104 protein-coding genes, 1 tRNA gene and 5 pseudogenes (1 of these 110 cut by a window edge) are annotated in these 113,285 nt (G+C 70.2%); 73 read left to right on the forward strand and 37 right to left on the reverse strand.

The window, feature by feature from the left end:
- The 4 genes and pseudogenes from BFN33_RS37105 to BFN33_RS50515 all read left to right on the forward strand — a co-directional run.
- Nucleotides 1–239: pseudogene (locus BFN33_RS37105) on the forward strand (hypothetical protein); the annotation flags it as partial.
- A gap of 75 nt (nucleotides 240–314) precedes the next feature.
- Nucleotides 315–536, forward strand: coding sequence for a DUF4244 domain-containing protein (locus BFN33_RS37110; protein WP_069764578.1), 222 nt, complete (start codon nucleotides 315–317; stop codon nucleotides 534–536).
- On the forward strand, nucleotides 523–888 hold the full coding sequence (locus tag BFN33_RS37115; RefSeq protein WP_079141196.1) for a TadE family type IV pilus minor pilin: 366 nt from the start codon (nucleotides 523–525) through the stop codon (nucleotides 886–888). Before BFN33_RS37110 ends, BFN33_RS37115 begins: the two co-directional genes overlap by 14 nt.
- Nucleotides 855–1,502, forward strand: coding sequence for an Rv3654c family TadE-like protein (locus BFN33_RS50515; RefSeq protein WP_370743346.1), 648 nt, complete (start codon nucleotides 855–857; stop codon nucleotides 1,500–1,502). Before BFN33_RS37115 ends, BFN33_RS50515 begins: the two co-directional genes overlap by 34 nt.
- A 115-nt stretch (nucleotides 1,503–1,617) precedes the next feature.
- Here BFN33_RS50515 and BFN33_RS37125 read toward each other — a convergent pair whose 3' ends face one another.
- On the reverse strand, nucleotides 1,618–4,221 hold the full coding sequence (locus BFN33_RS37125) for a DEAD/DEAH box helicase (RefSeq protein ID WP_256122960.1): 2,604 nt from the start codon (nucleotides 4,219–4,221) through the stop codon (nucleotides 1,618–1,620).
- Nucleotides 4,222–4,302: 81 nt separating this feature from the next.
- On the opposite strand from BFN33_RS37125, the gene bldG reads away from it, so the two are divergent.
- From bldG to BFN33_RS37190, 13 genes and pseudogenes are all read left to right on the forward strand, one after another.
- Nucleotides 4,303–4,644, forward strand: a complete 342-nt coding sequence (bldG, locus tag BFN33_RS37130) for an anti-sigma factor antagonist BldG (protein ID WP_024885807.1) — start codon at nucleotides 4,303–4,305, stop codon at nucleotides 4,642–4,644.
- Nucleotides 4,645–4,763: 119 nt separating this feature from the next.
- Nucleotides 4,764–5,201, forward strand: a complete 438-nt coding sequence (locus BFN33_RS37135) for an ATP-binding protein (protein ID WP_069764581.1) — start codon at nucleotides 4,764–4,766, stop codon at nucleotides 5,199–5,201.
- A 287-nt stretch (nucleotides 5,202–5,488) separates the two neighbouring features.
- Nucleotides 5,489–7,897: a sodium-translocating pyrophosphatase gene (locus BFN33_RS37140; protein ID WP_069764582.1), complete on the forward strand. Its 2,409-nt coding sequence runs from the start codon at nucleotides 5,489–5,491 to the stop codon at nucleotides 7,895–7,897.
- Nucleotides 7,898–8,112: 215 nt separating this feature from the next.
- Nucleotides 8,113–8,712, forward strand: a complete 600-nt coding sequence (locus BFN33_RS37145) for a small secreted protein (protein WP_069764583.1) — start codon at nucleotides 8,113–8,115, stop codon at nucleotides 8,710–8,712.
- Between the two features lie 150 nt (nucleotides 8,713–8,862).
- Nucleotides 8,863–10,389: a methyltransferase gene (locus BFN33_RS37150; protein WP_069764723.1), complete on the forward strand. Its 1,527-nt coding sequence runs from the start codon at nucleotides 8,863–8,865 to the stop codon at nucleotides 10,387–10,389.
- Nucleotides 10,390–10,581: 192 nt separating this feature from the next.
- Nucleotides 10,582–13,038, forward strand: coding sequence for a serine/threonine-protein kinase (locus BFN33_RS37155; protein ID WP_069764584.1), 2,457 nt, complete (start codon nucleotides 10,582–10,584; stop codon nucleotides 13,036–13,038).
- A gap of 245 nt (nucleotides 13,039–13,283) precedes the next feature.
- Entirely contained in the window at nucleotides 13,284–13,481 is a 198-nt protein-coding gene (locus BFN33_RS37160; protein WP_057612278.1) for a hypothetical protein, read from the forward strand.
- Between the two features lie 258 nt (nucleotides 13,482–13,739).
- The gene (gene topA, locus BFN33_RS37165) at nucleotides 13,740–16,559 is read left to right on the forward strand and encodes a type I DNA topoisomerase (RefSeq protein ID WP_069764585.1); all 2,820 of its coding nucleotides are present in this window, start codon (nucleotides 13,740–13,742) and stop codon (nucleotides 16,557–16,559) included.
- A 146-nt stretch (nucleotides 16,560–16,705) separates the two neighbouring features.
- On the forward strand, nucleotides 16,706–19,852 hold the full coding sequence (gene tmk, locus BFN33_RS37170) for a dTMP kinase (protein ID WP_069764586.1): 3,147 nt from the start codon (nucleotides 16,706–16,708) through the stop codon (nucleotides 19,850–19,852).
- Between the two features lie 158 nt (nucleotides 19,853–20,010).
- On the forward strand, nucleotides 20,011–21,216 hold the full coding sequence (locus BFN33_RS37175; RefSeq protein WP_069764587.1) for a DNA polymerase III subunit delta': 1,206 nt from the start codon (nucleotides 20,011–20,013) through the stop codon (nucleotides 21,214–21,216).
- Nucleotides 21,217–21,287: 71 nt separating this feature from the next.
- On the forward strand, nucleotides 21,288–22,862 hold the full coding sequence (locus BFN33_RS37180) for an alpha/beta hydrolase (RefSeq protein WP_069764588.1): 1,575 nt from the start codon (nucleotides 21,288–21,290) through the stop codon (nucleotides 22,860–22,862).
- A 107-nt stretch (nucleotides 22,863–22,969) separates the two neighbouring features.
- A tRNA-Thr gene (locus BFN33_RS37185) sits at nucleotides 22,970–23,043 on the forward strand.
- A 635-nt stretch (nucleotides 23,044–23,678) separates the two neighbouring features.
- Nucleotides 23,679–24,470: pseudogene (locus BFN33_RS37190) on the forward strand (IS5 family transposase).
- Nucleotides 24,471–24,604: 134 nt separating this feature from the next.
- On the opposite strand, the gene BFN33_RS37195 reads toward BFN33_RS37190, so the two are convergent.
- A complete protein-coding gene (locus tag BFN33_RS37195) occupies nucleotides 24,605–24,940 on the reverse strand; it encodes a helix-turn-helix domain-containing protein (protein WP_069764589.1) in 336 nt (111 codons plus the stop codon).
- Between the two features lie 102 nt (nucleotides 24,941–25,042).
- On the opposite strand from BFN33_RS37195, the gene BFN33_RS37200 reads away from it, so the two are divergent.
- The 6 genes and pseudogenes from BFN33_RS37200 to BFN33_RS37225 form a co-directional block, all read left to right on the forward strand.
- Nucleotides 25,043–25,513 carry an ester cyclase gene (locus BFN33_RS37200; protein WP_069764590.1) on the forward strand — a complete coding sequence of 157 codons (471 nt, stop codon included), beginning with the start codon at nucleotides 25,043–25,045 and terminating at the stop codon, nucleotides 25,511–25,513.
- 809 nt (nucleotides 25,514–26,322) lie between these two features.
- Nucleotides 26,323–26,979, forward strand: coding sequence for a transposase (locus tag BFN33_RS37205; RefSeq protein ID WP_256122961.1), 657 nt, complete (start codon nucleotides 26,323–26,325; stop codon nucleotides 26,977–26,979).
- Between the two features lie 222 nt (nucleotides 26,980–27,201).
- The gene (locus BFN33_RS37210) at nucleotides 27,202–27,717 is read left to right on the forward strand and encodes a hypothetical protein (protein WP_069764591.1); all 516 of its coding nucleotides are present in this window, start codon (nucleotides 27,202–27,204) and stop codon (nucleotides 27,715–27,717) included.
- 214 nt (nucleotides 27,718–27,931) lie between these two features.
- The gene (locus tag BFN33_RS37215; RefSeq protein WP_256122962.1) at nucleotides 27,932–29,059 is read left to right on the forward strand and encodes a sensor histidine kinase; all 1,128 of its coding nucleotides are present in this window, start codon (nucleotides 27,932–27,934) and stop codon (nucleotides 29,057–29,059) included.
- Nucleotides 29,056–29,778 (forward strand): response regulator transcription factor, encoded by a 723-nt coding sequence (locus BFN33_RS37220; protein WP_176742547.1) that lies wholly within the window; start codon nucleotides 29,056–29,058, stop codon nucleotides 29,776–29,778. The genes BFN33_RS37215 and BFN33_RS37220 overlap by 4 nt, the downstream gene beginning before the upstream one ends.
- A gap of 57 nt (nucleotides 29,779–29,835) precedes the next feature.
- A pseudogene (locus BFN33_RS37225) lies at nucleotides 29,836–31,030 on the forward strand (IS4 family transposase); the annotation flags it as partial.
- A gap of 439 nt (nucleotides 31,031–31,469) precedes the next feature.
- Here the strand turns inward: BFN33_RS37225 and BFN33_RS37230 are convergent.
- Both BFN33_RS37230 and BFN33_RS37235 read right to left on the reverse strand, forming a co-directional pair.
- Entirely contained in the window at nucleotides 31,470–32,477 is a 1,008-nt protein-coding gene (locus BFN33_RS37230) for an SDR family NAD(P)-dependent oxidoreductase (RefSeq protein WP_069764594.1), read from the reverse strand.
- Nucleotides 32,478–32,528: 51 nt separating this feature from the next.
- The gene (locus BFN33_RS37235; RefSeq protein ID WP_069764595.1) at nucleotides 32,529–33,449 is read right to left on the reverse strand and encodes an alpha/beta fold hydrolase; all 921 of its coding nucleotides are present in this window, start codon (nucleotides 33,447–33,449) and stop codon (nucleotides 32,529–32,531) included.
- Between the two features lie 12 nt (nucleotides 33,450–33,461).
- Here BFN33_RS37235 and BFN33_RS37240 point away from each other — a divergent pair, with 12 nt between their 5' ends.
- Entirely contained in the window at nucleotides 33,462–34,262 is an 801-nt protein-coding gene (locus tag BFN33_RS37240) for a TetR/AcrR family transcriptional regulator (protein WP_079141201.1), read from the forward strand.
- A 241-nt stretch (nucleotides 34,263–34,503) separates the two neighbouring features.
- Here the strand turns inward: BFN33_RS37240 and BFN33_RS37245 are convergent, their stop codons facing one another.
- A complete protein-coding gene (locus tag BFN33_RS37245) occupies nucleotides 34,504–35,388 on the reverse strand; it encodes a LysR substrate-binding domain-containing protein (protein ID WP_069764597.1) in 885 nt (294 codons plus the stop codon).
- 70 nt (nucleotides 35,389–35,458) lie between these two features.
- On the opposite strand from BFN33_RS37245, the gene BFN33_RS37250 reads away from it, so the two are divergent.
- Together BFN33_RS37250 and BFN33_RS37255 are read left to right on the forward strand one after the other, a co-directional pair.
- Nucleotides 35,459–35,989, forward strand: coding sequence for a GNAT family N-acetyltransferase (locus BFN33_RS37250; protein WP_069764598.1), 531 nt, complete (start codon nucleotides 35,459–35,461; stop codon nucleotides 35,987–35,989).
- A gap of 77 nt (nucleotides 35,990–36,066) precedes the next feature.
- Nucleotides 36,067–36,432, forward strand: a complete 366-nt coding sequence (locus tag BFN33_RS37255) for a PQQ-dependent sugar dehydrogenase (protein ID WP_256122970.1) — start codon at nucleotides 36,067–36,069, stop codon at nucleotides 36,430–36,432.
- A gap of 77 nt (nucleotides 36,433–36,509) precedes the next feature.
- Here the strand turns inward: BFN33_RS37255 and BFN33_RS37260 are convergent, their stop codons facing one another.
- Nucleotides 36,510–37,079 (reverse strand): TetR/AcrR family transcriptional regulator, encoded by a 570-nt coding sequence (locus BFN33_RS37260; RefSeq protein ID WP_069764600.1) that lies wholly within the window; start codon nucleotides 37,077–37,079, stop codon nucleotides 36,510–36,512.
- Nucleotides 37,080–37,174: 95 nt separating this feature from the next.
- Between BFN33_RS37260 and BFN33_RS37265 the strand changes: the two genes are divergently transcribed.
- The 3 genes and pseudogenes from BFN33_RS37265 to BFN33_RS37275 all read left to right on the forward strand — a co-directional run.
- The gene (locus tag BFN33_RS37265; RefSeq protein ID WP_069764601.1) at nucleotides 37,175–38,134 is read left to right on the forward strand and encodes an NADP-dependent oxidoreductase; all 960 of its coding nucleotides are present in this window, start codon (nucleotides 37,175–37,177) and stop codon (nucleotides 38,132–38,134) included.
- Between the two features lie 33 nt (nucleotides 38,135–38,167).
- Nucleotides 38,168–38,503: an SDR family NAD(P)-dependent oxidoreductase gene (locus tag BFN33_RS37270; protein WP_256122971.1), complete on the forward strand. Its 336-nt coding sequence runs from the start codon at nucleotides 38,168–38,170 to the stop codon at nucleotides 38,501–38,503.
- 69 nt (nucleotides 38,504–38,572) lie between these two features.
- Nucleotides 38,573–39,163 (forward strand): annotated as a pseudogene (locus BFN33_RS37275) (SDR family oxidoreductase); the annotation flags it as partial.
- Nucleotides 39,164–39,627: 464 nt separating this feature from the next.
- Here the strand turns inward: BFN33_RS37275 and BFN33_RS37280 are convergent.
- The 7 genes from BFN33_RS37280 to BFN33_RS37310 form a co-directional block, all read right to left on the reverse strand.
- On the reverse strand, nucleotides 39,628–40,242 hold the full coding sequence (locus BFN33_RS37280) for a nucleoside deaminase (protein WP_069764603.1): 615 nt from the start codon (nucleotides 40,240–40,242) through the stop codon (nucleotides 39,628–39,630).
- A 35-nt stretch (nucleotides 40,243–40,277) separates the two neighbouring features.
- Nucleotides 40,278–41,117, reverse strand: coding sequence for an ABC transporter permease (locus tag BFN33_RS37285; protein ID WP_069764604.1), 840 nt, complete (start codon nucleotides 41,115–41,117; stop codon nucleotides 40,278–40,280).
- Nucleotides 41,114–41,893: an ABC transporter permease gene (locus tag BFN33_RS37290; protein ID WP_069764605.1), complete on the reverse strand. Its 780-nt coding sequence runs from the start codon at nucleotides 41,891–41,893 to the stop codon at nucleotides 41,114–41,116. Before BFN33_RS37290 ends, BFN33_RS37285 begins: the two co-directional genes overlap by 4 nt.
- Nucleotides 41,890–42,738, reverse strand: coding sequence for an ABC transporter ATP-binding protein (locus tag BFN33_RS37295; protein WP_069764606.1), 849 nt, complete (start codon nucleotides 42,736–42,738; stop codon nucleotides 41,890–41,892). The genes BFN33_RS37290 and BFN33_RS37295 overlap by 4 nt, the downstream gene beginning before the upstream one ends.
- 111 nt (nucleotides 42,739–42,849) lie before the next feature.
- Nucleotides 42,850–43,953, reverse strand: coding sequence for an ABC transporter substrate-binding protein (locus tag BFN33_RS37300; RefSeq protein ID WP_069764607.1), 1,104 nt, complete (start codon nucleotides 43,951–43,953; stop codon nucleotides 42,850–42,852).
- A gap of 131 nt (nucleotides 43,954–44,084) precedes the next feature.
- Nucleotides 44,085–45,050 (reverse strand): PDR/VanB family oxidoreductase, encoded by a 966-nt coding sequence (locus tag BFN33_RS37305; RefSeq protein WP_069764608.1) that lies wholly within the window; start codon nucleotides 45,048–45,050, stop codon nucleotides 44,085–44,087.
- A gap of 9 nt (nucleotides 45,051–45,059) precedes the next feature.
- Nucleotides 45,060–46,103: an aromatic ring-hydroxylating dioxygenase subunit alpha gene (locus BFN33_RS37310; protein WP_069764609.1), complete on the reverse strand. Its 1,044-nt coding sequence runs from the start codon at nucleotides 46,101–46,103 to the stop codon at nucleotides 45,060–45,062.
- A gap of 462 nt (nucleotides 46,104–46,565) precedes the next feature.
- Here BFN33_RS37310 and BFN33_RS37315 point away from each other — a divergent pair, with 462 nt between their 5' ends.
- Entirely contained in the window at nucleotides 46,566–46,958 is a 393-nt protein-coding gene (locus tag BFN33_RS37315; protein ID WP_069764610.1) for a hypothetical protein, read from the forward strand.
- Between the two features lie 522 nt (nucleotides 46,959–47,480).
- Nucleotides 47,481–47,675 carry a hypothetical protein gene (locus BFN33_RS52775; protein ID WP_141758026.1) on the forward strand — a complete coding sequence of 65 codons (195 nt, stop codon included), beginning with the start codon at nucleotides 47,481–47,483 and terminating at the stop codon, nucleotides 47,673–47,675.
- A 20-nt stretch (nucleotides 47,676–47,695) separates the two neighbouring features.
- Here the strand turns inward: BFN33_RS52775 and BFN33_RS55635 are convergent.
- A pseudogene (locus tag BFN33_RS55635) lies at nucleotides 47,696–47,834 on the reverse strand (hypothetical protein); the annotation flags it as partial.
- A 79-nt stretch (nucleotides 47,835–47,913) separates the two neighbouring features.
- Here BFN33_RS55635 and BFN33_RS37325 point away from each other — a divergent pair.
- The 3 genes from BFN33_RS37325 to BFN33_RS37335 all read left to right on the forward strand — a co-directional run bounded on the left by BFN33_RS37325 (nucleotide 47,914) and on the right by BFN33_RS37335 (nucleotide 52,909).
- Nucleotides 47,914–48,336: a DUF3052 domain-containing protein gene (locus BFN33_RS37325; RefSeq protein WP_069764612.1), complete on the forward strand. Its 423-nt coding sequence runs from the start codon at nucleotides 47,914–47,916 to the stop codon at nucleotides 48,334–48,336.
- 91 nt (nucleotides 48,337–48,427) lie between these two features.
- Entirely contained in the window at nucleotides 48,428–49,321 is an 894-nt protein-coding gene (locus BFN33_RS37330; protein WP_069764613.1) for a glycosyltransferase family 2 protein, read from the forward strand.
- Between the two features lie 363 nt (nucleotides 49,322–49,684).
- Nucleotides 49,685–52,909, forward strand: a complete 3,225-nt coding sequence (locus BFN33_RS37335; protein ID WP_069764614.1) for a BTAD domain-containing putative transcriptional regulator — start codon at nucleotides 49,685–49,687, stop codon at nucleotides 52,907–52,909.
- Here BFN33_RS37335 and BFN33_RS37340 read toward each other — a convergent pair whose 3' ends face one another.
- The 3 genes from BFN33_RS37340 to BFN33_RS37350 all read right to left on the reverse strand — a co-directional run bounded on the left by BFN33_RS37340 (nucleotide 52,910) and on the right by BFN33_RS37350 (nucleotide 56,108).
- Nucleotides 52,910–54,595 (reverse strand): bifunctional 3'-5' exonuclease/DNA polymerase, encoded by a 1,686-nt coding sequence (locus BFN33_RS37340; RefSeq protein WP_069764615.1) that lies wholly within the window; start codon nucleotides 54,593–54,595, stop codon nucleotides 52,910–52,912. It abuts the gene before it with no gap.
- A 55-nt stretch (nucleotides 54,596–54,650) separates the two neighbouring features.
- Nucleotides 54,651–55,388: a Clp protease N-terminal domain-containing protein gene (locus BFN33_RS37345; protein ID WP_069764616.1), complete on the reverse strand. Its 738-nt coding sequence runs from the start codon at nucleotides 55,386–55,388 to the stop codon at nucleotides 54,651–54,653.
- A gap of 90 nt (nucleotides 55,389–55,478) precedes the next feature.
- Nucleotides 55,479–56,108: a LysE family translocator gene (locus BFN33_RS37350; protein WP_059209145.1), complete on the reverse strand. Its 630-nt coding sequence runs from the start codon at nucleotides 56,106–56,108 to the stop codon at nucleotides 55,479–55,481.
- A 67-nt stretch (nucleotides 56,109–56,175) separates the two neighbouring features.
- Between BFN33_RS37350 and BFN33_RS37355 the strand changes: the two genes are divergently transcribed.
- Nucleotides 56,176–57,333, forward strand: a complete 1,158-nt coding sequence (locus tag BFN33_RS37355; protein ID WP_069764617.1) for a DUF2786 domain-containing protein — start codon at nucleotides 56,176–56,178, stop codon at nucleotides 57,331–57,333.
- Here the strand turns inward: BFN33_RS37355 and BFN33_RS37360 are convergent.
- Both BFN33_RS37360 and BFN33_RS37365 read right to left on the reverse strand, forming a co-directional pair.
- Nucleotides 57,305–57,847, reverse strand: coding sequence for a DUF4232 domain-containing protein (locus BFN33_RS37360; RefSeq protein WP_069764618.1), 543 nt, complete (start codon nucleotides 57,845–57,847; stop codon nucleotides 57,305–57,307). The genes BFN33_RS37355 and BFN33_RS37360 overlap by 29 nt on opposite strands.
- 88 nt (nucleotides 57,848–57,935) lie before the next feature.
- Nucleotides 57,936–58,439 carry a hypothetical protein gene (locus BFN33_RS37365; protein WP_069764619.1) on the reverse strand — a complete coding sequence of 168 codons (504 nt, stop codon included), beginning with the start codon at nucleotides 58,437–58,439 and terminating at the stop codon, nucleotides 57,936–57,938.
- 272 nt (nucleotides 58,440–58,711) lie between these two features.
- Here BFN33_RS37365 and BFN33_RS37370 point away from each other — a divergent pair, with 272 nt between their 5' ends.
- The 4 genes from BFN33_RS37370 (at nucleotide 58,712) to BFN33_RS37385 (ending at nucleotide 60,309) form a co-directional block, all read left to right on the forward strand.
- On the forward strand, nucleotides 58,712–59,095 hold the full coding sequence (locus BFN33_RS37370) for a VOC family protein (RefSeq protein ID WP_069764620.1): 384 nt from the start codon (nucleotides 58,712–58,714) through the stop codon (nucleotides 59,093–59,095).
- Complete coding sequence (locus BFN33_RS37375; RefSeq protein WP_057612402.1) at nucleotides 59,092–59,460, forward strand: helix-turn-helix transcriptional regulator; 369 nt, start codon at nucleotides 59,092–59,094, stop codon at nucleotides 59,458–59,460. The genes BFN33_RS37370 and BFN33_RS37375 overlap by 4 nt, the downstream gene beginning before the upstream one ends.
- Nucleotides 59,457–59,918 (forward strand): SRPBCC domain-containing protein, encoded by a 462-nt coding sequence (locus BFN33_RS37380; protein ID WP_069764621.1) that lies wholly within the window; start codon nucleotides 59,457–59,459, stop codon nucleotides 59,916–59,918. The genes BFN33_RS37375 and BFN33_RS37380 overlap by 4 nt, the downstream gene beginning before the upstream one ends.
- Before the next feature lie 148 nt (nucleotides 59,919–60,066).
- Nucleotides 60,067–60,309: a DUF397 domain-containing protein gene (locus BFN33_RS37385; RefSeq protein WP_176742548.1), complete on the forward strand. Its 243-nt coding sequence runs from the start codon at nucleotides 60,067–60,069 to the stop codon at nucleotides 60,307–60,309.
- A gap of 91 nt (nucleotides 60,310–60,400) precedes the next feature.
- Here the strand turns inward: BFN33_RS37385 and BFN33_RS37390 are convergent, their stop codons facing one another.
- On the reverse strand, nucleotides 60,401–60,901 hold the full coding sequence (locus tag BFN33_RS37390; protein ID WP_069764622.1) for an ATP-binding protein: 501 nt from the start codon (nucleotides 60,899–60,901) through the stop codon (nucleotides 60,401–60,403).
- A gap of 365 nt (nucleotides 60,902–61,266) precedes the next feature.
- On the opposite strand from BFN33_RS37390, the gene BFN33_RS37395 reads away from it, so the two are divergent.
- From BFN33_RS37395 to BFN33_RS37420, 6 genes are all read left to right on the forward strand, one after another.
- The gene (locus BFN33_RS37395; protein WP_069764623.1) at nucleotides 61,267–62,091 is read left to right on the forward strand and encodes a helix-turn-helix transcriptional regulator; all 825 of its coding nucleotides are present in this window, start codon (nucleotides 61,267–61,269) and stop codon (nucleotides 62,089–62,091) included.
- 141 nt (nucleotides 62,092–62,232) lie between these two features.
- A complete protein-coding gene (locus tag BFN33_RS37400) occupies nucleotides 62,233–63,693 on the forward strand; it encodes an aldehyde dehydrogenase family protein (RefSeq protein WP_069764624.1) in 1,461 nt (486 codons plus the stop codon).
- Nucleotides 63,694–63,808: 115 nt separating this feature from the next.
- Entirely contained in the window at nucleotides 63,809–64,345 is a 537-nt protein-coding gene (locus BFN33_RS37405; RefSeq protein ID WP_069764625.1) for a DinB family protein, read from the forward strand.
- Nucleotides 64,346–64,363: 18 nt separating this feature from the next.
- Nucleotides 64,364–65,005, forward strand: coding sequence for a PadR family transcriptional regulator (locus tag BFN33_RS37410; RefSeq protein WP_069764626.1), 642 nt, complete (start codon nucleotides 64,364–64,366; stop codon nucleotides 65,003–65,005).
- Nucleotides 65,006–65,089: 84 nt separating this feature from the next.
- Nucleotides 65,090–66,043, forward strand: coding sequence for an ATP-binding cassette domain-containing protein (locus tag BFN33_RS37415; protein ID WP_069764627.1), 954 nt, complete (start codon nucleotides 65,090–65,092; stop codon nucleotides 66,041–66,043).
- Entirely contained in the window at nucleotides 66,040–66,801 is a 762-nt protein-coding gene (locus tag BFN33_RS37420; protein ID WP_069764628.1) for an ABC transporter permease, read from the forward strand. The genes BFN33_RS37415 and BFN33_RS37420 overlap by 4 nt, the downstream gene beginning before the upstream one ends.
- 180 nt (nucleotides 66,802–66,981) lie before the next feature.
- On the opposite strand, the gene BFN33_RS37425 is transcribed toward BFN33_RS37420, so the two are convergent.
- Nucleotides 66,982–68,265, reverse strand: a complete 1,284-nt coding sequence (locus BFN33_RS37425; protein ID WP_069764629.1) for an ion channel protein — start codon at nucleotides 68,263–68,265, stop codon at nucleotides 66,982–66,984.
- 117 nt (nucleotides 68,266–68,382) lie between these two features.
- Here BFN33_RS37425 and BFN33_RS37430 point away from each other — a divergent pair, with 117 nt between their 5' ends.
- On the forward strand, nucleotides 68,383–69,144 hold the full coding sequence (locus BFN33_RS37430) for a MerR family transcriptional regulator (protein ID WP_069764630.1): 762 nt from the start codon (nucleotides 68,383–68,385) through the stop codon (nucleotides 69,142–69,144).
- A 26-nt stretch (nucleotides 69,145–69,170) separates the two neighbouring features.
- Here the strand turns inward: BFN33_RS37430 and BFN33_RS37435 are convergent, their stop codons facing one another.
- A complete protein-coding gene (locus tag BFN33_RS37435; RefSeq protein WP_069764631.1) occupies nucleotides 69,171–69,536 on the reverse strand; it encodes a YbjQ family protein in 366 nt (121 codons plus the stop codon).
- A 132-nt stretch (nucleotides 69,537–69,668) separates the two neighbouring features.
- On the opposite strand from BFN33_RS37435, the gene BFN33_RS37440 reads away from it, so the two are divergent.
- Nucleotides 69,669–70,538: a DedA family protein gene (locus BFN33_RS37440; protein ID WP_069764632.1), complete on the forward strand. Its 870-nt coding sequence runs from the start codon at nucleotides 69,669–69,671 to the stop codon at nucleotides 70,536–70,538.
- Between the two features lie 19 nt (nucleotides 70,539–70,557).
- Here BFN33_RS37440 and BFN33_RS37445 read toward each other — a convergent pair whose 3' ends face one another.
- Nucleotides 70,558–72,222: a threonine/serine exporter ThrE family protein gene (locus tag BFN33_RS37445; protein ID WP_069764633.1), complete on the reverse strand. Its 1,665-nt coding sequence runs from the start codon at nucleotides 72,220–72,222 to the stop codon at nucleotides 70,558–70,560.
- A 101-nt stretch (nucleotides 72,223–72,323) separates the two neighbouring features.
- The gene (locus BFN33_RS37450) at nucleotides 72,324–72,815 is read right to left on the reverse strand and encodes an inorganic diphosphatase (protein WP_059209164.1); all 492 of its coding nucleotides are present in this window, start codon (nucleotides 72,813–72,815) and stop codon (nucleotides 72,324–72,326) included.
- 124 nt (nucleotides 72,816–72,939) lie between these two features.
- Here BFN33_RS37450 and dacB point away from each other — a divergent pair, with 124 nt between their 5' ends.
- The 6 genes from dacB (at nucleotide 72,940) to folE (ending at nucleotide 80,604) form a co-directional block, all read left to right on the forward strand.
- Entirely contained in the window at nucleotides 72,940–74,535 is a 1,596-nt protein-coding gene (dacB, locus tag BFN33_RS37455) for a D-alanyl-D-alanine carboxypeptidase/D-alanyl-D-alanine-endopeptidase (RefSeq protein WP_069764634.1), read from the forward strand.
- Nucleotides 74,536–74,601: 66 nt separating this feature from the next.
- Nucleotides 74,602–75,729, forward strand: coding sequence for a zinc-dependent metalloprotease (locus BFN33_RS37460; protein ID WP_057612416.1), 1,128 nt, complete (start codon nucleotides 74,602–74,604; stop codon nucleotides 75,727–75,729).
- A 193-nt stretch (nucleotides 75,730–75,922) separates the two neighbouring features.
- On the forward strand, nucleotides 75,923–77,047 hold the full coding sequence (tilS, locus tag BFN33_RS37465; RefSeq protein WP_069764635.1) for a tRNA lysidine(34) synthetase TilS: 1,125 nt from the start codon (nucleotides 75,923–75,925) through the stop codon (nucleotides 77,045–77,047).
- Between the two features lie 73 nt (nucleotides 77,048–77,120).
- Entirely contained in the window at nucleotides 77,121–77,660 is a 540-nt protein-coding gene (gene hpt, locus BFN33_RS37470; protein ID WP_069764636.1) for a hypoxanthine phosphoribosyltransferase, read from the forward strand.
- 184 nt (nucleotides 77,661–77,844) lie between these two features.
- Complete coding sequence (gene ftsH / locus BFN33_RS37475) at nucleotides 77,845–79,878, forward strand: ATP-dependent zinc metalloprotease FtsH (RefSeq protein WP_069764637.1); 2,034 nt, start codon at nucleotides 77,845–77,847, stop codon at nucleotides 79,876–79,878.
- A 120-nt stretch (nucleotides 79,879–79,998) separates the two neighbouring features.
- Nucleotides 79,999–80,604: a GTP cyclohydrolase I FolE gene (folE, locus tag BFN33_RS37480; protein ID WP_069764638.1), complete on the forward strand. Its 606-nt coding sequence runs from the start codon at nucleotides 79,999–80,001 to the stop codon at nucleotides 80,602–80,604.
- A gap of 40 nt (nucleotides 80,605–80,644) precedes the next feature.
- Here folE and BFN33_RS37485 read toward each other — a convergent pair whose 3' ends face one another.
- The 6 genes from BFN33_RS37485 to BFN33_RS37510 all read right to left on the reverse strand — a co-directional run bounded on the left by BFN33_RS37485 (nucleotide 80,645) and on the right by BFN33_RS37510 (nucleotide 85,626).
- The gene (locus BFN33_RS37485) at nucleotides 80,645–81,130 is read right to left on the reverse strand and encodes a DUF3180 domain-containing protein (protein ID WP_069764639.1); all 486 of its coding nucleotides are present in this window, start codon (nucleotides 81,128–81,130) and stop codon (nucleotides 80,645–80,647) included.
- Nucleotides 81,131–81,198: 68 nt separating this feature from the next.
- The gene (folK, locus tag BFN33_RS37490; protein ID WP_069764640.1) at nucleotides 81,199–81,810 is read right to left on the reverse strand and encodes a 2-amino-4-hydroxy-6-hydroxymethyldihydropteridine diphosphokinase; all 612 of its coding nucleotides are present in this window, start codon (nucleotides 81,808–81,810) and stop codon (nucleotides 81,199–81,201) included.
- Complete coding sequence (folB, locus tag BFN33_RS37495; protein WP_069764641.1) at nucleotides 81,807–82,166, reverse strand: dihydroneopterin aldolase; 360 nt, start codon at nucleotides 82,164–82,166, stop codon at nucleotides 81,807–81,809. Before folB ends, folK begins: the two co-directional genes overlap by 4 nt.
- Before the next feature lie 237 nt (nucleotides 82,167–82,403).
- Entirely contained in the window at nucleotides 82,404–82,907 is a 504-nt protein-coding gene (locus BFN33_RS37500) for a nuclear transport factor 2 family protein (protein ID WP_069764642.1), read from the reverse strand.
- Nucleotides 82,904–83,764 (reverse strand): dihydropteroate synthase, encoded by an 861-nt coding sequence (gene folP / locus BFN33_RS37505; protein WP_069764643.1) that lies wholly within the window; start codon nucleotides 83,762–83,764, stop codon nucleotides 82,904–82,906. The genes BFN33_RS37500 and folP overlap by 4 nt, the downstream gene beginning before the upstream one ends.
- 50 nt (nucleotides 83,765–83,814) lie before the next feature.
- A complete protein-coding gene (locus BFN33_RS37510) occupies nucleotides 83,815–85,626 on the reverse strand; it encodes a phosphatidylglycerol lysyltransferase domain-containing protein (protein ID WP_069764644.1) in 1,812 nt (603 codons plus the stop codon).
- 174 nt (nucleotides 85,627–85,800) lie between these two features.
- On the opposite strand from BFN33_RS37510, the gene BFN33_RS37515 reads away from it, so the two are divergent.
- The gene (locus BFN33_RS37515) at nucleotides 85,801–86,928 is read left to right on the forward strand and encodes an esterase family protein (RefSeq protein ID WP_069764645.1); all 1,128 of its coding nucleotides are present in this window, start codon (nucleotides 85,801–85,803) and stop codon (nucleotides 86,926–86,928) included.
- 133 nt (nucleotides 86,929–87,061) lie between these two features.
- Entirely contained in the window at nucleotides 87,062–88,342 is a 1,281-nt protein-coding gene (locus BFN33_RS37520; RefSeq protein WP_176742550.1) for a hypothetical protein, read from the forward strand.
- A gap of 30 nt (nucleotides 88,343–88,372) precedes the next feature.
- On the opposite strand, the gene BFN33_RS37525 is transcribed toward BFN33_RS37520, so the two are convergent.
- A complete protein-coding gene (locus BFN33_RS37525) occupies nucleotides 88,373–89,716 on the reverse strand; it encodes a PH domain-containing protein (RefSeq protein ID WP_069764647.1) in 1,344 nt (447 codons plus the stop codon).
- Nucleotides 89,713–90,216: a PH domain-containing protein gene (locus tag BFN33_RS37530; RefSeq protein ID WP_069764648.1), complete on the reverse strand. Its 504-nt coding sequence runs from the start codon at nucleotides 90,214–90,216 to the stop codon at nucleotides 89,713–89,715. The genes BFN33_RS37525 and BFN33_RS37530 overlap by 4 nt, the downstream gene beginning before the upstream one ends.
- 31 nt (nucleotides 90,217–90,247) lie before the next feature.
- On the opposite strand from BFN33_RS37530, the gene BFN33_RS37535 reads away from it, so the two are divergent.
- Nucleotides 90,248–91,399, forward strand: a complete 1,152-nt coding sequence (locus BFN33_RS37535; protein WP_057612431.1) for an NADH-quinone oxidoreductase subunit D — start codon at nucleotides 90,248–90,250, stop codon at nucleotides 91,397–91,399.
- Here BFN33_RS37535 and BFN33_RS37540 read toward each other — a convergent pair.
- Nucleotides 91,364–92,428: an SAM-dependent methyltransferase gene (locus tag BFN33_RS37540; protein ID WP_069764649.1), complete on the reverse strand. Its 1,065-nt coding sequence runs from the start codon at nucleotides 92,426–92,428 to the stop codon at nucleotides 91,364–91,366. The genes BFN33_RS37535 and BFN33_RS37540 overlap by 36 nt on opposite strands.
- Nucleotides 92,429–92,546: 118 nt before the next feature.
- Here BFN33_RS37540 and BFN33_RS37545 point away from each other — a divergent pair, with 118 nt between their 5' ends.
- Nucleotides 92,547–93,749, forward strand: a complete 1,203-nt coding sequence (locus BFN33_RS37545) for a sensor histidine kinase (RefSeq protein WP_069764650.1) — start codon at nucleotides 92,547–92,549, stop codon at nucleotides 93,747–93,749.
- 81 nt (nucleotides 93,750–93,830) lie between these two features.
- Complete coding sequence (locus tag BFN33_RS37550; RefSeq protein ID WP_069764651.1) at nucleotides 93,831–94,502, forward strand: response regulator transcription factor; 672 nt, start codon at nucleotides 93,831–93,833, stop codon at nucleotides 94,500–94,502.
- A gap of 204 nt (nucleotides 94,503–94,706) precedes the next feature.
- Here BFN33_RS37550 and BFN33_RS37555 read toward each other — a convergent pair whose 3' ends face one another.
- Nucleotides 94,707–95,918 carry a low specificity L-threonine aldolase gene (locus BFN33_RS37555; protein WP_069764652.1) on the reverse strand — a complete coding sequence of 404 codons (1,212 nt, stop codon included), beginning with the start codon at nucleotides 95,916–95,918 and terminating at the stop codon, nucleotides 94,707–94,709.
- Nucleotides 95,919–96,092: 174 nt separating this feature from the next.
- Here BFN33_RS37555 and BFN33_RS37560 point away from each other — a divergent pair, with 174 nt between their 5' ends.
- From BFN33_RS37560 to BFN33_RS37605, 10 genes are all read left to right on the forward strand, one after another.
- Nucleotides 96,093–97,022 carry a Rossmann-like and DUF2520 domain-containing protein gene (locus tag BFN33_RS37560; RefSeq protein ID WP_069764653.1) on the forward strand — a complete coding sequence of 310 codons (930 nt, stop codon included), beginning with the start codon at nucleotides 96,093–96,095 and terminating at the stop codon, nucleotides 97,020–97,022.
- Nucleotides 97,019–98,011: a pantoate--beta-alanine ligase gene (gene panC, locus BFN33_RS37565; protein ID WP_069764654.1), complete on the forward strand. Its 993-nt coding sequence runs from the start codon at nucleotides 97,019–97,021 to the stop codon at nucleotides 98,009–98,011. Before BFN33_RS37560 ends, panC begins: the two co-directional genes overlap by 4 nt.
- Nucleotides 98,008–99,717, forward strand: coding sequence for an L-aspartate oxidase (locus BFN33_RS37570; protein WP_069764655.1), 1,710 nt, complete (start codon nucleotides 98,008–98,010; stop codon nucleotides 99,715–99,717). Before panC ends, BFN33_RS37570 begins: the two co-directional genes overlap by 4 nt.
- 5 nt (nucleotides 99,718–99,722) lie before the next feature.
- Nucleotides 99,723–100,709 (forward strand): carboxylating nicotinate-nucleotide diphosphorylase, encoded by a 987-nt coding sequence (gene nadC / locus BFN33_RS37575; RefSeq protein ID WP_069764656.1) that lies wholly within the window; start codon nucleotides 99,723–99,725, stop codon nucleotides 100,707–100,709.
- 5 nt (nucleotides 100,710–100,714) lie between these two features.
- A complete protein-coding gene (locus BFN33_RS37580) occupies nucleotides 100,715–101,512 on the forward strand; it encodes a type III pantothenate kinase (RefSeq protein WP_069764657.1) in 798 nt (265 codons plus the stop codon).
- A gap of 175 nt (nucleotides 101,513–101,687) precedes the next feature.
- Nucleotides 101,688–102,371, forward strand: coding sequence for a hypothetical protein (locus BFN33_RS37585; protein WP_069764658.1), 684 nt, complete (start codon nucleotides 101,688–101,690; stop codon nucleotides 102,369–102,371).
- 55 nt (nucleotides 102,372–102,426) lie between these two features.
- Nucleotides 102,427–102,609 carry a hypothetical protein gene (locus BFN33_RS37590; RefSeq protein WP_069764659.1) on the forward strand — a complete coding sequence of 61 codons (183 nt, stop codon included), beginning with the start codon at nucleotides 102,427–102,429 and terminating at the stop codon, nucleotides 102,607–102,609.
- 152 nt (nucleotides 102,610–102,761) lie between these two features.
- Nucleotides 102,762–103,154 carry a BlaI/MecI/CopY family transcriptional regulator gene (locus BFN33_RS37595; RefSeq protein WP_069764660.1) on the forward strand — a complete coding sequence of 131 codons (393 nt, stop codon included), beginning with the start codon at nucleotides 102,762–102,764 and terminating at the stop codon, nucleotides 103,152–103,154.
- Between the two features lie 9 nt (nucleotides 103,155–103,163).
- A complete protein-coding gene (locus BFN33_RS37600) occupies nucleotides 103,164–103,712 on the forward strand; it encodes an amino-acid N-acetyltransferase (protein WP_069764661.1) in 549 nt (182 codons plus the stop codon).
- A gap of 221 nt (nucleotides 103,713–103,933) precedes the next feature.
- Nucleotides 103,934–104,269 (forward strand): Lsr2 family protein, encoded by a 336-nt coding sequence (locus tag BFN33_RS37605; protein WP_057612447.1) that lies wholly within the window; start codon nucleotides 103,934–103,936, stop codon nucleotides 104,267–104,269.
- A 35-nt stretch (nucleotides 104,270–104,304) separates the two neighbouring features.
- Here BFN33_RS37605 and BFN33_RS37610 read toward each other — a convergent pair whose 3' ends face one another.
- Nucleotides 104,305–105,066: an SCO3374 family protein gene (locus BFN33_RS37610; protein WP_069764662.1), complete on the reverse strand. Its 762-nt coding sequence runs from the start codon at nucleotides 105,064–105,066 to the stop codon at nucleotides 104,305–104,307.
- Between the two features lie 430 nt (nucleotides 105,067–105,496).
- Here BFN33_RS37610 and BFN33_RS37615 point away from each other — a divergent pair, with 430 nt between their 5' ends.
- Nucleotides 105,497–108,025: an ATP-dependent Clp protease ATP-binding subunit gene (locus tag BFN33_RS37615; protein ID WP_069764663.1), complete on the forward strand. Its 2,529-nt coding sequence runs from the start codon at nucleotides 105,497–105,499 to the stop codon at nucleotides 108,023–108,025.
- A 532-nt stretch (nucleotides 108,026–108,557) separates the two neighbouring features.
- Here BFN33_RS37615 and BFN33_RS37620 read toward each other — a convergent pair.
- Entirely contained in the window at nucleotides 108,558–109,190 is a 633-nt protein-coding gene (locus BFN33_RS37620; protein ID WP_069764664.1) for an HAD family acid phosphatase, read from the reverse strand.
- A 373-nt stretch (nucleotides 109,191–109,563) separates the two neighbouring features.
- Between BFN33_RS37620 and BFN33_RS37625 the strand changes: the two genes are divergently transcribed.
- Nucleotides 109,564–110,112 carry a M23 family metallopeptidase gene (locus BFN33_RS37625; protein ID WP_069764665.1) on the forward strand — a complete coding sequence of 183 codons (549 nt, stop codon included), beginning with the start codon at nucleotides 109,564–109,566 and terminating at the stop codon, nucleotides 110,110–110,112.
- Nucleotides 110,113–110,124: 12 nt separating this feature from the next.
- Here the strand turns inward: BFN33_RS37625 and BFN33_RS37630 are convergent, their stop codons facing one another.
- Nucleotides 110,125–110,721: a TetR/AcrR family transcriptional regulator gene (locus tag BFN33_RS37630; protein WP_069764666.1), complete on the reverse strand. Its 597-nt coding sequence runs from the start codon at nucleotides 110,719–110,721 to the stop codon at nucleotides 110,125–110,127.
- Between the two features lie 143 nt (nucleotides 110,722–110,864).
- Between BFN33_RS37630 and BFN33_RS37635 the strand changes: the two genes are divergently transcribed.
- The 3 genes from BFN33_RS37635 to BFN33_RS37645 form a co-directional block, all read left to right on the forward strand.
- Complete coding sequence (locus tag BFN33_RS37635) at nucleotides 110,865–112,430, forward strand: MDR family MFS transporter (RefSeq protein WP_069764667.1); 1,566 nt, start codon at nucleotides 110,865–110,867, stop codon at nucleotides 112,428–112,430.
- A gap of 106 nt (nucleotides 112,431–112,536) precedes the next feature.
- Nucleotides 112,537–113,031 (forward strand): helix-turn-helix transcriptional regulator, encoded by a 495-nt coding sequence (locus BFN33_RS37640; RefSeq protein ID WP_069764725.1) that lies wholly within the window; start codon nucleotides 112,537–112,539, stop codon nucleotides 113,029–113,031.
- Nucleotides 113,028–113,285, forward strand: partial view of a VOC family protein gene (locus tag BFN33_RS37645; RefSeq protein ID WP_057612454.1) — the 5' portion only. It continues 177 nt past the right edge of the window; only the first 258 of its 435 coding nucleotides appear in the window; the start codon lies at nucleotides 113,028–113,030; its stop codon lies beyond the right edge, outside the window. Before BFN33_RS37640 ends, BFN33_RS37645 begins: the two co-directional genes overlap by 4 nt.

Genomic DNA, 113,285 nt, shown 5'->3' on the forward strand with positions numbered 1-113,285 from the left:
TGGCGCGGCTGCTGGAGCGCGCCGATGTGACCGGGCTGCCCGCGGCCGTACCGGTTGCCGCGCTCGCGGCGGACGCCCGCGCCGACTGGGGGCGCACCGCGACGGCACGGGCCCGGCGGGCGGCCGTACTGGTCACCGCCCCGGTGGGGCTGTGTTTCCTGCCCGCGTTCATCGCCGTCGGCGTGCTGCCGATCGTGATCGGGCTCGCGGGCGGAGTGCTGGGAGGGGGTGGGCGATGACGGTCGACGGCCGGTGATCCGGCGGACGAGCACGTCAGGCGGTTGTCAACAGGACTGATCCTTACGGGGGTTGAGATGTACAAGGCGGTATGGGCGCGCATGTGTGCCCTGGTGTGCAGGACCATGACCGGGGCGCGGGCGACGCGCGACGACAGGGGGATGGTGACGTCCGAGTACGCGATGGGGATCGTCGCGGCGGTGGCGTTCGCGGTGGTGCTCTACAAGGTGGTGACCAGCGGGGCCGTCAGCGCGGAACTCCAGGCCATCGTGAAGCGGGCGCTCGATGCGAAGGCGTGAACGGGCGGGAGATCAGGGGTTCGTGACGGCGGAGTCGGCCATGGTGCTGCCCGTGCTGGTGATGTTCGCGATGGCGCTCGTGTGGGGGCTGCTGGTGGTGGCCGCGCAGATCCAATGTGTGGATGCCGCCAGGACAGGCGCACGCGCGGCGGCCCGCCAGGACCCCGCCGAGGCGGTCGTCCGGGTGGCCCGGGACACGGCGCCACGCGACGCGCATGTGACGGTCGCCCGGGAGGGTGACCGGGTCCGCGTGGTGGTCGTGGCCAAGCCGCCCGCGTTGCACGGCCTGCCCTTCGAGGTGCGGGAGGAGGCCGTGGCATGGGCGGAGGAGACGGTGGGGGAAGGAGGGTGAGCGGCGGTTCGACGAGGAGGGGATCCTCGGAGCGCGGGGTTGCGGTCGCGCGGCCCCCCGCCGCGCGGTCGGCGAAAGCCCGGTTCGCGGAAGCCGGCCTCACCGGCGCGCGCCGCGCTGTTGCCCGGTTCGCCGGCGTCCACCTCGGCGCCGCCCGTTCGGACCGTGGTTCCGCCACCGTCTGGAGTGTCGGTGCCATCGCGGTGCTGTGCGTGGTGTTCGGGGCCGTGCTGGCCCTCGGGCAGGCCGTCGTCGTACGGCACCGGGCGGCCGGGGGCGCGGATCTCGCGGCGCTCGCGGCGGCGGACCACTGGGCCGACGGGCCCGAGGTGGCCTGCGCCCGGGCCGAGGGGGTGGCGCGAGACCAGGGCACGCGGCTCGGGCGGTGCGCGATGGTCGGCGAGATCTCGGACGTGACGGCGGCCTCGGGGCGGGGGCCTTTCACAGCGGAGGTCAGGGCACGGGCGGGGCCTGCGGGGCCTGTTACGTCACAGGCTCCGCTTCCGCCAGGATCCCAGGGGACACCGCGTCCTGTCGGTTCGGCGCCTCCTGGAGCCCCGGCACCGGGGTCCCTGGGGGGTCAGACGCCGTTGGCTCGGTCGGCGCCACGGTGAGGCTTGGGGCTGGGATCTCCGCCGGTGTCAGGGTGCGGCTCGGATCCGGGTCCTCCGCCACATCCCAAGGCCTCCCCGTCACTGTCAGCTCCATCGGCACCCCGGTGAGGCCAGGCTAGGGCCCCTCCTTCGGCAGCCTGGGAAGCTCCGCGTCGGCCTCCTCCTTGGGCAGCCTGGGGAGCCCCGCGTCCGCCCCCGCCTTCGGCGCCCCGGGAAGGGCCCCCTCCGCCCCCTCCGCCGGCACCCCGGGAAGGTCCCCCTCCGCCCCTTCCTCCGGCGCCCCCCGCAACAGCACCGTGAGCAGCCGTACCGCCCCCCTCTTGTGCAGCGGGTCGTTGCCGTTGCCGCACTTGGGGGACTGGATGCAGGACGGACAGCCGGCGTCGCACTCGCAGGAGGCGATGGCCTGGCGGGTGGCGGTGAGCCAGGCGCGGGCGGTGTGGAAGGCGCGCTCCGCGAAGCCCGCGCCGCCCGGGTGACCGTCGTAGACGAAGACCGTGGGGAGCAGCGTGTCGGGGTGGAGGGGGATCGACACGCCGCCGATGTCCCAGCGGTCGCAGGTCGCGAAGAGGGGCAGCAGACCGATCGAGGCGTGCTCGGCGGCGTGCAGCGCGCCGCCGAGGATCTCCGGGTTGATCCGGGCCTCGTCGAGCTGGTCCTCGGTGACCGTCCACCACACCGCGCGCGTGCGGAGCGTACGAGGAGGGAGGTCGAGTTTCGTCTCGCCGAGCACTTCACCTGTGATCAGACGTCTGCGGAGGAAGGAGACCACCTGGTTGGTGACCTCGACGGAGCCGTAGCACAACCTGCCCTCGCCCCAGGGGACTTCGACATCCGTCTCCAGGACGGCGATGGACGTCGTGTCGCGGGCGACCGTCGAATACGACGGGCTCGCCTCCTCGACCAGTGCCACCGAGTCCTCCAGGTCCAGCGACCGGACCAGATACGTACGGCCCTGATGGAGGTGGACCGCGCCCTCGTGGACGGCGGTGTGGGCGGAGCCCGCGTCGACCGTGCCGAGGAGGCGGCCCGTGCCCGACTCGACGATCTGGATGGGACGCCCACCCTCCCCTCGGATGTCGGTGAGGTCGGCGGCCCGCTCCCGGCGGGTCCAGTGCCAGGCCTTGGTGCGGCGGCGCAGAAGCTTCGCGGACTCCAGCTGCCCCAGCAAGCTCTCGGTCTCCGGCCCGAACAACTCAAAGTCCTCGTCCGTCAACGGCAGTTCCGCCGCCGCCGCGCACAGGTGGGGGGCGAGGACGTACGGGTTGTCGGGGTCGAGGACCGTGGACTCCACCGGCTGGTCGAAGAGGGCCTCGGGATGGTGGACGAGGAAGGTGTCCAGGGGGTCGTCGCGGGCCACCAGGATCGCCAGCGCCCCCTGGCCGGCCCGTCCCGCCCGGCCTGCCTGCTGCCACAGGGACGCGCGTGTGCCGGGGTAACCGGAGATCAGCACGGCGTCCAGTCCCGAGACGTCGATGCCGAGTTCCAGTGCGGTCGTGGCGGCCAGGCCCAGCAGCTCTCCCGAATGCAGGGCCTGTTCCAGGGCGCGGCGCTCCTCCGGGAGATAGCCGCCGCGGTACGCCGCCACCCGGCGGGCCAGGGAGCGGTCGACCTCCGCCAGCCGCTCCTGGGCGATCACGGAGATCAGCTCGGCGCCGCGCCGGGAGCGGACGAAGGCGACCGAGCGCACTCCCTGTACGGCGAGATCGGTGAGGAGATCCGCCGTCTCGGCGGTGGCCGTACGGCGGACCGGGGCGCCCTTCTCGCCCTGCATCTCGGTGAGCGGGGGCTCCCAGAGGGCAAACACCAGTTCGCCGCGCGGTGAGGCGTCGTCGGCGACCTCGACCACGGGGAGGCCGGTGAGGCGGCGGGCGGCCACCGACGGCTCGGCGGCGGTCGCGGAGGCCAGCAGGAAGACGGGGGAGGCGCCGTAGCGGGCGCAGAGGCGGCGCAGCCGGCGCAGCACCTGGGCGACGTGGGAGCCGAACACGCCCCGGTAGGTGTGGCACTCGTCGATGACGACGTACTTGAGCGCCTTCAGGAAGGAGGACCAGCGGGAGTGGGACGGGAGTATCCCGCGGTGCAGCATGTCCGGGTTGGTCAGCACGTAGTTGGCGTACTGGCGGATCCATTCACGTTCCTCGAACGGCGTGTCGCCGTCGTAGACCGCAGGGCGTACGGAATTGGCCAGCGGTTGTGAAAGTTCCTTCACAGAGCGGCACTGGTCGGCCGCCAGGGCCTTCGTCGGGGAGAGGTAGAGCGTGGTGGCGCCCCGGCCGTTCGGGGCCTCTGAGCCGTCCAGAAGTGTGGAGAGGACCGGCACGAGGTACGCCAGGGACTTGCCGGAGGCGGTGCCGGTGGCGACGACGACCGACTCGCCGTCCAGCGCGTGTTCGGCCGCGCGTGCCTGGTGGGCCCAGGGATGATCGATACCGCAGGCCTGGACGGCTGCGATGACCTCCGAGCGGATCCGGTCGGGCCAGACGGCATGGCGACCCGCACGTGGGGGCAAGTGCTCCGTATGAGTGATGCGCGCAGCCCGGCTCGGCCCGGCGGCGAGCCGGTCCAGGACCGTGCTCGGCGTGGGGCGGGGACCGGCGTCCGCCGAGGGTCGATCGGATCGGAGATTCTTGGCCATCGGCACCGAGTGTGTCACTGGCGTGACGGACAATGGGACCAAGGCGTCGTGCACGCCTGCCGGTAAGTGATTGAATGCCATCGCGGCTGGCGAACCGTCCGGGGGCTTCAAGCCGAGGTGTCCCGAGGGGCGACCGCTCGATAGCAAGGTGCTGGAGGATCCGTGGACCTGTCTCTGTCGACCGAAACCATCGGCGATCGCACGATCGTCAGGGTCGGTGGCGAAATCGACGTATATACCGCGCCCAAGCTGCGCGAGCAGCTGGTCGAGCTGGTGAACGACGGCAGTTTCCACCTTGTCGTCGACATGGAGGGCGTGGACTTCCTCGACTCCACCGGGCTCGGCGTACTGGTGGGCGGACTGAAGCGGGTGCGTGCCCATGAGGGCTCGCTGCGCCTGGTCTGCAACCAGGAGCGCATTCTCAAGATCTTCCGTATCACCGGCCTCACCAAGGTGTTCCCGATTCACACCTCGGTCGAGGAAGCGGTGGCGGCGACCGACTGATCCGTTCCCGGGCCCGTGCCCGGGGCGGCAGCAGGACGCCGGTAGAAGCAAAAAGAAGGGGTCCGGGCTTTCGGCGGCCCGGTCCCCCGACAGCACGCCCGTAGTTCCGAGGGGGACGCATGGCCACCGTTGAACTCCGTTTCAGCGCGCTGCCCGAGCACGTCAGGACCGCCCGACTGGTGGCGGCGGCGGTGGCGCGCAGGTCCGGAGTGGACGAGGCCGTCCTCGACGAGGTCAGACTCGCTGTCGGCGAGGCCTGCACCCGTGCCGTCGGACTGCACCAGAGTGGCGGCATCACCGCGCCGGTCCAGGTGCTGCTGATCGATGAGGAGAAGCAGTTCTCCATCGAGGTCGGCGACGAGGCGCCACGTTCGGCCCCGGGTGACCGGGCTCCGGGCGCCCTGGGTGAGGACCCCGACATGGAGACCGAGGAGGACGAGATGGGCCTCGCGGTCATCAGCGGTCTCGTCGACGATGTCGAGGTCACCGCGGGAGAGCACGGCGGACAGATCCGTATGACCTGGCCGACCACGCCGCCGGCCGCAGTGCTCCCCTGATTTTCACCCGTTCGAATCAGTTTTCTGTTCGACACGCGGAAGGGCCCCACCACACCGGTGGGGCCCTTCCGCATGTCGGCATGAGCTTTCTGTGCCTACAGTGGTCTGGTCCGATGCATATCGTGAATTGGTTCACGATCTAGATATCGGCCATGAATGCCCCCGGGGCATTACTGCTTTCAGGTTGTGTAAAGGTGAATTCCGTTTACCGCGCCCTGTTTTGATCAGGACGGGGTACCTACAATCCGTCCACATCTTGAGCTCAGCCCAAGCGTCAAGGAGGACGAATGGCGGGGCTTTCTACCCCTGATCAGTTGGACCAGCCCACAACAACCCTCGCGGCCGCGGTGCTCACCGACGACAACCGGGTGCTGATCGCGGTCATCGCGGTCGTCGCCCTCGCGGCGCTCGTGGTGGCGGGGGTCCTGGTACGCCAGGTGCTCGCGGCCGGCGAGGGCACCGACAGCATGAAAAAGATCGCGAAGGCCATCCAGCAAGGCGCCAACGCCTATCTGGCACGCCAGTTGCGCACGCTCGGCGTATTCGCCGTCGTCGTGTTCTTCCTGCTCATGCTGCTGCCCGCGGACGACTGGAATCAGCGCGCAGGCCGATCACTGTTCTTCTTGATCGGCGCCGCGTTCTCGGCGACCACCGGCTATATCGGCATGTGGCTCGCCGTGCGCAGCAATGTGCGTGTCGCCGCGGCGGCGCGAGAAGCCACTCCGGCGGAAGGTGAGCCGGAAAAGGATCTCACCGCCGTCTCCCACAAAGCCATGAAGATCGCTTTCCGTACGGGCGGCGTGGTCGGCATGTTCACGGTGGGGCTCGGTCTGCTGGGCGCCTCCTGTGTGGTGCTCGTGTACGCGGCCGACGCGCCGAAGGTCCTGGAGGGTTTCGGTCTCGGCGCGGCGCTCATCGCAATGTTCATGAGGGTCGGCGGCGGCATCTTCACCAAGGCCGCCGACGTCGGCGCCGACCTGGTCGGCAAGGTCGAGCAGGGCATTCCGGAGGACGACCCGCGCAACGCCGCGACCATCGCCGACAACGTGGGCGACAACGTGGGCGACTGCGCGGGCATGGCGGCCGACCTCTTCGAGTCGTACGCCGTGACCCTGGTCGCCGCGCTGATCCTCGGCAAGGTGGCCTTCGGCGACTCCGGACTCGCCTTCCCGCTGCTCGTCCCGGCGATCGGTGTGATCACCGCGATGATCGGCATCTTCGCGGTCGCGCCGCGCCGCTCCGACCGCAGCGGCATGTCCGCGATCAACCGCGGATTCTTCATCTCCGCGGTGATCTCGCTCGTGCTGGTGGCGATCGCCGTCTTCGTCTACCTGCCGGGGAAGTACGCCGACCTCGACGGCGTCACCGACGCGGCGATCAGCGGAAGGGACGGCGATCCGCGGATCCTCGCGCTCGTCGCGGTGGCGATCGGCATCCTGCTCGCCGCCGTCATCCAGCAGCTGACCGGCTACTTCACCGAGACCAACCGCCGCCCGGTCCAGGACATCGGCAAGACCTCGCTCACGGGGCCCGCCACCGTCGTCCTCGCCGGTATCTCGATCGGTCTCGAGTCGGCCGTCTACACCGCCCTGCTGATCGGCCTCGGCGTCTACGGGGCGTTCCTGCTCGGTGGCACCTCGATCATGCTGGCACTGTTCGCGGTGGCGCTGGCCGGCACCGGCCTGCTCACCACGGTCGGTGTGATTGTCGCCATGGACACCTTCGGGCCGGTCTCCGACAACGCGCAGGGCATCGCCGAGATGTCAGGCGACGTCGAGGGCGCGGGCGCGCAGGTGCTCACCAACCTGGACGCCGTCGGCAACACCACCAAGGCCATCACCAAGGGCATCGCCATCGCCACCGCGGTCCTCGCGGCGTCGGCGCTCTTCGGGTCGTACCGTGACGCGATCACGACCGGCGCGCAGGACGTCGGCGAGAAGCTCAGCGGGGACGGCGCGCCGATGAGCCTGATGATGGACATCTCGCAGCCCAACAACCTCGTCGGTCTGATCGCCGGCGCGGCGGTCGTCTTCCTCTTCTCGGGGCTGGCGATCAACGCGGTGTCGAGGTCGGCGGGTTCCGTGGTCTACGAGGTGCGGCGGCAGTTCCGCGACCATCCCGGGATCATGGACTACAGCGAGGAGCCGGAGTACGGCAAGGTCGTCGACATCTGCACGAGGGACGCCCTGCGCGAACTCACCACACCCGGTCTGCTCGCGGTGCTGGCGCCGATCTTCATCGGGTTCACCCTCGGCGTCGGCGCGCTCGGCGCGTTCCTCGCGGGAGCCATCGGCGCGGGCACCTTGATGGCTGTCTTCCTGGCCAACTCCGGCGGCGCCTGGGACAACGCCAAGAAGCTCGTCGAGGACGGTCACCACGGCGGCAAGGGCAGCGAGGCCCATGCCGCGACGGTGATCGGAGACACCGTCGGCGACCCCTTCAAGGACACCGCGGGGCCCGCGATCAACCCGCTGCTCAAGGTGATGAACCTGGTGGCGCTGCTGATCGCCCCGGCGGTGATCAAGTTCAGTTACGGCGAGGACAAGAGCATCGGCGTACGGATCTTCATCGCCGTCCTCGCGTTCCTCGTGATCGCCGGCGCGGTCTACGTCTCCAAGCGGCGCGGTATCGCCGTGGGTGACGAAGACAACGAGAAGAAGGTGGCCAAGTCGGTGGATCCCGCGGTGGTTTCGTAGGTTCTGGGACGAGGCCCAGCTCAAGGGGCGGGCGGGCGGCGCGTGTTCATGCGCCGCCCGCCCGCCTTGTGCGTGCGCGCCGCCCGGCCGTGAGGCTTCTCTCTCCTGGGGCGAACCGGAATGAAAGGAATGAAAATGTGACATTCAGTGCGTGGGTGTGGTGCGGGTGCTGTGTAAGGTCCGGGGGCTGAGAGGCCACGGAAGGGACCGATCCGGTGAACAAGAAGCTCGCGGCCGCACTGTCCGGCGGTGCGGTACTGGTACTGGCACTGACGGGATGCGGTGGCAGCGAGGACAACAAGGAACTCGACGCCTGGGCCAAGAAGGTCTGTGACCTGGTGCCGGCCCAGAACAAGAAGATCACGGCGGCCTACGACGCGATCACCAAGGCGGCCGAGGACACCGAGAGCACCCCGACGGAGCTCCAGAAGGCCGACTCCCAGGCCTTCCAGGACCTGTCCGACGGCTACAAGGCGCGCGCCACGGTCATCAAGAACGCCGGGGCGCCTCCCGGTGCCGAGGACGGTGAGAAGAAGCTCCAGGCCGCCGTCAAGCAGCTCACGGCACTCTCGGCCGCCTACACCGACATGAAGACGCAGGTGGACGGGCTGAACACCAAGGACCAGGCGAAGTTCGCGACCGGTCTCAAGGATGTCTCGGCCGAGATGAAGAAGGTGGAGACGCAGCGCCAGACCGCGCTCGCCGCGCTGAAGGACCTGGAGTCGGGCGACACCAAGCAGGCGCTGTCCGAGCAGTCGGGCTGCAAGCAGGCCTCGACGTCGCCGGGGGCGTCCGCGCCGGCGACGGACAGCTGAGCCCGCTCCGGCCTGCCGGTAGCTAGCGGTCCCTGGGGTGTCGGCAGGTGAGGGCACTCCTGGGCGTCCGCTCCGGCCGCGGTGGCCGAGCGGGGCGGCGAGTGGTTCGGTGAGGCGTGCGGTGCGGCGGACGCGGGCCACAATGGGGGCGTGAGTACCTCCAGCCTGCCCACGCTGCCCGCCGCCCCCGTCCCCGGGCGTCCCGACGTCACCGCCCGGCTGCGGGACGCCCTGATCGGGGCCTCCTTCACTGCCGACGGGCTGCTAGAGCTGCTCGGCGCGCCCGCGTACGCGGCGCTCGCGCGCAGCGAGACCGTGCCCGCGCTCCGGGCGACCCGCGGGGACGCCCCGCTGGCGGTGCTCGTGCGCCTGTTCCTCCTGCAGCAGCCGGTGCCCCACGCGCGCGTGGCAGACGTTCTGCCCGTCGACGCGTGTCTGGAGACCGGCTGGCTGGTCCGTGTCGGCAGCGATGAGGTGGCCGCGACGGTGGACGTACGGCCGTACGGCGGGCCCGGCGGCGAAGACTGGTTCATCGTGTCGGACCTCGGTTGTGCCGTCGGCGGCGCGGGCGGCATCGGCAGCCGTGACGAGGGTGTCGTCCTCGGGGTCGGCGGTGCCTCCACGACCCTGGCCGGCCTCACCGTCCGTACCCCCGTCGCCTCCGCCCTCGACGTCGGTACCGGCTCCGGGATCCAGGCCCTGCACGCCGTTCAGCACGCCACGCGCGTGACGGCGACCGATCTCAACCCGCGCGCGCTGCACATCACCGCGCTCACGCTGGCGCTGTCCGGGGCCCCGGCGGCCGATCTGCGGGAGGGCTCGCTGTTCGAGCCGCTCAAGCAGGACGAGACGTACGACCTGATCGTGTCGAACCCGCCCTTCGTGATCTCGCCGGGCGCGCGGCTGACGTACCGCGACGGCGGGATGGGCGGGGACGATCTGTGCCGCTCGGTCGTTCAGGGGGCGGGGGACTTGCTGAACGAGGGCGGGTTCGCGCAGTTCCTCGCCAACTGGCAGCACGTCGAGGGAGAAGACTGGCAGGACAGGCTCAGGTCGTGGGTGCCGCGCGGGTGCGACGCGTGGGTCGTGCAGCGCGAGGTGCAGGACGTCACGCAGTACGCCGAGCTGTGGCTCAGGGACGCCGGTGACCACCAGGGCGACCCGGCCGAGTACCAGGCGCTCTACGACGCCTGGCTGGACGAGTTCGAGGCGCGCAAGGTCAGGGCCGTCGGCTTCGGCTGGATCACCCTGCGCAGGACGGGCTCCGCCGTGCCCTCGGTCACCGTGGAGGAGTGGCCGCACCCGGTCGAGCAGCCCCTCGGCGACACCGTCAGGGCGCACTTCGAACGCCTCGACTACCTGCGCGCCAACGACGACGCGGCCCTGCTGGAGGCCCACTTCAGGCTCGCGCCCGAGATCATCCAGGAGCAGGTCGGGCTGCCCGGCGCGGAGGACCCGGAGCACGTGGTGCTGCGCCAGCACCGCGGGATGCGCCGGGCCACCAAGGTGGACACCGTCGGCGCGGGCTTCGCCGGTGTGTGCGACGGCTCGCTGAGCGCGGGCCGCATTCTCGACGCGATCGCCCAGCTCATGGGCGAGGACCCGGTCATGCTGCGCGACCGTACGCCCGCGCAGATCCGGCTGCTGGTGGAGCAGGGGTTCCTGGAGCCCGCGTGATCTGACGCCGGCCGCCACTGCTGAGGCGGGTTTGCCCTCCTGAGGCCCTTGTGTCTGCTCTGGCGGGATTGCCCCGGAAAAGGGCTCCTGTCAGTGGCAGGTGCGAAGCTACCTTCGAGAGACAGAGCTGACGCGTTCTCGGGGGAGGCGCGCTGTCTCGGACCCGGTGCTCGGGTCTCGGGGGGAGGCGTGATGGCGGGGGAGACGCCGGATCAGGGTGAGGGCAGGACCATCAACGGCCGGTACCGGCTGCTGCGGACGCTCGGCGCGGGCGGCATGGGCCGGGTCTGGCTGGCGTACGACGAGGACTTGGCCTGCGAGGTCGCGATGAAGGAGATCGCGCTTCCGGACACGCCGATGGACGCGGGTGAAACGGCCCAGCGCATCGCCCGGGCCCGCAGCGAGGCCCGGCACGCGGCCCGGCTGCGCGGCCATCCCCATGTGGCGACGGTGCACGATGTGGTGGTCCACGAGGGACTGCCGTGGATCGTCATGGAACACGTGCCGGACGCGGTCGACCTCCAGGCGGTCGTACGGCGTTCGGGGCCGCTGTCGTCCGAGCACGTGGCCCGCATCGGCCTCGCCGTCCTCGACGCCCTCACCGCGGGGCACCGCGTCGGCATCCTCCACAGGGATGTGAAACCGGCCAACATCCTTCTGGCGCCGGACGCTTCGGGCGACCCCTACGCGCGCGTGCTGCTCACCGACTACGGCATCGCCCTCCAGCCCGAGTCCCGCGAGCCCCGTCTCACCGCGACCGCGGGCATCCTCGGCACCCCGGGCTATCTCGCGCCGGAGCGCGCCCGGGGCGAACCACCCACCCCCGCCGCCGACCTGTTCTCCCTGGGCGCCACGCTGTACGCCGCGGTCGAGGGCCGCGGCCCCTTCGACCGCCACGGCGAGTTCGCCACGCTGACGGCCCTGCTGGGAGAGGACCCCACTCCGCCCGCCCGGGCCGGTGAACTCACGCCGGTGCTGCTGGGGTTGCTCGTCAAGGATCCCGTGCGCAGGTTCTCGCCGGAGACGGCGAAGCGGGGGCTGGAGCGGGTCGTGCAGGGGGTCTGGGGCGCCTCGGGTGCGGCCGGGTCGGCGTACGGCTCCTCGGCGGGAGGGTTCGGGCCGCCGGTCGGTGGCTGGGGGCCGCCGCCGGGGACTCCGCAGACACCGGGGACTCCACAGACGCCGCCCACTCCGGTGGGCGCGGCCGGTGGCGGCGGTCAGGCCGACGCGAGTCCTGCTGGAGCAGATGCGGCCGACGCGCGCCCCGGTCCTGGGGAACCTGCCACGCCGGGGGCGACACCCGGCTCGGCGCCGCCGTACAGCGCGTGGCCGCCCGCGGCAGGTCAGGCGTCGGAACCGGGCAACCCCTATGCGCAGGGGGCGGGTTCGCCTCATGCGGGCGGGGAGGGCTCGGTCGGACAACACGAGCGGGGTGAGGCTTCGGCGGGTCCGTACGCGCGTGGCGAAGCCAACGCGGGGCCGTACGCGAGCGGGGGCTCCTCGTCACCGTACGGCGGCGGGGGTCCGGGCTCCCCCTGCGGCGGTGGAGCTTCGGCGCTGTACTCGGGCGGTGGCTCCTCGCAGCCGTACGGGAGCGGGACGCCCGCCGGATACGGCGGCTCGGGTGCGCTCGGCAGCCCCACCGTCGCCGGCGCGCCCACCGCCTTCGGCGGACCCGTCGGTCCTGGCGGACCCGGAGGCCGGGCACCGTACTCGTTGACCCCGCCCCCGCCCCCGCGCCCGCGCCCCGCCGCCAAGAAACGCCTCGCGCTCGTCGCTCTCGTCGTCGGTGTGCTCCTCGTCGTCGCGGGCGGTGCGTGGGGAGTCATGTCGCTGACCGGGGACGACGGCAAGAAGGACACGGCGACCAAGTCCTCGCCGAACACGAGCACGCGTTCGTCACAGGGGGCCTCGCCCACCGGGCCCTTGATGCCGTACGGCGAGGTGGTCGGGCTCGATGAGCCTTTGGAGACCGGGGACTGCGTGCAGGCGGTCTGGTCGGGGACGCCGTTCAGGTCGGCGCCGAACCTCGGGGTCGTGGACTGCGCGGACGACTGGCCGGACGGCCAGGTGGTGGCGGTCGACACGGCCGCCGACTTCGCCGATGCCAGGGCCCAGGGCGCGAAACGCTGCGCCAACCTGAGCCGAGCCGTCGTGGACGCGCTGCCGGACGCGGCCGGCTACGCCGTCGTGCCGACCGAGGAGGGCTTCGGTGCGGCGGGCAGCGGTACGGCATGTCTCGTACTCGGCCGCCATGCCGCGATCGGCGGTGAGGTGGGCCGCTTCCGGGACCTGGGCACCGACTTGTGGGTCGGTCAGATGAGCGTCGGTGACTGCTGGGTCTACCAGCAGCTCGACGACGGCTACAAGGCTCCGCTCACCGACTGCTCGAAGGCCCACACCGATCAGGTGATCGGCACGGTTCAGGCCCCGGCCGAAATGAGCTACAAGAAGGGCACCGACAACGCGACCAAGTTGTGCGGCAACAAATTCGAATCGACCTGGGCGGCCGGCCAGGAGCGTCTTGTGTACGGCTGGGTGGCCGACCAGGACGACTGGAAGAAGGGATTCAACAAGATCGTGTGCACGGTCAGCCTGACCGACAACAAGAAGTCGAGCGGGAAGATACCCCCGCTTGGCGCGGTCTGAATCCGGTCGGTTTCCGCGCCGAATCCGGTCGCGCCCCCTCGGAGCAGCAGCGGGATCAGGGTAAGAACCGAACGAGAACCGGACGGCCGGAGTGGCGATCCGGCGGTCGGCCGGGGGGCCGGTCCGGGGAAGTCCGCGGTCGTGTCGGCGCGGCGTTCACCCGGGGTTCGTCTGTCCGCCGCCCGCGCGTGCCAGTCTCCATCGAAGGTGCACGCGCGGGTGGCAGAAAAGGGGCACGGGGAGCCATGGAGAGCGGACCGGCGATCTTCGCGGGAATGGTGTTCGCCCTGTTCGGAGGAGGGCTGCTGGTGTGGACCGCGGCCCGGGTGCGCCATCGTGAACCCGTCGCCCATGGTGTGAGTCCCGTCGCATCCGCGACCGTCGCGACCCTCGCCGCGCTGATCACGCTGGCCCTCGCCGCATGGTGCTTCGCCCGTCTCTAGGACGGCTCCCGGGACGCCCGCGCGAGTGGGCCGACCAGGAATGGGGAGATCAGCCTCCGGATGAGCTCGAAAAGGCCGGTGGGCGCTCGGGGCGGCAGGAATGGCGGTAGTCGGGTTACCGTTCGAGTGGCCGTTGCGGGCTTTTCCCGTTTGACACGGGGGCGGGATGTACCGTCACACTCCGCAGCGTCAGCATGACCCGACCCCGGGAACCAAGGCCTGGGGAGACCCCAGTGTCGACCGGAGAGAAGAGCGAAGTTGTCCCCGACCAGCGAGACCGCAAAGGGCGGCCGCCGACTCGTCATCGTCGAGTCGCCTGCCAAGGCGAAGACGATCAAGGGCTATCTCGGCCCCGGATACGTCGTCGAGGCGAGCGTCGGGCACATCCGCGACCTCCCCAACGGCGCCGCGGAGGTGCCCGAGAAGTACACCGGCGAGGTCCGCCGGCTCGGCGTCGACGTCGAGCACGACTTCGAGCCGATCTATGTCGTCAACGCCGACAAGCGGGCCCAGGTCAAGAAGCTCAAGGAGCTGCTGAAGGACTCCGACGAGCTCTTCCTCGCCACCGATGAGGACCGCGAGGGCGAGGCGATCGCCTGGCACCTCCAGGAGGTCCTCAAGCCCAAGGTCCCGGTCAAGCGGATGGTCTTCCACGAGATCACCAAGGCCGCGATCCAGGCCGCTGTCGCCAACCCGCGCGAGCTGAACCAGAAGCTGGTCGACGCCCAGGAGACCCGCCGTATCCTCGACCGCCTCTACGGCTACGAGGTCTCGCCGGTCCTGTGGAAGAAGGTCATGCCGCGCCTGTCGGCCGGCCGTGTCCAGTCGGTCGCGACCCGGCTCGTGGTGGAGCGGGAACGCGAGCGCATCGCGTTTCGTTCTGCCGAGTACTGGGACCTGACAGGCACCTTCGCGACCGGCCGCGCGGGGGACTCCTCGGACCCGTCGTCGCTGGTCGCCCGCCTCCAGACCGTCGACGGCAGGCGGGTCGCGCAGGGCCGCGACTTCGACTCCCTGGGACAACTGAAGAGCGCGAACACCCTCCACCTCGACGAGGCGAACGCCCGCGCCCTGGCCGCGGCCCTGGACCAGACGCGGTTCGCGGTCCGCTCGGTCGAGTCCAAGCCGTACCGCCGCTCGCCGTACGCCCCGTTCCGTACGACGACCCTCCAGCAGGAGGCCTCGCGCAAGCTCGGCTTCGGTGCGAAGGCGACCATGCAGGTGGCCCAGAAGCTGTACGAGAACGGCTTCATCACCTATATGCGTACGGACTCCACGACCCTGAGCGAGACCGCCATCACCGCGGCTCGCGCCCAGGTCACGCAGTTGTACGGCGCCGACTACCTGCCGTCGTCCCCGCGCACCTACGCCGGGAAGGTCAAGAACGCGCAGGAGGCGCACGAGGCGATCCGCCCCTCGGGTGACCGTTTCCGTACGCCCGCCGAGACCGGCCTGACCGGCGACCAGTTCAAGCTCTACGAGCTGATCTGGAAGCGCACGGTCGCCTCGCAGATGAAGGACGCGACCGGCAACAGCGTCACCGTGAAGATCGGCGGCACCGCCGCCGACGGGCGGGACGTCGAGTTCAGCGCCTCCGGCAAGACGATCACCTTCCACGGCTTCCTCAAGGCCTACGTCGAAGGCGCCGACGACCCGAACGCCGAGCTGGACGACCGCGAGCGCAGGCTGCCCCAGGTCGCCGAGGGCGATGCCCTGAGCGCCCGGGAGATCACGGTCGACGGGCACGCCACCAAGCCCCCGGCCCGCTACACCGAGGCCAGCCTGGTCAAGGAGCTCGAGGAGCGGGAGATCGGCCGCCCGTCGACGTACGCGTCGATCATCGGCACGATCCTCGACCGCGGCTATGTCTTCAAGAAGGGCACGGCACTGGTGCCGTCCTTCCTGTCCTTCGCCGTGGTCAACCTCCTGGAGAAGCACTTCGGCAGGCTCGTCGACTACGACTTCACCGCCCGGATGGAGGACGACCTCGACCGCATCGCGGCCGGTCAGGCCCAGTCCGTGCCGTGGCTGCGGCGCTTCTACTTCGGTGAGGGCACGCCCACGGGCGGCGCGGCCGACGCGGGCAACGGCGACGGGGACCACCTCGGCGGTCTCAAGGAACTGGTCACCGACCTGGGCGCGATCGACGCGCGCGAGGTGTCGTCCTTCCCGGTCGGCAACGACATCGTGCTCAGGGTCGGCCGCTACGGCCCGTACATCGAGCGTGGCGAGAAGGACTCCGAGAACCACCAGCGGGCGGACGTCCCCGAGGACCTGGCGCCCGACGAGCTGTCCGTGGAGCTCGCGGAGGAACTGCTCGCCAAGCCGAGCGGTGACTTCGAGCTCGGCGCCGACCCGGCCACGGGTCACCAGATCATCGCCCGCGACGGCCGCTACGGCCCGTACGTCACCGAAGTGCTCCCCGAGGGCACCCCGAAGACCGGCAAGAACGCCGTGAAGCCGCGTACGGCCTCGCTGTTCAAGTCGATGTCACTGGACACGGTGACGCTCGCCGACGCGCTCAAACTGATGTCGCTGCCGCGTGTCGTGGGCGCCGACGCCGAGGGCCAGGAGATCACCGCGCAGAACGGCCGCTACGGGCCGTATCTGAAGAAGGGCACGGACTCGCGCTCGCTGCAGACCGAGGACCAGCTCTTCACGATCACCCTCGAAGAGGCGCTGGCGATCTACGCCCAGCCCAAGCAGCGTGGCCGGGCCGCCGCCAAGCCGCCGCTGAAGGAGCTGGGCACCGACCCGGTCAGCGAGAAGCCGGTCGTGGTCAAGGACGGCCGTTTCGGACCGTACGTGACCGACGGGGAGACCAACGCGACCCTGCGCTCCGGCGACAGCGTCGAGGAGATCACCCCGGAGCGCGGTTTCGAACTGCTCGCCGAGAAGCGGGCGAAGGCGCCCGCCAAGAAGACGGCGAAGAAGGCGCCCGCCAAGAAGGCCCCGGCCAAGAAGGTGGCGGCCGCCAAGACCGCGGCGAAGAAGACGACCACGGCCGCGAAGAAGACGACGGCGAAGAAGACCACCGCGAAGAAGGCGACGGCTTCCAAGACGGCGTCCGAGGACTGAGTTCGGGTCTTCCGGCCCTCTGTCGGGTCCGGATACCTCCACTGAGGCTTCGCAATGCGAACGCCCCGGCATCACTTTGGTGTCGGGGCGTGCGCACCTGCGGACGCGCTCCCCGGGCTGTCAGTGGCTCCCGATAGGCTGAATGCATGACGCGTGCCGACCAGCCAACGGCCCTTGACCCGGCCCCCGACGACGCCCTGGTCGCGGACTCCCGCGAGCGCGCCGCCCGCGCCCTGCTGCGCAGGCCCCAGCTGAAACGCCTGTGGAGCGCCCAACTCGTCGGCGGGATCGGCGACACCCTCGCGCTTCTGGTGCTGGTGCTGCTGGCCCTTCAGGCGGCCATCGCCCAGGGCTCGTTCGGCGGCGGCTACCGAGGCGTGGCGTTCGCAGTGGCGACCGTCTTCGGTACGCGCATCCTGGCGACGCTGCTCTTCGGCGCCGTCCTGCTCGGCCCGCTGACCTCGCTCACTTCGCACGAGGGGCCGCTCGACCGCCGGTGGACCATGGTCGGCGCGGACGGAGTCAGGCTCGCCCTGCTCATCGTCGCGCCGCTGTGGATCGACTGGACGCCGGACAACGCCCTCGCGATGCTCCTGGTGACCGCCTTCGTGACCGGGGTCGCCGAGCGCTTCTGGACGGTGTGCCGCGAGAGCGCGGCGCCCGCCCTGCTCCCGGAACCTCCCCCGGAGGGGGCGACGGTACGGCCGCTGCCGGACCACCTGGACGCACTGCGCCGCCTGTCGCTGCGGACGACGTTCGTGGCGATCCCGCTGGCCGGTGCCGCGCTCGTCGTCGCCGGCCTGCTCAACAACCTGCTGGGCTCCGGCCTCGACTGGTTCGGCCAGCACCAGGCGGCCCTCGCGTCGTACGTCGCGGCAGGTCTGTTCGCCGCGTCCCTGTCCGTGCTGACCTTCCTGGAACTGCCCGGCACGCGCACCCCGCGCGCGCGTTCGCCGCTGGAGGGGCTGCGCCGGCCCAAGACGGGCACCGGCGTCGACAAGGGCCGTACCGGCGCGATGCCGCTGCTGGTGGCGGCCTGCGTGGCCGTCGCCGGAGCGATCGCGGCCGCCGTGGCCGTCGCCGTGCTGCACGCCAAGGACCTGGGCGGCGGCCCGGTGATGTACGGCCTGATGGTGACCGCGCTGACCGGCGGTGTCGTGGTCGGTGTCCGTATGGCGCCCAGGGTGCTGGTCTCCCTGTCGCGGCGGCGGCTGCTCGCGTTGGCGATCGCCTTCACCGGCATCGCCCTGCTGGCCGCCGGGCTCGTCCCGGATGTCACCACCGTGCTGCTGATCGACGTGCTGGCCGGTGTCGGCGCGGGTGTGGCCGCGAACACCGGGCACACCCTGCTCGACCAGGAGACCGAGGAGTACCGCCGGGCGCGGACCACCGAGCATCTGCACGCGGTCGTGCGGGTCGGTGTGGCGCTCGGCGCGCTCGTCGCCCCCGTGGTGGCCGCGGCGATCGGCCCGCACCGGCTGGTGAACGGCAAGTTCGTGTTCGCGCACGGCGGCGCCGCGTTCACCCTCATGCTGGTCGGCGCGCTGTTGCTGCCGGTCGCCGCGCTGGTGCTGGCCAAGGTCGACGACCGGTCCGGCGTCCCCCTGCGGCACGACCTGCGGGACGCGCTGCTCGGCGGCGACGACCCGGTGACCGTGCCCGCCGACACGGGCTTCTTCATCGCGCTGGAGGGCGGCGACGGGGCCGGGAAGTCCACCCAGGCCGAGGCGCTCGCCGAGTGGATCCGGGCCAAGGGCCACGAGGTCGTGCTGACACGCGAGCCCGGGGCGACCCCGGTGGGCAAGCGGCTGCGGTCGATCCTGCTGGACGTGTCGAGCACCGGGCTCTCGCACCGGGCGGAGGCACTGCTGTACGCGGCGGACCGCGCGGAGCACGTGGACACCGTGGTCAGGCCCGCACTGGAGCGCGGTGCGGTGGTGATCTCGGACCGCTACACCGACTCCTCCGTGGCCTACCAGGGCGCTGGGCGCGACCTGTCCCCGACGGAGATCGCCCGCATCAACCGCTGGGCGACGGACGGTCTGGTGCCTCATCTGACCGTCCTGCTGGACGTGTCCCCGGAGATCGCCCGCGAGCGGTTCACCGAGGCGCCGGACCGGCTGGAGTCGGAGCCGGCGGAGTTCCACGCGCGCGTGCGCTCCGGATTCCTCACGCTGGCCGCCGCCGACCCCGGGCGGTACCTGGTCGTGGACGCCGGGCAGGAGCCCGAGGCCGTCACGACCGTCGTTCGGCATCGGCTCGACCAGATGCTGCCGCTCTCCGAGCAGGAGATCAGGGAGCAGGAGGAGGCCCGGCGCAAGGCCGAGGAGGAAGCGCGCCGCAAGGCCGAGGAAGAGGCCGCGCGCAAGGCCGAGGAGGAGCGCCTGGAGCGTGAGCGCCAGGAGCAGCTGGCCCGGCTGAAGGCCGAGGAGGAGGAGCGCAAGCGGCGCGAGCTGGAGGAGGCCCAGCGTCGCGAGGCCGAGCGGCAGGCGGAGGAGGCCCGGCTGCGGGCCGAGGAAGCGCGCAGGCGGGCCGAGGAGGAGCGGGTCCGTCTTCTCGCCGAGGAGAAGGCGCGCGCCGAGGAAGAGGCGCGGCGCAAGGCCCAGGAGGAGGCCTCCCGCAAGCGGGCCGAGGAGGAGGCGCGACTGCGTGCCGAGGCCGAGGAGCGGCGGCTGGAGAAGCAGCGCAAGGCGGAGGAGGCGTTGCTGCGGGCGGAGGAGGCCCGGCGGCTCGCCGAGTCCGCGGCCGCGGCGGCGGAGGCGGGGCCCAAGCAGGCTGCCACTCCCACTGCGGGCATGGACGCGGCGACCGTGCCCACTCCTGTGGTGACGCCGACGAACGCGTCGGGCGGGCCGGTGGACGAGACGGCTGTGCTGCCCCGGGTGCCCATGGAGAAGGACGACGAGGACGCGTCCGCGGGTGGGGCCTCCGGTGGGTCCACCTCCGACGCCGAGGTGACGGCCGAGCTGCCGCAGCCGCCGGTGCCTCCGGGTGCGGCGGACGAGACCGCGGTGCTGCCTCCCGTCCCGCCGGGTTCCGCCGACGAGACGGCCGTGCTGCCTCCGGTGCCGGGGGAGGAGCCCTCGGATCGGGTGCCGCCGGGGTACTTCCGCGACGAGGAGCGCACGCGGGAGCTGCCGCAGGTCGACGAGACGGGGACTCCTCGGCGGAGGGCGCGGTCGGACTGGGCCGAGGAGACGCCGTTGGACGACCTTCCTACGCTCGCCGATGAGCTGCTCGGACCGCACGACGACGAGTACGGAGACGACCGCGGCCGACGCCGGGGGCGCTAGCGGTCGTTCCGCGACTGCGGGCGCGTTGTGGCCGGCGCCCACCGGCCCGGGGCCGACGACCGACTGTCGGCCCCGTTGTCAGTGGTCGCCCGCACAATGGATCCCGTAGCGCGAATGGATCCCGTAGCGCGAAGCAAGACGAAAGGGCGGCGTGACCCATGACCGTATGGGACGACCTGGTCGGCCAGGAGAGGGTCAGCGAGCAGCTCGCGGCCGCCGCCAAGGACGCCGACGCCCAGGTCACCGCCGTCACCACCGGCACCCCGCCGCCCGAGGCGTCGAAGATGACGCATGCCTGGCTGTTCACGGGACCCCCGGGGGCGGGCCGGAACCAGACGGCGCGGGCCTTCGCGGCCGCGCTGCAGTGCGTCAGTCCGGACCGGGCTCTCGGTGGAATCCCGGGCTGCGGGTTCTGCGACGGCTGCCATACGGCACTCATCGGCACCCACGCCGACGTCACCTCCGTGGCAGCCATCGGCAGCCAGATCCTCGCCGACGACATGCGGGACACCGTCAGGAAGTCGTTCACCTCGCCGGCCACCGGCCGCTGGCAGATCATCCTGGTCGAGGACGCCGAGCGGCTGAACGAGAAGTCGGCCAACGCGGTCCTCAAAGCCGTGGAGGAGCCCGCCCCCCGTACCGTCTGGCTGCTGTGCGCGCCGTCCATCGAGGACGTCCTGCCGACGATCCGCTCCCGCTGCCGCCACCTGAACCTGAGCACCCCCTCCGTGGCGGCCGTCGCCGACATGCTCGTGCGCCGGGAGGGCGTCGAGCCCGCCGCCGCGATGGCCGCCGCCCGTGCCACCCAGGGCCATGTCGACCGCGCCCGCCGCCTCGCCACCGACCCGGCCGCCCGTGAGCGCCGCGCCGCCGTTCTGAAGTTGCCGCTGCGCGTCGAGGACGTCGGCGGCTGCCTCAGGGCCGCGCAGGAACTCGTCGACGCGGCGGCCGACGACGCCAAGCAGCTCGCCGAGGAGATGGACGGCAAGGAGACCGAGGAGCTGAAGGCCGCGATGGGTGCCTCCCAGGGCGGCCGGATGCCCCGCGGCACGGCGGGCGTGATGAAGGACCTGGAGGACCGGCAGAAGCGCCGCCGCACCCGCACCCAGCGCGACAGCCTCGACCTGGCGCTGACCGATCTCACCGCCTTCTACCGTGATGTCCTCGCTCTCCAGCTCGGCTCACGGGTGGCGATCGCCAACGTGGACGCCGAGGAAGCCCTGGAGCGGCTCGCCCGCGGCAGCTCCCCGGAGACCACGCTCCGGCGGATCGAGGCGATCGGCGCCTGCCGTGAGGCTCTCGACCGCAATGTGGCCCCGCTGCTCGCGGTCGAGGCGATGACGATGGCGCTCAGAGCAGGTTGACCACGTCACTCGTAAGAGGCTTTGTTTACACGGATTGTGATCAGTAAACTGCACAGAGTTACGCTCGTCTGATGTACACCAGGCGCAGCTCCCGCTCCCTCCGCACTGGCGGCATTCTTCTGGCTGCCGCGCTGCTCACCTCCGCCTGCTCCGCGGGTGCTTCGACGAATGCGGCCACGTCGGCCGCGGACGTGGCGCTGGCCCCGCTGCCCCGGTCGACGCCGGCCGCCCTCACGCCGTACTACGGACAGAAGGCGCGCTGGCACGGCTGCGGGGTCCCCGGGTTCGAGTGCGCCACGCTGAAGGTGCCCCTCGACTACGACAGGACGGGTGACGGGGACGTCCGGCTCGCCGTCTCCCGCAAGAAGGCCACCGGGCCGGGCAAGCGCCTCGGGTCGCTGTTCGTGAACCCGGGCGGACCGGGCGGCTCGGCGGTCGGCTACCTGCAGGCGTACGCCGGGATCGGCTACCCGGCCGCGGTGCGGGCCCGCTACGACATGGTCGCGGTGGATCCGCGCGGGGTCGCCCGCAGCGAGCCCGTCAAGTGCCTCGACGGGCGGGCCATGGACACGTACGCCCAGACGGACGTCACCCCCGACGACGGACGCGAGACCGCCGAACTGGTCGACGCCTACAAGAAGTTCGCGGAAGGGTGCGGCGCGCACTCGGCGAAGCTGCTGCGGCATGTGTCGACGGTCGAGACGGCCCGGGACATGGACATCGTGCGGGCGGCGCTCGGCGACAGGAAGCTGAACTACGTGGGGGCGTCGTACGGGACGTTCCTCGGGGCGACCTACGCGGGACTGTTCCCCGGCCGCTCGGGGCGGCTGGTGCTGGACGGCGCGATGGACCCCTCGCTGTCCGCGCGCCGGCTGAACTTCGACCAGACGGCGGGCTTCGAGACGGCGTTCCAGTCGTTCGCGAAGGACTGTGTGCAGCAGCCGGACTGCCCGCTCGGCACGAAGACCACGACGACCGCGCGGGCCGGCCAGAAGCTCAGGGCCTTCTTCGCCGAGCTGGACGCGCATCCGGTCCCCACCGGTGACGCGGACCGCCGTAGCCTCGGCGAGGCCCTCGCCACGACCGGTGTGATCGCGGCGATGTACGACGAGAGCTCCTGGGCCCAGCTGCGGGAGGCGCTCGGCGCGGCGATGAAGGAGAAGGACGGCGCCGGGCTGCTGGTCCTCGCGGACAGCTACTACGCGCGGGGCGCCGACGGCCACTACAGCAATCTGATGTCCGCCAACGCGGCCGTGAACTGCCTCGACCTCCCGCCCGCCTACGACAGTCCGGAGGAGGTCGAGAAGGCCGTCCCGGCCTTCGAGAAGGCGTCCCCCGTCTTCGGCGAGGGCCTCGCCTGGGCCTCCCTCAACTGCGCGTACTGGCCGGTCGGCCCCACGGGCGAGCCGCACCGCATCAAGGCGAAGGGGGCCGCCCCGATCGTCGTGGTCGGCACCACCCGCGACCCGGCCACCCCCTACCGCTGGGCCCGGGCCCTGGCCACCCAACTCTCCTCGGGCCGCCTGCTCACCTACGACGGCGACGGCCACACCGCCTACGGCCGCGGCAGCACCTGCATCGACTCCGCGATCGACGCGTATCTGCTCCGCGGCACCCCTCCGGTGGACGGGAAACGCTGCTCCTAACCCTGGTCGCGCGACCGTCCGGGGTGCCCCGAGGGCTGGTGCGGAGCACCCCCGGAAACTGTGTAGACTTACCGACGTTGCTGACCGCACCATGGTGCGGACGGCGCGCCGCCTTAGCTCAGATGGCCAGAGCAACGCACTCGTAATGCGTAGGTCTCGGGTTCGAATCCCGAAGGCGGCTCTGTGGTGAACCCCAGGTCGGGCCTTTGACCTGGGGTTTCTTGTTTTGTTTGACCTTGGAATTCGGACCAAATGGACACGTGCGGTCTGCGCATCGCAATGCGTAGGTCGAAGGTGCGGGCGCTGTGGCGATGTCGAGGTCCTGAACCTCTGAACTGGGCCTTTGTGGTAATGACGGCCATAGCTGACATGGCGTCAAGAATCAGGTGCGGCCAATGTGCGGCCATGAGTGCAGCCGCAGTGCTGGGGCGGCCATCAGAGGCTGCATTTCTGGGCTCATCGCCGACCGATGGCTTGTATGTATCCGACAACCAGACAACGGCCCAACCCCATCAAGCAGGCACGGCAGCTGATCCCGCGCCCTGAGTGGCCGCGGTAGAGGATGAACTCCCCGTCACGTGCGCGGGCCCGGCCCATGACCTCCCGCCGCTCGGTGGCCGTGTGCCCTGGTCTGGGGAGCTCCTCTTCCATACGCCGTACCCGTTCTGATCGAGTGGGACGGCCTCAGCTGGCACCGCCTCGATGGCCCGGCGCCACCGGCCCACCTCTCCGGTCGGCCACTGATCCACCCACAAGCCGCGACTCAAAGATCTGGTGATCACGGGCTGGCGACACTCTGTGATCACTGGGAGACCCGTGCCCACGTTGCCCTCATGGCTGACCGAACCACTCTGGGACCAATTCCAGGCGCTGCTGCCCGAGCGGCCCGAGTTCCACCCGCACCATCCGCTCGGCTGCCACCGCCGACGCATTGGCGACCGGATCATCTTCGACAAGATGCTGCAGTTACTACGCTTCGGCTGTTCTTATGAGGCGATCGCCGACACGACCTGCTCGGCCACCACGATCCGCGACCGTCGTGACGAGTGGATACGACTCGGCGTCTTCGTCAGGCTCAAGCAGATCGCGCTGGAGTCATACGACCGGATCGTTGGCCTCGTCCTCGACCAGATCGCCGTGGACGGCTCCATCACCAAGACTCCCGGCGGCGGCGAGGCCGCCGGACGTTCACCAGTCGACCGCGGCAAGCAGGGGCTGAAGCGCTCAGGCATGACGGACGGATACGGCATTCCACTGGGCCGTGTCCTGACCGGAGCCAACCAACATGACTCTCCGCTGCTCGCCCCAACCCTGGACCGCCTCAACGACCTTGGCCCGCTGCCCGACGGGATCACCGTGCACCTGGACGCCGGCTACGACTCGGACAGAACCCGCACGTTGCTCAACGAACGCGGCCAGCATGGACGTATCGCACACTAGGGTGAGAAAGCGCCCATCCAGGCCAGTCGACGTTGGCACGTGGAGCGTACTCACGCCTGGCAAAACGCCTTTCACCGCCTCGCCCGCTGCTACGAGCAGCGCGTCACCGTCATCGACGCGTTCTTCGACCTCGCCGACACGATCATCACCGTGCGTAGCCTGAAGTGACGGGCGTGGACGACTCACCGCTGGGACGAACGCCCGAACCGCCGACCATGACCACACGCCTATCCGTGCGACCTCTAAGCCCTGGCTGATGGTGCGGCGACGCTGAGTAACCGCCTGTCAGTCGACTTCTACGGTCACGCGGTGGCTGCTGGCTCGCCGTCGGGGACTGTCAGGGCCCAGGCGGCCATGGTGTCGAGGACAACGCGCAGTCCTTCACCGAGGGGAGTGAGCCGGTACTCGACCCGTGGGGGAATCTCCGAATAGGCGGTGCGCAGGACGATGCCGTGTCGCTCGAACAGGCGCAGCCGGCTGGTCAGGGTGTGCGGGCTGATGCCGGGCAGGGCGTCGCGCAACTCTGTGAAGCGGTGGGGTCCGCGCAGGAGTTCGCGCACGATAAGGGTGGCCCACGGCCCGTCGAGCAGGGTGATGAACCGGGGGACGCCGCACTCCGGAAGACGGTCAGCAGTCATGGTTCGAGTTTATGCCATTAGTGCAGTTGATGTAACTGGTGCAGTACGTGCACTAATAGGTCCATGACCTACGCGTTTCGTGGTCAGCCCGCACCACGCACCATGGAGGACGACATGCCCGCGATCACTACGGCCAACACCGCAAGCGAGATGGTGCGCTCGGCCACGACCACCGCGTTGCGGGTCGCCGCGCGCGAGCTGGAGCTGTATGTCGCCGGGGACGTCGCCGGGGCGGATGAGGTGTTCGCCCCTGATCTGATCGACCACAACCCCGCTTCCGATGCCGTCTCGGGCGTCGACGGCATACGGGCGCTGATCGCCGCGACCCGTGACGGATTCACCAACAGGCAGATTCGGATCCTGTTCCAGGAAGAGCTGCCTGGCGGCTGGGTCGTCCTCCAGTGGCGGATGACCGCGACCCACACCGGAGACGCGTTCGGGTTCGCCGCCAGCGGCAACCCGGTCGATTTCCACGGCCAGGACATCAAGCGCATTGTCGACGGCAAGATCAGCGAGATCTACCACATCGAAGAAATGCTCAAGCTCACCCAGCAGATCACCACGGGCACGTAGCCTGCGTGATGGTCGAGATCTTCTCGGGCGACGGCCGCCCGTGAGGAGCTGTTGTCTTTTCGATCTTGAGCGGTGGCGGTCGAACGCGGATTCCCGGTCCGGTGATCCTTCCGTGGCCAGAGCATGCAGACGGGGCCTCGTGAACAGCTCGTGGGTGTCGAATCCATAGAGCACCAGGAGGCCCCTGCGCCGCAGTCTTCCGTGTCGATGGCCCGGCAGTCCAACTCGGCCGCTCCAACGTGTGATTGCCTCGCGCATGAGTACGGCAACGCGGCCGACCGGCCCGAACGGCAGCGCCGGTACCCGACGGACATGACGGACGAGGAGTGGGCCGAGGTCCGGCCGCTGCTGCCGGTGCCGGCTGGATGCGCAGGCAGGGGCGGCGGCCGGAGGCGTACTGCCACCGCGCGGCGCTCGACGCGATCCGCTGACGCTGTCGTGGATCTTGAAAATCGGAGTCGTCCAGCGTGGTCGACGTGCTGGTGAAGCGATGTGTTTTCCCTGATCAGAGCTTTACAGGTAGGCCGGCTACCCCCTGATGGCCGCAGCGATGCGTTGGTGACCGTTAGGCGAACGCTTCGTTCGTGTCGGCCGTTGTCCACGTGACTGGAGTGGCTGACGTGTCGATGGCGTTCACTCGTTCGTGGTGGCCCTGCCGGGAATCTCGGGTTCGGAGATGTGTGCGGGTGGGACTTGGCGTCCCGCGACTCCGGAGGACCGAGATGTGTGTTCGCCCCCGTACGGGCTGCGTGATTCCCGAGCTGACGGTGCGAGTCGCTCGTGCGAGCAACCCCAGGGGCACCACGGCTATGGCCATCCGTGACCATCTCAACGGCCTGTGGAGCGACGAGGACTTCGAGGAGTGGTATCCGCGGGACGGCAAGCCGGGCCTGTCACCTGCCCAGTTGGCGACTGTGTCGGTCCTGCGGTTCCTGCTGGAGCTGTCCGACCGGCAGGCCGCCGAGTCGGTGCGGAACCGCATCGACTTCAAATACGCGATGGGCATGGAGCTGGAGGACCCAGGCTTCCACCACAGCGTTCTCGCCGACTTCCGTGAGCGCCTGGCCGAGGAGGGCTGGGCCGACAAGCTGCTGGACCTCGCGCTGGAGAAGATCAGAGCCGTCGGCCTGGTCCGGGAACGCGGCCGGCAGTGCACCGACTCCACCCACGTCCTGGCCGCGGTGCGGGACCTGAGCCGCCTGGAGCCGGTCACCGAGGCGATGCGCGCCGCCCTGGAGGAACTCGCCCGCCGGGCGCCGCACGAACTGGTCGGTCTGGTGACAGAGGACTGGGGCAAGTGCTACGGCCGCGCGGCCCGACTGGGAAAGAACCCCTCCAAGCCCAAGACCCGGATCAAGGACGCCGGCGAGGACGTCCGTCTGCTCCTGCGCTACGTCCACCGCTACCTGCCCGCCCTCCACGACGGCAGGTGCAGGCCCTGCGCCAGATCTGAAAACGACCTCTGAGCCAACAAAGCGGCGACCAGTCTCGTGCGCCTGAGGAACAGCGAGAACCCACGCTCGATGCCACGGGCGGACGACCCGGCCCGCGAGCTCTACCCGCTCGGCCACGGGCTGACGTAACCGGGCGGTCTCGTGCGTCAACCCGTGGGTTGACGCCAGGTATCAAACCAGGAGTCAACCCACGGGCCGAGGCCGTGCGGCGCCGCGGGCGGCAAGCTCTTCCCCATGACGACGACTGACTACCTCATCTCCGCCGCCCTGATCCTTCTGGTGATTCCGCAGATGCGCGGCGGCCGTCTGACGCCCCGCACGCTCCTGTTGCCGCTGGTGTCCGTCAGCGCCGCGGCCGCGCACTACCTTCATTCCTTCCCGACCGAGGGCCACGACGTCCAGCTGGACCTCTTCGGCGTCACGATGGGCATAGTGCTCGGACTGGCCAGTGGACTGGCCACCCGCGTCAGCGTGACCGAGGACGGCGCCGCGTACTCCAAAGCCGGGTGGCTGGCCGCCCTTCTGTGGGTGCTGGGCATGGGCGCGCGCTCGACCTTCGTGTACTGGGCCGAGCACAGCGGCGCTCACAGCATTGCGCAGTTCAGCCGCGACAACCTGATCACCGGCACCGCCGCCTGGACCGCCGCGCTGCTGCTGATGGCCGTCACTCAGGTGGTGTGCCGTCTGGTGGTGGTGCGCGTCCGGGCCTACCGGCTTACCTCCCCCCTTGCCGCCCCCGCCGTGGCCTGAAGCGTGGCACTCAGCAGACCGCCGCTCGCAACACACTCCGCCCCTGGCCCGGTTCCGCGTTCGCGGGCCCGGGCCGGGCTTTGCGATCAGCGGCGCAGCCTGCATCTATTCTTCAGAAGTGACGGACACACTTCAGCCGACGGGCCAGGTCAGTCCACGGCTGGCCGTGGCTCTTGCCAGTGCCCGGGAGCGACGCGAAGGCAGGGGCCGGCGTATGCAGCCCGTGTTGTGGGGGGTCATGGCCGCCATCGCCGTCCAGTCCCTGCACGCTTCCCCCGCCCCCGGCGTCAGAGGCAGGCACCTGGCAGTCACCCTGGTGCTCGTCGGCTGTTTGCTGCCCATGGCCGCGGTCGCGTCGAACCTGTGGCCCCTCACCGGTCGCCCTGCCCGCTGCCTGGTGTTCTGCGTGCTGGTGGACGGCTTCGGGTTTGCTCTGGGCATCCTGCAGCCCGGCTCGATGTCCACCCTGCCGCCGTCCGTCGTGGTCCTGATGGCCTTCCTCATCCTGGAGCGACGGGCGGCCACCGTGCTCGCGGTCGTCGTCATGGGCTGTCTGACCGGCGCGGCGGCCGCCGGGTTGGACGGCGGTACCGACAACTTCCTGCATCAGGTCCTGTTCGGCGTCCTTCTGGCCGTCGTGGGCATTGTGGTGCGGCAGTCGATCATCAACGAGGTGGCCGTCACCGTGCTGCTGGCCCAGCTCGAGGACGCCCGGGAGGCGGAGACCGAGGCGGCGGCGCTGGCCGAACGCACCCGGATCGCCCAGGATCTGCACGACGTGCTCGCCCATACCCTGTCCGGACTGGCCGTGCAGATACAGGCCGCCCGGCGGATGGCCCGGCGCGACCAGGCGAGCGGGGATCTGCGGGGGCTACTGGACCGGGCCGGTGGGCTGGTCAAGGAAGGTGTGGCCGATGCGCGCCGGGCTGTGCGGGCGCTGCGCGGTGAGCGCGTGCCCTCTCTCGAGCGGCTGCCCGAACTGGTCAAACGCTATCGGGTGGACCTGGAGCTCGACGTGACACTGTCCGTGATCGGGCCGCACCGGGAGCTGCAGCCCGACGCGGGTGAAGCCCTGTACCGCGGTGTGCAGGAGGCGTTGACCAATACGGTCCGCTACGCACGCGACGCGCAGGCCACGGTGACGCTCGTCTATGAGCCCACGGCCACAATCCTGACCGTCGAAGACCGCCGGACCGGGCCGGGACCGGTCCGGGCGGCACTGGTCGAAGGCTCCGGCCTGGGGCTGACCGGCATGCGCGAACGCGTGACCGGGGTCGGTGGCACCCTGCACGCGGGGCCGACAGCGCACGGATGGGAAGTACGGATGGAGATACCCGCGTGACGGAGCCCAGCGAGACGGCATCTGACGGCGAGAAGATCAAAGTACTGGTCGCGGACGATCAGCAGATCGTACGCAAGGGCCTGGTCCTGCTGATCGACATGCTGGACGGCATCGAGGTGGTCGGCGCAGCCCGTGACGGTGCGGAAGCGGTGCTGCTCGCCGGACAACTGGCCCCGGACGTAGTACTGATGGACCTGAACATGCCGGTCCTCAACGGTGTCGCGGCCACTGCGACACTGCGTGAGCAGGTACCCGGCTGCAAGATACTCGTGCTGACCACCTACGCCGACGACGACTCCGTCTTCCCGGCACTGCAGGCGGGAGCGCGGGGCTATCTCACCAAGGACGCCGACGACGACGCGATCGAGGACGCCATCCGCAGCGTCCACGATGGCCGTATCTGGCTCGATCCTGAGGTACAGGCCCGCCTGGTCGCGGCCGTGCAGACCAGAGAGGTCGCACCGCCCGCCGCGCAGCGAAAACAGGCCCACACGCCGCAAACTCCCGCACCTTCCGACATTCTGACCCCGCGCGAGACCCAGGTACTCACCCTCATCGCCCGGGGCCTGTCCAACGCGGAGATCTGTGCCCGGCTCGTCGTCAGCCCGGCCACGGTGAAGACGCACATCAACCGTATCTTCACCAAGATCGGCGTAGCCGACCGTGCCCAGGCCGTCGGCTACGCCTATCGCAACAAGTTGGTCGAGCCCTGGGACTAGGGTTGAACTAGGGTGCAATACCGGTAACTTAGGGGTAATCCGGTCGTTGTTGTTGGTGTGGCAAGAGCGGGTCAGCTGAAGTCATCTGGTGAGCTGCTGTCGGACCGGGTCGCGGTCGGGGTGCTGACACAGGCGTTTCCTCAGTCGCTTGTGGACGAGGTGTTGGCGGAGACGGTGTCGGGTGCAGCAGCGGAACCGGCTGCTGCCGGCCCGGCTGGTGGTCTACTTCGTGCTGGCAATGTGCCTGTTTTCCGGGCAGAGCTATGAAGAGGTCGCCCGACTGCTGACCGCGGGTTTGCAGGGTGCGCGGCATTGGCGTACATCGTGGGTGGTGCCGAGTGCAGCGGCGATCTGGAAGGCCAGGTCCCGGCTGGGGGTGGCGCCGTTGCGGCAGTTGTTCGCGCGGGTGTGCCGTCCGGTTGCCACACCGGACACTCAGGGCGCCTTCTACCGCGACTGGCGGCTGACCGCGATCGACGGCACCACATTCGACCTGCCCGACACGAAGGCGAACGTGGAGGCGTTTGGCCGTCCGCCCCGCTCCGGGCGCGGTGAACAGAACGTCGGCTACCCGCAGTTGCGCATGGTCGGCCTGGTGGAGTGCGGCACCCACGCCATTTTCGATGCTGCGATCGGAGCTCTGCGCACCGGAGAGCAGGCTCTGGCCCGGGCGGTCCTGGTGTCCCTGCGGCCGGGGATGCTGCTGCTGGCCGACCGTGGCTTCTACGGCGTGGACCTGTGGCGCACAGCCGCGGCCACGAGGGCGGACCTGCTGTGGCGAGTCCGCAAAGACCTCGTGCTGCCGGTGGTCGAGCAGTTGTCGGACGGCTCCTACCTCACCGAAATCTTCGACCGGAGCGACATCCACCACACCCGTCGTGGGGTGCCAGTACGCGCGGTGGAATACACGATCGCTGGCCATGAGGGCGTCTACCGGCTCATCACCACGATTCTTGACCCGGACAAGGCCCCGGCCGCGGAACTGGCCGCCCTCTACGCCCAGCGATGGGAGTTCGAGTCCACCCTCGACGAAATCAAGACTCACCTGGGCGGGTCGCGCCTGGTGCTGCGTTCGCAGCACCCTGACGGGGTCGAGCAGGAGCTTTACGGCTTTCTGCTCGTCCACCACGCCATCCGGCACCTGATGCACCAGGCTGCACGACAAGCCGAACGCGACCCCGACCGGATCTCCTTCACCCGCTCACTGCGCGTCGTGCGCCGCCAGGTCACCGACCAGGCGGCATTTCCCCCCGGTCGACTCGCCCGCGCGGTCAAGGCCACCCACGCTGAACTCCTCGAACGCCTCCTGCCACGGCGACGCCGCCGGGCCAACCCCCGCGTCATCAAACGCAAAGTCGCCAACTGGCCCCTCAAACGCGCCGTCCACCAGGTTGCAGACCGCCCATGCGTTCCGGCCATCACCATCGTTGGTGCCACCAAACCCAAACGGGTCAAACGAACATCAAAGCCCTAAGTTACCGGTCGTCGAGATCTGGTTCAATGTTGCCGAGCGTCAGACCACCCGCCGGGGCGTGTTCAAAGCCGTGCGCGATGTCAACGCCAAGGTCCGCGCGTTCGTCGACGGCTGGAACGACCGCTGCCATCCGTTCGTGTGGACCGAGACCGCCGACCAAATCCTCGCGAAGGCCAACCGTCCAACTACTTCAAACGCACGCCCCCAGCGCAGCGGTTCATGGGACGAGCAGTCGCTCGGTGATGGTCCAGAGTCGGCGGGCGTCTTCCGAGTCGAGCATGGCCGCGTTCGCGTCGGAGGGGATGCTGTCGCGGGTGAGCGGGCGTTCGCTGTTGTCTAGGACGGCGATGTCGCTGTCTTTGAGGTAGACGCCGCCGGTGCCGTCGAGGAGCGGGCTGACTGCGCCGAAGACGAGAGTCGCGGCGCCCTGTTCGGCTGTCTTCTTGCCGGCTGCGGGATCGATGACCGTTGCGCCGTCGTCGTCGACGAGGCCCTGCGCGCGGTAGTTCGCAACTGCGCTGGGGGCGTGCGGTCCGGGGCCGATGACCACTCCCGGGTGCGCCGCGAACGCACGGATGCCGTCATCGGCGTACCGGCGGTCGAGCTCGACGGTGAACAGGACGTTGGCCAACTTGGACTGGGCGTAGGCCGCGCCCGCGTCGTACCCGCTGCGGAAGGACAGGTCGTCCCATCGGATGGAGCCGAATCGGGCGGCGCCGGAGGTGGTGGTGAGCACTCGCGCGCTCCCGGCTAGCCGGAGGGCGGGTAGGAGTGCCCGGGTGAGTTGGAAGTGGCCAAGGTGGGTGGTCGCGAACGAGAGCTCGTTCCCGCGTGCGTCGAGACGCCGCTCGGGGGCGAAGAGCATCGCGGCATTGTTCACCAGCGCGTGGAGCGCCCGGTCGGCCTTCTGCCATCTCTGCGCGAAGGCCTCGATCGAGGCCGGGTCGGCGAGGTCAAGCCGCTTCACCTGGACGCCGCCCAGACCGTTGATGTCGTCGGCGTTGGTGATGTCGGTGAGGATCGCTGCGGCTCGTTGCGGGTCACGGGCGGCTACGGTCACCGAAGCCCCTGCGGTGACAAGCGAACGGGTGACCTCGCGACCGAGGCGACTGTGCCCGCCGGTGATGATCACCTCGCGGCCGCTGAGGTCGACCCCGGCCAGGACATCGGTCGCGGTGGAGGCGGCGGTGAAGCCGCTGCCGATGGGGTGTTGTCTGGTTGTCACAGTGGCGTCCTTGCGTGGATCGGGATCTGTGTGGGGCGGGGGTGGTGGGGTCTACTTGGAGTTGATGTGACCGATGGGCTCGACGGAGGTAGCGGCCACGTCGGACCAGGCGGTTTCGTTGATCCCAAGTGCTGTGTGCAGGAACGCCGTGGTGGTGCGTCGTACCAGGTCGACTCGCTCGGGGCTTTCGTCGGTGGTGTCGGTCGAGTTGTAGTTCTGGATGCCGCCGAGCGTGTGCTCGCCGCCATGGAGGGTGACGAGGTGTCGAGCGCCAGGGCTGTGGTGGTAGACGTCGGTGAACCAATCGGGACCGCGGGTGGAGAGCGGTGACTGGTCCTGGTCACCGGCGACGACGATCGAGGGCGTCGCGAGGCGGGTGAAGTCCGGGCTCATGAACGCGAAGTGCGCCTGCGCGAAGGGGGTGAGGTCCCCACGTGAGATTCCGGTCGTGGACAGGAGGACCCCGGCCTTCACGCGGGCGTCGGTGCGGTCCTCGCCGGACTGGCCGTCCGCGCCGATGACGCGCGCCCCGAGCAGCATCCCGACTGACTGCCCGCCCCAGGAATGTCCGGCAACCGCGAGGCGGTGAGTGTCGACACGACCGGTCAGCCCAGGGACCGCGGCGATGACGGTGTCCAGCTCGTCGATGACCTGCACAAGGTCGTCGATCCGGGTCTGCCAGATCGTCGGGTAGCGCGGGTCGGCGGGCGTCAAACCGAGGGTCGTGGAGTCGAGGAAGGTCGGCTGCACCACGACGAATCCGTTGGCCGCCCAATAGTCCACCAACGGGTCGCCCGCGGTCATCGACTGACCGAAGCCATGGGCGAAGACGATGACAGGCAGATCGGTGCCCGCGGCCGGTGCCGTGATGCGTACCTGCAGATCGTCGCCACGAGCCGGGGCGGGGAGAATCACCGGCCGCACGCTCAGGACCTGAGCGGCGGGACGGGGAGTTGCTTCAACGAGAGACACGAGAGTCCTTCCATGGTCACGGACAAGGACGACCCAAAACGGATCGTCGTTCCGCAACGATACGGAACATCGATCCGTTTTTTCAAGCCGAACCGGATCAATGTTCCGAACGCGCGAGGGGCGTGCGACGATGAGGCGGTGAGCTCCCCCAGGAATGCAACCCGCGCGACCGACGCGCCTCGGCGACGCCGGGATGTGGAGCGCAATCAGCGGGCGCTACTCGAGGCCGCCGCTGTGGTGTTTGCCACATCGGGGGTCGACGCGCCGGTCCGCGAGGTTGCTGCGGCCGCCGGAGTAGGCGTGGCCACGCTCTACCGGCACTTCCCGACCCGCTCGGATCTGGTGGTCGCGGTGTACCGCCATCAGATCGAGGAGTGCGCACAGGCCGGACCGCAGCTTCTGGCGTCCACACCGAGTCCCTTCGAAGCGACCCTGCACTGGGTGCACTTGTTCGTCGACTTCCTGGGAACGAAACATGGACTGGCGCGAGTCTGGGAGGGGGACGCCGACGAGTTCACCGCCCTGCACGTCCTGTTCCTCGACCGCCTCGTGCCGGTCCTGGCCGACCTGCTCGACGCGACCCGCGCATCAGGTGAGGTGGTCGCACCCATCTCGGCCTACCGCCTCCTCCGCGCCGTCGGCGACCTCGTCGCCTGGAGCCCACACGACCCGGACTACGACGTGCGAGAAGTCGTGACCCTGCTCATCAGCGGTCTGAGGCAGCCGCAGCCCCATCGGACCGAATCAGCAGGACCGCGCACAGAACCCCTGTCGGACTCAGCCAACTGCGGGACGAGGCCCTCGCCCGACTGAACTATGTGCTGATCGCTGCAGAAGATCACCGCCGCCCAGTGCCGGAGCATCAGCCACAAGTCGATCTATCAGCCCTCGCGGGAAGCAGTGCACGCTGGCCTTGACACGGTCGACGCGGCGGCCGGCTCGTGGGAGTAGCGCGATGAGCATCGATCTCTTCATGAGCTGACGGACGAGACTGCAGTTCTCCACCTACCGCGACGACGAGGACACCTCCGTGCCCGCAAGGAGCGAGTCTGACCTATTCCGTGCGCAGGAGATCGATGAGGGTGGGGACGATGGGATGCGTCTGGTGTGCCCGGTGCGCCACTTGTACGAGCGTTCGAGTGTCCGTTCCGCCGAGCGGCACCACCGCTACGCCGGCGGGAACCTGATCAGCCGCGCTCTCGGGGGCGATGGTCGTGCCCGCGCCTGCGGCGACGAGTTGGAAGATGCTGCTCCACTGGGATGCATGGAAGGCAATCACGGGTTCGACCTCCATCTCCCGAAACGGCTGAAGCGCCCGCGCGTAGGCGAGAGACCCTGCCGTCCTCGGAAAGAGCACAAGGGGTGAGCCTGCGAGGTCCGCGGCCGTGGCCTGGGCTTCTTCGACGAGTGCGTGACCGCGAGGAAGCACGGCGACGTAGCCCTCGACGCGCACCGTGGTGAGGGTGATGCCCGGCCGATTCTCGGCATCGCGGACGATCCCGAGGTCCGCGGTGCCGCGCTCGATGTGGTCGAGCACGCTCTCGGTCGTACCCTCGTGGAGGTCGAGAAGCACGCCCGGGCGTTCGCCGGCGATCCATCGTGTGATCGTCGCCACGACCGGCGCGGCGGAAGAGATGAATGCGAGGTCTATTCGGCCGGACTCTCCCCTGTCGACACGTCGCGCTTCCTCGATGTCTTCCTCGATTCGCTGCAGGTGATCGCGCACCCGCGCCGCGAAGACACTCCCAGCCCGAGTCAGGGCGACCGATCTGGACGTCCGTTCGAACAGCGTGACGCCGACCGCCCGTTCAAGCTGGCGGATCTGCTGAGACAGTGCCGGCTGCGCGATACGAAGCTGCTGCGCGGCACGGCCGAAGTGCAGTTCACCAGACAGGACGCTGAAGGACCGCAGCAGACGCAGTTCGACCCGAGAATCCATTCTCCAATCTTATCGATCCCGTGGTTCATTCGTCTTAGACATCTGAATGCGTGACCGGCATGCTAGATGAATGGCCGCCACCTCCGACACTGTCCACATCACACCGCTTACCGACGCCGAGGACGCTGAGGCGTTTCAGCGGATCAACGCTGCGTGGATCTCGGAGCTCTTCTCACTCACAGACGAAGACCGCCGCGTGCTCGACGATCCTGTGGGTCAGATCATCGCGCCGGGCGGGGCGGTGCTCATCGCGCGCTCAGACGATGACGCACGGGTCGGCTGCATCGCCTTGCTTTCCTACCCCGGTGATGTCTTCGAGCTGTCCAAGATGGGCGTCACCCCCGAGGCGCAGGGACACGGAATAGGCAACGCTCTGATCCGCGCAGCCGTCGAACATGCCGCCGCACGTGGCGGGCGGCGGCTGTTCCTTGGTACGAACTCCCGCCTCCAGCCCGCCATCCACCTCTACGAACGGGCAGGGTTCCGCCGCATCACCAAGGACGATCTCCCCGTCGACGACTACTACGCTCGCGCGGACATGCTCATGGGCATGGACCTGGCAACCGTCAACACTGACGCCCTCCCATCATCCGGCCGGTGACAACGGGGCCCGACAAGCACGAGCCGAATCACTGCCCGCGAACGTCAGTTCTTCGACCACAGACGGTCGACACGAGAGTGCCCGCTCGCGGAGGTGACGCGACCCTTGTAGGTGTCGTGCCCGACGTCGATGTGTCCTCCGAGGCAGGGTTGCTCGGAATCGTCGCGTCCTCCACGTTCAACGACGACCGGACCGTGTTCGCCTCTGGGCCGGGGGCCGGGGAGAACCGCATCGTCGCGCTGACGATCGCGGACGACTACGCCTCGCTCGCCGTCGGCCGTGTCCGGCTCGACGGTATCCGGACAGCGGACCGCCACCATGGTGGCCCCCTCGTGATCGGCCCCGACGGAATGCTGTGGATCGGCACCGGCGATGACTTCGAACCGGAAAACGGGCTCTTCCCAATCCAGGGTGTAGACGACTTGAGGACACGAATGACGTAGTCCCGCTGCGCAACCGGGGGCGGCACGAATGCCCCATGGCGCATGCGTCACGCACTCAACGACGCGTGACGACGGGTTCAAGGCTTGGGGCGGAGGCCGTGCATCAGGGTGTCCAGTAGGCGATCGGCTCTGGCACGGTGCTCCGGCAGAGGGGCTACGGTGAAAATGCCGATCAGGTGGGCGGCGAGGTCTTCGGCGGTGACGTCGGTACGCAGCTCTCCGGTCGCGTGTCCGGCGCGGAGGATGTCGTCGATCGCGGCGATTAGGTCGGTGTGGGTCTGGTCGTGGGCGAGCTCGTTGGACTCGATCATTGCGAGCAGCGTGTTCAGCATGCCGTCTTTGGTCGCGATCCAATCCCCAAAGAGGTTCATCCAGCGCCGCAGCGCCTGGGATGGGGGGAGCGCTGCGAGGAGCTCGCGGGCGCCTTCGGTGAGTCGGGCCACTTGGTCGGCGTAGACCGCGGCGACCAAGGCTTCTCGGGTGGGGAAGTGCCGATAAAGCGTGGCGATGCCGACTCCGGCTGCGCGCGCGATTTCGCGAAGTGACGGTTCGGTGCCCGCGGACATGAAGGCGCGGGTGGCGACTGCGAGGAGGTGCTTGCGGTTGCGTGCGGCGTCCGCCCGGGGCGCGGGTGGTGAGGGTGTCACTTTCAAAACGGATCACGCTCCGGTTGTGTTACGGTCCGAGAAACGGATCATAGTCCGTTTCTCCGTTCCTAGTCTTCTCGAGGAGTCAGACCAGCATGAGCATGTCGTCCAACACCAGCAGGGCTGTCCAGTTCGTCGAGTCGTTCGGAGGCCCTGAAGCCCTCGACCTGCGCGAGGTGCCCGTCCCAGACGTCGGCCCTGGCCAGATCCGCGTGCGGGTCATCGCGGCCGGGCTGAACCCTATGGACTGGTTCATGACCTCCGACGCAGACACTGCCGCCCGCTTCGGGCTGAGCCTGCCGTGCGGATTCGGGAACGACTACGCGGGCGTCGTGGACGAGGTCGGCGACGGGGTCGGCGAGTTCAACGTTGGAGACCGTGTGTTCGGCGGCGCCTTCTCACGAAGCGTCGCCGATTACGTGGTCGTGGACGCCCCCGGTCACATCGGCAAGGGCGGCGACGCGCACCACACGCCCGATGGCCTCGCCGACCGCATCGCCGGCGCCCTGGCCATCGCGGGATGCACGGCCGCCGCCGCACTCGCCATCGTCAACCCCGGCCCGTCTGACACGCTGCTGATCGGTGGCGCTGGAGGCGGGGTCGGCGTGTTCGCCGTCCAACTCGCTCGCCTCGCCGGCGCGCGAGTCATCGGGACCGGATCGGCCGCCTCGGCCGACGCCCTGCGGGCACTGGGAGCCGAGCCGGTAACCTACGGCGAGAGCCTGGCCGACCGACTCCGCGAGCTGGCTCCCGACGGCATCACCGCAGCCATGGACCTGCACAGCACCGACACGATCGCGGTGGCGCGCGAGCTCGGCGTACCGGACGCCCGCATGGCCACGATCGCCGCCGCTGTGGACGGCGTCACGCCGGCCAACGGCGCCAACGGCGCCAACGCCGCCCCCGGCGCCGTCGAGAAGATCGCCCGTCTGGCCGCGGAGGGCCGGCTCCGAGTGCCGATCGCCGCGACCTTCCCCGTCAACGAGGTCCGCGCCGCCGTCGAGCTGCAGGCAGGCCGGCACGTGCACGGCAAGGTCGTAATCGACCTCGCATGAGACCAGGACCAGAGCCGCGACCACCCCGCGCTGCTGGAAAAGAGCAGCAATCCGAGAGTCGTGAATGTCAGCAGCGGCCTCGGTTCGTTCGCGCTCTTCCACGACCTGGACCGCATCGAGTCCCGCGCCGCCACCGTGCCGTACGCGGCGTCGAAGGCGGCGATCAACATGATGACCGCCCGCCTTGCGCGGCTGCTGCCCCACATCCACATCAACGCCGCCGACCCCGGTCAGACCTCGACCGAGCTGAGCGGCAACCAGGGCCACTCGATCCATGACGGCACGGACGCCATCGTCAACTTCGCTCTTGCCGGTCCCGACGGTCCCAGCGGCAGTTACGCCGACCGCACTGGCGAACTCCCCTGGTAAGCAACCCACTTCGCAAAGGAACCACTCGCATGATTCTCGTCACCGGAGCCACCGGAAACGGGCAGTGAGCTCGTCAAGCAGCTCGTCGACGGCGGACACGACGTCCGCGCCTACATCCGCAATCCCGACAAGGCGGCCCAGCTCCCGGATGCGTCCGAGATCGCGATCGGCGACCTCGATGACACCGCCGCTCTCCACAAGGCGTCCGAGGGAGTCGACGTCGTCTTCTTCATGCAGGCCGCCCCCCTGCCCGCGCAGGCACAGAACGTCGTGGACGCCGCCAAGGCCGGCGGGGTGAACCGGATCGTGGTGCTGTCCTCGATCGGCACCGTCATTCACCCTCGCCCGATCATCGGCGAGATGATCAACACCCGCGACGAGGTGCTCCGTGATTCGGGGATCGCGATCACCTACCTGCGGCCCAACACCCTGTCGTCCAACGCTCTGTGGTGGAAGAACAGCATCGACAGCGAGGGCAAGGTCTACGACCCGACCGACCCGGGCCTGACCTCCCCGGTCGACCCCTATGACATCGCGCGCGTCGCTGCCACGGTTCTGACCCAGAGTGGCCACGAGGGTCACGGCTACACCCTCAATCGAAGAGCGGAAGCAACAGCTCGCAATAGGCGAGAGAACACACGGCCTTCTCCGCAGCGATGAACCTGGCGGAGCGCTGGCCTCATGAACCGAACCGAACCCTGGTAGTCGCGGCATGCTTGGTCAGCACGCCCACGCATCCTGAGCTGCGCCTCACCTTCGAGGGCTCCTTCGAGTTCCTGTATGAGACTGACAACGGCATTCTGGCGGCTCGGTCTACGTAGGTGTGGCCGTGTGCGGCCAGAGTGCGGCCGGACGCCTTTGGACGAGGTAACACAGGGCGTCACCGCGGACCTGTGCGTACATGCTCTGATCAGGCAGAACAGCACCAGGTAGCACGAGCCGGAACCAGGCGTCACGAACCCCCATGGTCTCGTAATGCGTAGGTCTCGGGTTCGAATCCCGAAGGCGGCTCAAGAAGGCCCAGTTCAGAGGCTGAAGGCTCTCCATGGAGATCATGGAGAGCCTTTTCTGCGTTCAGCCGTGGTGATCGGTCTCCTCGGCGAGGTGTTTGTTGTCAGGACCCGTTACGAGGTGACGGTCACAGCCCCGCGCGCGTTGTAGACCACGGCGTCCGTGCGTTCGCCGTAGGCACGGAAGACCGCGACGGCCTCGTCGCGGAGCACGTCGCTGACGACGTGGATGCCGCGCTGCTCGAACTGTTCGGTCCAGTCCTCGCGCATGGGGCCTTCGTCGAAGCCGGTGAGTTGCTCCAGCTCGGGGCCTTCTCCTGCGACGACCAGGCGCTGGATTCCGGACCACATGGCGGCGCCGTAGCACATCGCGCAGGGGCGCCAGTTGACGACCAGTTCCAGGTCCGGGCCGCCCGGGGTGCCGAGGTCCCAGGTGCCCAGGCGGGCCTGTGCCAGGGAGAGGGCGACGACCTCGGCGTGGGTGGAGGAGAGCCCTGAGGACAGGACCAGGTTGACTCCGGCCGAGACGAGCCGTCCGGTCGCCGTCTCCACGACCAGGGCGGCGAACGGTCCGCCGGTGTCCTCGCGGTGGTTGCGTTCGGCGAGGCGGTTGGTGAGACGGATCCGGTCCTCGTCGGTGGGCAGGGTCTCGGGCACGTCGGCCAGTTCGGACTGCACCCATGCGGGGAGTTGGGCGCCGAACGTGGTGGCGAGCGCGGAAGTGTCCATTGAGCGGGTCTCCGGTGGTGAGGGCCGGGTCGGGGTCATGTGCCCGGGCGGATGTTGGGCGCGAAGCGGGCCAGGGCGACGGTCTCGATGGCCGCGATGATGTTGTACGCGAGTGCGGATACGGCGGTGAGGACCGCGACCGAGGCCCAGAGGTGGTCGTAGTCGAAGGTGGAGGAGTCCTTGAGCATGGCGTAGCCGAGGCCCTGGCCGGTGGAGAGCCATTCGGCGAGCATCGCGCCGATCAGGGCTCCGGGGACGCCGACCCGGGCGCTGGCGAAGAACGCGGGGACCGCGCTGGGCAGCATGACCTTGCGGGCGACGGTCCAGCTTCCGGCGCCGTACGCGCGGCACAGGTCGGCCGCCTGGCGGGAGGCGGAGCGCAGGCCGAAGGTCATGGTGACCAGGGCGGGGAAGAAGACGATGAGGCCGCTGATGACGGTGGTGGCCATCAGGCCGCGGCCGAAGATCAGGGTGATGAGCGGGGTCATCGCCACCAGGGGTACTGAGCGTACGACGACCGCCATCGGCAGGAGGGCCTGTTCGACGCTCCGCAGGAGGACGAAGACGACCGCCACGCCCACTGCCGCCGCCAGCCCGGCGACGAAGCCGAACCCGGCGTCGAGCAGCGTGCGGCCCAGGCCGGAGGAGACCAGGGAGCGGTGGGCGCCCGCGTCCGCGCCGGTGAACAGGTAGTGGAAGATGTCGACCGGTGACTTGGCCACCAGCGGGTCCAGGTCGTAGACCTGCAGGAAGATGATCCACAGGACGATGACGGCCGCCATCGTCACGGCCACGTTCAGCAGCGGGCGCAGCACGCCTGCCGTGAAGCGCAGCGCGGGGGCCGTTCGCGGCTGTGTCGCGGTGCCGGTGCTCACGCGCCTCCGCCTTCCACTGTCGTCGTGCGTGACCACGGCAGGGCGTAGCGGGCGATGAGCCCGACCGTGCCGTATGCGATGCCGGCCACCGCGCCGGAGACCAGGGCGATGCCCCAGGTGCGGGGTACGTCGAGCTGTTGCTGGGCGATGGTCATGGCGATGCCGAGGCCGCTGTCGACGCGGCCGAGGTACTCGCCGATGATCGCGCCGAGCAGCGCCGCCGGTCCGGCGATCTTGAGGGCGGCCAGTGTGCTGGGCAGTGCGGCGATCAGGCGGACCCGCAGCATCTGCTGCCAGCGGCCGCCGCCGTAGGCGCGTACCAGGTCCAGCGAGGCGGGGTCGGCCGAGCGCAGTCCGAGCAGCGCGCCGATGAGGGTGGTGAAGAAGACCGACAGTCCGGCCATCGCCGACATCGGCTTGTCCCCGTCCAGGACGAGGGACAGGATCGGGCCGATCGCCACGATCGGCAGGCAGTAGGAGGCCACCGCTATCTGCGTGATCACCCGTTCCAGTACGGGCACCAGCAGCACCAGCACCGCCAGGCCGAGCGCCAGCGCGTTGCCGACCAGATACCCGGTCAGGGCCTCGCCCACGGTCTGCTCGACATGCGGGCTGTAGAAGGTCCAGCCGTCGTCGAACACGCTCGCCACGACCGCCCAGGGGGTGGGTACGCCGTCCCCGGGGCCGAAGACCGTGGTGGACAGCAGCGACCAGGCCCCGATCAGCGCCGCGATGCCGACGGCCCCGCCGGTCCAGGTGGAACGTCGCGCACTCATGACGCCTCGGCCGCGGGCTCGGCGGGGGCGTCGGTGCGGCCGAACAGGAGCTCCGACAACTGGTCGGCGTACGCGTGGAACTCGGCCGAGCGCATCATCTCCGGGGTACGCGGCCGGGGCAGGTCGATGGTGACGACCTCCACGATCCGGCCTGGCCGGGGGGACATGACGGCGACGGTGTCGCTGAGCAGCACGGCCTCGTTGATGGAGTGGGTGACCAGCAGGGTGGTCACCGCGCGGGCCTGCCAGATGCGCTGGAGTTCGAGGTTGAGCCGCTGGCGGGTCATGTCGTCCAGCGCGCCGAACGGCTCGTCCAGCAGGAGCACCTTGGGGTCGACGACCAGCGAGCGGGCGATCGCGACACGTTGCCGCATGCCGCCGGAGAGCTGGGCGGGACGGGCCTTCTCGAAGCCCTCGAGGCCGACCAGCCTGATGAGGTCGGAGATCGCCGCCGGGTCGGCCTTGATGCCGCTGATCTCCAGAGGCAGCCGTATGTTGGCGGCGACCGAGCGCCACGGGAGCAGCGCGGCGTCCTGGAAGGCTATGCCCAGGTGGTGCCGTTTGCGGGCCGCCTCCGGGTCCTCGCCGTGCACCAGCGCCGTACCGGAGGTGGGGCTGTCAAGCCCGGCGAGGATCCGCAGAACGGTCGACTTGCCGCAGCCCGACGGCCCGAGCAGCGCGAGGAACTGGCCCTCGGTTGTGTCCAGGTCGACGCCGGCCAGGGCGGGAACGCGGTGCCGACCGAGCTTGAACTCCTTGCTCAGCCCCCGCAGGGACAGCCCGGTGCCGGTGCCGGACGGTGCGGAGTCATCGGATGCTTTGGGAACAGCGGCTGCGGAACTCATCAGTTGGCGACCTCGGTGTGCGGTGTGCGGTGCGGTGTGCGCTGCGGATACGGGAAGCCGGGCGAAGCCGGTACCGGTGGGCCGACGGACCGCACCGGTACCGACGGGGCCTCAGACGAGGCTGGGGTTCTCCTTGTAGATCTCATCGATGATCGAGAGGTCGAAGAGCTTGGCGGCGGTGATGTCGAGGCCGCCGTACTTCAGCGTCTTGATGTTCTCCTCGACCAGCTCCGGCGTGATCGTGAACAGCCCGTTCTTCTTGGTGCCGGCGCTCACGAGCAGCTTGCTCTCGTCCGCGGACTCCAGGGTCTGCTCCTTGGTCGTCAGTCCGAGCCCCTTGCCGTACGTCTCGGCCGCGAGCCTCGCGCCGAGCGCCGGGTCGGCGATGCTCGCCTTCCAGCCCTTGATCTCCGCGCGCAGGAACGCCTTGAGCAGGTCGCGCTTGTTGTCGATGGTGTCCTGGCGGACGCAGTAGGTCTCCGAGACCAGCGGGTAGCCGGTGTCGGCGAGCAGCATCGTCGAGACCTTGAAGCCCTTCAGACGCAGGGTGTTCGGCTCGTTGGTCACGAAGGAGAACCAGCCGTCCACGGTGCCCTGGGTCAGGGGCAGCGGGTCGAACTGCACCGGCACCTTCGTGATCTTCGACTCGTCCAGCCCGGTGGCCTTGATGTACGCCGCCCACACGGACTCGTTGCCTGCCTGGACGCCGATCTTCTTGCCGTACATGTCCTCCGGCTTGGCGATCGGGTTCTTGCTCATGGACATGATGCAGAACGGGTTCTTCTGGTACTGCGCGCCGATGATCTTCAGCGGTGCGCCCTTGGCGACGGCCGCGCCGGTGATGTCGGGGGCGCTGATCGCGATGAGCGCCTTCTTGGTGACGACGTCCGTCTCCATCGGCGTCGCGGACGGGCCGCCGCCGATCAGTGTGACCTTCGAGAAGCCCTCGTCCGTGTAGTAGCCCTTGCTGTCCGCGATATAGCTGCCCGCGAACTCGACGTTCTTGATCCAGGACAGCCGCAGCGTCAACTCGCCGAAGCTCTTGGAACCGGAGGAGGACCCGGAGGAGGCCGACGACGAGTCGGAGTCGCCGCATGCGGCGAGCAGCGGGGCGCCGAGCAGCACGGCACCGCCCAGTTGCAGTCCCCGCTTGAGGAAGAGACGACGGTCGGTGGCGGCGAACGCTCTGTCGTCACTGCTCGTACTTCTGCTCATGGCGCACTTTCCTTTCGCTGGCCGGGTGGGCTCCGGCTCGTGACGGGCATGAAGAACACGGGTGGGACGGGGCCTGGACGGTGCCGGGCCGGTCTCCGGTCGGGCGGCGACCTGGGGTCTCAGACCCCGGGTCACAGGCCGAGGAGGAGTTCGGGGGTGCGGGCGCGGGAGCAGCAGATGGTGATCCGGTCGCCTGCCGCGCGCTCGTCCGGGGTCTGGACCTCGTCGCGGTGGTCGGGTTCGCCGGCCAGGATGGGGGTGAGGCAGGCACCGCAGATGCCCTGCTCGCAGGAGAGTTCGACCTCGACGCCATGGGCGGTGAGGACATCGGCGATGGTGCGGTCGGCGGGGACGGGGTAACCGATGCCGGTGCTCGCGATCCGTACGGTGAACTCGGTGGCGACTTCGGCTTTGGCAGGTGAGTGAATTGCCGGGGCGAATCGTTCGGTGTGGATCTGGTCGGGCTGCCAGCCGGCGGCGGTCGCCCTGGCCGTCACGTGGCTCATGAAGCCGTCGGGCCCGCAGACATAGACGGCCGTGTCCGGGTCCGGGGCCAGCAGTTCGGCAGGCAGTTCCGTGCGGATGGTGTCCCCCTGGTCGCTGTGGTGGGCCACTGTCCGCGCTGTGAAGGCGGAGGTCCCGAGCCGTTCGAGCAGCGGGGCGTCCGCCGCGCTGGAGGTGTAGTGGTGCAGGACGAACGGTGCTCCCCGCGCGGCCAGGGTCTCGGCCATCGACAGCAGCGGCGTGATGCCGATGCCGCCCGCGATGAGCACGTGGCGCCGGGCCGCCACGAGAGGGAAGTGATTGCGCGGGGGTGAGATCCGTAGCCGCCGGCCGACGGTGAGGTCGCGGTGCAGGGTGCGGGAGCCGCCCCGGCCGGCCTCGTCGCGCCGTACGCAGATCAGGTAACGGCCGTTTTCCTGGGGGGAGTTGCACAGGGAGTACGGACGGATGAGGGAGGGCCCGAGATGGACGTCGATGTGAGCGCCTGCCTCGAAGGACGGCAGGGCTCCTCCAGCCGCTGCCCGGAGCTCGTAACTGTGGCTGGTGGCGGAGGCGAGGGAGATCGCGTGGACGATGACGTCGAGGGTCTTCACGGCGGGCCCCTACGCGGTGAAGAAGTGGCTCAGGCCCAGGTCGCGCAGTCCGCGGCGGTAGGCGATGGAGCTCCGGTCGGCCGGGATGTGCACTTCGAGCCTGGGATCCAGGGGGAGGTTCTCGGGTTTCTGGACCTCGACGATGGCCCGGTCCTCCTCGAAGACCGTGCGGTTGAAGTCGTATACCGCCTGGACGGGTTGGTCGGTGTCGAAGTTGCGGGCGATCGGGGCGAACATGCGGGTCCGGCGGGCCGACACCGGTGAGGCGGCGTTCATGATGTTCAGCAGCCCGCCTCCGGGGAAGTGCACCACCAGCGTCGCGGTGAACGGCAGGTGGACGTCGAAGTGGCGCAGCCAGCGGAAGCCGGGAGGGGCGTGCTTGTCGCTGCCGTGCGGGTAGTTGGAGGCGGTGCTCCAGTAGTCGACCGAGAACCCGTGCTCGTGGCGGACCGGGGCGTAGTCGGGCACCAAGGTGTCGTGCGGGTCTCCGAAGGAGTTCAGATGCACGAAGCCGAAGTGGGCGACGTCCAGGAAGCCTTCGAGCTGGCGGCCGGCGAACGCGGCGATGTCGATGCTGGGGCAGTTGATCTGCTGGAATCCCTCGTCGTCCCAGTGGGCCATGGCCGGGATCACCGGGTCGGCGTCCGGGGCCGGCCGCAGGCAGGTCCACACCAGCCCGTAGCGCTCGACGACGGGGTAGGTCCGCAGGTTCAGCCGGGACGGGATCTTCGACTCCGGGTGCGCCGGCACCTGCACGCACCGCCCACCGTCACCGAAGCGCAGCCCGTGATAGGCGCAGGTGATGCCGGTGCCGTCGCCCGCGCCGAGGCTGAGCGGTACGCCCCGGTGCGGGCAGATGTCGTGGGCCACCACCACGTCGGCGCCCACCCGGTAGGCGACCAGGGTCTCGTCGAGCAGGCGTACGGCGGTGGGGGCGTCGCCGATCTCGCTCGATCGGGCGACCGGGTACCAGTGCCGGGCGAGGATCGCCCAGTCGTCGGCGTCGAACGTGCAGTCCCGGGGCAGGGCAGGCCGGAGCGGAGCAGTGGTCATGCGAAGGTCCTTCTACGTGGCGCGGCCGATACGGCCCGGCAGGCACCTGTGAGGCGCACACGCCAGGACGGCGGCGTAGGAGAAGTGCGTGGCAAAAGCGTGCGGCGACAGGTCGATCTCGAGCGACACCGTGGACCGGGCAGGGCACCGGCCGTGATCATCGGTACGAGGTCAGGCGTGAGAGCCCCCGGACGCAGGATGTGAACCGTGCGCCACGCGTCCGCGTGTCCAGGCCGACTGGTGGACACGGCACCGGAGGTCCGTGCCGCACTCGCTGACAAGGCTCATCGCGCTTCCCTCCGTGCTCAGTGCCGACTGTCTGTCGCCGGACGACCAAGCTGAGAGTGACCCACGGAGATTGCCCAGTCATTCCATGTTTGTTACTTATGCATTCCGTGCCCGGTTTTGATCAGGGATGCCGAAGCAAGCCCTGCGGCGGATGACGGGAGGTGCACACCAGCCATGCTGAGAGTCGGTTTTGTCCAGGAGTTCTTCGAGGGTCCGGTCGGTCTTCCGGGAATTCATGAACTCACGCGTTCGGACGCCGGGGCGTGGCAGGACATCGCGGCTTTCGCCGTCGCGTATCTCACCGGATCCCCGGTGGTTGCCGAATACACCGAGACCGAGCAGTGCCTGCTGGGCTGTGGCGAGAATCTCGTTGGCTGCTCGTCATTGTTCACCGACGGCTCCTGGGTCTGGCGCCGCGACCTTCAGCACTACGTGGGACGCCATGGCGTGGTGCTGCCGTCGGAATTCGTCGAGCGAATGCGCGAGTTCGGCTGGAAGCCGCCTGTCGACGTCATCGATGCGTCGGTGGCGCGCCTGGCATTGCAGACCGCCTGGCAGGTCGACTGATGCGGAGGGGGACGGTGAAGTGACAGGCCCAACAGCGTTCCGTTGGCACCGAGACCCCGCTCGACGTGCTGCTGCGCTGGACACGGATCCGGCGCCGCACCCCCGCGCGGGACATCGTCGACTTCGACGGCGGCAGCCGCTGCGGGTCGTCGGTTCACCCGGAGCATCGGCGGGGCGGTCAAGGTCCCGGCCGGCAAGGGCAGGCAGATCGCGCGGCTGAGGCAGGGCCACCTCCGTCCCGCCGCGGGTGAGCCGCCGCCCGCGGGCGGGAAGGTCCGGCCGGCACCGACGTTCGAGCGGTACGAACTCGTGTATGTGAAGCTTCAGTTCAACCGCCACACCTACGTCGACAAGATGTCCACGCAGTACTCGGCCTTTGTGGAGGACCGCGTCGAAGGCCTGCCCCGGAGCGGGTAGCGATGACGCCGGGCCGCTGTTTACGCGTTACCGCCAAAAACCGCCCGCCCGCTTTGGCGGCTCGCCGCCCTGCGCCGCCGATCGGGATCCGGCTAACGTCCCGGCATGAGGCGACGCAAGCGCATCGGAACGAGCCGTGCCGTGTCCTTACGACGTGTGCGGGACAGGTCGATCCAGCGGCGGGAGGACGTCCGCTCCGGCGGCTGGAGCAGACGGTTCGGGCGCCGGGCCGAGCAGGCCCGGCCCTGGCTCCAGTTCTTCGCGGATCTCGCCACGCTGCTCGCGCGGGTGGTGCGGTAGCCGGTCCCGGGCCGCCCGGTCTCGAGCCTCTCGCCGTTCGACGCGAACATGATCGGCTTGCCGGTGATCCGCCGGATCGACAGGGACGCACCACCGCGGGCGTCGCCGTCGGCCGACGCCGTCGCGGAAGGACTCGGCGGTGTTGACGGCGTCCTGACCGCCGTGTCCGCACGGACATCCTCCGCCCCGGCCGTCACCATGGGGTGGACGAGGCTGGACCAGTGCGCGGAGGTGCCGTATGTCAGTGACCGGGTCGGCGGGCGGCTACTCCGCCACGCCCCTCGCCAAGAAGCTCGGCATCAAGGCGGGGCACCGGGTACGGCTCGACGGCGCGCCCGACGGGTGGGACATCCCCGGGCTGCCCGACGACTGCGATGTCGCCGCCGGCGGCTCGCACGGCGCGGATGTCGTCCTCACCTTCCATCGCGAGTACGCGCGGCTCGCGGCCGCCGCTGACGGACTGGTCGCCGGCCTCGCGGACGACGCCGCATTGTGGATCGCCTGGCCGCGCAGAGCCGCCGGGCACGTCAGTGACATCACCGAGAACGCCCTGCGGGAGGTATTCCTGCCGCTCGGTGTCGTCGACGTGAAGGTCGCGGCGCTCGGGGAGGACTGGTCGGGGCTGAAGTTCGTACGGCGGAGGGAGAACCGGCGGAGCTGACACGGGGTGACCCATACCTGAGAAGTCCTTACCGTGAACGGCTAGCATCGCGCCGGTTGATGGCCGTCGGACGAGTGGACGAGGTGGGGACATGGGCGCGCCGAGGATCGCCGTGGCCGTGGTGACCATGGGGAACCGGCCCGACGAGGTCGACGCCCTGCTGCGGTCCGTGGCCAAGCAGGACATCGCCCCGGACCGGATCGTGATCGTGGGCAACGGCTGCCGGCTCCCCGAGTTCGCCGAGCGGCTCTCCCTGCCCGGCGAGGTCACCACCGTCGACGTCGAGGAGAACCTCGGCTGCCCCGGCGGCCGGAACGTGGCGCTCGCCCGGCTGCGCGACTTCGGTGACGTGGACGTCGTAGTGGAACTCGACGACGACGGACTGCTCGTGGACGCCGATGTGCTGCGCCGCGTACAGGAGTTGTTCGCGACAGACGAGCGTCTCGGCATCGTCGGTTTCCGTATCGCCGACGAGAGCGGCGAGACCCAGCAGCGGCACGTGCCCCGCGTCGGTGCCTCCGATCCGATGCGCGGCGGCTATGTCACCGGGTTCCTGGGCGGCGGGCACGCCCTCCGCATGGCCATGCTCGCCGAGACCGGAGACTGGCCGGCCGAGTTCTTCTTCGCCCACGAGGAGATCGATCTGGCCTGGCGGGCCGCCGACCGCGGCTGGCACATCCTGTACGCGCCCGAACTGCTGCTGCAGCACCCGAGGACCTCACCGGCCCGGCACGCCATCTACTACCGGGTCAACGCCCGCAACCGCGTCTGGCTGGTGCGCCGCCGGCTGCCCCTGCCGCTCATCCCCGTGCACCTCGGCGTGTGGACGGCGCTCACCCTGCTGCGGACCCGGTCGGCGAGTGGACTGCGCGCCTGGTTCGGCGGGTTCGTCGAGGGGCTGCGGGAACCGGCCGGTGAACGGCGGCCGATGCGGTGGCGAACGGTGTGGCACCTCACCCGGCTGGGACGCCCGCCCGTGATCTGAGGGCTCGCGGTCCCCAGGACAGGACGAGGGTCCCGGTCGTTCACCTCCGCCGACCGGGACCCTCTCGCGTCCCACGGATCCGGCCGCGACGGCGACACTCCCCCGAGTTGCGCGTCGTACGCGCGCGCCCTCGGGCCAGATCCGAGGTGGTGATCACATCAGGTTGCGCCAACAAATCGCTAACATTGGCCAACACATCTAAATTTCGGTGTTCGCCCGTTGGCGTGAAGTCGACGGCGTCGATGGGGAACTGACTGTGTGCAAGGCCGGGGACGGTAGCGGATTACGGCAGCGGCCTGCGTCGGACGGCTGGCGGGAAACCGCCGTAGAGAGGGCGGAAATCCGCCAGAAACGGGTGGCGTGATGGGGGGCGGATCGCAGTCGGGGCTGCGGTTCGGACTGCTCGGGCCGCCGGTTCTGTACGACGGCCACGGCGGGGCCGGAGTGCGTGTCGTCGGCAGCCGCAAGCAGCGGATCCTGCTGGCCGCGCTCCTCCTCGAAACGGGCCGGGTCGTCTCCGCCGAGACCCTCAAGGACGCCCTGTGGGGCAGCACCCCGCCGGCCTCGGCGAAGGCCTCCCTGCACAACCACGTCTCCCGGCTGCGGCGGCTGCTCGACGACCCCGACCGGCTGCGGGCGATGGCCCCCGGTTATCTGCTGCGTGTCGCGCCGGGTGAACTCGACGTCCAGGTCTTCGAGAGTCACGCCACCCGGGCCCGCGGCGCCCATGCCGACGGGAACTGGGCCGAGACCATCCGGGCGTGCGCGGCGGCGCTCGCGCTGTGGCGGGGCGCGCCCCTCAGCGGGGTCCCGTCCGAACTCGCCGGATACGCCCTGGTCCAGCGCCTGGAGGAGGCCCGACTGCTCCTCCTGGAGTGGCACTACGACGCCGAGCTCGCCCTCGCCGACACCCGGCCGGGCGCCCTCGTCCCCGAACTCGCCGCGCTCGCCGCCGAGCACCCCCTGCGCGAGTCCTACCACCGCCAGCTGATGCTCGCCCTCCACCGCACCGGCCGCCAGGCCGAGGCCCTCGCCGTCCACCGCGACCTGCGCACCCGCCTGGTCGAGGAACTCGGCGTGGAGCCGGGCCCGGGGGTCCGCGAGGCCCATGTGGAGGTGCTGCGCGGGGGAGACGGCGGGGACCGGACCGGAGGAGAGGGCACAACAGGACGTTCAGACAGGGACGTTGACTTCGGCGAGCCACAGAAGGAGAGCCTGTCGACCCCTCCGGGTGCGCTTTCCCCTGGCGCTACGCGCGAAGAAGCCCGGCCCGGCCCCCGTCCGTCGCACCCCGCCGCCGATCCGCCGTCCTCCGTCGCCGCCCCCGAGGACGAGACCCCCGTCCCCCTGCCGCGCCCCGCCCAACTCCCCCCACCCCCCGGCCACTTCACCGGTCGCGCCACCGCCCGCGACGACCTCCGCGATGCCCTCACCCTCGGCGGCGGCCCGGCAGTCGGTGTCATCAGCGGTATGGCGGGCGTCGGCAAGAGCGCCCTCGCCCTGCACGTCGCCCATGGGCTGCGGGAACGTTTCCCTGACGGCCAGCTCTACGTCAATCTCCAGGGCGCCACCCCCGGAATGACCCCCCTCACCCCGGCCCAGGCCCTCACCGCCCTGCTCCGCGACCTCGGCGCCGACCCGCGCAGCATTCCCGAACACCCGGACGCGGCGGCCGCGTTGCTGCGCTCGCTGCTCTCGCCCACCCGCACGCTCATGGTCCTGGACGATGCCGCGAGCGCCGCGCAGGTACGGCCGCTGCTGCCGGCCGGCGCCGGCTGCGCGGTGATCGTCACCAGCCGTTCCCCCCTCACCGCCCTCGGCGACGCCCGCCGCTTCCCGCTCACCCCGCTCTCGGCCGAGGAGAGCGCGGAGCTGCTGCGCGCGGTGTCGGGCCGGGACGGCCGCATCACCCCCGGCGCCGACGACGGCCCCGCCGACCACCCAACCCCGGTCACCTACGATGCCGGCGCTCCCGCCACCCCCATAGACGCCACCCACCCCCTCATCGAACTCACCGGCCGCCTCCCCCTGGCCCTCCGCGTCGTCGCCGCGCGCCTGGCCGCCCGGCAGGCCCTCACCCCTGACGTCCTCGCCGACCAGCTGGCCGCCACCGAGGACCGGTTGCGGCATCTGGAGTACGACGACCTCTCGGTCCGCCGCTCCCTGGCCGTCGCGCACGACGCCCTCGCCGCTTCCGGTCGCCGGTCCGACCGCGACGCCGCCCTGGCCCTGTGCCGCATCGGCGCCCTCGACCTGCCCACCTACGGCGTCCCCCTCGGCGCCCGCCTCCTCGGCACCGACGGCACCGACGAGACCCGTGCCGAGGACGCGCTCGACCGCCTCGTCGACGTGGCCCTCCTGGAGGAGACGGCGTACGGCCGCTACGCCCCGCACGGTCTGGTCCGCGACTTCGCGCGGGAACTCGCGGGCACCGGTCACACCCCGGACATCGCCCGCACCGCCCTGCGCTGGTACGCGGCCGTCGCCGAACGCGCCCTCACCGCGATCGCCGAACCCGGCCTCGACCTGGAGGACCGCCGCCGTCCGACCGCCGCGCAGCCGCCGGAGCACGCGGCACATGTGCTGGCCATCCCGCCGTTCCCGTCCTCCGAGAAGGCCTTCGCCTGGGGCGAGTCGGAACTGGAGAACATCGTCGTCCTGGCCGAACGGCACACGGACACCCCCGACGAGCGTACCGCCGCCCATGTGTCCACCCTGCTGCGCCTGCTCTCGCCCTTCCTCCAGCGCAGCGGCCGGGTGGCCGAGACGGAGGTCCTCGGCCGGGCCGCGCTCACGCTGGCGCGGCGGCTCGGTGACGAGGCGGCCGAGGCGTGCGCCCTGGGCGACCTCGCCGGACTGCACTTCCTGACCGGCCGGCACAGCGAGGCCCTGGCCCTCAACGACCACGCCCTCGCGATCTGGCGGCGGCTCGGCGCGGACTCCTGGACCCGCCGCTGCCTCAACAACCGGGGTCTCCTGCTCGAAGGCCTGGGCCGGTACGCCGAGTCGGGTGAGGCGCTGCGGCAGAGCCTGGCCTACTCACGGCAGTTGGACGATCCCTTCGGCGAGGCAGTGGCCCACAGCAATCTGGGCAACCTGTACGAGCACACCGACCCGCGCGCCGCGATCGAGCAGCACCGCCGCTCGCTCGCCATCGGTGAGGAGACCGGCAGCGTGGTCGTCCGGCACTCGGCACACTGCAACATCGGCTACGCCCACCTCACCCTCGGCGAACCGGCCGCCGCGACGGCGCACTTCGAGGAGAGCCTGCGCATCCTCGGCAGCCCCGGCGACTGGCACGGCGAGTCGCAGAGCCGCCTCGGCCTGGTCCGCGCCCTGCGCCTGATCGGCCACGGCGAACGCGCCGCCGCCGAGTGCGCGGAACTGCTGCGCCGCGCGGACGCCCGCGCCGACCGCTACACCGGCGCCCTCGCCCGCCACCAGCACGGACTCCTGCTGCGTGAACGGGGGAGAGCGGAGGAGGCGTACGAGCAGTGGCGGGCCGCTCTGGACGCGCTGGACGGGACGGACGAGAAGACGGTGCTCCAGGAGCTCATCGCGCTGCTCGACGACTCCGGCCTGCGGTGATCACTTCGCGTCGGCATAGCACTCCACCACCGCCGTCGTGAACGGAAACCGCACCGGTGTCTCGCCGAACGTCAGCCGCCCGGCCAGGTCCGACGCCTCCCTGATGGCCGCCACGACCGCCTCGGTCTCCTCCTCGGGACAGTGCACGATCACCTCGTCGTGCTGGAAGAAGACCAGCTCGGCCGCCATCCGGGAACAGGCTTGCCGCAGCGCCGCGAGCATCAGCAGGGCCCAGTCGGCGGCGCTGCCCTGCACCACGAAGTTGCGCGCGAAGCGACCGCGGGCGCGGGTGTTGGTGGAGGCGTACCCGGGTCCCCAGCCGTCTTCCACAGGTCGCTCGACCGGGTCCTCCTGCGGGATGCCCGCCTCCTCCGCGTCGCCCGCGCCGGCCGCCGGCGGGCACGTCCGCCCCAGCCAGGTCCGCACCAGCCGGCCCTCCTCGCCCGCGCGGGCCGCGTCGTCGACGTACGCCACCGCCTTCGGGAAGCGGCGTCTGAGCGCGGCGAGGTTCTTGAGCCCGTCGCCGGAGGTCTGGCCGTACACCGCGCCGAGTACGGCGAGCTTGGCCTGGCCGCGGTCGCCGGAGAAGGCCCGGTCGGAGACGGACTGGTAGAGGTCGCTCTCGCGTCCTGCCACCTCCATGAGCCCGGGGTCGCGGGAGATGGCCGCCAGCACCCGCGGCTCCATCTGGTCGGCGTCGGCGACGACGAGCCGCCAGCCGGGGTCGGCGACCACCGCCCGCCGGATGACCTTGGGGATCTGAAGGGCACCGCCGCCATTGGTGACCCATCTGCCCGTGACGGTCCCGCCCGCCAGGAACTCGGGCCGGAACCGCCCGTCCCGCACCCAGTCCTGGAGCCAGGACCAGCCGTGGGCGACCCAGATGCGGTACAGCTTCTTGTACTCGATCAGCGGCTTCACGGCCGGATGGTCGACGGACTCGATCTCCCACCGCCGGGTCGACTTCACCTTGATGCCGGCCTGCGCGAACGCCTTGATGACGTCGGCGGGCAGATCGGGCCGCACCCGGCGCCCGAAGGCCTCGGACACCTGGTCGGCCAGCTCGGCGAGACGCCGGGGCTCGCCGCCTCCGGCATACCGCTCACCGAGCAGTTCGTGCAGCACCCGGCGGTGCGTCTCGGCGCTCCACGGCAGCCCGGCGCGGTTCATCTCGGCGGCCACCAGCATCCCCGCCGACTCGGCGGCGGTCAGCAGGCGCATCCGGTCGGGGTGCGCGGTGGCGTCGTGCCGCCGCTGCTGGTCCGCGTAGACCTCGGCGAGGTCGGTCAGCGGCACATGGACGCTCTGCGGCTCGAAAAGGGGTGACTGCGAGCCCGGTTCGGCCGCGCGCTGGGGCGGGTCGGGCGGTACGGGGCCGTCACGCAGCCGGGCCAGGGCGGCGGCGGCCGAGCGGGGCTCGCCGTAACGCCCCGCGTGGCCCAGCAGGAGGGTCTCGGCGTCCTCGATGTCGTAGCACCGCTCGACCCGCACCCCCGCGGCGAGCAGACGCGGATAGATCTCGGCGGTGGACCGCCACACCCACCGCGCCACCTCCGGCCGCCCCCGCACTGCCGCAGCCGGGTCCGCCTCCCACCGCACCGGCCCGGCGGGCAACCCGTCGGGACCGAGGGCGGCGACCTCCACACCACCGTCCTCGGCCGGCGCGAGAGCCCAGCGGTCGGTCATGATTGCGAGTGTGGCAGGAGGGTCTGACAACGGACCTTCCAACGAACCGGGTCCCTCAGCCCTGCTCCCCCTGCGGCTTCAGGTACCCCTCCAGCTCCTTGGCGAGGGCAGCCTCCACCGGGCCTTTCCCGATGCCGAGAGCGGACAGGACCCCGGTGCCGTGTTCGAACTCCAGCAGGGCCAGCAGGATGTGTTCGGTGCCGATGTAGTTGTGGCCCAGCCGGAGTGCCTCGCGGAAGGTGAGTTCCAGGACCTTCTTGGCGTCGGAGCCGTAGGGGACGAGCTCGGGGACCTCGTCGGCGGCCGGCGGGAGCGCCTCGTTCGCGGCCCGGCGGACGGCGTCGAGGGTGACGCCCTGCGCGACGAGCGCCTTGGCGGCGAGGCCCTCCGGTTCGGCCAGCAGTCCGAGGACGAGGTGCTCGGGACGGCCCTCGGGGTTGCGGGCGGTGATGGCCGCGTTGTGGGCCGACATCACCACGTTGCGGGCCCGCACGGTGTACCGGCTGAAGCCCTGGTCGGCGGCCAGGTCCGTCGACTCCCTGGGCACGAACCGCTTCTGCGCCGCCTGCCGGGTGACTCCCATGCTCCGTCCGATGTCGGTCCAGGAGGCACCCGAACGCCGTGCCTGGTCCACGAAGTGGCCGATCAGATGGTCGGCCACCTCCCCGAGATGATCGGCGGCGATCACCGCGTCCTGCAGCTGGTCGAGGGGCTCGACATGGACCTTCTTGATGGCCGTGATGAGGTCGTCGAGCCGTACGGATGACGTGATGTTGTCGGGGTTGGTCGTCATGTGTCAACCGTAGGTTGACGCATGCGGGGCGTCAACCCTTGGTTGACATCTGGAGGCGTCCACGCGCGCGTGCCGCCGCTGCTTCGGCCGCTACTTCGGCGAGGACACCACCAACCGCACCGCCAGCCCCGTGAACACCGACCCGCTGAAGATGTTGAGCCCCCGTGCCACCCGCCGACTGCGCCGCAGCAGCGCAGAGAGCTTCCCTGAGAGCAGCCCGGTCAGGCCGTCCACCACGACGCCCATCACGGTGATCGTGAGCCCGAGCACCAGGAACTGCCCCCACACATGGCCCATCTCCGGCGCCACGAACTGGGGCAGGAACGCCACGTTGAACAGGATCACCTTGGGGTTGAGCAGATTGGTGACGGCCCCCTGCCAGAAGGCCCGCCGCATCCCGGGACCGGCCGGCGCCCCGTCCTCACCCGGCACCGAACGGTCCCGGAACGCCTTCACCGCGAGGTACAGCAGATAGGCCGCGCCCGCCCAGCGCAGCACGTGGTACAGCGTCGGCAGAGCCTGGAACAGCGCCGAAAGACCGAGCGCCGCCGCGACCGTGTGCACGAACATCGCCGAGGCCACCCCGAGCGCCGCCATCACCCCCGCGGCGGGCCCGCCCCGGCCGCCCATCGCCACGATGAACATCATGTCGGGACCGGGAGTGACACAGAGCGCGAAGGCGGCGACGAGAAAGGCCGCGTAAAGAGACATGTCCACCATGCCGCCCATGCTCGAAGCGGCACGCGCGCGTGGGCGACCCATTTTCGGGGAGTGAGACGATCGCTCCGTGAGCAGCAGTAAGAGCAACAGCGCGAGCGACAGCCAGGACGGCACCGTCGACCGCGCCTTCCGGGCCGCCCTCTACTCCGACGACGACACCGCCCTGGACACCGGCGCCTCCGTCCTCGCCGCCGACCCCGAGGCGGACACCGAACTGGCCCGGCGCGGCGCCGAGTTCGTGGCGCAGGCCTGGCGGCGCGGCTGGCAGCCCGCCGATGTCGTACGGATCGTGCGACGCGAACTGGACGACCCCCACGTACGCCTCGCCGCCGCCCTGATCAGGGCGCAGGCCCCGGACGACCGACCGCGCGGCCACCGCTGGGCCGCTCAGCTGGCCCAGCTGGAGGAGCCCGACGAGAACACCGCCCGCCCCGACCGCTTCACGCACGCCACCGCCGTACTCGAGCTGTACCGCCTGCTGCTGCGCCTGCCCGCGCTGGAACCGCTGGAGGAACCCCGGCAGGAGCACAAGGGCGACGCCCGCATGCTCGGCCGTATCCGTGCCCTGCTCGCCAAGGCGGAGGCGACCGGCTACCCCGAGGAGGCGGAGGCCCTCACCGCCAAGGCGCAGGAGCTGATGGCCCGGCACAGTGTCGACGAGGCGCTGCTCGACGCCCGGGCGCCCGCGAAGGACGCCCCCGGCGCTTGCCGGATCGGGGTCGAGCCGCCGTACGAACAGGCGAAGGCGGTGCTGCTCGACGCGGTCGCCACCGCCAACCACTGCCGGGCCGTGTGGAACGAACCGTTCGCCTTCTCCACGGTCGTCGGCTTCGAGGGCGACCTGGCGGCGGTCGAACTGCTGTACACCTCGCTGCTCGTGCAGGCGCAGTCCGCGATGGCCAAGGCGGAGGCGGCCCAGCGGGCGGGCGGCCGGGCGCGTACCAAGACCTTCCGGCAGTCCTTCCTCGCGGCCTACGCCCACCGCGTCGGTGACCGCCTGCGCACCGCCGCCGAGGCCCCGGTGACCGACGACCTGCTGCCGGTCCTCGCCTCCCGCGAGGTCGCCGTCACCGACCGCTTGGACCGGATGTTCCCGCAGACCACCACGACCCGTCTGCGCGGTGTCAGCGACGAAGCGGGCTGGACCGAGGGCGCCCGGGCCGCCGACCGGGCGCAGGTCGGAAACCGGCCCCGGATCAGTCCCCGACCGGAGAGAAGGCGCTGACCGAGGCGTTCGGGTCACCGGCGTTGTCGCTGCGGCCCTGGACCGGGCCGTACGACCACTTGTAGCTCTTCGCGGTCCCGGCCCCCGGCAGAGCGATGTCCAGCGTCTTCACGTCGAGGCTCGCCTTGGCGCCGGCCTCACCGCGCGTGTATGTGAGGGTGAAGGTGGCGGCCGTGCCCTTGGCCAGGGTGACCTTCGTGGACTTCGTGCCTTCGCCGGGCGAGACGCTCGCCGACGAGTCCGTGGCGTTCAGGTCGATGCCGGGGAAGCCGTCCAGCGTGCACTCGGCGCTCTGGTTGGTGAGCGTGACGGGGATGTTGCCGGTGTCACCGGCGGCGGGGGCGACGTTGGCGGGTCCGACCTCCACGTCCATGGCGCCGATCTTGCAGGTGGTGCCGTTTCCCGGGCTCGCGGCGGCGCTGTCGTCACCACCGGAGCCGGAGCTGTCACTGGAGCAGCCGGTCAGGAGCAGGGCCGCGGCGAGGGCGGTGACGGCGAGGGGGGCGGCGCGCATGTGAAGTCCTCTGATGTGAGCGATCCGGTGCATGGATCATCACGCATGACGGGGCGCCACGGTTGCCCGCCCCCACCGACGCCTTCCGTTACGACCCCGAGCTCACCGTCGGGAACGCGCTGGGCAGCTTGCCGCCGTCGGCCCGGGTGTAGGTCTCGGCGCCGATACCGCCCTCCCAGTTCACCTTGAGGGTGTCCTTGCCGACCGACTGGACCGTCCCGTCCGCCCGGTCCTTGCTGCCGTCCGTGCACTTGAGGCGGATCGCGTGGGCACTCGCGGAGCCGCTGCACACCGTGCCGCCGGTGACGAAGAGCCCGGCCTGGTCGCCGTTGACCAGCAGTGCCACGGCCTTGCCGCCCGTGGTCGCCAGCCAGCTGCCCGCCACCTTGCCGGACGCGGAAGACGTACCGCCCGTCCCATCGGAAGCCGAGGCGGACGCCGACGGCGAGACGGCCGTACTGGAGCTCGGCGACGGCTCGTCGTCCGAGCCGCCGCCGCTGCACGCGGTCAGGACGAGCGCGCCCACCAGTCCCGCGACCGCGAGCCCGGCCCGCCGACGCGGCGCAGTGCGCGAGAGGATCGCCGTAGTCACTGGAGGCTCCAAGCTGTAGTGGTCGGCCGAACGGACCGCAGCAAGCTACCAGCAGGACCCGTGAGAGCTACCAGGAGGATTCGCGGACACCTGGCAGATATCCCGCGTGCGCCTGTTCCCGCAGCCCCACGCGGAGGCTGCGCCGCAACTCCTATGCGGGGGTCTGAAAAGTCACTGACACTCCGTGCGATCAAGAGCGCCAGGTGAGGCCTCATAGGTAGGAGATTCCCTACGCTTGACCCGTAGGGAATCTCCTACCTATCATGCCGGGCATGACCATCACCCACGCCTCCTTCGTCACCCTCCCCGTCTCCGACCAGGACCGCGCGCTGCGCTTCTACACCGACGTCCTCGGTCTGACCGTCACCGCCGACCGGGACCTGCCCCGGGGGCGCTGGCTCCAGGTCGCCCCCGAGGGCGCGCAGACCGTCTTCACGCTCTCCGGTCCGGGCATGGGCGGCTTCGAGCCCGGCTCGGCCCGGGGGATCATGTTGGTGACGACCGACGTCGACGCGGACTGTGCGCGGCTCGCGGAGGCCGGGACTCCCGTCCAGGGACCCGACGAGCTTCCGTGGGGCCGCATGGCCTCCTTCACGGACCCCGACGGCAACGGTCTGATGCTGCTGACGGAGGCACCAGTAGGAAGGCCGGCATGACCGCATCCGGGGCCGTCGAGGCCGGGACCACCGAGGCCGACGCGGACCGCGTCTTCGCCGCGCTCGCGAGCGCCGTACGCCGCGAGGTGCTGCGGCTGCTGCGCGACGGGGGGCCGCAGCCCGTCCAGGCCCTGGCCGACCATTTCGACATGCGGCGCCCGAGCCTGTCCGAGCATCTGAGGGTGCTGCGGGAGGCGGGCCTCGTTTCCGAGCAGCGCTCCGGCCGGCAGCGCATCTACCGACTGGAGGCGGCCCCGCTCGCCGAGGTGCAGGACTGGCTCCATCCGTACGAGCGGTTCTGGCGCGGCCGGCTGAAGGACCTGGGCGCCCTGCTGGACCGTATGCCCGACGATGACGTGACATGAGCAACGCACCCGACGAGGACCTCACGGTCATCCGCGTCGACCAGTTCTTCCCGCACCCGCCCGCCAAGGTCTGGCGCGCCCTCACCGACCCCGAGCTGCTCGTGCAGTGGCAGATGCAGGGGGCGCAGGCGTTTCGGCTCGAGGTCGGACACCGGTACACCATGACGTCCGTCCCGCGGCCGAACTCGAACTTCTCCGGCACTGTCGACGTGGAGGTTCTCGCGTTCGAGCCGCAGCGGATGCTGAGCCTCCGGTGGACCGACACCGATCCGGCCAGCTCCGCCGACTGGACGGTCACATGGAAGGTGGAACAGGAAGGGCGCGGAACGCGTCTCTTTCTAGTGCACGAGGGTTTCGATCCCGACGATCCCGCTCAGCTGATGGCCCGGACGATCATGGACGGGGGCTGGCGGTCGCATGTGATGCGAGCTCTGGGGCACACGATGGAACGAATCTAGCGCCCCACACGTCACATCTGTAACCACAGGAACACCCCTCGTGCACGTGCATCTGCTCATGCGTATGCACGTGAACAGAGCTATGATCCGGACCAGTTGACCGCTGCATCACTGGCCACAAGGCCACCGCACCACCGGGGAGCGACCTGTGGACCTCGACGTGTACAACGGCATGACGGCCACGGCTCTGCGCGGGGTGGCCTGGCAGAAGAGCCGGCACAGCAACTCGCAGGGTTCCTGCGTGGAGTTCGCGCGCCTGCCCGACGGGGGAGTTGCGGTTCGCAACTCCCGTTTCCCGGACGGCCCCGCGCTCGTCTACACGCGCGCGGAGATCGAGGCGATGCTCCTCGGCATCAAGGACGGCGAGTTCGACCACCTGATAGCGGGTTGAACCCCGGTCACCTGTGGGTGACCGGGGGTAACTGCGTCAGTGCGCCGTGTAACGCGCGTAGAACCGTGGCGTCGTAAAGCGCCGCGATGTGTCACTCGGCGGAAGCCGCGGCCGGACCGGCGTGCGGCTGGAGCCGGAACAGCGCCCAGACCATCTTGCCGCCCAGCGTCCCCGCCATCGGATGCCAGCCCCAGCTGTCGCTGAAGGAGTCGACGAGAAACAGCCCGCGCCCGGACTCCGCCGAGAAGTCGTCGGAGTCACGCGCGATCGGACTGTCCTGGCTGGGGTCGCGCACCGCGCACACCAGTCGCTCGGTCCACCGCAGCAAGTGCAGCCGCACGGGCGGATTCTGCTTCTCCGGGTGCGCGCCGGTCACCGGCACCGCGTGCCGCAGCGCGTTGGTGACCAGTTCGGAGACCACGAGACAGATGTCGTCGAAGTGGTCGCTCAGCTCCCACTGGTCCAGCGTTCTGCGGGTGAACCTCCGTGCGTCGCCCACCGCTTCGTAGCGGGCGGGCAGCGAACAGGAGGCGGCGTCGGACGCGGCCGCAGGATCCAGCGGCGGAAGGCCCTGCCGTAACGGCTCGAGCATGGTCGATCCATTCATCCCCATGCGAGGCACTCCCGGGAACTCGCGGTCGTTGCGATGCAGCGGTTGCGCGGGACCATGGTTTCGGATGAGCGATGCAGATGCAAGGTGCAGATGCACGTGCAGCTGACCGAATTGGACCCACCCGTACCGCTTGTTGGCCATTTTTTCCGCCATCTTCTCCACTACTTCTTCTCTCTTCCTCCCCTCTACCGGTCTCGGCCCTGTGCAGAATCTTTGGCTTCTTTCCATATCTGTAATCGGACGAGTACTGCTCGGAGTGTTTTAGTGGCAGACTCTGGCCCCTGAAGACGTTGGGGAGGCTGGCGAACGTGAGCGCGGGAGAGCCCGGATCGGTGGTGCGGCGGATGCTGCTCGGCTCGCAACTCAGGCGACTGCGGGAAGCGCGGGGCATCACGCGCGAGGCGGCGGGCTACTCGATCCGCGCGTCCGAGTCGAAGATCAGCCGGATGGAGTTGGGCCGGGTGAGCTTCAAGACGCGTGACGTGGAGGACCTGCTGACGCTCTACGGCATCACGGACGAGCAGGAGCGGAACTCACTCCTCTCCCTCGCCCGCGAGGCCAACGTCGCGGGGTGGTGGCACAGTTACTCCGACGTCCTGCCGAGCTGGTTCCCCACCTATGTGGGCCTGGAGGGTGCCGCCTCCCTCATCCGTGCCTACGAAGTGCAGTTCATCCACGGCCTGTTGCAGACCGAGGCGTATGCACGTGCAGTGGTGCGGCGCGGTATGAAGGGCGCGAGCGAGGCGGACGTCGAGAAGCGCGTGGCGCTGCGTCTGGAGCGGCAGAAGTACCTGGCCGACGACAGCGGTCCCGAGTTCCATGTGGTGCTCGACGAGGCGTCCCTGCGCCGGCCGTACGGCGACCGCGAGGTGATGCGCGGACAGCTCCAGCACCTCATCGAGATCTCCGAACGCCCCAACATACGGCTGCAGGTCATGCCGTTCGGCTTCGGCGGCCACTCCGGTGAGAGCGGCGCCTTCACGATCCTCAGCTTCACGGAGTCCGATCTGACGGACGTCGTCTACCTGGAGCAGCTCACCAGCGCGCTCTACCTGGACAAGCGTGAGGACGTCACGCAGTACGAGAAGGCGCTGAAGGAACTCCAGCAGGACAGCCCGGGTCCGGACGAGAGCCGTGATCTGCTGCGCGGTCTCCTCCAGCTCTCCTGAACGCGCGGGATCTCCGCCAACACTCCCAGGGTTCTCCCCAGAAGATTGCTCAGCGTGCCCAACTGGCGTGCCGCGCAAGTACGATGACGTGTGATCAGACCGTGACGTTGATCGTGTGTCTGCTAGTGATTTGGGGATCACATGTCGTCGTACTTCACCGACCTGGCCCAGCAGTACATCGACGGTGAGTGGCGCCCGGGTACGGGTTCCTGGGACATCATCGACTTCAACCCGTACGACGACGAGAAGCTGGCGTCCATCACGATAGCCACGGTCGACGAGGTCGACGACGCGTACCGGGCCGCCGCCCGTGCGCAGAAGAAGTGGGCCGAGACCAACCCCTATGCCCGCCGCGCGGTGTTCGAGAAGGCGCTGCGCCTGATCGAGGAGCGCGAGGGGGAGATCGCCGAGGCGATCATCGCGGAGCTCGGCGGCACCCGGGTGAAGGCCGGTTTCGAACTCCACCTCGCCAAGGAGTTCCTGCGCGAGGCGATCCAGCTGTCGCTGCGCCCCGAGGGCAAGATCCTCCCCTCGCCCGTGGACGGCAAGGAGAACCGCGTCTACCGCGTCCCGGTCGGTGTCGTGGGCGTCATCAGCCCCTTCAACTTCCCCTTCCTGCTGTCGATCAAGTCGGTCGCCCCCGCGCTCGCGCTCGGCAACGCCGTCGTCCTCAAGCCGCACCAGAACACGCCGATCGTCGGCGGCTCCCTGGTCGCGAAGATCTTCGAGGACGCGGGGCTGCCCGGCGGTCTGCTCAACGTCGTCATCACCGACATCGCCGAGATCGGCGACGCCTTCCTCGAGCACCCGGTCCCGAAGGTCATCTCCTTCACCGGCTCCGACAAGGTGGGCCGCCACGTGGCCACCGTCTGCGCCTCGCACTTCAAGCGCTCGGTCCTCGAACTGGGCGGCAACAGCGCCCTGGTGGTCCTCGACGACGCCGACCTCGACTACGCGGTCGACGCCGCCGTCTTCAGCCGCTACGTCCACCAGGGCCAGGTCTGCATGGCCGCCAACCGCGTCCTGGTGGACCGGTCGGTCGCCGAGGAGTTCACCGAGAAGTTCGTCGCCAAGGTACGGACGCTGAAGGCCGGCGACCCGCGCGACCCCGAGACGGTCATCGGTCCGGTCATCAACTCCTCCCAGGCGGACGCCATTTCGGCTGCCGTCGAGCAGGCACTCGCCGACGGCGCGACGGCCCTGGTGCACGGCACCAGGACGGACAACCTGGTCGAGCCCTCCGTCCTGACGGACCTGCCCGCGAACTCGCCCCTTCTCAAGCAGGAGCTCTTCGGCCCGGTCGCCCTCCTCGGCACCTTCGACGGCGAGGAGGAGGCCGTCCGTCTGGTCAACGACACCCCGTACGGTCTCAGCGGCGCCGTCCACACCGCGGACATCGAGCGCGGTGTCGCCTTCGCCAAGCGGATCGACACCGGCATGTTCCACGTCAACGACGGCACCGTCCACGACGAGCCGATCGTCCCCTTCGGCGGCGAGAAGCGGTCCGGCATCGGCCGCCTGAACGGCGACACCATGCTGGACTCCTTCACCACCACCAAGTGGATCTCGGTCCAGCACGGCCGGAGCGGCTTCCCCTTCTGACCTCCCGGACACGACCGCTGCCGCGGACCCTTCAGGACCGAACCTGTCCTGAAGGGTCCGTAACTTCATGGGTGTCGGGGGAGAGGCCCCCCGAGTCCGACGAAAGGCGGCGGTCATGGTCACTCACGTTCCCGCGGAGAAGTACGGCGACGAGCGCGGAGCGCTCCTGACCTTCCTGGAGGAGCAGCGCGGCGGGATCCGGCGGTCGGTGCTCGGGCTGACGCACGAGCAGGCCGTGAGCCGGCCGAGCGTGAGCGAACTCTCGCTGGCCGGGCTGGTCAAACACGTCGCCGAGACCGAACAGGGCTGGATCGCCCGCGCCAAGGGCGAGGAGCCTGCTGTGCACCGGGACCCGTCGAACTGGCACGAGTGTTTCGCCCTGGTCGACGACGAGACCGTCGCGTCGCAGCTGGCGTACTGGGAGAAGGTCGCCGCCGAGACGGAGGCGTTCGCCCGCTCGGTGCCGAGCCTCGACGACACCTTCCCGCTCCCGGACCAGCCCTGGTTCCCGCCGGAGGGCCGGGTCTCCGTGCGCTGGGTGCTGCTGCACCTGATCCGGGAGACGTCCCGCCATGCCGGGCACGCCGACATCATCCGCGAGTCCCTCGACGGGAAGACCGCGTTCGAGCTGGTGGCGCTCGCCGAAAGGTGAGGCCATAACCTGGACCGCATGTCAGCGATCCGTCTTCTCGTGCTCGGCGCGGTGCGCCAGCACGGGCGGGCCCACGGCTACCAGGTGCGCAACGACCTGGAGTACTGGGGCGCGCACGAGTGGTCCAACGCCAAGCCCGGTTCGATCTACCACGCCCTGAAGCAGATGGCGAAGCAGGGACTGCTGATCGAGCACGAGACGGCGCCGTCCACCGCGGGCGGTCCGCCGCGCACGGAGTACGAGATCACGGAGGCCGGCACCGAGGAGTGCTTCAGGCTGGTGCGTGAGGCGCTGACCTCGTACGACCAGAAGATGGACGTCAAGTCGGCGGCCATCGGCTTCATCGTCGAACTGCCGCGCGCCGAGGCCGTGACGCTGCTGAAGGAGCGGATCCGCGGGATCGAGGCGTGGCGCTCCTCCGTCACCGAGCACTACGTGCCCGAGGAGGGCCCGGAACAGCTCGGCCACATCGGCGAGATCATGAACCTCTGGATCCACACGGCCGACGCCGAGGCCGAGTGGACCCAGGGGCTCATCGCCCGTATCGAGGGCGGGGCGTACACCTTCGCGGGGGAGGGCGCCCCGTTCGTCGGTGTCCTCGCCGAGGGCGAGGAGAACCCGTACGCGACGGGGGAGCGGCACCCCGGGGACGCTCACTAATCAAGCTTGACGAATGCGGGCCCCGGCGTTACTTTCGACATGTAGTCAAGTTTGACTACATGTCTGTTCCTGGAGGATGCCTCGATGACCGACGTGATCGTCGCGGAAGGCCTGCGGAAGCGGTACGGCGACAAGGCCGCCCTGGACGGGCTCGACCTAAGAGTCGCGCGCGGCAGCGTCCACGGCGTGCTCGGCCCCAACGGCGCGGGAAAGACCACCCTGGTCCGCGTCCTGTCCACCCTGTTGCGCCCGGACGAGGGCCGCGCCGAGGTGGCGGGCCACGACGTGGAGCGCGGGGCCTATGACGTACGGCTGCGTATCGGCCTGCTCGGCCAGCACGCGGCCCTCGACGAGGAGCTCGGCGGCCGCCAGAACCTGGAGATGTTCGGCCGCCTGTACCACCTGGGCGCCCGCCACGCGCGCGTGCGCGCCGACGAACTCCTGGAGCGCTTCGACCTGGCCGACACCGGACGCAAGCCGGTCCGCGCCTACAGCGGCGGCATGCGGCGCCGCCTCGACCTGGCCGCTTCCCTCATTCGCGACCCGGAGGTGCTGTTCCTGGACGAACCCACGACCGGCCTCGACCCGCGCGGCCGCGCCGAAGTCTGGGCCGCGGTCCGCTCCCTGGTCGGCGGCGGTACGACGGTCCTGCTGACCACGCAGTACCTGGAGGAGGCCGACCAGCTCGCCGACCGCATCTCCCTCGTCGACCGGGGCCGGATCGTCGCCGACGGCACGGCGGACGAGCTGAAGGCGCGCACCGGCGGCGACCGCATCGACGTGGTCCTGCGGGACGGCGGCCAACTGGGCGCCGCCGTCGCCCTGTTGCCCCTCGACGCCTCGGGGGTATCGGTCGACCCCGACCGCCGGCTGCTCAGCGCCCCGGTCACCGACCGGATGGCGGCGCTCTCCGGTGTCGTACGGGCCCTGGAGGCGGCCGGAATCGAGGCGGAGGACGTGGTCCTGCGCCGGCCGACGCTGGACGAGGTGTTCCTGCACCTCACCGGTGACGACCACCGGGCGAAGGAGGCCGTGTGAGCACGTACGCGCTGACCGATTCCTGGACCATGACCCGGCGCGAACTCGCCCACTGGGCACGGCAGCCGGTGCGGGTCCTCGTCGGGCTGGTCTTCCCCGTGATGCTGCTGCTGATGTTCGGCTATCTCGTCGGCGGCGGCAGGGGCGTCGAGGGGGAGTACGTCGACTATCTGGTCCCGGGGATGCTCGCGCTGACCATGGCGTTCGGGCTGGAGGCGACCATGATCGCCGTCACCCAGGATCTCAACAAGGGCGTGATCGACCGCTTCCGGTCCATGCCGATGGCCAACGGGGCCGTGCTCGTGGGCCGTTCGGCCGCCGACATGCTCCAGTCCGTGCTGAGTCTGGCCGCGATGATCGGCGTCGGCCACGCGATCGGCTGGCGGGTCCACGGAGGCGTCGGCGGACTCCTGGCCGCGGTGGGCCTGTTGCTGCTCTTCCGGTTCGCGATGCTCTGGATCGGCATCCATCTGGCGATGGTCGCCGGGAAGCCGGAGATGGTGCAGGCCGTGCAGATCCTGGTCTGGCCGGTCGGGTTCCTGTCCAACGCCTTCGCGACCCCGGACTCCATGCCCGGCTGGCTGGGCACGGTCGTCGACTGGAACCCGATGTCCCAGACGGCGACGGCCGTCCGGGACCAACTGGGCGGCCCCGGCGGCGAACCGGGTCACGCAGGGGCCGCCGTCCTCTGGCCGCTGGCCCTACTGGCGGTGTTCTTCCCGCTGGCCCTACGGCGGTTCGCGCGCCTGAGCCGCTAGACGTATGGACCCGCAGGGTTGTTCACCCGGCTGATCGGTGGCCGGTCTCCGGCTCCTCTCGCGCGGGGCCGCGGGCCGACCAGGTCCAGCGCCCACGACTTCGGCACGACGAGCCTGATGCACCGCACGGTCGGCACCGCATCCGTGGCCCGGCAGCGGGCGGACACCGATCGACGCCGGTCAGCGCACCGGGGTCCCGTCCTCGTGCACCTGCATCTGTGGACGCCCGGTCACCAGCAGCCAGGCCGGCAGGGAGGCGATGCACAGCAGGGCGAGGATCGCGGGCGAAGACACCAGCACAGCGGCGACGAACAGACTCACCCAGGCCTGCCGGGTGACGGCGAGCAGCAGGCCCAGCACCCCGGCCCCCACCCCGAGGGCCGGGTGCACGGCGTCCACCAGCGAGTGGGCGCACAGCCCGAAGGTGACGCCGACGAACACGGCCGGGAAGATCCGCCCGCCCCGGAAGCCGCAGGAGGCCGCGACGAGCAGCGCGGCCAGCTTCACCACCGTCATGGTGGCGTACTCCCCGGCCGACCAGCCCGCCGGATCGGCCGCCAGCTCGGCGATCTCGTCGAGCCCCTTGAAGAGCGTCAGATGGCCCCCGACGGCCGCGAGCAGCCCCAGGACGAGCCCGCCGGCCGGGAGCGTCACCATCGGGTGCCGCAGCCGCGCGAACGCGCCGTGGACGTACGGGAAGGCCAGCACAGCCGTCAGACCGAGCAGCGCGGCGGCCGACGCGACCACCAGCACCGCCGCCAGATCGCCCCAGTCGGGCTGCCCGAACGCGGGCAGCCCGAGGTCGAAGGCCGGACGGGCCACCAGGGTGGTCGTCAGCGCGGCAGCCGCGGCCGCCGCCAGCGGCCCGAAGACGTTGTCCCACAGCGCGCCCCTGAGCTGCCGCCCGGCCAGCGCCTCGGAGATCACCAGCGCCGCCGCCACCGGCGTCCCGAACAGCGCGCCGATCGTCGCCGCCTCCGCCATGGCCGGCCACAGTCCGCGCGGCATCCGCGGGGCCAGCCGACGCCCCAGCCAGAAGGTGAGCCCCACGTTCACCGCGATGATCGGGTTCTCGGGGCCCAGGCTCGGCCCGCCGGCGAGCATCAGCGCGGTCGCGAGGACCAGCCCCGGCAGCACCGCGGGCGGCAGCACGGGAGCGTCCAGACCGGTGGTGGCCGGGTCGGGACCGGCGTGTCCGGGCACCTTCCACACCACCAGGCCCACGGCCACCCCGGTCGCGGTGAGCATGACCAGCATCCACAGCACGGAGTAACGGCCCACACCCAGCGCGTCCGGCAGGTTCCGCCACAGCACGTGCTGGAGCTCCTCGGCCGCCGCGCTCACCCCGAGGAGCAGCAGACTCGCGCCCACCCCGACGAGGAAAGCGGGGAGGATCAGCGACAGCAGCGCACGGGCCGGGGTCGGCGGGACGGCGGATGCCTGCTGCGCGGTGTCCTGGGCCACGGGCTCAAGATAAGCGGACAAAACGGGCGGGACATCCGGAGATGTTCATGCCGGGCTTGCACCTCACGCGGCGTGAGGAGCCACCGTGGAGCGCGTACCGAGAAGGGAGCGGACGAAGTGAGCTACTCCGTGGGACAGGTCGCGGGCTTCGCCGGCGTCACGGTGCGCACGCTGCACCACTACGACGACATCGGCCTGCTCGTGCCCAGCGAACGCAGCCACGCGGGCCACCGGCGCTACAGCGACGCCGACCTCGACCGGCTGCAGCAGATCCTGTTCTACCGCGAGCTCGGCTTCCCGCTCGACGAGGTCGCCGCCCTGCTCGACGACCCGGCCGCGGACCCGCGCGCGCATCTGCGCCGGCAGCACGAGCTGCTGACCGCCCGGATCGAGAAGCTGCAGAAGATGGCGGCGGCCGTGGAGCACGCCATGGAGGCACGCACGATGGGGATCAATCTCACGCCGGAGGAGAGGTTCGAGGTGTTCGGGGACAAGGACCCGGAGCAGTACGCGCAGGAGGCGGAACAGCGCTGGGGCGGCACGGAGGCGTACGCCGAGTCGCAGCGCCGCGCGGCCCGCTACACCAAGGACGACTGGAAACGCATGCAGGCCGAGGTCGCCGACTGGGGCGAGCGCTACGACGCCCTGATGGCCGCCGGTGACGCGCCGACCTCCCCGGCGGCCATGGACATGGCCGAGGAACACCGGCGGCACATCTGCGCCTGGTTCTACGACTGCCCGTACGAGATGCACCAGGGCCTGGCCGAGATGTACGTGTCGGACGAGCGCTTCAAGGCGTTCTACGACTCCATGCGCCCCGGTCTCGCCGAGCATCTCAGGGACGCGATCGGGGCGAACGCCGCACGACACACCGCCTAGGCCGGGCCCGGCCCCTGACCCGGGGTCTACTCCCGGGTCAGGACCACCGCCGTGCCGTAGGCGCACACCTCCGTCCCGACGTCCGCCGCCTCCGTCACGTCGAAGCGGAACATCAGCACGGCGTTCGCGCCCCGCGCGCGTGCCTGTTCGACGAGCCGCTCCATGGCCTGGTTGCGGGTCTGCACCAGCGTCTTCGTGAGCCCCTTGAGCTCACCGCCGACCATCGACTTCAGCCCGGCACCGATCTGGCTGCCGATGTGCCGTGAGCGCACGGTCAATCCGAAGACCTCGCCCAGCACCTCCTGGACCCGGTGGCCGGGAACGTCGTTCGTCGTCACCACGAGCACGTCGGGCTGGGGCCCCTGGCCACCGCCGTATTCGTCAATACCCATGGCTCACAGCTTTGTCCCAGACGGAGCACAGTGCATCCTGGGGACCCCCATGGAACCTGGGCCACCACGGCTGCGTTGATACTTTTGGGCAGCCAGTCCCAGCCCGCACCCACACGCAGGAGCCACAATCCCGTGACCACGCTCGCGCTCGGCCCCGAGTGGCTCAGCCCCGACTATCTGATCGAGACCTTCAGCCTGCCAGGCATCCTGCTGATCGTCTTTGCCGAGTCGGGCCTCTTCGCGTTCCTGCCGGGTGACTCCCTGCTGTTCACGGCAGGTCTCTTCGTGGCCGAGGGGAACTTCATCAGCCAGCCCCTGTGGCTGGTCTGCGCGCTCATCGTGCTGGCTGCCGTCCTCGGTGACCAGGTCGGCTACATGATCGGAAAGTTCTTCGGTCCGAGGCTCTTCAGCCGCCCCAACTCCAAGCTCTTCAAGCAGGAGAACCTGGAGAAGGCCCACGAGTTCATGGAGCGGTTCGGCCCCAAGGCCATCGTCCTGGCCCGCTTCGTCCCGATCGTGCGCACCTTCGCTCCCATCGTGGCCGGTGCCGGCCGGATGAAGTACCGCACCTTCCTGACGTACAACCTGATCGGCGGCGTGGCCTGGGGCACGGGCGTCACCCTCGCCGGCTACTGGCTCGGCCAGATCGACGCCATCAAGAAGAACGTCGAGGCGATCCTCGTCCTGATCGTCCTGGTCTCGGTGGTCCCGATCCTCATCGAGTACCTCCGGGAGCGCGGAAAGAAGAAGCGGGCGGCGGCCCAGGCCCCGCCCCAGCAGCCGTACCAGCCCATGGACGACGCGACGACCCAGCTCCGCCGCATCCCGTCGGACGACCAGCAGCAGCCCCCTCAGCAGCAGAACGGCTACGACCAGTACTACGGCCAGCAGCAACAGCAGCCGCAGCAACAGCAGCCGTACGCCCAGCAGTACCCGCAGAATTACGGCAACCAGCAGTACGGCCGGCAGGACCAGCAGAACCCCTACAACCAGGGGTACTGAGATCGGCCGGGGGCGCGGGTCAGAATCCCCGCGTCCTCTTGGCGGCCCGCCGCTTCCCGGCGGAACCTACCCTCAGGAACAACCTGGAGATCTCGGACCCCAGGTTGACCCCGATCGCGATGGCCATGGCGAGCGCCGCCGCCTTCGACAGTGACACCAGCCCCTCGTCGACCTCGTTGCCGGCGATCGACAGCAACCCGAAGTACGTGGCGGAACCCGGCAGCAGGGGTCCGATCGCCGCTGTCGTGTACGGCAGCGCGGACGCGAACCGGTACCGGGACAGCAATTGCCCGAACAGCCCGACGAGCCCCGCCGCGACGGCCGTGGAGGCGACCGGGGAGAACCCGCCGGTTTGCATCGCGCCGTAGACACACCAGGCCACGCCGCCGTTCAAGGTGACGGCCAGCACGGTGGATCGTTCCTGCTGCAGCAGCACGGCGAACGTCAGTGACAGCAGCATCGACGCCGCGATCTGCCACAGCGGCCGCGAAACGGTCGACAGTGCCTCGTCGGGGTTGAGATGTGCCCCCAACTGCACCCCGACGTAGAGCATCACCAGGACGCCGACCACGATGCCCACAAAGAAGTACATGACCTCGAGGAGCCGGGCCGACGCGGTGATGTAGAAGCCGGTCAGACCGTCCTGGACGCCCGCCACCAGCGCCCGCCCCGGCAGCAGCGCGAACAGCCCACCGGTGATGACCGCGGATGCCTTCACGTCCGCGTGGGCCAGCGTCAGCGCGATCCCGATCGCGGCGGGCGGCATCGCGGCGACCGTGAACTGGTAGAACTCCGGCAGCCCGCGTCCCGCGCACAGCCACGCCAGCCGGTCGCCGAGCATCGCGCCCAGCATGGCCGCGACGAACACGAGCAGGTCACCGCCGACCAGCACCGAGGCCGCCCCCGCGAGCAGCCCGCTCGCCGAGGTGAGCACCCAGGTCGGATAGGGGTGCCGGTTGCGGCGGATCTCCGCGAGCCGCCGGTAGGCGTCCTCCAGGGAGATGGCCGTCTCGGGGTCGCTGAGGTCGTCCACGAGCTGGAACACGGCCGCAAGCCGCGTGTAGTCGGTGCCGCGCCGCCGTACGGTCCTGGAGGCCGTCACGGGATCGTCCACGAGCGACGGCTGGTACGTGATCGACAGCAGCGTGAAGGTGACGTTCGGCTCGCAGCGGTCCAGGCCGTAGGACCGGCAGACGGCGAACATCGCCGCCTCCACGTCCTCCGCGCCCTCACCGCCCGCGAGCAGCAACTCGCCGATACGCAGGGTCAGGTCGAGCACGCGCGGGACGGCCGGACCGGCCTCGTCCTCGGACTTGTGCGTCAGCTCCGGCGCCGGCCGCTCGGCCACCGGCATCCGCAGCATCGTGCGCATCCGGTCCTGCCAGGGCACGTCCTTGGTGAGGCTGACCACCGGTATGCCGGTCGGCGGGGTGAACGCGGGTGGCGCGTCCTTCGCGCTGTAGGTGCGGGGCGCGGTGAACGCCGACCCCTCGGGCTCCGCGGCCGACGGCTGCGGCACGTCCAGCCCCTTCGGGAGCGCGAACTCGGACGTGGTCTCCGGCTCGCCGCCGACGGTTCTGGGCATGGCGAGCCCGTCGGGAACGGCGAACTCGGACGTGATCTCGGAGTCGTAGAAACTCCTCGCCTCGTCCGACTGCGGCTTGCGGTGCTCCGCCTCCGTCACTCCGTAACGCTCCCTGAACGACACATTCCGTAGGCCTCAGTATGCGCGGGCATGCTGACGGGCCGCACGCGTGCGCGTGCGGCCCGTCAGAAGCACAGGGCTCAGTGGCCGCCCGAGTCCTTGAAGCGCTTGTAGGACCGCTCGATCTCGGCCTCGGCGTCGACGCGGCCGACCCAGTCGGCGCCCTCGACGGACTTGCCGGGCTCCAGGTCCTTGTAGACCTCGAAGAAGTGCTGGATCTCCAGGCGGTCGAACTCGGAGACGTGGTGGATGTCGCGCAGGTGCTCCACCCGCGGGTCCGTCGCCGGGACGCACAGCAGCTTGTCGTCGCCGCCGGCCTCGTCCGTCATGCGGAACATGCCGATCGCACGGCACTTGATGAGGCAGCCCGGGAACGTCGGCTCGTCAAGAATGACCAGCGCGTCCAGCGGGTCGCCGTCCTCGCCGAGGGTGTTCTCGACGAATCCGTAGTCGGTCGGGTAGGCGGTCGAGGTGAAGAGTCGACGGTCCAGGCGGATCCGACCGGTCTCGTGGTCCACCTCGTACTTGTTCCGCGAACCCTTCGGGATCTCGATCGTGACGTCGAACTCCACCGGTGGCTCCTCCATGATCAACACATAGTTCTGGTGGTTAAGTGTCCCTCACGCTGGTGTGTGATCGCGAAAGGGGCTGTTGGTCGTGCCTGAACTGAGGCCTTGGCGGGCCGCAAGACCGCATGTGACGCGGTTCGCGAACGCCGTACGACCGCGTCTGGCACGCGCCGCGGGCGCCGTACGTCCAGGACTGACCCGGGCCAAGGACGCCGTACAGCCGTATCTCGAACGGACCGTCGCCGCCGTGAAACCGCAGGTCACACGGCTTGCACGGGTTCCGCGCCCGAAGGCCGTCAAGACCTGGCAGTACACCGCGGGCGCCGCCGGCGCCGGTCTGGCGCTGGCCGCCACCGTGGCGACCGCCGCCGGTCCGTGGGACTCCTCGGGTCAGCGTACGGCCGAGCAGGACCGGGCGGTCGCCCTCGAGCGGACGGGTGGCACAGATCACGGAGGTGCTTCCGGTGCGACGGCCGCCGGGCCGCTCCCCGCTCCGAGCGCCCCGTCCGTGCTCACCGCACTGGGCGGCGCGGCCAACACGGTGAAGTCCGCTCCGACCGGCCGTGCGCTCGCCACCGTCCTCGACCCGCTCCTCGGCAACACCGCACTCGGCACCCGCCACACGGCGGCCGTCGTGGACGTCGCCTCCGGCAAGCGGCTCTACGGCGCGGGGGCCGGTACGGCACTGACCCCCGCCTCCACCACGAAGATCGCCACCGCCGTCGCCGCCCTGTCGGCCCTCGGCGCCGACCACCGCCTCGTCACGCGCGCGGCCCTGGAAGCCGACACCAAGGAACTCGTCCTGGTCGGCGGCGGCGACCCCACGCTCACCGCCCGCGCGGACGACGGTGGAGGCTGGGCGAGCCTGCGCGAACTGGCCGAACAGACCGCCACGGCCCTGAAGAAGCGGGACATCACGACGGTCACGCTGTCCTACGACAAGACCCTCTACGCGGGCTCCGAGATCCACCCGATCGGGGTCAACGACAACCTCGCCCCCGTCAGCGCCCTGATGGTGGACGAGGCCCGCACCGACGACACGGCCAGTGGACCGGCGCCGCGTACGACGGACCCGGCGGCGGACGCGACCCGCGCGTTCGCCCGGTTCCTGTCGGACCACGGCATCAGGACGAGCTCACCCGGACCCTCCAAGGCGACCGGCCGCGCCGAGAATCTCGCCGAGGTCCTCTCGCCGCCCCTGTCCGCCCTGGTCGAACGCATGCTGACCAACAGCGACAACGACATCGCCGAGGCCCTCGCCCGCCAGACCGCCCTGGCGGACAGGCAGCGCGCCGACTTCGCGGGCGGCGGCAAGGCGATCCGTGCCCAGCTGAAGAAGCTCGGACTCCCGCTCGCCGGCGCCGGCTTCCACGACGGCAGCGGACTCGACCGCGCCGACCGGCTCACCGCGGACCTGCTGACGTCCCTGCTGGTGAAGGCGGGCGACCCGGCCCACCCGGACCTGCGACCCGCCCTCACCGGCCTCCCGGTGGCCGGCTTCACCGGCACCCTGACGAGCCGTTACACGGACGGTGCGGCAGGTGTCGTACGGGCGAAGACGGGCACCCTGACCGGGGTGAACACCCTGGCCGGGACGGTCGTGGACCGGGACGGCCGGCTGCTGGCCTTCGCGTTCCTGACCTCGGACACGAGGGACCCGGCGGCGGCGCAGAGCGCGCTGGATCGCACCGCCTCGGCGCTGGCGGCCTGCGGCTGCGGCTGAGCCGGCACCGGCCTTGCCCTCCCGCGTGGCCTGCCCCAAGTGGGAACGCTCACGTACGGTTGACGCATGACGAGCATCGGTGGTGCCGAGATGGTCGACTGGAATCTCGCGGTGGCGACCGCGACCCGACTCGTACGGCCGGGCCCCGACGTGAGCCGTGACGAGGCCCGGGCCGTCGTCGCGGAACTGCGCCGGCACGCCAAGGCCTCGGAGGAACACGTCCGCGGCTTCACCCGGATGGGGACGGAAGGCGTCCACGACACTCCCGTACTCGTCGTCGACCGCCCCGGCTGGGTCCGGGCGAACGTCGCCGGGTTCAGGGAGATCCTCAAACCGCTCCTGGAGAAGATGCAGGAGCGGCGCGGCAACACCCCCGGCGGCGCGGTCCTCGGGGCCGTCGGCGGCAAGGTGACGGGCGTCGAGCTGGGGATGCTCCTGTCGTTCCTGTCCTCCCGCGTCCTCGGCCAGTACGAGACCTTCGCCCCGGCCACCCGCGAACTCCCGGCGGGGGAGAACGGCGGCGGCCGGCTCCTCCTGGTCGCCCCGAACATCGTGCACGTGGAGCGCGAACTCGACGTCCAGCCCCACGACTTCCGCCTCTGGGTGTGTCTGCACGAGGAGACGCACCGCACGCAGTTCACGGCCGTTCCCTGGCTGCGTGACCACCTGGAGGGCGAAATCCAGTCGTTCCTCGGGGAGACCGAGGTCGACCCCATGACCGTCCTGGAGCGCATCCGGGAGGCCGCCCAGTCGCTGGCCGGCGGGCGGCCCGAGGGCGAGGAGGAGGACGACGGCGGACGCTCCCTGGTGGAGATCGTGCAGACGCCGGCCCAGCGGGAGATCCTCGGCCGCCTCACCGCCGTGATGTCCCTCCTGGAGGGCCACGCCGACTTCGTCATGGACGGAGTGGGCCCGGCCGTCGTGCCGAGCGTCGCCGAGATCCGCGAGAAGTTCCAGCAGCGCCGGGCCAAGGGCGCCTCCCGCCTGGACATGGCCCTGCGCAAGCTGCTCGGCCTGGACGCCAAACTCCGGCAGTACCGCGACGGCGAACGCTTCGTGCGGGCCGTCGTCGACCAGGTCGGCATGGACGGCTTCAACCGCGTGTGGACCTCCCCGAACACGCTCCCGACCAAGACGGAGATCGCCAAACCGGCGGACTGGGTCGCGCGGGTGCACCGCAAGGCCGAGTCGTGAACCGCGTACGGACGTCGTGAGAGGAATCCGGCCGACGGCAGGCGAACGCCCCCGCAATCACCCGTCCGAGGGACCGTGAGCGATGGGTAGGCGTGCAATGCTCGGGGAACGCCCCGGTTCTGTCACCATCTACACACTCTGAGTGACCGAACCTCGGGCTCACCCCCCGAAAACTTCATGAAGGGAACCGGACATGGGTCCCCATCCTGCGGTCGCGGCGATACGCCTGGCGGTCCGCCGCGTCCTCCACGACATCCTCAACGACCATCACGCTGCTGCCGACCGTCCCGCTGCTGCCGACCGTCCCGCTTCCGCCGACCGTCCCGTTCCCACCGATCGTCGCGTTCCCGCCGACCGTCGCGTTTCCGGCGAGCGGAGCCCGCACGAGCGCCCGTCGTCGCCGCTCGTGCTCGTGGCCTGCTCCGGCGGCGCCGACTCCATGGGCCTCGCCTCCGCCCTCGCCTTCGAGGCTCCCAAGCTCGGCATCCGCGCCGGCGGCGTCACCGTCGACCACGGCCTCCAGCCCGGCTCCGACCTGCGCGCCAAGGAAGTCGTCCTCAGGCTGCGCGAACTCGGCCTGGACCCCGTCGAGTCCACCGCGGTGACCGTCGGCCGCGAAGGCGGTCCCGAGGCCGCTGCGCGCGACGCCCGCTACGCCGCCCTCGACGCCGCGGCCGAACGCCACGGCGCCGCCGCCGTCCTGCTCGGCCACACCCGCGACGACCAGGCCGAAACCGTCCTGCTCGGCCTCGCCCGCGGCTCCGGCACCCGCTCGCTGTCCGGCATGGCCGCTGTTTCCGGGGGCCCGGGGGCCGCCCGCCGTTATCGCCGGCCCTTCCTCGAACTCGACCGGCAGATCGCCCGCAAGGCCTGCATGGTCCAGTCCCTGCCCGTCTGGGACGACCCGCACAACACCGACCCCGCCTACACGCGCTCCCGGCTGCGCCACGAAGGCCTGCCCGCCCTGGAGAAGGCGCTCGGCAAAGGAGTCGTCGAGGCCCTCGCCCGTACGGCCCAGCTCTCCCGCGACGACGCCGACGCCCTCGACGCCTGGGCCCGCCAGGCCGAGGCCTCCGTACGCGACGCCGCCGGCCTCCTGGAGTGCGCCAAGCTCTACGCCCTGCCGCCCGCCGTGCGCCGCCGCATCCTGCGCCAGGCGGCCATCGAGGCGGGCGCCCCGGCCGGTTCGCTCTTCGCCCGGCACATCGAGGAGGTCGACCGGCTGATCACCGGCTGGCGCGGTCAGGGAGCCATCAATCTTCCGGGCAAGGTCGTCGCCCAGCGGCAGGGTGGCAGACTGGTGATTCGGCAAGGCTGAAGCCTTTGCTCCCCCCAGGGAGCGACGGACGGCTGGTGGGACGACCGAAAGTGATGCGGTGGACGCGAAAGACATGGGTGCCGACCTCAAAGAGGTACTCATCACCAAGGAAGAGATCGACGCGAAGCTCGTGGAGCTCGCCGCGAAGATCGACGCGGAGTACGCGGGCAAGGATCTGCTGATCGTCGGCGTCCTCAAGGGCGCGGTGATGGTCATGGCCGACCTCGCGCGGGCGCTGTCCACCGCTGTCACCATGGACTGGATGGCCGTGTCGTCGTACGGCGCGGGCACCCAGTCCTCCGGCGTGGTGCGGATCCTCAAGGACCTCGACACCGACATCAAGGGCAAGCACGTCCTGATCGTCGAGGACATCATCGACTCCGGCCTGACGCTGTCGTGGCTGCTGTCCAACCTGGGCTCCCGCGAGCCGGAGTCGCTCAAGGTGTGCACCCTGCTGCGCAAGCCGGACGCCGCCAAGGTCGCCATCGACGTCGAGTGGGTCGGCTTCGACATCCCCAACGAGTTCGTCGTCGGCTACGGTCTCGACTACGCCGAGAAGTACCGCAACCTCCCGTTCGTCGGTACGCTCGCGCCCCACGTCTACGGCGGCTGAGCCAGACGGCCCAAGCCTTGTAAGACGATCGGGAACCCCAGCGGGTTTCGCGCCGTTGGAGCATGCAGACGGGCTCGACAGCCCTCCCGTGCGGCTTCGGCCCACAATGCTGGGGTACCGTCAGAAGAACTGTCTTATCAAACTCACTATGGCAGGAGGGACGGGGCGACACCGCTCCGTATGGATGGACGTGAAGCGATACTTCCGTGGGCCGGTCATGTGGATCGTGCTGGCCGTCCTTGCCGTGGTCGTGTTGATGCAGGTCGTCGGCTCGTCCGGTGGCTACAAGACGGTGGACACCGGCCAGGTCGTCCAGGCGATCAATGACAACAAGGCCGAATCAGCCAAGCTGACCACCGGCGACGAGAACACCATCAAGGTGCAGCTCAAGGACGGCGAAAAGGTCGAGGGCAGCTCGAAGATCCAGGCGAGCTACATCGGCGACCAGGGCCGTGACCTCGCCACCGTGCTGCAGAACAAGTACCAGGACAAGCAGATCCCCGACGGGTACACCGTCTCTCCGACGAAGCAGAACGCCTTCGTCGGGATCCTGCTCTCCCTGCTCCCCTTCGTCCTCATCGTGGTCGTCTTCCTGTTCCTGATGAATCAGATGCAGGGCGGCGGCTCCCGGGTCATGAACTTCGGGAAGTCCAAGGCGAAGCTCATCACCAAGGACACCCCGAAGACGACGTTCTCGGACGTCGCAGGCTCGGACGAGGCCGTCGAGGAGCTCCAGGAGATCAAGGAGTTCCTCCAGGAACCGGCCAAGTTCCAGGCGGTCGGGGCCAAGATCCCCAAGGGCGTACTGCTGTACGGCCCTCCCGGCACCGGCAAGACCCTGCTCGCGCGCGCCGTCGCGGGCGAGGCCGGTGTCCCCTTCTACTCGATCTCGGGTTCCGACTTCGTCGAGATGTTCGTCGGTGTCGGTGCCTCCCGAGTCCGTGACCTCTTCGAGCAGGCCAAGGCGAACGCCCCGGCGATCGTCTTCGTCGACGAGATCGACGCGGTCGGCCGCCATCGCGGCGCCGGCCTCGGCGGCGGTCACGACGAGCGCGAGCAGACGCTGAACCAGCTGCTCGTCGAGATGGACGGCTTCGACGTCAAGGGCGGTGTGATTCTCATCGCCGCGACGAACCGGCCCGACATCCTCGACCCGGCCCTCCTGCGCCCCGGCCGCTTCGACCGCCAGATCGCGGTCGACCGCCCGGACATGCAGGGCCGTCTGGAGATCCTCAAGGTCCACCAGAAGGGCAAGCCGGTCGCTCCGGACGTCGACCTCTCGGCCGTCGCCCGCCGCACCCCGGGCTTCACCGGCGCGGACCTGTCGAACGTGCTGAACGAAGCGGCGCTCCTCACGGCGCGCAGCAACAAGAAGCTCATCGACAACCACATGTTGGACGAGGCGATCGACCGCGTCGTGGCGGGCCCGCAGAAGCGGACCCGGATCATGTCGGACAAGGAAAAGAAGATCACCGCGTACCACGAGGGCGGACACGCCCTGGTCGCGGCGGCCTCCCCGAACTCCGACCCGGTCCACAAGATCACGATCCTCTCTAGAGGCCGTGCTCTGGGCTACACGATGGTCCTGCCGGACGAGGACAAGTACTCGACCACGCGCAACGAGATGCTCGACCAGCTCGCCTACATGCTGGGCGGCCGCGCTGCCGAGGAACTGGTCTTCCACGACCCGACCACCGGCGCCGCGAACGACATCGAGAAGGCCACGGCGACGGCCCGCGCGATGGTCACGCAGTACGGCATGACCGAGCGTCTGGGCGCCATCAAGTTCGGCGGCGACAACACCGAGCCGTTCCTCGGACGTGAGATGGCTCACCAGCGCGACTACTCGGAAGAGGTCGCCGCGCTGGTCGACGAAGAGGTCAAGAAGCTCATCGAGACCGCGCACAACGAGGCCTGGGAGATCCTGGTCGAGAACCGCGACGTCCTCGACAACCTGGTGCTCCAGCTTCTGGAGAAGGAGACGCTGGGCAAGGAGCAGATCGCCGAGATCTTCTCCGCCATCGTCAAGCGCCCGGCACGGCCCGCCTGGACGGGTTCCTCCCGGCGTACGCCGTCCACCCGTCCGCCGGTGCTCTCCCCCAAGGAGCTCGCACTGACGAACGGCGCCAACGGCGCGGCCCCGGTGATCTCCACCGCCAAGGCCACCGCGTCGGAGCCGGTCCCGGACGCCGTTCCCGAGGAGCGACCCGAGAGCTGACGCCCACCCTTCCCTCCCGGTGACCTCACCGGACCCGGAATGGATGCCGTGCCCCCCAGGTTTTAGCCTGGGGGGCACGGCGTTTTTCGGCCGTGAGGGACTCTAGGAACGAGGCACCAGATGACGGACCCCGTGACGCTGGACGGCGAGGGCTCCATCGGCGAATTCGACGAGAAGCGCGCCGAGAACGCCGTCCGCGAGCTGCTCATCGCGGTCGGGGAGGACCCTGACCGGGAGGGCCTGCGGGAGACCCCGGCGCGGGTGGCTCGGTCGTACAAGGAGATATTCGCGGGGCTGTGGCAGAAGCCCGAGGACGTGCTGACCACGACGTTCGATCTGGGGCACGACGAGATGGTGCTCGTGAAGGACATCGAGGTGTACTCGACCTGTGAGCATCACCTGGTGCCGTTCCGGGGCGTCGCCCATGTCGGGTACATCCCGGCCACCACGGGCAAGATCACGGGGCTGTCGAAGCTGGCCCGGCTCGTGGACGTCTATGCCCGGCGGCCGCAGGTGCAGGAACGACTCACCACGCAGATAGCGGATTCCCTGATGGAGATCCTGGAGCCGCGTGGCGTGATCGTCGTCGTGGAGTGCGAGCACATGTGCATGTCGATGCGGGGCATCCGCAAGCCCGGTGCGAAGACGCTCACGTCGGCCGTGCGCGGTCAGCTGCGGGACGCGGCGACGCGCAACGAGGCGATGAGCCTGATCATGGCGCGCTGACCGGCCGGGCTGTTCTCGGACCTTCGGCCGGCTTCGGGTCTCACGCAGTAGATGCGGCGCCCGTGTTCCGGTCGTCGTCCTCCGGAAGCCTGCAGACGCGCTCCAGGAAGAGCGCCGCCGCTATCACCGCGATCCCTGCCAGGACCGAGAAGCCGGCGTAGATGGCCTGGTCGCGGCGGGCGGGGATGTCGAGGGATTCCAGGAGGAAGACGCCGGTGCCGCCGTACATGCCGGAGACGAGGGCGGCGACCAGGGCGCTGGCCTGGCCGAAGACGACCGCGCGGGCGGCCATCAGCGGGTCGACGCCCTTCGCCTCGGGGACGCGCTCGCGCTGGGCCTTCAGACGGGCGCGGAGGGAGAGCGCCGTGGCCATGAGGACCACGGCGATCAGGGCGAGGACGATGGGGGCGGCCAGCGGGACGCTGGGCAGGGTCCCGACCGAATTCCACAGGCGGGCGCCCGCCCAGGACAGGATCCCGGCCACGACGAAGACGCCGGCCAGCAGCCTGATGCGCAGCTCTCTCACAGTGCCCCTTCAGCTCCCCCGAGGTCCTTGGGCTGTCCCACGGACTGTGGTCGTCTTGACCTTAACGGCTATTCGGGCAGCTGGAGTTCCAGGTCCTTGCGGGGTTCCACGCCATCGCGTGTGACGGTGTCGAGGAGTGCGGCGACCGGGCCGCGGCCGGGCAACTGCGCCTCGGGTTCCACGTCGTGCCAGGGGACGAGCACGAACGCGCGCTCATGGGCGCGGGGGTGGGGCAGGGTGAGGACCGGATCGTCCGAGACCACCTCGGCGTACGCGACGATGTCGACGTCGAGCGTGCGCGGGCCCCAGCGCTCGTCCCGCACCCGGTTGAAGGCCTCCTCGACCGCGTGCGCCCGCTCCAGCAGGGAGGACGGGGGGAGCGTGGTCTTCAGCACCACGACCGCGTTGAAGTACGACGGCTGGCTGTCGGCCGCCACACCCCACGGCTGCGTCTCGTAGACGGGGGAGACGGCCTTGATGCGGACGCCGGGCGTGTCCTCCAGGGCGTCGATGGCCCCCTGGAGGGTCTCCAGGCGGTTGCCGAGGTTGGAACCGAGGGAGAGCACGGCGCGCTTCGGGTTGTGGAGAGTGGTGTCGGCGGCGTCCACCTGCTGCACGACGGAGGCGGGCACCGGCTGTACGGTCGGGTCGCTGTGACCCGCGGCGAAGGACGCGGTCATACTCGGCTCCGGATGATGGTGACGGTCACGTCGTCGAAGGGGACGGTGATCGGCGCGTCGGGTTTGTGGACCCTGACCTCGACCTCCTCTACCCCCTCGTGCTTCAGACAGGCCTGGGCGATGCGCTCGGCGAGCGTCTCGATGAGGTTGACGGGTTCGCCCTGGACGACGGCCACGACCTCCTCCGCCACGATGCCGTAGTGCACGGTCTTCGTCAGGTCGTCGTCGGCGGCGGCCGGCCGGGTGTCCAGTCCCAGGACGATGTCCACGATGAAGGTCTGACCCTCCTCGCGCTCCTTGGGGAACACACCGTGGTGCCCGCGGGCCTTCAGGCCGCGCAGCGCGACACGATCCACGCGAATCACTCCTGCAATCGTCGGTGACGGCCGGTCCCCACCGCGTGCGGGCGGTACGGCGGCCTCGAACGAATCTACCTGCGAGCACTGACAGAGCCGGGCCACGGAGGCGCGTGCCGATGCCGGGGTCCGGATGTTTCACCGGGTGTTTCCCCTGGGGAACCCGGCGGCTCACGGGTTGGTAGCCGCCCATACCCAGGGGTTCGTGATTCCAACCACTTCTTGGTTCCGACGGGTTCAGGAAGGGGTTTCCCCGTCCTCGTCCTCGTCGTTCTCGGCCAGCACCGGAGAGGCGTGGTGGGACCACATCTTCCAGCCCTCGGGGGTGCGGCGGAACACGTTCGTGGCGACCACCAGCTGGCCGACGAGCGGTCCGAGCTCCTCGCTGCCCTCGGGTGCCGGGCCGCCGCTGAGGATGTTCTCGGTGCACGTCACCAGGGCGGTGTCGCCGGTCACGGAGACGTGCACGTCCGTGAGGAAGAACTGGATGTAGTCCGTGTTCGCCATGATCAGCGCGTACGACCTGAGAACCTCGCCGCGGCCGGTCAGCACGGGCCAGCCGGGGTGCACGCAGGAGACCACGCCGACGTCGGCCGGGTCGTGGTACTCCTCGTCGACGCCCAGGTCGGCAGGGGTGAGCCAGAACGAGGACAGCTCCTCGAAGTCACCGCGCTCCAGCGCCTCGTAGAAGGCGGTGTTGGCGGCTTCCACCTGTTCCACGTCGGTGTGGGGGGCGCTCACCGGGCTCCTTCCACGGCGCGGGCGACCCGTACCGCGTCCGCCGTCGCGCGCACCTCGTGCACGCGCACCGCCCACGCGCCGGCGTGCGCCGCGAGGGCGGAGACGGCGGCCGTGGCGGCGTCGCGCTCGCGCGCGGGCGGCGGGGCGCCTTCCGGGCCGGCGAGGACTCGGCCGAGGAACCGTTTGCGGGAGGCGGCGACGAGGACGGGGTGGCCGAGGCCGAGAAGGCGGTCGAGGTGGGAGAGCAGGACCAGGTCGTGCTCGGCGTCCTTGGAGAAGCCGAGGCCCGGGTCGACGACGACCCGGTCGGCAGAGATGCCGCCCGCGAGAACGGCGTCCACGCGCGCGTGGAGCTCGTCGACGACCTCGGCTACGACGTCGGCGTAGACACCCCTGACGTTGCGGCCCTCCAGGAAGCCGCGCCAGTGCATGACGACGAAGGGGGCGTCCGCGTCGGCGACGACCGGGATCATCGCGGGGTCGGCGAGGCCGCCGCTGACGTCGTTGACGAGGGCCGCGCCGGTGGCGAGGGCCTGTTCGGCGACGGAGGCGCGCATGGTGTCGACGGAGACGGTGACGCCTTCGGCGGCGAGGCCGCGGACGACGGGGATGACGCGCCGGAGTTCCTCGTCCTCGTCCACCCGGGTGGCTCCGGGGCGGGTGGACTCGCCGCCGACGTCGACGAGGTCGGCACCCTCCTCGACGAGGGCGAGGCCGTGCTTGACGGCGGCCGTCGTGTCGAACCAGCGGCCGCCGTCGGAGAAGGAGTCGGGGGTGACGTTCACGACTCCCATGACCGCGCAGCGGTCCCATTCCGGAAGACCGGCGACGCGCCCGCGTCCGCTCTGCTTGCTCATGCGTTCAGCCTAGGCCCAGCGTGCGGCGGCGGGCCCGCGCGGCCTGTGGCTCAGGCCGCTCTGACGTCCCGCTCGGCGACCGCGTGGGCACACACGCGTGCGGTGTGCGAGCGGCGGCGCAGGAAGCGCGGCAACGGGAGGGCGAGGTTGACGAAGCCCTCCGCCTGCATGGCGGCGAAGCCGATGCGCGGGAGGTCGCCGGAGGCCCGGTAGACGACGAAACGGGGTTCCCAGCGGGGCTGGAACTTGGCGTTGAACTTGTACAGGGACTCGATCTGGAACCAGCGGGACAGGAAGACCAGCAGGCCCCGCCAGGCACGCAGCACCGGACCGGCGCCGATCTTCTCGCCGCGCGCGAGTGCCGCGCGGAACATCGCGAAGTTGAGGGACACGCGCGTGATGTCGAGCTTCGGGGCCGCCTGGAGGGCCGCCACGATCAGCAGTTCGTTCATGCCGGGGTCCGCCGAGCGGTCCCGCCGCATCAGGTCCAGGGAGACGCCGTCCGTGCCCCACGGTACGAAGTGCAGGATCGCCTTGAGATCGCCGTAGGGACCCGGCCGGCCGTCCGCCTTGTGGGCGGTGGCGATGAGGCAGTCGCCGTCGGCGAGGTCGCCGATGCGGCCCAGGGCCATCGAGAAGCCGCGCTCGGTGTCCGTGCCGCGCCAGTCCTCGGCGGCCTGCCTCACGCGCGCCAACTCGGTCTCCCCGAGGTCACGGACGCGCCGCACCCGGGTCTCGTAACCGGCCCGCTCGATGCGCTTGACCATCTGGCGCACGTTGCGCATCGCGCGGCCGGCGAGCGAGAAATCCGCGACGTCCACCACCGCCTCGTCGCCCAGTTCGAGGGCGTCCAGGCCGGTCTCGCGGGTCCACACCTCGCCGCCGGTCTCCGAACAGCCCATGACCGCGGGTGTCCAGGAGTGCGCCTGGGCCTCGTCCATGAAGCGCTCGATGGCACCCGGCCAGGCCTCGACGTCGCCGATCGGGTCGCCGCTGGCGAGCATCACGCCGGAGACGACGCGGTAGGTCACGGCCGCCTTGCCGCTGGGGGAGAAGACGACGGCCTTGTCGCGGCGCAGCGCGAAGTGACCGAGGGAGTCACGGCCGCCGTGCTTGGCCAGCAGGGCCCGCAGACGGCTCTCGTCCTCTTCCGTGAGGTGGGCGGCCGGGTGCTCGGGGCGGAAGGCGAGGTAGATCGTGGTGATCGCGGTGAGCAGCCCCAGGGCGCCCAGGGAGGCGCCGACGGTCCACGAGGTGTCGCCCTGGTAGTCGACGGGGCCCTCGAAGCCGAAGAGGCCGTACAGGACGTGCGTGATGCGATCGGCCAGGCTCGGGTTTCCGACCATGCGGTTCGGGTGGGCGCTGACGATGATCAGGCCGAGCGCGAGGGAACCGGCGCCCATGAGGACGAAGTTGGCGAGCGCGCGCCAGCGGCTGCGCGGGTCGGGCAGGGCCCTGAACTGGTCGCGGTGGCGCAGCAGCGGAGCGAGCAGGGCGAGCGAGATGGCCGCCCCCACGAGTGAGTGGCGGTACGTGAACTGCGCGAGCGCGCCCGCCGGCAGCAGTGCCACGGCCGCCCGCCAGGCCCGGCGCTTGCGGCGCCTGAGGCCGTGGGCGAGCAGCAGCAACAGCACGCCGGTGCTGAGCGAGAGCGCGGCCGCGAACGGGCCGAGCGCGCCGGGCAGTACCTCGGCCATGGTGTGCATGCGACTGTGCCGGAAGCGCGGAAAGACGCCGGCGGCGATGTCCAGAAGTCCTACGAGGGCGCAGGCTCTGGCGACGAGGACGGGGACGGCCTCGGGGCGCGGTCCGTGCAGTGCACGCCGCAGCCTTGTTGATCGGATCGGAACCCCGCCCGACATTTCCTCATCTGTCCTGACAGACATCGCATCCCATGGTTCTGCGAGTGACTCTGGATCCGGAGCCCCGATTCGGGCATCCGGCGACATTGCGCCCTCTAGGACGGTGTCTCGTGAGGAGAGGTTCACTCATCTCCTCAAAGCCGTTTCAAAGGCCGAGGAAAGCGAAAGCAAGCAATGGGTCTCACGAGCAACAACACGCTGGTGCTGGCGGTCCTGTCCGGCGTGGCGCTGTTCGCCGGCACGGTGTGGCTCTGGCCGCGTCTGGCACGGCGTGGCTGGCGGCCCGTCAGCGGCCGCATCGGACTGCTGTTCGCGACGCAGCTCTCGCTGTTCGTGTCGATGGGACTCGTCGCGAACCACGCCTACGGGTTCTACGCCTCCTGGGCCGACCTGTTCGGCCGGGAGACCGACCAGGGCGTGGTGGTCGACCACACTCCGGGCAATCGTTCGCGCGGTCCTCTGAGGGTGACCGAGATCGGGGACGTGCCCGGCAGGGGCGGCCTTCGGTCGTCATCGGTCGGGCAGGTTCAGAAGGTCGACATCGTCGGCCCCACGTCACACATCGCCAGTCCCGCGTACATCTATCTGCCGCCGGAGTATTTCCAGGAGCGCTATCGCGCGCGTACCTTCCCCGCGGCCGTCGTGCTCACCGGTTATCCGGGCACCGCGCGAGCGCTGGTGGACAAACTCCACTATCCGCGCACGGCTCTGGAACTGACCAAGGACGGCCGTATGCGGCCGATGATCCTGGTGATGCTGCGGCCGACGGTGGCGCCGCCGCGGGACACCGAGTGCGCGGACGTTCCGGACGGTCCGCAGACCGAGTCGTTCTTCGCGAAGGACCTGCCGGAAGCGGTGACGGCGCACTACCGGGTGGGAAGGGAACCGGGAAGTTGGGGGATCATCGGCGACTCCACGGGCGGCTACTGCGCGCTGAAGCTCGCCATGCACCATCCCAAGGTGTACGCCGCCGGGGCGGGCCTGTCCCCGTACTACAACGCGCCCGTCGACCCCACCACGGGCGATCTCTTCCAGGGCGACAAGGCGCTGCGCGACCGCGCGAACCTGTGGTGGTGCCTCAAACACCTGCCCGCGCCCGACACCTCACTGCTCGTCAGCAGCAGCAAGGTGGGCGAGACGAACTACAAGGACACACTGAAGTTCATAGAGCGGGTGAAGGCCACGGAAACGACGCGGATCTCGTCGATCATCCTGGAAAGCGGCGGGCACAACTTCAACACCTGGCGACGGGAGATCCCCGCGACCTTGCAGTGGGTCAGCGAGCGGCTGCACGATCGATAGGTGAGCGATGAGTGATCAATACGCCGAATTCGGCGGCCGTTCCGATTCCTGATGTCGTGTGAAGGCAACGGAGTGGCTGTGTTTTTACGGGGCGGGGCACCATGATTCGCCTACGCGCGGTAAGTTTCTGGCCATGCCACGTGGACGTCACCGCCATTCCCCGCCCTTGCACAGGCTGCTGCCTCCGTCGGCGATCGCTGGCGTCTCCCTCGTCTGTGCCTTCGGCCCCTGGGTGTTCTCGCAGCAGGCCGTGCTGCGCGTGATAGCCGCGTGCGCCGCGGCGGTCGCGGTCGTGGGGGCAGCCGTCATGCGCCGTTGGGACGCGCAGGCGGGCAAGCAGGTCGCGGACCTCACGCGCGCGCGTGCCGGTGACGAGTGGCGGCACGAGGAGCGGGTCGCCGAACTCGAGACCGATCTCGAGGAGTCGCGCGAGCTGCGCGTCAAGCTGGAGCAGCGGCTGCGGGCCAAGCGCGCGGAGCTGGCGGGGCTGCGCAACGAACACGCGGCACTGCTGCGGCGGTACGCCACGGCGGAGACCGAGCGGGCGAGCGCCCTGGAGGGCCGCCGGCTGCTGGAGATAGAGGCCGCCCCGACGCCTGCGCTGCCGGCGGGTCAGGCCGACGCGGAGGCCGTGGCGGTGGCTGCCGAGGACGGGCCCGAGGCCGCGGTCGAGGTGGAGACCGAGATCTTCGAGGCGTCGGAGGAGACTCGGGAGCGGCTCGCGATCTTCTCCCCGGAGGGGTCACGGCTGTTCCTGCGGGCGAACGCGGCGCTGAAGCGGCTCGACGAGGACGGCGACGGGGCCACCAGGACGAAGGCCGAGCCGGAGGACGAGCCGGAGGCCGAGGCTGAGCCCAAAGGTGCCGCGAAGAGCGGAGCCAAGGGTGCCGTGAAGAAAGACCTCAGGGCCGACCCCAAGGACGAAGCCGGCTCCAAGGGGCAGGCGGTGAACGCGGCTTCCGGCGCGGCGGACGCCGTCGGCACCGAGGCGGAGGCCGCGCAGGAGGACGAGGCGCGGGGGAAGCCCGAGGCGGTCGACGGGCATGAGCGCGCGGCCGCCGCCACCACGGCCAGAGCCGCCCAGCCGCAGCAGCAGCCCGCCGGGCACTTCATCGCGCCGACCGCGGTCGCGTTCATGCCCGCGGCCCCCGCGCGGCGCCCGCGGATCGAGGGCGGGTTCGACTTCTTCGGCACGAAGGCGGGCACCTCGCGGGACGCCCTGGAGGCCGTGCAGAACGAGGACCTGGCCGACGTCGTCGGCCAGGAGGCCCTCGCCCTGCACAAGGCCGAGTCCGAGGCGGAGTTCAAGCCGGCCGACGAGGAGTCGCGGGGCGTCGGCCAGGTCATCGACCTGACCGCCCACGACGAGACGGAACAGATCGACCTGAAGGGCCTGCGCAGCGCGGTCTCCTGACCGACGCCACAGGTGCTCACCGGGGCACGGTCAGACCATCCAGCGGTCGGGCCGTGCCCCTTTCCGTCCCGTCCGCGACCTCTCCGCCTGCGACTTGAGCAGCTCCGCGGCCTCCTGTGCGTCCCTCAGACGGGCCGTGACGGTCTTGTTCGCCCCGGTATCCACATGGACGTCGGCGAGCCGCCACAGCCGCTCCCAGGGCCCTTGCTCGAGCCGTACGCTCTGGACCTTCGCGTGCGGGACGAGCGCCAGGCTCCGCCGCAGCAGCCCTTGACGGGAGGCGAACACCGAGTCGGTGACGGCGAGTCCGTAGCCGCGCCACCACAGGGGCACGCACCGGCCGGCCCGCCGCGGGGGCCGCGACAGCGCCGACAGCGGCGGCACGGTCACGCCGGGCAGCACGCGCGCGACGACCGCCTCGGCGACCTCGCGGGGAGCGACCGGCACCAGTACGGAGTTGGAGGAGCCGGCCACGTCCAGCTCGACCCGGACCCAGCCGCGCCGCCGCCACAGCAGCGGCTCCACGATCCGTACGGTCTGCACCCGCCCCGGCGGCACCGTCTCGTGGGTGCGGTCCAGGAGACCGTGGTCGATGCGCAGCCCATCCGGCGACTCGCCGACCGTCCAGTCGTACTCGGTGACGAACCGCCCCACACTGCTCGCCCCCGCCGCGCCGAGCAGCGGCAGGGCGGTGGCGAGAACCGTCCAGACGCTGTGGGTGGCCATCCACAGCAGCGGCGGTACGACGAGGGCGGCGACCAGGCTGCCCCAGGTGGCGCCCGTCAGCACGAGGGAGAGCGCGAGATCGCGCGGGGGCGTGTGCAGCAGTTGGCGCGCCGGTGCCTCGCCCACCTCGTGCGCGGTCTCGGGTGCGAACCCGGCGGCGCGCGCGAGGAGTTCCGCGCGCAGGGCCCGCGCCTCGCGCTCCCCGAGGAAGGCCAGTTCGTCCTTCTTGTCGGCGCCCACGACATCGAGCCTGAGCTTCGCGACGCCCGCCACGCGCGCGAGGAGCGGCTGTGTGACGTCGATCGCCTGGATCCGCTCGAGCCGGATGTGCGCGGTACGCCGGAACAACAGACCGGTACGTATGCGCAGTTCCGTGTCGGTCACCGCGAAGTGGGTGAACCACCAGGTGAGAAAGCCGTACAGGGCGGCGGCCGGGACGATGACGGCGAGCGCGATCAGCAGCGTGGTGGTCGTCAGCCGGGTCAGCTGGCGCTGCGTCTGGTCGGGGTCGTGCACGGCCCACCCGATGACGACGGCGACCGGCGCCCACGCCCGCCTGAGGGGCGTTATGGGATGCAGCCGCCGCTCGGTGACGGGCTCCTTCTCCGGCTGCTCCTGTACGGCGTCGTCGACGCCCGGCGTGGTCACAGGCCCGCCGATCGGGCCTCGCCGAGTTCGGTGAGCCTGTCGCGCAGCCGCTCCGCCTCGGCCGGGTCAAGGCCGGGGATGGTCGCGTCGGTCGCTGCGGCCGCCGTGTGCAGCTGGACGCTCGCCAGCCCGAAGTGCCGTTCCACGGGCCCGGAGGTGACCTCGACCAGTTGCATGCGGCCGTACGGCACGACGGTCTCCTCGCGCCACAGCACGCCCCGGCTGATCAGCAGGTCGTCGGCGCGCTCGGCGTAGCGCCAGGAGCGCCAGTTGCGGCCGATCATCACCCAGCCCCAGCCGACGAGGGCGAGCGGCAGCAGCGCGAAGGCCGCCCACGCCGGACCGCACAGCAGCCCGAGCAGCAGCCCCAGGGCCACGGCGAGCAGTCCCAGCCACACCACCAGCAACAGCCGTCGCATCCGCAGCAGCCCCGGCGGCAGCCCGGTCCACACCGGTTCGTCGCCGGCGACCTCAGTGTTCTGCCCGCTCCCCGTCTCCATGGGGCCAGCGTACGTAGGAGAGACTGTGTCCATGACTCCTACGACGGAGACCACGGTCGGCATCGGCGGCGCCGCGGAGAGCACCGACATGGTGCTCAACATCGGACCGCAGCATCCGTCCACCCATGGTGTGCTGCGCCTGAGGCTCGTCCTGGACGGCGAGCGCATCATGAGCGCGGAGCCGGTGATCGGCTATATGCACCGCGGCGCGGAGAAGCTCTTCGAGGCGCGCGACTACCGCCAGATCATCATGCTCGCCAACCGCCACGACTGGCTGTCGGCCTTCTCCAACGAGCTGGGCGTGGTCCTCGCCGTGGAGCGGATGCTCGGCATGGAGGTCCCCACGCGCGCGGTGTGGACGCGCACGCTGCTCGCCGAGCTCAACCGGGTGCTGAACCACCTGATGTTCCTGGGCTCGTATCCGCTGGAGCTCGGCGGCATCACCCCGGTCTTCTACGCGTTCCGGGAGCGGGAGGTCCTCCAGAACGTGATGGAGGAGGTCTCCGGCGGCCGGATGCACTACATGTTCAACCGCGTCGGCGGCCTCAAGGAGGACCTGCCGGCCGGCTGGTCCACGCGCGCGCGTGCCGCCGTCTCCGCCGTGCGCTCGCGCATGGACCGCTTCGACGACCTGGTCCTCGGCAACGAGATCTTCCGGGGCCGCACCCGGGACGTGGGCGTCCTCGCGCCCGAGGCTGTCCACGCGTACGGCGTCAGTGGGCCCATCGCGCGTGCCTCGGGCGTCGACTTCGACCTGCGCCGCGACGAGCCGTACCTCGGCTACGGAGAGCTCCAGGACACCCTGAAGGTGGTCACGCGCGAGGAGGGCGACTGCCTCGCCCGCTTCGAGGTCCTCCTGGAGCAGACCCACAACGCCCTCGACCTCGCCGACGCCTGCCTGGACCGGCTCGCCGAACTGCCCCCCGGGCCGATCAACCAGCGGCTCCCCAAGGTCCTGAAGGCGCCCGAGGGGCACACGTACGCGTGGACCGAGAACCCGCTCGGCATCAACGGCTACTACCTCGTCAGCAAGGGCGAGAAGACCCCGTACCGGCTGAAGCTGCGCTCGGCCTCGTACAACAACATCCAGGCCCTGGTCGAACTGCTGCCGGGCACGCTGGTCGCGGACATGGTGGCGATCCTGGGATCACTGTTCTTCGTGGTCGGGGACATCGACAAGTAGCTCGGCGAGCGACCCGTCGAGCGGCGCGTCCGGCATTCCGGCGGACAAACCCACGGGCTGGAGCAGCCAGCCGAAGTCGCCGAGGCCGCCCGCCGCGGTGAGCTCGGCGGCCTCTCCGGCCCGCGCGAGGGCGCGTACGTACTCCGCGGGCCGCGTGGACGCGAGCGTGAGCGGGGGGCGTGCGCCCGCGATGCCCAGGGCGCGCAGCGCGTCGCGCTGGGGCAGCACGCGCCCTCCGGGGAGGGCGCACGCGTCCAGCGCCACATGGGCCGTGAGGTCGCAGGATCCGTCCGGTACCGGTGGCGTCTCGCGCCCCTCACGGAAACCCGTGAGCGTCCCGAACAGGGGGCGAGAGGCTGCCGTGTGCGCATAGTCGACGGCGACCGCGAGCCCCCGCTCCACCGCGGCGACCGCCGACGCCCACGCCTCGTCCCGGGGCAAGCCGATCTCGGCCCGCAGCCCCTCCTCGGCCGGCAGCGGCCACCACCGGTCCAGCCACTCGGCCTCCGCGCCGGCGACCGGTTCCCCGAGACGCTCACGACCGTCCCGTCGTACGAGCACCCGTCGTGGGACGCCCGAGGCGTCCGTCTCGGCGATCTCCACGGGTACGTTGTCCAGCCATTCGTTGGCGAACAGCAGCCCGGTGATGTTCTTCGGGGGCCCGGTCAGCCACTCGATCCGGTCATCGAGGGCCTCGGGGCGGTCGGCGATCTCGACGGCGTACGCGCGCGTGCGGGCGGCCACGTCGGCGGGCAGGGCCGCGAGGACACCGGTGGCCAACTCGCCCCGCCCCGCGGCCATGTCGACGAAGTCGAGCCGTGCGGGCCGCCCCAGCCTCTCGTCGAGGCGGCACAGCAGCCGGGCCACGGCCTCGGCGAACAACGGCGAGGCGTGCACGGACGTACGGAAGTGCCCGGCCGGGCCCTCCAGCCTGCGGTAGAAGCCGTCAGGGCCGTAGAGGGCGGCCTCGGTGGCGGCCCGCCAGCCGCTCCAGTCACCCGTCGCCCCGGCCGCCGTGTCATCGGTCACGCCGTCAGGCTAGGCGCACGGGGGAAGGGGGCCTCCACCTTGGGGAGTACGCGCGGGCGGTACGGATCGGTCCTCCGGTTGACCCCTGCACACATCACGCTTCCCTACGCTGGGTTACGTGCAGCGCCTCTATGACTTCCTCCGCAGGCACCCGACAGGGGTCGACGTCTTCTGGGCCGTCGTCCTGCTCGGGATCTCGCTGGCGAGCGAAACCGCCCGTGGGGAGTCCCAGGGGACCGAGTCCCCGATGGCGATCATTCCGATCGTCCTGCTGTTGTGCCTGGTGACAGCGCTGCGCAGACGCATGCCGGAGCGCATGCTGCTGCTGGCCATCGCGCTCGGCGTGGTGCAGCTCGCGCTGGACGTGGAGACCACGAGCGCCGACTTCGCCTTCCTGGTGATCGTCTACACGGTGGCCGCCACGGGCGCCCGCTGGGCCTCCCGGCTGGCGCTGACGATCGGCCTGTGCGCGGCCCCCGTCGCTCAGCTGCGCTGGCCGAACGAGAACTCCGGTGTGCTCGGCAATGTCGCGATAATGATCTTCCAGACCGTGCCGTTCGCCCTGGCCTGGGTGCTCGGCGACTCGATCCGCACCCGGCGCGCGTACTTCGCGCAGCTGGAGGAGCGCAACGCGCGCCTGGAGAAGGAGCGCGAGGCGCAGGCGAAGGTCGCCGTCGCCGCCGAGCGCGCCCGGATCGCCCGCGAGCTCCACGATGTCGTCGCCCACAACGTGTCCGTCATGGTCGTCCAGGCCGACGGCGCCGCCTATGTCCTCGACGCCGCGCCCGACCAGGCCAAGAAGGCGCTGGAGACCATCTCCTCCACCGGCCGCCAGGCCCTCGCCGAGATGCGCCGTCTGCTGGGCGTGCTGCGCACCGGCGAGCACCAGGAGGGCGGCGAGTACGTCCCGCAGCCCGACGTCGAGCAGATCGAGGACCTCGTCGAGCAGTGCCGTGGTTCCGGCCTTCCCGTCGACTTCAAGATCGAGGGCACCCCGCGTCCGCTGCCCAGCGGCGTCGAGCTCACGGCGTACCGGATCGTGCAGGAGGCGCTCACCAACACGCGCAAGCACGGCGGCCCGAACGCGGGCGCGAGCGTGCGCCTGGTCTACTTCGACGACGGCCTCGGCCTGCTCGTCGAGGACGACGGCAAGGGCGCTCCGCACGAGCTGTACGAGGAGGGCGGCGCCGACGGCGCGGGCCATGGTCTGATCGGCATGCGCGAGCGCGTCGGCATGGTCGGCGGCACCCTGGACGCGGGTCCCCGCCCCGGCGGAGGATTCCGCATCAGTGCGCTGCTGCCGCTCAAACCAGCGCATTGACGCTGACGTGCGCCCCCTGTTGACACCTGTCACGCCCCCTGGCGACCTGCCGTACGACCCCGAGGAAACGGAAGAGGCCCGATGACGATCCGCGTGATGCTCGTCGATGACCAGGTGCTGCTGCGCACCGGGTTCCGGATGGTGCTCGCAGCCCAGCCGGACATGGAGGTCGTCGCGGAGGCGGGGGACGGCGTGGAGGCGATCCAGGTGCTGCGCTCGACCGCCGTGGACGTCGTCCTGATGGACGTGCGCATGCCGAAGCTCGACGGTGTGGAGGCCACCCGCCGCATCTGCTCGCAGCCCGAACCGCCGAAGGTGCTGATCCTGACCACCTTCGACCTGGACGAGTACGCCTTCTCCGGGCTGAAGGCGGGAGCCTCCGGCTTCATGCTCAAGGACGTGCCGCCCGGCGAACTGCTCACCGCGATCCGCTCCGTGCACAGCGGCGATGCCGTGGTCGCCCCCTCGACGACCCGGCGCCTGCTCGACCGGTTCGCGCCCATGCTGCCCGCCACCGGCAAGGAGCCCCAGCACAAGGAGCTGGAGCGGCTCACCGGCCGCGAGCGGGAGGTCATGGTGCTGGTCGCCCAGGGGCTCTCCAACGGCGAGATCGCGGCCCGTCTGGTGCTGTCCGAGGCGACGGTGAAGACCCATGTCGGCCGCATCCTGACCAAGCTGGGCCTCAGGGACCGGGTACAGGTGGTGGTCCTCGCCTACGAGACGGGACTGGTGCGCGCGGGCGGCCACGGCTGAGGCAGGGCCCGGTCGGGGGGCTGCAGACGGCGGTCGCCAATCGACGCGACGCGGCCGCGACCGGCATCTCGGCGGCCCCGTTCCGCCCACGCCCGGGCACTCAGGACGTGGGGGTCGCGCGCGAACTGCGCGAACACCAGCGGCCCTGGCGGGGCGGCCGGCCCGGAAGCGGGTACAGCACGCCCCGCCCCGGCCGCCGACCCGTCAGCCGGTGATCTCCCTCAGCCGGGCGACGAAGTCTGCGGCCGCCGTCTTCACGTCCGCCGCAGTCCACTCCAGGGCCGCGCCACGGACGTTGACCTCGGTCATCGACAGGCCGGGGCCCTTCTCGTCCCAGGGATTGATGAACAGGGCCGTCCCCGTCTCCTCCGACTGCCGGATCGCCGCCTCGGAGAGCTCGTCGACGCCGTACGGCAGCCAGACCTGGAAGTCGAAGGTGTGCGGCACCTCGGGGTGGACCCGCGCCCACGGCACCCCGGCCTCCGCGAGTCCCTCGCGCAGCGCGGCGGCCACCACACGCGCGTGGGTGACGTACTCGGGCAGCCTGGGCAGTTCCCGCTCCAGTCCGGCGAGGGCCGACAGGACGGTCGGGAACTGCTGGAAGACCGCGCCGCCGTACCGGTGCCGCCAGGTCTTCGCCTCGTCGATCAGGGTCTTCGGACCGGCGAGTGCGGCCCCGCTGAAAGCCTGGAGGGACTTGTAGAACGACACGTACACGCTGTCCGCGAGGTCCGCGATCTCGGCCAGGGGACGGCCGAAGTGGACGGTGGTCTCCCACAGACGCGCCCCGTCGAAGTGCACCACCGCGTCGCGCTCGCGGGCCGCCTCCACGACCTCGGTGAGCTCCTCCCAGGTGGGCAGCACGAAACCGGCGTCCCTGAGGGGCAGTTCGAGCATCAGCGCACCGAAGGGCTCCTCGAAGCCGCGTATCTCGTCGGCCGTGGGCTGCCGCGGTTCGCTCGTCACCTGGACCGGGCGCAGACCGGAGACCTCCCGGAAGGCGTCGCGCTCGTACATCTCGGGATGGGCCAGGGCGTGCAGGGCGACGGTGGGGTTGCCGGTGCGGCCCGCCCAGCAGCGCAGCGCCACCTGCTGGGCCATCGTGCCGGTAGGGAAGAAGGCGGCGGCCTCCTTGCCGAGGAGTCCTGCGACCTTCTCCTCCAGGGCCTCCACGATGCCGTTCCCGTAGAGGTCGGACGGCTCGTCCAGGTCGTAGAGCGTGTCCGCCCCGTCGAGGAGCGACAGGCGCTCGCGGAGGGGTGCGAGCAACCCCAGGCGCGCGAGCGTGCGCTTCGCGCTCCGATAGGCGTTGATGCGCCGTACGCGGCGGCGCAGCAGCCGTTCCGCCTCCGTGAGCTGCTCCGGTCGTGCCTCGTCCGCCGTCTGTCCCGCGCCCTGCTCCGCTGTGTCACTCATGCCCGGATCATCTCGTGTGCCCCGGGTGCGGGCCCACGGATTTTCCGCGCTCCCCGGCCCGCACGGAAACCCACAGCCTGTGGACAACCGGACGCCCCTCGAACCGATCGCGTTAACATGACGAGAAATCGTCCGGTACCCAGATGCGGACTGGAACGGGAAGGCCGCCGTCGCGTGAGTACAGTCCAACAGCCAGACAACAAGGACCGCCCCGCGCGGCTCACCGTCGGCGTCGTGGGCGCCGGCCGGGTGGGGCCGACGCTCGCCGCGTCCCTCCAACTCGCCGGGCACCGGCCGGTGGCCGTCTCCGGGGTCTCCGACGCCTCCCGGCGGCGGGCCGCGCTGCTGCTCCCGGACGTCCCGCTCGTCACTCCCGAGGACGTCCTGCAGCGTGCCGACCTGGTGCTGCTGACCGTCCCCGACGACACCCTGCCGGGACTCGTCGAGGGACTCGCCGAGACCGGGGCCGTGCGCCCGGGACAGCTGCTCGTGCACACCTCCGGGCGGTACGGCGCGAAGGTCCTGGACCCCGCCCTGCGCGCGGGCGCGCTGCCGCTGGCCCTGCACCCGGCGATGACCTTCACCGGCACCCCCGTGGACGTCCAGCGCCTGGCCGGCTGCTCCTTCGGCGTCACCGCCCCCGAGGAGCTGCGGCTGGCCGCCGAGGCCCTCGTCATCGAGATGGGCGGCGAGCCCGAGTGGATCGACGAGGAGAAGCGGCCGCTGTACCACGCGGCCCTGGCCCTCGGCGCCAACCACCTGGTCACGCTGGTCGCCCAGGCCATGGAGCTGCTGCGCTCGGCCGGTGTCGCGGCCCCCGACCGGATGCTCGGCCCGCTGCTCGGCGCCGCCCTCGACAACGCCCTGCGCTCCGGCGACGCGGCCCTCACCGGACCCGTCGCGCGCGGGGACGCCGGCACGGTCGCCGCGCACGTCACGGAGCTGCGCAGGCACGCCCCGCAGACCGTCGCGGGCTATCTCGCGATGGCCCGCGCGACCGCCGACCGGGCGCTCGCCCACGGACTGCTGAAGCCGGAGCTCGCCGAGGACCTCCTCGGGGTACTCGCCACGGGTACCAACGGCGCCGAGGGAGACGCCCGATGACCACGACCCTGCTGCGCACCGCCGGTGAACTGCACGCGCGCGTGCGTGCGGGCCGCCGGGCCGTCGTGATGACCATGGGCGCCCTGCACGAGGGTCACGCCACCCTCATCCGCACCGCGCGCGAGATCGCCGGACCCGACGGCGAGGTCGTCGTCACCGTTTTCGTGAACCCCCTCCAGTTCGGCGCGGGCGAGGACCTCGACCGCTACCCGCGCACCCTGGACGCCGACCTCAAGATCGCCGAGGACTCCGGCGCGGACGCCGTCTTCGCCCCCTCCGTCGACGAGGTCTATCCCGGCGGCGAGCCCCAGGTGCGCATCAGCGCGGGCCCGATGGGAGAGCGCCTGGAGGGCGCCTCGCGTCCCGGCCATTTCGACGGCATGCTCACCGTCGTCGCCAAGCTGCTGCACCTCACCCGCCCCGACATCGCTCTCTACGGCCAGAAGGACGCCCAGCAGCTCGCTCTGATCCGCCGGATGGTGCGCGACCTGAACTTCGGCGTCGAGATCGTCGGCGTGCCCACCGTGCGCGAGGACGACGGCCTGGCCATGTCCAGCCGCAACCGCTACCTCAAGCCGCAGGAGCGGCGCACGGCGCTCGCCCTGTCCCGCGCGCTGTTCGCGGGCCGTGACCGGCACGCGGCACAGGAGGCGCTGCGCGCGCGGGCCCGCGAAGTGCCCGCCACGTCCGCGCGTGCCGAGGCACTGAGCGCCCTCGGCGAGTCCCGCGCGGCCGCCGACGCGCACGCCGTCGCCAAAGTCCTCCCGGGTGCGCCCTCGACCGTCCGCGCGGCCGCCCGCCTGATCCTGGACGACGCCGCGCGCCAGGACCCGCCGCTAGCCCTGGACTACCTCGCGCTCGTCGACCCGTCCGACTTCACGGAGATCGACGACGACTTCACCGGCGAGGCCGTCCTCGCCGTCGCCGCCCGGGTGGGGACGACCCGGCTGATCGACAACATCCCCCTGACCTTCGGAGCCGCCTCGTGACCAGCACAGGCATACGACTGCACGCACCCGCGCCCGGGTGGTCCATCGACGCGGACCTCGTGGTCGTCGGCTCCGGCGTCGCCGGCCTCACCGCCGCCCTGCGCTGCCAGGCCGAGGGCCTGAGGACCGTCGTCGTCACCAAGGCCCGCCTCGACGACGGCTCCACCCGCTGGGCGCAGGGCGGCATCGCCGCGGCCCTCGGCGAGGGCGACACCCCCGAACAGCACCTGGACGACACGCTGGTGGCGGGCGTGGGCCTGTGCGACGAGGAGGCCGTACGGATCCTCGTCACCGAGGGACCCGACGCCGTACGCCGCCTGATCGCGACCGGCGCGCACTTCGACGAGTCCGAGGAGGGCGACCTGGCGCTCACCCGCGAGGGCGGCCACCACCGCCGCCGGATCGCGCACGCGGGCGGTGACGCCACCGGCGCGGAGATCTCCCGGGCGCTCGTCGAGGCCGTCCACGCGCGTGGACTGCGCACGATCGAGAACGCCCTCGTGCTCGACCTGCTGACGGACGAGCACGGACGGACGGCGGGCGTCACCCTGCACGTCATGGGCGAGGGCCAGCACGACGGCGTGGGTGCCGTGCACGCCCCCGCGGTCGTCCTCGCGACCGGCGGCATGGGCCAGGTCTTCTCCGCGACCACCAACCCGTCCGTGTCCACGGGCGACGGCGTGGCACTCGCCCTGCGCGCGGGCGCCGAGGTCAGCGACCTGGAATTCGTGCAGTTCCACCCCACCGTGCTGTTCCTCGGCCCGGACGCCGAGGGCCAGCAGCCGCTCGTCTCCGAGGCCGTGCGCGGCGAGGGCGCCCACCTGGTCGACGCCGACGGCGTGCGCTTCATGACCGGACAGCACGAACTGGCCGAGCTGGCACCCCGCGACATCGTCGCCAAGGGCATCACGCGCCGCATGCAGGAGCAGGACGCCGAGCACATGTTCCTCGATGCCCGGCACTTCGGCGCCGACATGTGGGAGCACCGCTTCCCGACGATCCTCGCCGCCTGCCGCGCCCACGGCATCGACCCGGTCACCGAGCCCATCCCGATCGCGCCGGCCGCCCACTACGCCTCCGGCGGCGTGCGCACCGACTCCCAGGGGCGTACGACCGTCCCGGGCCTGTACGCGTGCGGCGAGGTCGCCTGCACCGGCGTGCACGGCGCGAACCGGCTCGCCTCCAACTCCCTCCTGGAGGGACTGGTCTACGCCGAGCGCATCGCCGCCGACATCGTGGCGAGCCGCGCCGGGCTCCACGCGCGCGTGCCCGCACCCGTCGAGCGGCCCGAGAGGCCCGCGCATCCCCTGCTCACGCCCGAGGCGCGGTTCGCGATCCAGCGGATCATGACGCAGGGCGCGGGAGTGCTGCGCTCGGCCGAGTCCCTGTCCAAGGCGGCCGGCCTCCTGCAGCAGTTGCACGCCGACGCCCGCGACGCCCTCGCGGAGAACGGCAAGACGGCTGAGCCCGGCGTCGACACCTGGGAGGCCACCAACCTCCTGTGCGTGGCCCGTGTCCTGGTCGCCGCCGCCCTGCAGCGCGAGGAGACGCGCGGCTGCCACTGGCGCGAGGACGCGCCCGACCGGGACGACACGGCATGGCGCCGCCACATCGTCGTACGGCTCAATCCCGACCGGACCCTCGCCGTACACACCACCGATACCGCAGACTTCCCCCCGACCCGGCAGCCCCTTCAGGAGCAGTGACAGTAGTGAGCACCGACGACCTTCCCCTCGCCTCGTCCGGCGGCTGCGGCGACGGCTGTGCCTGTGGCGCCGCCTCCGACGGTCTCGACGAGGAATACCTGGAGTGCGGGCTCGACCCCGCGCTCGCGCAGCTCCTGGCCGACGCGGGACTCGACCCCGTGGAGGTCGAGGACATCGCCAACGTCGCCATCCAGGAGGACCTCGACCACGGCGTGGACGTGACGACCGTCGCGACCATCCCCGAGGACGCCGTCGCCACCGCCGACTTCGTCGCGCGGGAGGCGGGCGTCGTGGCCGGCCTGCGGGTCGCCGAGGCGGTCGTCTCGGTGGTCTGCGAGGACGAGTTCGAGGTCGAGCGGCACGTGGAGGACGGCGACCGGGTGGAGGCGGGACAGAAGCTCCTGTCGGTCACCACCCGCACGCGTGACCTCCTCACCGCCGAGCGCAGCGCGCTCAACCTGCTGTGCCGGCTCTCGGGCATCGCGACCGCCACGCGCGCGTGGGCGGACGCACTGGAGGGCACCAAGGCACGCGTGCGTGACACCCGGAAGACCACTCCGGGGCTCAGGTCGCTGGAGAAGTTCGCCGTGCGGTGCGGGGGCGGGGTCAACCACCGCATGTCGCTGTCCGACGCGGCGCTGGTGAAGGACAACCACGTGGTCGCCGCCGGTGGCGTCGCGTCGGCGTTCAAGGCCGTACGAGAGGCTTTCCCGGACGTGCCGATCGAGGTCGAGGTCGACACCCTGCACCAGCTGCGGGAGGTCGTGGACGCGGGCGCCGATCTGATCCTGCTGGACAACTTCACGCCCGGTGAGTGCGAGGAGGCGGTCGCGGTCGTGCACGGGCGGGCCGCGCTGGAGGCCTCCGGGCGGCTGACGCTGGCCAACGCGCGCGCGTACGCCGACACCGGGGTCGACTACCTCGCCGTCGGAGCGCTCACCCACTCCTCGCCGATCCTCGACATCGGCCTCGATCTGCGCGAGGCGGAGTAGTCGCGATGCTCCTCACGATCGACGTAGGCAACACGCACACCGTCCTCGGGCTGTTCGACGGAGAGGACATCGTCGAGCACTGGCGGATCTCCACGGACGCGCGCCGGACGGCGGACGAGCTGGCGGTACTGCTGCAGGGCCTGATGGGCATGCATCCCCTCCTCGGCGACGAACTGGGCGACGGGATCGACGGGATCGCGATCTGCGCGACCGTGCCGTCCGTGCTGCACGAGCTGCGTGAGGTGACGCGGCGGTACTACGGCGACGTGCCGGCCGTGCTGGTCGAGCCCGGAGTGAAGACGGGGGTGCCGATTCTCACCGACAACCCCAAGGAGGTCGGGGCGGACCGGATCATCAACGCGGTGGCCGCCGTCGAGCTGTTCGGCGGGCCGGCGATCGTCGTGGACTTCGGTACGGCGACGACGTTCGACGCGGTGTCCGCGCGTGGGGAGTACGTCGGCGGAGTCATCGCGCCGGGTATCGAGATCTCCGTGGAGGCGCTCGGTGTGAAGGGGGCGCAGCTGCGGAAGATCGAGGTGGCCCGGCCGCGGAGTGTGATCGGCAAGAACACGGTCGAGGCGATGCAGTCCGGAATCGTGTACGGCTTCGCCGGGCAGGTCGACGGGGTCGTCGGCCGGATGGCCCGGGAGCTCGCGGACGATCCGGAGGAGGTGACGGTGATCGCCACGGGTGGACTGGCGCCGATGGTGCTGGGGGAGTCGTCGGTGATCGACGAGCACGAGCCGTGGCTGACGCTGGTGGGGTTGCGGCTGGTGTACGAGCGGAACGTGTCACGGATGTGACTTCGCCACCTGGTACCTGGCCACCCGGCACCCCGCCACCCGGTACACGGCCGCCAGGTCCCGCCTCGCGTCCGGGCGGGCGGCCTGCTCGCGCCACGCCCGTCCCCTATGACGAATTTGTCTGATTAGCGCGTAGTGTCGCCGCATGCCCACGCCATACGGATCCCGCGGCGGCATGGCGTTCGGCGTGGAGGAGCTGCGTGTGCTCCGCCGCGCTCTCGCCCTCGCCCTTCACCCCGCCCCCGCCTCGGCCGAGGACATCAAGGACTGCCACCGCCTCGCCGAGTCCCTCGACGAGGCGGTGCGTGAGGGTGCCCGGCTGCGCGCCTTCCTGGTGGCCGACCTCGCCCGGTACCGCGCCGCGCTGCCCGGCACCGCCGCCGGCTACCTCACCTTGCTGGAGGAGGTGCTGGGCGCCGGGTACCGGCCCGAGCCCGACGATCTGGCCGCGCTGAGGGCGCTGCGCGGCAACCCCGTCGCGGCAGCGCTGCTGAGCCGCTGCCAGGTGCTGGCCGAACGAGACGTACGGGCTCGTCTGGCGGGCTCCACGGCCGCCCGGCGTGCCCGGGTCGCCCCAGTGGTCCCCGCCTCCCGTACGCGCCTCCTGGCGCTGCCCGGGGGCCTTTTCGGAAGTGTCTCCGGGGGTCCTTCCGAGGCCGCCCGGGGTGGTCCCGCGGACCAGGACGCCAAGCAGCCGGCGAAGCGTCCGGCCCAGCCGCCGGCGAAACCGGCGGAGAAACCCGCCCCCGCCGGCCCCCAGCCCTCCCGGCGGCCCATCCCCACCCCGGGCGAGGTCTTCCCCCGCCGCAAACCGGCCCCACCCCCGGCGAACCCGCCACAGCACCTGGCCGCGGGCTGACCGACAGACCGCACCCCGCCCGGGTTGTCCCCGTGCGCCTGGCTACTCTGGACGCATGGACTACGTCTCCGCGCTCGTGCCTCCGGTCGTCATGGCCGCGTTCTTCATCGGACTGATCCGGGTGATCGTGAAGACCCAGGGCGGGGCCAACAAGGCCAAGGAGGACGCGGCCGTCGACGCGGCTCTCGCGCGCGCGGAGGGGGCCAGGCAGGCCTCCGGGTCCGCGGGCGACGCCTGAGCGATCCGCGGCGCCCTCGCCGGCGTACGACTCTCCGAGCCACCGCGCTTTCCGAGTCGTACGCCCTTTTTGTTGCTGTTTGGTGTTGAAAGGGCCGTCCGTCACGCCGATAGCCGGATCTCCCACTATTGTGCTGAGCTGTGCCTCGCCCATTGGGAGAACTCGAAGACGCGGTCATGACGCGGGTGTGGAAGTGGAACCGCCCGGTCACCGTTCGGGAAGTCCTGGAAGACCTTCGGCAGGAACGGTCCATCGCCTACACCACGGTGATGACCGTTTTGGACAATCTCCATCAGAAGGGCTGGGTGCGTCGTGAGGCGGAAGGCCGGGCCTATCGATATGAGGCGGTCTCCACACGGGCCGCCTACGCCGCCGCACTGATGAACGACGCCTGGTCCCAGAGTGACAACCCCGCCGCCGCTCTCGTCGCCTTCTTCGGCATGATGAGCGAGGAACAGCGACTGGCACTCCAGGACGCCGTGCGGATGGTCCAGGGGCCGCCCGCGGAGAACCCCGACTCGGCATCGCGAGGCGGCGGGCGATAGCGTCCGCTCATGTCCGCGAAGAGCCCCTCCGCCGAGAACCCCGAAGTCACCGCAAAAGCCATCACGGTCCGGCGGGCCCGTACCAGCGATGTCGCCGGCATCCGTCGCCTCCTCGACTCCTACTCCCGCGACCGCATCCTGCTCGACAAAGCGACCGTGACGCTTTACGAGGACATCCAGGAGTTCTGGGTCGCCGAGCGCGACGACAACGCCGAGCTGGTCGGCTTCGGCGCCCTGCACGTGATGTGGGAAGACCTCGCGGAAGTGCGCACTCTTGCCGTGAAGCCCGGACTGAAGGGTGCCGGGGTCGGCCATCAGTTGCTGGAGAAGTTGTTGCAGACGGCCCGCTGGCTCGGTGTTCGTCGCGTTTTCTGTCTCACCTTCGAAGTGGACTTCTTCGGCAAGCACGGCTTCGTCGAGATCGGTGAGACACCGGTTGACACCGATGTCTACGCGGAGCTACTGCGTTCCTATGACGAAGGCGTGGCGGAGTTCCTCGGTCTCGAACGGGTGAAACCGAACACCTTGGGCAACAGCCGGATGCTTCTGCACCTGTGATCGCCAGGATTCTGGCGCTCGGCCCTGCCCAGGTTCCCTATGTCCGAAACGCGCACGTTTCCGGACGAGGAGACCCTCGTCGGTCTCTCCCGGGGGTTTGTGTTTTCCCAGCAAAAGCGGTTTGCTTTCCGACGTACTGCAGTACTGCATATAACAGGGGACGGCGAAACGGCGGACGCCGCAGACCCCCGGCCCTCAAGTATTGGATGAAAGGAAATCCGGTGGCACAGAAGGTTCAGGTCCTTCTTGTCGATGACATCGACGGCGGCGAGGCGGACGAGACCGTCACGTTTGCGTTGGACGGCAAGACGTACGAGATCGATCTCACGACCGCCAATGCGGACAAGCTCCGTGGCCTTCTCGACCCTTACGTGAAGGGCGGTCGCCGTACCGGAGGCCGAGCCGCGGGCGGGCGCGGAAAGGCGCGGGCCGCTTCCGGTGGCAGCCAGGACACCGCTCAGATCCGTGCCTGGGCGAAGGAGAACGGTTACGAGGTCAATGACCGCGGCCGAGTTCCGGCGAGCATTCGCGAGGCTTACGAGAAGGCCAACGCCTGATCGAAAGGTTCACTGCGGCCGGGGCCTGCGAATGCTTATGGCTGCGTGCGCCGCAGCCGCAGCCGGTGGCAGTGCGTCGCCACCGTGTTCACGACGCGTACGAGATCGGGGGCGCCCCCACCGCCCCCCAGCGCCGACAACGTCGGCAGCGAGGCCTCGACCTCGCACCCAGGCTCGGGGGGTCGCACCCACACGGCGGCCCCCTGCAGGGCGCCCGGGCGGCCCAGGGCGAGCGGTCGCCGGCTCCCGACGGCCCGGCTCGCCTCCGTGGCTGCCTGTCGGGGCGTGAGGTCGCCCGGTTCCGGGCGTGCCGCCCGGGCGGGGGATTCGTCTTCGCCGGGCCCCGTGAGCCGCACCGACGCCACCTCCCCGAGTCCGCTCACGGTGGGCCTCGGCGGGCGCGGTGCCCGCATCACCGCGCCCGTGCCGATCGCCCGCAGGTCGAGCGCGAGGGCGCCCCACTCCAGCCAGTCCAGCAGGCCCGGCAGCTCCTCCGTGCTGCCCGCGGCCACCAGAAGCTCCATACGGTCGCCCCGCATCGCCACCGGAGAGGTCCCCGCGAGATGGCGCAGGGCCGCGCGGCCGGCCTCGGCCGGAACGTCCAGGACGTCGAAGCGCAGCCCCAGACGCAGTCGCAGGGAAGATTCCGCGGTGCTCGCGGGCACCGTGGGCCAGCCCAGTTCGTTCTCGTACCAGCGGCGGACCGGATCGTCGTCGAAGGCGGCCAGGTCGAGCGGCCGACGGGGGAGCGGGACCGCGGTGAGATCCGTGGTGAGGGAGGGACGGCTGCCGAACATGCCAAGTGCAACCGCCGAAAGACCGCAAGAGTTACGTTGGGTGTGCCTGCGTGTGCGAAGAGTGCTCACGGAGGGGGCGTGCGGGGGTGCGGGGTGGTGCAAGGTTGTTCGCCCATAGCGGAGGGACGGGGGGCGTGCGGCATGGACTGTCGGTCCGCGCGGGTAAGACATCCCTAGTGGGAGGGGGCGACACGCAGGAAAGGCCGTCTCACGTTCGCCATCGGCGTACTGGCGACTGGGGTAACTGCCTGGCCTGCGGGAACATCGTCTCGCACCATCGGGTTGGAGCAGATGTCGGCGTTCGGGGTCAGGAGGCCAAGGACGGTGTCGGCAGTTGGAATGAGCGGTCCCCGCTTGCGGGACTAAGCTGCGGAAGGACAGGGAGGGGAAGTTCCCCCCACTGCCTGACCGCTCTGAGGAGCGATTAACGATGTTCGAGAGGTTCACCGACCGCGCGCGGCGGGTTGTCGTCCTGGCTCAGGAAGAAGCCCGGATGCTCAACCACAACTACATCGGCACCGAGCACATCCTCCTGGGCCTGATCCACGAGGGTGAGGGTGTCGCCGCCAAGGCCCTTGAGAGCCTCGGGATTTCGCTCGAGGCGGTCCGCCAGCAGGTGGAGGAGATCATCGGGCAGGGGCAGCAGGCCCCGTCCGGCCACATCCCCTTCACCCCCCGTGCCAAGAAGGTCCTGGAGCTGTCGCTCCGCGAGGCCCTTCAGCTGGGCCACAACTACATCGGCACGGAGCACATCCTGCTCGGCCTGATCCGTGAGGGCGAGGGCGTCGCCGCCCAGGTCCTGGTCAAGCTGGGCGCTGATCTCAACCGGGTGCGGCAGCAGGTCATCCAGCTGCTCTCCGGTTACCAGGGCAAGGAGACCGCCGGCGCCAGTGGCGGCCCTGCCGAGGGCACCCCCTCGACGTCCCTGGTCCTCGACCAGTTCGGCCGGAACCTCACCCAGGCCGCTCGTGAGTCCAAGCTCGACCCGGTCATCGGGCGCGAGAAGGAGATCGAGCGGGTCATGCAGGTGCTGTCCCGCCGTACCAAGAACAACCCGGTCCTGATCGGTGAGCCCGGCGTCGGCAAGACCGCCGTCGTCGAGGGCCTCGCCCAGGCCATCGTCAAGGGCGAGGTGCCCGAGACGCTGAAGGACAAGCACCTCTACACGCTTGACCTCGGCGCCCTGGTCGCCGGCTCCCGCTACCGCGGTGACTTCGAGGAGCGCCTGAAGAAGGTCCTCAAGGAGATCCGCACCCGCGGCGACATCATCCTGTTCATCGACGAGCTGCACACGCTGGTCGGTGCGGGTGCCGCCGAGGGCGCCATCGACGCGGCTTCGATCCTGAAGCCGATGCTGGCCCGCGGTGAGCTCCAGACCATCGGTGCGACCACGCTGGACGAGTACCGCAAGCACCTGGAGAAGGACGCGGCCCTCGAGCGCCGCTTCCAGCCCATCCAGGTCGCGGAGCCGTCCCTGCCGCACACGATCGAGATCCTCAAGGGGCTGCGCGACCGGTACGAGGCGCACCACCGTGTCTCCATCACGGACGAGGCGCTGGTCCAGGCCGCCACCCTGGCCGACCGGTACATCTCGGACCGCTTCCTGCCGGACAAGGCGATCGACCTGATCGACGAGGCCGGCTCGAGGATGCGCATCCGCCGGATGACCGCGCCGCCGGACCTGCGCGAGTTCGACGAGAAGATCGCGGGTGTGCGCCGCGACAAGGAGTCCGCGATCGACTCGCAGGACTTCGAGAAGGCCGCCTCCCTCCGCGACAAGGAGAAGCAGCTCCTGGCCGCCAAGGCCAAGCGGGAGAAGGAGTGGAAGGCCGGCGACATGGACGTCGTCGCCGAGGTCGACGGCGAGCTGATCGCCGAGGTCCTCGCGACCGCCACCGGCATCCCGGTCTTCAAGCTGACCGAGGAGGAGTCCTCGCGTCTGCTGCGCATGGAGGACGAGCTCCACAAGCGGGTCATCGGCCAGGTCGACGCCGTCAAGGCGCTGTCGAAGGCGATCCGTCGTACGCGTGCCGGTCTGAAGGACCCGAAGCGTCCCGGTGGTTCGTTCATCTTCGCCGGCCCGTCCGGTGTCGGTAAGACCGAGCTCTCCAAGGCGCTCGCGGAGTTCCTCTTCGGTGACGAGGACGCGCTGATCTCCCTCGACATGTCGGAGTTCAGTGAGAAGCACACGGTCTCGCGGCTCTTCGGTTCGCCCCCCGGCTACGTGGGCTACGAAGAGGGCGGCCAGCTGACGGAGAAGGTGCGGCGCAAGCCGTTCTCGGTGGTTCTCTTCGACGAGGTCGAGAAGGCCCACCCGGACATCTTCAACTCGCTGCTGCAGATCCTGGAGGACGGTCGCCTGACCGACTCCCAGGGCCGGGTCGTGGACTTCAAGAACACGGTCATCATCATGACGACCAACCTCGGCACCCGGGACATCTCCAAGGGCTTCAACCTGGGCTTCGCGGCCTCGGGCGACAAGAAGACCAACTACGAGCGCATGAAGAACAAGGTCTCGGACGAGCTCAAGCAGCACTTCCGGCCCGAGTTCCTCAACCGCGTCGACGACGTGGTCGTCTTCCCGCAGCTGACCCAGGCCGACATCCTCCAGATCGTCGACCTGATGATCGGCAAGGTGGACGAGCGCCTCAAGGACCGGGACATGGGCATCGAGCTCTCCCAGTCCGCCAAGGAGCTGCTGTCCACGAAGGGTTACGACCAGGTGCTGGGCGCGCGGCCGCTGCGTCGCACGATCCAGCGCGAGATCGAGGACACGCTGTCGGAGAAGATCCTCTTCGGCGAGCTGCGTCCCGGTCACATCGTGGTCGTCGACACGGAGGGCGAGGGCGAGACCAAGACCTTCACCTTCCGCGGCGAGGAGAAGGCGGCTCTGCCCGACGTCCCGCCGATCGAGCAGGCGGCCGGCGGTGCCGGACCGAACCTGAGCAAGGAGGCGTAAGCCTCAGGGCGACGCCAGAAGGGGCCGGTGCTTTTCGAAGCACCGGCCCCTTTCTCTGTGCTCGACCAGGGCGGCCTCGACAACGGGGAAGTGCTTGGCCAAGGGGGACAGCGAGACGGAGGACACTGCGGGGTTCCCGCACAGCCTGCCCTGGGAGAGCGAGGCCGTACGCCGGGAAGGGCCCGGGGACTCCACATGGCCGGGGGATATGGTGCGGACCAGGGGACCTCGTCCTCGCCGAGAGCGAGCTGCTCGTCCCGCGAGGAGACGAGGGCGGAGAGCCGGACGGGTTTGTCCACCAGGCCGGCGCCGGGACCGTCCGGCCGGAAGGGTTTCCTCACCGGCCGACCAGACCGGACCCCGATTTGCCGCCGAGTACGGCCGGCTCCATCCGCCGCCCACATGTGCACTGCGACGGACGGAGCCCAGGGACTGTCCGGCCGATCAGGCCGACTTCAGCCACGGTGCCTGAACAGTGCGTGCCTGTTCCCGCGACGACGGAGTGATCCGCCGGACAGGCCCCAGCCGAACGTCAGGACAACTGGCCGTCGTAGTCCGGGAGTTTGAAGGTCTTCTCGGCGTGGCCGCCCGACAGGTCGGTGGTGCTGTTGCCGATGTTCGCGATGATCGTGTAGCCCTTGTTCTCGATGTCGACGCGCTGGGCGGTCTTGTAGGCGGCGACGTCCTTGAAGAGGTCGATGAAGTTGCGGACGTACAGGCCGCTGACCTGGTAACCGACGTGCTTGAGGTTGTAGTTGGTCACCGAGGCGATGATGTCGGGGCGGGCGGTCACGAAGAACAGCGATACGCCGTGCTCCTGGGCGTACTTCGCGACGTCCAGGACGGGCTTGTTGGCCGGCGCGGGGTAGCTGAAGCCGAAGTCCGTCTCCAGCGTGGTGTTGTCGATGTCGAAGACGATCGCCTGCTTCTCGCCGGTCCCGGCGGCGGCGATACGCGTCTTCAGGTAGGGCAGGGCCTGGCTCATCACGGCCTGGCAGTCGGTCTGCCAGGTGGCGTAGTCGACGTCTTCGGCGGCGGCCGTAGCGGTCGGGGAAGCGCTGGTGGTCGTCGTCGCGGCCTCGGCGGGGACGGCCAGGGCGACGAGTGCGGCTGCGGAGACGGTGCTTACGGCGATGCGGTGCGCCCAGGGGCGTCGGCTTGTCACGGTGTGGGGGTCCTCTCACGTCCGGAAACGCTGCAGTTGTCGCGTGCATGCTTGTTGGTGAGGGTGGCGCGAGGGGAACCGTAGGGTTACCGGTTGGTAGGAAGCCAGAGGCGTGCGTCACATGGCACGGCTTTTGCCTTTGGGGTGCCGGTGACTTGCCGCACAGGCGATTTGTCCGTTACTAGCGGGAATAGTCGTGGGATTCAGTGCGGAATAGGACATCTCGCACGACCCGGCGCGACCTATTACTACAGTCCGTCGTAGATGTGCTGTTTGGGGGTTTTTGGCCCCCGGGGGTACCAAGGGTTGTCCCATCCGGTCGCCGCTGTGCGCCGGATGGTTTTCCTGTCCCCCAGGCATTCATGAGGTTCTGATGTTCCAGCGCGTCTTCAACCGCTCTTCCCGTACGTCCCTGCTCCGCACCCGTGTTGCCGTCGTGGCCGCGTCCGTCGGAACGACGGTCGCACTGGGGGCGGGAGTCGCCTCGGCGGCGTCCTCCTCGGCCCACTGGGTCGACCCGGTGAAGAAGTACACGCTCAGCGCGAGCTACGCCCAGGCCGGGAGCATGTGGCACTCCACCCACAGCGGGCAGGACTTCGCCGTGCCGAGCGGTACGACCGTCGTCGCCGCGCACGGCGGGACTGTCGTCAAGGCGGGCCCGGGAGGCGCCGGTGACGGTGCCGCCTACGGCAACGCCATAGTGATCAAGCACAGCAAGGGGCGGTACTCGCAGTACGCCCACCTCTCGCGGATCAAGGTCAAGGTCGGCCAGGTCGTCAAGACCGGCCAGCGCATCGCCCTGTCCGGCAACACCGGCAACTCCAGCGGCCCGCACCTGCACTTCGAGATCCGCAAGACCGCCAACTACGGCTCCGCGATAGACCCGGTCGCCTTCCTGCGGGCCCAGGGCGTCAAGGTCTGAGCGGCTGACCGCCTACGCGTTCGCTCCGCCCCGGTGGGCCTGGGTGACCAGGTCCGTCGCCACCTCGAGGACCGCCTTGCGCTTGGCCTCCTGGTCGGCGGCGATGTCCTGGAGGAAGAACATCCCGGCGTGCATGGTGAAGATCGCGCTGACGCAGCGGACCTGGTCGGTCAGGTCCGCCTCCGGATCGATGATGATCTCGCGCAGCCCCTGCATGCGCTCCTTGAAGGTCTCACCCACGCGCAGTTCGCGGACCGCCGCCTGGTTCTCCTGCATGAAGCGGAACAGCGGTGCCGCGCCGGCCAGGATCTCGCTGTAGCGCCGCACGATCTCCTGCTTGGTCTCCAGGGTGTGCGGCTGCTTCCTGCCCCACTCGATCAGGTCGAGGATCGGCTGCGTCAGATCGTCGAAGATGCTGACGAGGATCTCTTCCTTGGTCTTGAAGTGGTAGTAGAGCGCCGCCTTGGTCACGTCCAGGTGCTCGGCGATCTCCCGCAGGGACGTCTTCTCGTACCCCTGCTCCGCGAAGAGTCCGAGGGCCACGTCCTGGATGCGCTGGCGTGTGTTGCCGCGGCGCTGCTGCTTCGTGACGTCCATGGTGCCGCCCATCCTCGTGCTCCTCGGCTTCCCATAAAACTTACTTGACGCCCGGCTAGTTATGCCTCTACCTTCCCCAGTGTAGACAACTAGCCGGGCGGCAAGTAAGTGCCCCCGGCGGGGGAAGTACCGCAGGACCTCAGGGGAGTGGAACGATGGCGGACACACAGACGGTCGAGACGGAGCCGGACAAGAAACAGCGCAGTGTGCGGGTCGTCCTGCTCGCGCTGATGATCACCATGATGCTCGCGATGCTCGACAACATGATCGTGGGCACCGCGATGCCGACGATCGTGGGCGAACTCGGCGGGCTCGAACACCTCTCGTGGGTCGTGACGGCCTACACGCTGGCCACTGCGGCCGCCACCCCGCTCTGGGGCAAGCTCGGCGACATGTACGGCCGCAAGGGCGTCTTCATGACGTCGATCGTGCTCTTCCTGATCGGCTCCGCGCTCAGCGGTATGGCGCAGGACATGGGGCAGCTCATCGGTTTCCGGGCCGTGCAGGGCCTCGGCGCCGGCGGTCTGATGGTCGGCGTCATGGCGATCATCGGTGACCTGATCCCGCCCCGGGAGCGCGGTAAGTACCAGGGCATGATGGCGGGCGTCATGGCGCTCGCGATGATCGGCGGTCCGCTGGTCGGCGGCACCATCACCGACAACTGGGGCTGGCGCTGGTCCTTCTACATCAACCTGCCGCTCGGCGTGGTGGCGCTCGGCCTCATCAGCGTCGTGCTGCACCTGCCGGCGAAGCGCGCGCAGGCGCGGATCGACTATCTCGGCGCCGCGCTGCTGACCGTCGGCATCACCTCCATCGTGCTGGTGACCACCTGGGGCGGCACGGAGTACGCCTGGACGTCCGCGCGGATCATGGAGCTGATCGGGATCGGTGTCGCCGCGCTCGTCGGGTTCGTGTTCTGGCAGACCAAGGCGGCCGAGCCGGTTCTTCCGCTGCACATCTTCCGCAGCCGCAACTTCACGCTGATGTCGATCATCGGCTTCGTCACCGGCTTCGTGATGTTCGGCGCCACCCTCTTCCTGCCGCTGTACCAGCAGTCCGTGCAGGGCGCCTCCGCCACCAACTCCGGGCTGCTGCTCCTGCCGATGCTCGGCGCGATGCTGGTGACCTCGATGGTCGCGGGACGGGTGACCACCAACAGCGGGCGGTACTACGTCTTCCCGGTCCTCGGCAGCGTCCTGATGGTCATCGGGCTGTACCTGCTGTCGACGATGGACACGGGGACCTCGCGGCTCACGTCCGGCGTCTTCATGGCCGTCGTCGGTCTCGGCATGGGCTGCCTGATGCAGATCACCATGCTGGTCGCGCAGAACAGCGTCGAGATGAAGGACATGGGCGTCGCGTCCTCGTCCACCACCCTGTTCCGTACGCTCGGCTCCTCCTTCGGTGTCGCCATCATGGGTGCGCTGTTCAACCACCGGGTCCAGGACACCATGGCCGAGCGGGGCGGGTCGCTGGGTTCCAAGGTGACCGAGCAGTCCGCGCAGCTGGACGCGAAGAGCCTGGAGAAGCTGCCGGACGCGGTGCGCGAGGCGTACCAGTACGCGGTCTCCGCCGGCACCCACTCGGCGTTCCTGCTCGGATCGATCGTCGCCGTGGTCGCGCTGGTGGCGGCGGTGTTCGTCAAGGAGGTGCCGCTGAAGGGCGCGGGACCGCAGAAGTCGGCGGACGACGCGGCGCCGGCTCCGCTGGTCGAGGTCTGAGCCGAACCTCCTGAAACCGAAGGCCCCCGGATGGTGTCCGCCCCGGGGGCCTTCTTCATGCGCGCTCGCGGGGTCGATGTCAGTGCCGCGTGCCACCATCGGCCTCATGGACAAGGTGCGGCAGATCCGGCTCGCCAAGGACGCCATGGACCGCGACTGGGCCGATCCCGCCCTGGACCTGGACGCCGTCGCGGCGCATGCCGGGTACTCGCGGTATCACTTCCTGCGCGCCTTCAAGGAGGCGTACGGCGAGACGCCCGGGCAGTACCTCACGCACCGGCGGATCGAGCGGGCCGAGGAGATGCTGAGGGGGGCCGATCTGAGGGTGACCGAGATCTGCCACCTGGTCGGCTTCAGCAGCCTCGGCACCTTCTCCGCCCGCTTCAAGGCGCGGACCGGGCTCACCCCGAGCGAGTACCGCACCAAGCACGTGGGCCGCGGCGCCGCCCTGATCCCCGGGTGCTACGCCATGCTCTGGGCCGGCGGATTCCCCACCGCGAGAACGGCGACGAGGACCGCAACTTTGAAGAAGCGGCCCGGCCCCGGCCCTGCCTACGGTGACGGAGAGGAACCCCCGCACGACAGGAGAGCAGAGCCATGATCCAGGGACTGGGCATCGCCACCGTATGGACCTTCGACCAGCAACGCACGAAGGCCTTCTTCACCGAGAAGCTCGACTTCGAGGTGCGCAGCGAGGTCTCGATGGGCGAGATGACATGGGTCACCGTCAGCGCCAAGGAGCAGCAGGGCGTCGAGCTGGCCCTGATGAGCCTCGACGGCCCCGGGCTGGACCCCGAGTCCGCCGAGGCGCTGAAGAAGCTCGTCGGCAAGGGCGTGATGGGCGCCGGAGCGTTC

This window comes from Streptomyces sp. LUP47B, from assembly GCF_001746295.1.
Classification (GTDB): Bacteria; Actinomycetota; Actinomycetes; order Streptomycetales; family Streptomycetaceae; genus Streptomyces.

Bases quoted from the DNA above. Each gene is read 5' to 3' on its own strand.
- BFN33_RS37110 (WP_069764578.1), top strand. From the start codon at position 315: ATGTACAAGGCGGTATGGGCGCGCATGTGTGCCCTGGTGTGCAGGACC.
- BFN33_RS37115 (WP_079141196.1), top strand. From the start codon at position 523: ATGCGAAGGCGTGAACGGGCGGGAGATCAGGGGTTCGTGACGGCGGAG.
- BFN33_RS50515 (WP_370743346.1), top strand. From the start codon at position 855: ATGGGCGGAGGAGACGGTGGGGGAAGGAGGGTGAGCGGCGGTTCGACG.
- BFN33_RS37125 (WP_256122960.1), bottom strand. From the start codon at position 4,221: ATGGCATTCAATCACTTACCGGCAGGCGTGCACGACGCCTTGGTCCCA.
- BFN33_RS37135 (WP_069764581.1), top strand. From the start codon at position 4,764: ATGGCCACCGTTGAACTCCGTTTCAGCGCGCTGCCCGAGCACGTCAGG.
- BFN33_RS37140 (WP_069764582.1), top strand. From the start codon at position 5,489: ATGGCGGGGCTTTCTACCCCTGATCAGTTGGACCAGCCCACAACAACC.
- BFN33_RS37155 (WP_069764584.1), top strand. From the start codon at position 10,582: ATGGCGGGGGAGACGCCGGATCAGGGTGAGGGCAGGACCATCAACGGC.
- BFN33_RS37160 (WP_057612278.1), top strand. From the start codon at position 13,284: ATGGAGAGCGGACCGGCGATCTTCGCGGGAATGGTGTTCGCCCTGTTC.
- tmk (WP_069764586.1), top strand. From the start codon at position 16,706: ATGACGCGTGCCGACCAGCCAACGGCCCTTGACCCGGCCCCCGACGAC.
- BFN33_RS37175 (WP_069764587.1), top strand. From the start codon at position 20,011: ATGACCGTATGGGACGACCTGGTCGGCCAGGAGAGGGTCAGCGAGCAG.
- BFN33_RS37180 (WP_069764588.1), top strand. From the start codon at position 21,288: ATGTACACCAGGCGCAGCTCCCGCTCCCTCCGCACTGGCGGCATTCTT.
- BFN33_RS37195 (WP_069764589.1), bottom strand. From the start codon at position 24,940: ATGACTGCTGACCGTCTTCCGGAGTGCGGCGTCCCCCGGTTCATCACC.
- BFN33_RS37200 (WP_069764590.1), top strand. From the start codon at position 25,043: ATGGAGGACGACATGCCCGCGATCACTACGGCCAACACCGCAAGCGAG.
- BFN33_RS37205 (WP_256122961.1), top strand. From the start codon at position 26,323: ATGGCCATCCGTGACCATCTCAACGGCCTGTGGAGCGACGAGGACTTC.
- BFN33_RS37210 (WP_069764591.1), top strand. From the start codon at position 27,202: ATGACGACGACTGACTACCTCATCTCCGCCGCCCTGATCCTTCTGGTG.
- BFN33_RS37215 (WP_256122962.1), top strand. From the start codon at position 27,932: ATGCAGCCCGTGTTGTGGGGGGTCATGGCCGCCATCGCCGTCCAGTCC.
- BFN33_RS37240 (WP_079141201.1), top strand. From the start codon at position 33,462: ATGGTCACGGACAAGGACGACCCAAAACGGATCGTCGTTCCGCAACGA.
- BFN33_RS37245 (WP_069764597.1), bottom strand. From the start codon at position 35,388: ATGGATTCTCGGGTCGAACTGCGTCTGCTGCGGTCCTTCAGCGTCCTG.
- BFN33_RS37250 (WP_069764598.1), top strand. From the start codon at position 35,459: ATGGCCGCCACCTCCGACACTGTCCACATCACACCGCTTACCGACGCC.
- BFN33_RS37265 (WP_069764601.1), top strand. From the start codon at position 37,175: ATGAGCATGTCGTCCAACACCAGCAGGGCTGTCCAGTTCGTCGAGTCG.
- BFN33_RS37280 (WP_069764603.1), bottom strand. From the start codon at position 40,242: ATGGACACTTCCGCGCTCGCCACCACGTTCGGCGCCCAACTCCCCGCA.
- BFN33_RS37290 (WP_069764605.1), bottom strand. From the start codon at position 41,893: ATGAGTGCGCGACGTTCCACCTGGACCGGCGGGGCCGTCGGCATCGCG.
- BFN33_RS37295 (WP_069764606.1), bottom strand. From the start codon at position 42,738: ATGAGTTCCGCAGCCGCTGTTCCCAAAGCATCCGATGACTCCGCACCG.
- BFN33_RS37300 (WP_069764607.1), bottom strand. From the start codon at position 43,953: ATGAGCAGAAGTACGAGCAGTGACGACAGAGCGTTCGCCGCCACCGAC.
- BFN33_RS37310 (WP_069764609.1), bottom strand. From the start codon at position 46,103: ATGACCACTGCTCCGCTCCGGCCTGCCCTGCCCCGGGACTGCACGTTC.
- BFN33_RS37315 (WP_069764610.1), top strand. From the start codon at position 46,566: ATGCTGAGAGTCGGTTTTGTCCAGGAGTTCTTCGAGGGTCCGGTCGGT.
- BFN33_RS52775 (WP_141758026.1), top strand. From the start codon at position 47,481: ATGAGGCGACGCAAGCGCATCGGAACGAGCCGTGCCGTGTCCTTACGA.
- BFN33_RS37325 (WP_069764612.1), top strand. From the start codon at position 47,914: ATGTCAGTGACCGGGTCGGCGGGCGGCTACTCCGCCACGCCCCTCGCC.
- BFN33_RS37330 (WP_069764613.1), top strand. From the start codon at position 48,428: ATGGGCGCGCCGAGGATCGCCGTGGCCGTGGTGACCATGGGGAACCGG.
- BFN33_RS37335 (WP_069764614.1), top strand. From the start codon at position 49,685: ATGGGGGGCGGATCGCAGTCGGGGCTGCGGTTCGGACTGCTCGGGCCG.
- BFN33_RS37340 (WP_069764615.1), bottom strand. From the start codon at position 54,595: ATGACCGACCGCTGGGCTCTCGCGCCGGCCGAGGACGGTGGTGTGGAG.
- BFN33_RS37345 (WP_069764616.1), bottom strand. From the start codon at position 55,388: ATGACGACCAACCCCGACAACATCACGTCATCCGTACGGCTCGACGAC.
- BFN33_RS37350 (WP_059209145.1), bottom strand. From the start codon at position 56,108: ATGGTGGACATGTCTCTTTACGCGGCCTTTCTCGTCGCCGCCTTCGCG.
- BFN33_RS37360 (WP_069764618.1), bottom strand. From the start codon at position 57,847: ATGCGCGCCGCCCCCCTCGCCGTCACCGCCCTCGCCGCGGCCCTGCTC.
- BFN33_RS37370 (WP_069764620.1), top strand. From the start codon at position 58,712: ATGACCATCACCCACGCCTCCTTCGTCACCCTCCCCGTCTCCGACCAG.
- BFN33_RS37375 (WP_057612402.1), top strand. From the start codon at position 59,092: ATGACCGCATCCGGGGCCGTCGAGGCCGGGACCACCGAGGCCGACGCG.
- BFN33_RS37380 (WP_069764621.1), top strand. From the start codon at position 59,457: ATGAGCAACGCACCCGACGAGGACCTCACGGTCATCCGCGTCGACCAG.
- BFN33_RS37390 (WP_069764622.1), bottom strand. From the start codon at position 60,901: ATGCTCGAGCCGTTACGGCAGGGCCTTCCGCCGCTGGATCCTGCGGCC.
- BFN33_RS37395 (WP_069764623.1), top strand. From the start codon at position 61,267: ATGCTGCTCGGCTCGCAACTCAGGCGACTGCGGGAAGCGCGGGGCATC.
- BFN33_RS37400 (WP_069764624.1), top strand. From the start codon at position 62,233: ATGTCGTCGTACTTCACCGACCTGGCCCAGCAGTACATCGACGGTGAG.
- BFN33_RS37405 (WP_069764625.1), top strand. From the start codon at position 63,809: ATGGTCACTCACGTTCCCGCGGAGAAGTACGGCGACGAGCGCGGAGCG.
- BFN33_RS37410 (WP_069764626.1), top strand. From the start codon at position 64,364: ATGTCAGCGATCCGTCTTCTCGTGCTCGGCGCGGTGCGCCAGCACGGG.
- BFN33_RS37415 (WP_069764627.1), top strand. From the start codon at position 65,090: ATGACCGACGTGATCGTCGCGGAAGGCCTGCGGAAGCGGTACGGCGAC.
- BFN33_RS37435 (WP_069764631.1), bottom strand. From the start codon at position 69,536: ATGGGTATTGACGAATACGGCGGTGGCCAGGGGCCCCAGCCCGACGTG.
- BFN33_RS37460 (WP_057612416.1), top strand. From the start codon at position 74,602: ATGACGAGCATCGGTGGTGCCGAGATGGTCGACTGGAATCTCGCGGTG.
- tilS (WP_069764635.1), top strand. From the start codon at position 75,923: ATGGGTCCCCATCCTGCGGTCGCGGCGATACGCCTGGCGGTCCGCCGC.
- hpt (WP_069764636.1), top strand. From the start codon at position 77,121: ATGGGTGCCGACCTCAAAGAGGTACTCATCACCAAGGAAGAGATCGAC.
- ftsH (WP_069764637.1), top strand. From the start codon at position 77,845: ATGGACGTGAAGCGATACTTCCGTGGGCCGGTCATGTGGATCGTGCTG.
- folE (WP_069764638.1), top strand. From the start codon at position 79,999: ATGACGGACCCCGTGACGCTGGACGGCGAGGGCTCCATCGGCGAATTC.
- folK (WP_069764640.1), bottom strand. From the start codon at position 81,810: ATGACCGCGTCCTTCGCCGCGGGTCACAGCGACCCGACCGTACAGCCG.
- folP (WP_069764643.1), bottom strand. From the start codon at position 83,764: ATGAGCAAGCAGAGCGGACGCGGGCGCGTCGCCGGTCTTCCGGAATGG.
- BFN33_RS37510 (WP_069764644.1), bottom strand. From the start codon at position 85,626: ATGTCGGGCGGGGTTCCGATCCGATCAACAAGGCTGCGGCGTGCACTG.
- BFN33_RS37515 (WP_069764645.1), top strand. From the start codon at position 85,801: ATGGGTCTCACGAGCAACAACACGCTGGTGCTGGCGGTCCTGTCCGGC.
- BFN33_RS37520 (WP_176742550.1), top strand. From the start codon at position 87,062: ATGCCACGTGGACGTCACCGCCATTCCCCGCCCTTGCACAGGCTGCTG.
- BFN33_RS37530 (WP_069764648.1), bottom strand. From the start codon at position 90,216: ATGGAGACGGGGAGCGGGCAGAACACTGAGGTCGCCGGCGACGAACCG.
- BFN33_RS37535 (WP_057612431.1), top strand. From the start codon at position 90,248: ATGACTCCTACGACGGAGACCACGGTCGGCATCGGCGGCGCCGCGGAG.
- BFN33_RS37550 (WP_069764651.1), top strand. From the start codon at position 93,831: ATGACGATCCGCGTGATGCTCGTCGATGACCAGGTGCTGCTGCGCACC.
- BFN33_RS37555 (WP_069764652.1), bottom strand. From the start codon at position 95,918: ATGAGTGACACAGCGGAGCAGGGCGCGGGACAGACGGCGGACGAGGCA.
- panC (WP_069764654.1), top strand. From the start codon at position 97,019: ATGACCACGACCCTGCTGCGCACCGCCGGTGAACTGCACGCGCGCGTG.
- BFN33_RS37580 (WP_069764657.1), top strand. From the start codon at position 100,715: ATGCTCCTCACGATCGACGTAGGCAACACGCACACCGTCCTCGGGCTG.
- BFN33_RS37585 (WP_069764658.1), top strand. From the start codon at position 101,688: ATGGCGTTCGGCGTGGAGGAGCTGCGTGTGCTCCGCCGCGCTCTCGCC.
- BFN33_RS37590 (WP_069764659.1), top strand. From the start codon at position 102,427: ATGGACTACGTCTCCGCGCTCGTGCCTCCGGTCGTCATGGCCGCGTTC.
- BFN33_RS37600 (WP_069764661.1), top strand. From the start codon at position 103,164: ATGTCCGCGAAGAGCCCCTCCGCCGAGAACCCCGAAGTCACCGCAAAA.
- BFN33_RS37610 (WP_069764662.1), bottom strand. From the start codon at position 105,066: ATGTTCGGCAGCCGTCCCTCCCTCACCACGGATCTCACCGCGGTCCCG.
- BFN33_RS37615 (WP_069764663.1), top strand. From the start codon at position 105,497: ATGTTCGAGAGGTTCACCGACCGCGCGCGGCGGGTTGTCGTCCTGGCT.
- BFN33_RS37625 (WP_069764665.1), top strand. From the start codon at position 109,564: ATGTTCCAGCGCGTCTTCAACCGCTCTTCCCGTACGTCCCTGCTCCGC.
- BFN33_RS37630 (WP_069764666.1), bottom strand. From the start codon at position 110,721: ATGGGCGGCACCATGGACGTCACGAAGCAGCAGCGCCGCGGCAACACA.
- BFN33_RS37635 (WP_069764667.1), top strand. From the start codon at position 110,865: ATGGCGGACACACAGACGGTCGAGACGGAGCCGGACAAGAAACAGCGC.
- BFN33_RS37640 (WP_069764725.1), top strand. From the start codon at position 112,537: ATGGACAAGGTGCGGCAGATCCGGCTCGCCAAGGACGCCATGGACCGC.